A 110,893-nucleotide genomic window follows, 5' to 3' on the forward strand; every position below is an offset into this window, starting at 1 on the left:
TGGTCGGCACCCACGGTCTGCACGTGACTTCTGGCCTGATTTGGATCATCGTGCTGATGATTCAGGTGAGCAAGTTCGGCCTGACCGCGACCAACAAAACTCGCCTGATGTGCCTGAGCCTGTTCTGGCACTTCCTGGACGTGGTCTGGATCTGCGTATTTACCGTTGTCTACCTGCTGGGGGTTATGTAATGAGCCATTCATCCCATGAAACCTCTCACGGCGGCGCAAGCCACGGCAGCGTGAAGTCATACCTGATCGGCTTTATCCTGTCGATCATCCTGACGGTAATTCCATTTGCGATGGTAATGAACGGCTCCGCCTCTCATTCCACCATCCTGGCGGTTGTTGTCGGTATGGCGGTTATCCAGGTGATTGTTCACCTGGTTTACTTCCTGCACATGAACACCTCATCGGAAGAGCGCTGGAACCTGGTGGCATTGCTGTTCACCGCTATGATCATCGGTATCGTTGTTGTAGGTTCACTCTGGATTATGTACAACCTCAACATCAATATGATGGTCGATTAAGAGCTGAGCTGCACGTGATGATTAAGCAATACCTGCAAGTCACTAAACCAGGAATTATTTTCGGCAATTTAATTTCTGTCGTCGGGGGATTCCTGCTCGCTTCCAAAGGGAGCATCGACTATCCCCTGTTTCTCGCCACCCTGGTGGGTGTCTCGTTGGTGGTCGCGTCGGGCTGTGTGTTTAACAACTACATCGACCGCGACATCGACAAGAAAATGGAGAGAACGAAGAATCGGGTGCTGGTAAAAGGCCTGATCGCGCCGAGTGTCACCCTGGTTTATGCGACCGCTTTGGGTATTGTGGGCTTTGCGTTGCTGTATATCGCAGCCAACCCGCTGGCCATGTGGCTGGCGGTGATGGGCTTCGTGGTTTATGTCGGCGTTTACAGTCTGTACATGAAACGCCACTCGGTCTACGGCACGCTGATCGGCAGCCTGTCGGGCGCCGCGCCGCCGGTTATCGGCTACTGCGCGGTGACCAACGAGTTCGACGCCGGCGCGTTGATCCTGCTGGCTATCTTTAGCCTGTGGCAGATGCCGCATTCTTATGCGATCGCTATCTTCCGCTTTAAAGATTACCAGGCGGCCAACATTCCGGTCCTGCCGGTGGTAAAAGGCATTTCCGTCGCCAAGAACCACATCACGGTCTACATCCTGGCATTTATGATCGCCACGCTGATGCTGACCCTGGTAGGTTATGCCGGCTACAAGTACCTGATCGTCGCTGCGGCGGTGAGCGTATGGTGGCTGGGCATGGCGCTGCGCGGTTACAAGACCGAAAACGACAGCGTCTGGGCGCGTAAACTGTTCGTGTTCTCCATCGTCGCCATCACCTCGCTGAGCGTGATGATGTCGATCGACTTCAGCGCCACGGCGGCGCCTGAAGCGCTGGTGACCTACGTTTGGTAAGCCAAATCATCTGTGAATGGGCCGCTTTTGCGGCCCATTTTATTTGTCACGCCGAAAAGCGGCCAAACTGTAATATCTGTTAAACAACATTCGATTTACCCCCCCTGCCCTGCACACTAAAATGACGCAGCTTTACAGAAATCATGCCATCAGGCGCTGTCGCAACGTCTGATGGCATGGTTTTTACCGAGGTTTGATGTGAACGATAATTCAATGACCCCGCAGGAGCGCCGCGCCACCTGGGGATTGGGCACCGTATTCTCCCTGCGCATGCTCGGCATGTTTATGGTACTGCCGGTGCTGACCACCTACGGCATGGCGCTCAACGGCGCCAGCGAAGCGCTGATCGGCATCGCCATCGGCATTTACGGCCTGGCACAGGCGGTATTTCAGATCCCGTTCGGCCTGGTGTCCGATCGCATAGGCCGCAAGCCGCTGATCGTCGGCGGCCTACTGATCTTTGCCCTCGGCAGCGTGATCGCCGCCGTCACTGACTCTATCTGGGGCGTGATCCTCGGCCGCGCGTTGCAAGGCTCCGGCGCCATCGCCGCCGCGGTAATGGCGCTGCTCTCCGATCTGACCCGCGAGCAGAACCGCACCAAAGCGATGGCGTTCATCGGCGTCAGCTTCGGTATCACCTTCGCCATCGCCATGGTTCTGGGCCCCATCATCACCCATGCCTTGGGCCTGCATGCGTTGTTCTGGATGATCGCCGTGCTGGCGCTGGCCGGCATCGTCATCACTCTGGCAGTAGTACCTTCCGCCGATACCCATCTGCTGAACCGCGAGTCCAGCATCGTGCGCGGCAGCTTCCGCAAAGTGCTGAGCAACTCGCGCCTGCTGAAGCTCAACTTCGGCATCATGTGCCTGCATATCCTGCTGATGTCGAGCTTCGTGGCGCTGCCGCTAGCGATGGAGAAAGCCGGGCTGGCGGCCAGCGAACACTGGATCGTCTACCTGGTGACCATGCTGGTGTCGTTCGCCGCCGTGGTGCCGTTCATCATCTATGCCGAAAAATATCGCCGCATGAAGCAGGTGTTTATGGGCTGCGTGGCGGTGCTGTTTTGCGCCGAAGTGCTGCTGTGGCTCTCCGGCGCTCATCTATGGGGCATCATCGCCGGCGTGCAGCTGTTCTTCATGGCCTTCAACGTGATGGAAGCCATTCTGCCTTCACTGATCAGCAAAGAATCACCGGCCGGCTACAAGGGCACCGCGATGGGGGTCTACTCCACCAGCCAGTTTATCGGCGTGGCGATCGGCGGCAGCCTCGGAGGCTGGCTGTACGGTTTGCAGGGGGCGGGCTTGGTGTTTATCGCCGGCGCCGTGCTGGCCGCCGTCTGGTTCCTGGTCAGCAGCACCATGAAAGAGCCGCCGTATGTCAGCAGCCTGCGCATTACGCTGTCGGAACTGGCGGTGAAGGATTCGGCGCTGGAAAGCCGCCTGAAGGCGCAGCCCGGTGTGGCCGAGGCGATCGTCGTGCCGGAAGAGCGCAGCGCCTACGTCAAGGTGGATACTAAGCAGACCAATCGCGGTCAGCTGGAAGCGCTGGTCAATTCGCTGTAAAGAATCAGGGCCGGCAATGCCGGCCCCGTAGAGATTAATCGCGGAAGTTCTTGAACTGGAACGGCTGCCCCAGATCGCCGCCGCGCACCAGCGCCATCACGCTCTGCAAATCGTCGCGTGACTTGCCGGTCACCCGTACTTCTTCACCCTGGATCTGCGCCTGCACCTTCAGCTTGCTGTCTTTGATCAGCTTGACGATTTTCTTCGCCACAGAGGTTTCAATCCCCTGCTTCAGCTTGGCTTCCACGCTGTAGGTTTTGCCGCTGTGGGTAAACTCTTCCGGGATCTCCAGCGCAGCGCCGTCGATGCTGCGCTTGCTCAGCTTTTCGCGCAGAATGTCGAGCAGCTGTTGCACCTGGAAATCAGACTCGGTGGCAACCTTGATGCTTTGGTCTTTCTCGTTTAGCTCAAAGCTGGCCGGCACGTTGCGAAAATCCCAGCGGGTACCGAGATCGCGGGTAGCGTTCTCAACGGCGTTACGCACTTCCTGCATATCAATTTCGGAAACGATGTCGAAAGATGGCATACTTCTTCCTCCTGAATGAGTGCCTAATAGCTTAGGCGATTTTGATGCCGAGCATGATAACCGCTTTGCCGCCTCAGACAAAATCTGCTGAACGCACGCAGGGATAGCGCTTCGGGCTGCCATAAAGCCTATAGTTAATTCACGGTAATTGAGCGGTATTCCCGTGTTTCCAAGGAGACTGAATGAAAATAACCATTCTTGGTTGCGGCGCGCTCGGACAACTGTGGCTCTCCCGGCTGTATCAGCAGGGCCACGATGTACAGGGATGGCTAAGAGTGCCACAGCCTTTTTGCGCAGTGAACGTGATAGAGCCGGAAGGCGTCTCGTTCAATCGCAATTTGCCCACCAACGATCCGGAGCATCTTGCGCAAAGCGAGCTGCTGCTGGTGACGCTAAAAGCCTGGCAGGTGTCCAGCGCGGTCAGCACGCTGCTGCCGAAGCTGAACCCCCAGTGCGCTATTTTGCTGCTGCACAACGGCATGGGCACCCAGGAAGAGCTGCCGCCGAACGGCCAGCCCATCCTGCAGGGCACCACCACCCACGCTGCGCGCCACGAAGGCAGCACCATTATCCACGTCGCCACCGGCATCACCCACATCGGCCCAACCTCGCCGGCCGCCCAACACCTCAGCCACCTGGCGGAAGTGCTGCATCAGGCACTGCCTGACGTCGCCTGGCACAACAATATCGCCTCGGCCAACTGGCGCAAGCTGGCGGTCAACTGCGTGATCAACCCGCTGACGGCGCTGTACGGCTGCCGCAACGGCGACCTGCAGCGTTACCCGGAACAGATCGAAACGCTGTGCCGTGAAGTCGCCAGCGTGATGGCGATGGAGGGCTACCACACCTCCTGTGAAGGCCTGATGCAATACGTGATGGACGTGATCCACAGCACCGCCGACAACATTTCGTCGATGCTGCAGGACATCCGCAGCCAGCGGCACACCGAGATCGACTACATCACCGGTTACCTGCTGCGCCGCGCGCGCAGCCACGGCCTCACGCTGCCGGAGAATGCGCGGCTGTTTGAATTGATTAAACGAAAGGAAAATGAATATGAGCGTATCGGCGCTGGTCTGCCTGGCACCTGGTAGCGAAGAAACCGAAGCCGTCACCACCATCGACCTGCTGGTGCGGGCGGGCGTAAAAGTCACTACCGCCAGCGTTGCCGGCGACGGCGAGCTGACTATCGTCTGTTCGCGCGGCGTCAAGCTGCTGGCCGACGCGCCGCTGGTGGCGATCGTCGATGAGCCGTTCGACGCCATCGTGCTGCCCGGCGGCCTGAAAGGCGCGGAATGCTTCCGCGACAGCCCGCTGCTGGTGGAGAAGGTGCGGCAAATGCATCTGCAGGGCAACATCGTCGCCGCCATCTGCGCGGCGCCGGCGCTGGTGCTGCAACACCACGATCTGTTCCCGATCGGCAACATGACCGGCTTCCCGGGCCTGAAAGACCAGATACCGGCGGATAAATGGATGGAGCGCCGCGTGGTGTACGATGCCCGCGTCAACCTGCTCACCAGCCAGGGGCCGGGCACCGCGATGGAGTTCGCGCTGAAGCTGATAGACCTGCTGCTTGGTAAAGCCAAGGCGGCGGAGATCGCCGCGCAGCTGGTGCTGATCCCGGGGATGTACGACTTCCGCGACTGAGCGGCTTGCCGATAAAAAAAGGGCTGAACATCGGTTCAGCCCTTCTCGTTGATGCCGCTCCGTGCGTTACGGGCGATAAACCTTCACGTTGTTGAAGCCCTGCTCCAACAGGTACAGCGCCTGCAGGCGGCTCATCACGCCGCGCTCGCAGTACAGCAGGTAGGTTTTGCTCTGGTCCAGATTACCAAACTGGGTGCTCAGCTTGTAGAACGGCAGCGCTTTCACTTCAACCTGTTCCAGCTGCAGCGGTTTCTCTTCCTGCTCGTCGTTGGAGCGGATATCCAGGATCACCTCGTCGGCGCCAAAGGCCGCGACGGTTTCCACCTCGGTCACCTGTTCCTGCGTCTGTTCGGCGATAGAGCGGATATCAACGTTCTTCGCCTCGCTCACCACGCGGTCAAGAATGCTGAAATCGAAGTGGCTCTCTTCCTCTTCGATCTTGGCCTTGACGGCTTTTACCGTCGGGCTCTTCGAAATCACACCGCAATATTCCGGCATGGTTTTGGCGAAGTCTTCAGTGCCGATTTCGCGCGCCAGCTTGATGATGTGCTCTTTATCGTGCGAGATCAGCGGACGCAGGATCAAGGTATCGGACGCATTGTCGATCAAGCGCAGGTTGGTCAGCGTCTGGCTGGAGACCTGCCCCAGCGCCTCACCGGTCACCAGCGCCTGCACGCCGTAGCGTTCGGCCACTTGCGAAGCGGCGCGCACCATCATGCGCTTGAGCACCACGCCCATCTGGCCGTCGTCGACCTTCTCCAGGATCTCGCCCACCACCGGCTCGAAGTCGATAGCGACGAAGCGCACCTTGTGCGAACTGGCGAAGCGATTCCAGAGATAATGTGCCACCTGCTTCACGCCGATCTCGTGCGCAGCGCCGCCCAGGTTGAAGAAGCAGAAGTGCACGCGGCAACCGCGACGCATCAACATATAGCTGGAGACGCCCGAGTCGAAACCGCCGGAAATCAACGACAGTACGTCTTCCTGGGTGCCGACCGGGTAACCACCGATGCCTTCGAGGCGGCGTTTGACCAGCATCAGCTTGTCGTCTTCAATCTCCAGATTTACCGTGACCTGCGGGCGGCTAAGGTTAACGCGCGCGCTCTCGATATGCTGGTTCAGGCCGCCGCCGACGTAGCGCTCTACGTCCTGCGAATTGAACGCCTGCTTGCCGCGGCGCTTGACGCGCACGCAGAAGGTTTTGCCTTCCAACTGGGCGCGGTAGGCTTCCAGCGTCTGCTCGAAGATGTGGTGGATGTCGGTATAAGCGCGGTCTTCCACTTCCAAAATATGGTGGATGCCGGGAATGCGCGTCAGGGCGTCGGCGATGATCGGCCGCTGGTTTTCATCTTTGGCGCGAACTTCGATATGATCCCAGTGACGGACGACCGCCAGCGTTTCATCATACTGCTTCAGGACGTTGCGAATATTGGTCGAGAGAATCTTGATAAAGCGCAAGCGCACAGATTGGCTCTTGATGGTGATTTCCGGGAACAATTTAATGATAAACTTCATGGCGGTCTTTGTTGTCAGATAAGAATTACGGCGCGGAGTATATCACCATATCGCCGTGCTCTGCGCACAAAACCACACATGAGCGCCATGATTTGCTAATCAAGATCCGCTAGGATAGGCTCTGGCGCCACGGTTCACATGATGACGTAAAAAGAAAATTATGCCGAAAAAACCAGCACAATCAGCCAGTACAGAGCAAACTGCCAGCTTTGAAAGCGCCCTCGGCGAGCTGGAAAGCATCGTGACGCGTCTGGAGTCAGGCGAATTGCCGCTGGAAGACGCGCTGAACGAGTTCGAACGTGGCGTACAGCTGGCGCGTCAAGGCCAGCAGAAACTGCAACAGGCGGAACAGCGTGTGCAGATACTCCTTAACGACAGCGCCGACGATGCGGCGCTGACGCCTTTTACACCGGATACCGAGTAACCGACATGTCTGAGATCGCCCCATCGGCCGCTTTTGCCGATCAAATGCAGATTTTCCGCCAGCGTGCCGATCGCGCGCTGTTGGACTTCATCGCCCCGCTGCCGTTCAACGACGGCAACATGGTGGCGGCGATGCGTCACGGCGCCTTGCTGGGCGGCAAGCGCCTGCGGCCATTCCTGGTCTACACCACCGGCCAGATGTTCGGCGTGTCGCTGAGCAACCTGGATGCGCCGGCGGCAGCGGTAGAATGCATTCATGCCTACTCGCTGATCCACGACGATCTGCCGGCGATGGACGACGACGATCTGCGCCGCGGCCAGCCGACCTGCCACATTAAATTCGGCGAAGCCAACGCGATCCTGGCCGGCGATGCGCTGCAAACGCTGGCGTTTTCGATCCTGGCCGATGCCGAAATGCCTGACGTGGCGTTGCGCGATCGGCTGGCGATGGTCTCCGAACTGGCGACCGCCAGCGGCGTAGCCGGCATGTGCGGCGGCCAATCACTGGATCTGGAAGCCGAAGGCAAGCGCGTCGATCTGCAGGCGCTAGAGCAGATCCACCGCCACAAAACCGGCGCGCTGATCCGCGCGGCGGTGCGCTTGGGCGCGCTGAGCGCCGGCGAAGCCGGGCGAGCGGCGCTGCCGCAGCTGGATCGTTACGCCGCCGCGGTCGGCCTGGCGTTCCAGGTTCAGGATGACATTTTGGACGTTGTCGGCGAGACTGAGAAAATCGGCAAGCGCCAGGGAGCGGACCAACAACACGGAAAGAGTACCTACCCGGCGTTACTCGGGCTTGACAGCGCGAAAGCAAAAGCGTGGGATCTCTATCAGGAAGCATTAGCTGCATTGGACACTTTGGCAGCGCAATCTTATAACACAGCGCCATTGCGAGCGTTAGCCAGCTTCATTATTGAACGCGACAATTAACGTGTGACGTTAACTCCTCTGATATGAGTATCGAATGAGTCTTGATATAGCCAAATACCCAACCCTGGCGCTAGCGGAAAACCCCGAGGAACTCCGCTCGCTGCCCAAAGAGAGCTTGCCGAAGCTGTGCGATGAGCTGCGGCAATACCTGCTGAACAGCGTCAGTCGTTCCAGCGGCCACTTTGCCTCCGGGCTGGGTACCGTCGAACTGACGGTGGCGTTGCATTTCGTCTACAACACGCCGTTCGATCATCTGGTGTGGGACGTCGGCCACCAGGCCTACCCGCACAAAATTCTGACCGGCCGTCGCGACCGCATCGCCACCATTCGGCAAAAGAACGGCTTGCACCCCTTCCCGTGGCGCGCCGAAAGCGAATACGACGTGCTGTCGGTCGGCCACTCATCGACCTCGATCAGCGCCGGCCTCGGCATGGCGGTGGCGGCAGAGCGTGAAGGCAAAGGCCGCCGCACGGTGTGCGTGATCGGCGACGGCGCCATCACCGCCGGCATGGCGTTCGAAGCGATGAACCACGCCGGCGACATCAATCCGGACATGCTGGTGGTGCTGAACGACAATGAGATGTCGATCTCGGAAAACGTCGGCGCGCTGAACAATCACCTGGCGCAGCTGCTGTCCGGCAAGCTTTACTCCACCCTGCGCGAAGGCGGCAAGAAAGTGCTGGCCGGCGTGCCGCCGATCAAGGAGCTGGTGAAACGCACCGAAGAGCACCTGAAAGGCATGGTGGTGCCGGGTACGCTGTTCGAAGAGCTGGGCTTCAACTACATCGGCCCGGTAGACGGGCACGACGTACAGGGCCTGGTCGCCACGTTGAAAAACATGCGCGATCTGAAAGGCCCACAGCTGTTGCACATCATGACCAAGAAAGGCCGTGGTTACGCGCCGGCGGAGAAGGATCCGATCAGCTTCCACGCGGTGCCGAAGTTCGATCCCGCCAGCGGCACGCTGCCGAAAAGCGCCGGAGGTCTGCCGACCTATTCGAAAATCTTCGGCGACTGGCTGTGTGAAACCGCCGCCAAAGACAGCTCGCTGATGGCGATCACGCCGGCGATGCGCGAAGGCTCCGGCATGGTGCAGTTCTCTCGCGACTACCCGCAGCAATATTTCGACGTGGCGATCGCCGAGCAGCACGCGGTCACTTTCGCCGCCGGGCTGGCGATCGGCGGCTACAAGCCGGTGGTGGCGATCTATTCCACCTTCCTGCAACGCGCCTACGATCAGCTGATCCATGATGTGGCGATCCAAAACCTGCCGGTGATGTTCGCCATCGATCGCGGCGGCATCGTCGGCGCCGACGGCCAGACCCATCAGGGGGCGTTCGATCTGTCGTTCATGCGCTGCATCCCGACCATGGTGATCATGACACCAAGCGACGAGAACGAATGCCGGCAGATGCTGTATACCGGCTATCACTATAACGATGGCCCGAGCGCCGTGCGCTATCCGCGCGGCACCGGCACCGGCGCTGCGCTGGAGCCGCTCAGCCTGCTGCCGATCGGCAAAGGCGTGGTGCGCCGTCAGGGGGAAAAGATCGCCATTCTCAACTTCGGCACCCTGCTGCCGGAGGCCGCGCAAGCGGCGGAAGCGCTCAACGCCACGCTGGTCGACATGCGCTTCGTCAAACCGCTGGACGAGCAGTTGGTGCTCGAACTGGCCGCCAGCCATGAAACGCTGGTCACGCTGGAAGAGAACGCGATCATGGGCGGCGCCGGTAGCGGCGTTAACGAACTGCTGATGGCCAAACGCCGCCCGGTGCCGGTGCTGAACCTCGGCCTGCCGGACAGCTTCGTCTCGCAGGGCAGCCAGGAAGAGCTGCGCGCCGATCTGGGGCTGGACGCCGCCGGTATTCAGCGCCAAATCGAAACCTGGCTGGCGCAGTAATCACCGCCTGCACCTGACAAACGCCTCCGCCTGCGGGGGCGTTTTCGTTTCCGCCCTTCGGGATCCGCGCTACAGTTACTGTCTGAGCTGTGAATGGGAGGCAAGCATGAAGTACCTGAAACTGGGCAACACCGATCTGAACGTCTCGCGCATCTGCCTGGGTTGCATGACCTACGGCGAACCGAACCGCGGCAATCACGCCTGGACGCTGCCTGAAGAGAGTAGCCGTCCGCTGCTGAAACAGGCGCTGGAAGCCGGCATCAACTTTTTCGACACCGCCAACAGCTATTCCGACGGCAGCAGCGAGGAGATCCTCGGCCGGGCACTGCGCGACTATGCGCGCCGCGAGGAGGTGGTGATCGCCACCAAGGTGTATTTCCCGCTGAGCAACCTGGAGCGCGGTTTGTCGCGCGCCAAGATCATGCAATCCATCGACGACAGCCTGCGGCGTCTGGGCACCGACTATGTCGATTTGCTGCAAATCCATCGCTGGGATTACGAAACGCCGCTGGAAGAGACGCTGGAAGCGCTGCACGACGTGGTGAAAGCCGGTAAGGCGCGATACATCGGCGCCTCCTCGATGTACGCCTGGCAGTTCGCCAAAGCGCTGTATACCGCCGATCTGCACGGCTGGACGCGCTTCGTCAGCATGCAGGATCAATACAACCTGATCCAGCGCGAAGAAGAGCGCGAGATGCACCCGCTGTGCGCCGCCGAAGGCATCGCCGTGCTGCCGTGGAGCCCGCTGGCGCGCGGCCGCCTGACCCGCCCCTGGGGCGAAACCACCGCGCGGCTGGTTTCCGACCAGTTCGGCAAGAGCCTGTACGAGGAAACCGAAGGCATTGACGCCATTATCGCCGAGCGCGTCGCCAGCCTCGCCGACGAACGCGGCGTGTCACGCGCGCAGATCGCGCTGGCCTGGCTGCTGAACAAGCCGGCGGTCAGCGCACCGATCGTCGGCGCTTCGCGCAGCGAACAGCTGGACGACGCCATCGCCGCAGTCGATTTGAGTTTGTCGCCGCAAGAGGTGGCGGAACTGGAGACGGCTTACGTGCCGCACCGGGTGACAGGGTTTGAATAAAGAGAAGCGGGCGCGAAACAGCGCGCCCGTCTGTCAGAACAGCCCGATCGGCCAGTGGTGCCCAATCAGGTAGATGATGCCGGCGGACAGCACGCCGGCGATGATATCGTCGACCATAATACCCATGCCGCCATGCACGTTGCGGTCGAACCAGCGGATCGGCCACGGCTTCCACATATCCAGAATGCGGAAGATGACGAAACCGGCGGCGACCCAGCGCCAATCGTTGACCGGCAACGCCATCAGCGTGATCCACATGCCGACGAACTCGTCCCAGACGATGCTGCCGTGATCGTGCACCTTCATGTCTTTTGCCGTGCGATGGCAAATATAGACACCGATGCAAATGCTGAACATCACCGCCAGCGAGTAAAGCTGCCACGGCAGTTGGATCAGCAGCAGCCAGAACGGGATCGCCGCCAGCGATCCCATGGTGCCCGGCATCACCGGCGACAAACCGCTGCCAAAACCGGTGGCCAGCAGGTGCCACGGATTGCTCATCCGCAGCCGGCGCTTGGCTTCATCCATCGGTGCCCGGCTCCGCGTTGAAATGATCGAAGCCGGCCCAGTCCAGCTCTACCGCCTCATCGTCGCGATAATAGCGAATACCTTCAGACAGCGGGCCAATTTGGCCGATACAGGTGTAGTCGGCTCCGAGGTGGCTCAGCGCCACTTCCAGCGCACCGCGGTTGATCTCCGGCACGGTGAAGCACAGCTCATAATCTTCGCCGCCCGCCAGCGCCCAGCGCAGCGCCTGCTCGGCATCGGCGTGGCTGCTCAGCGCCTGCGACATCGGCAGCTCGTCCAGTACGATGCGTGCGCCACAGTCGCTGGCCTTCAGGATATGCTTCAGATCGGAAATCAGGCCATCAGAGATGTCGATCGCCGAGCTGGCCAGATCGCGCAGCGCCTGCCCCTGCAACACCCGCGGCTGCGGCCGCAGATGACGAGCGACCAGATAATCGCGCGCCGCCGCATCCGTCACCGCCAGGCGATCCTGCAGGATCGCCAGACCGGCGGCGCTGTCGCCCAGCGTGCCGGTCACATAGATCCAGTCGCCGATGCGCGCGCCGCTGCGGGTCAGTGCCCGGCCGGCCGGGATCAGCCCCTGAATGGTCAACGTCATGCTCAGCGGGCCGCGCGTGGTATCGCCGCCAATCAGCTGCATGCCGTAATAGTTGAGCTGATCGAACAGGCTGTCGCTGAAGGCCTTCAGCCACGGCTCGTTCACCTCCGGCAGGGTCAGGGCCAGCGAGAGCCACGCAGGATCGGCGCCCATCGCCGCCAGATCGCTCAGATTGACCGCCAGCGCCTTGTAACCGAGATCGGCCGGATCGATGTCCGGCAGGAAGTGAATGCCCGCCACCAGCGTATCGGTACTGACGGCCACCAGCTGTTTTTCCGGCACTGCCAGCAGTGCGCAGTCATCTCCAATGCCCAACTGTACATCCCGGCGCACGCGCTTAAACCGGTCAAAATAGCGGGCAATGAGGTCAAATTCGCCGCATGCCATATCGATATTCCACTAGAAGAAATTAAGGCCGGGAATGCCGGCCTTAATGTTTTACTTTTTCTTGCGAAGGGTTGGCGCCACTTTATCCAGCACCCCGTTCACAAACTTGTGGCTGTCTTCCGCGCCGAAGGTTTTCGCCAGCTCGATCGCTTCGTTAATCGCCACCTTATAAGGGACATCCTCGCGCATTTTCAGTTCAAACAGCGCGACGCGCAGCACCGCGCGCTCCACCTGGCCCAGCTCTTCGAGCTGACGCGACAGGTAAGGCGCCATCAGTTCGTCCAGCATACCTGCATTCACTGCCGCGCCGGACAGCAACTCGCGAAAATAGGCGACGTCAACATCTTTGACATCCTGCTCCGTCAGGAACTGGTGTTCAACATCGGCAAGGTCGTTTTTAGACAACTGCCAAGAGTAAAGCGCTTGAACAGCGCACTCACGAGCGCGGCGACGAGCAGCAGGTTTCACGGAATTCCCCTTAACTAAATTCAGGCTTTAATAGCTTTGATAACATTAATCATTTCAAGTGCGGTCAGCGCGGCTTCAGCGCCCTTGTTGCCCGCTTTGGTGCCGGCGCGTTCGATCGCCTGTTCGATGCTTTCGGTGGTCAGCACGCCAAAGGCAACCGGGATTTCGGCATTCATCGCAACGTTGCCGATGCCGGAGCTGGCTTCGCCCGCTACATATTCGAAGTGCGCGGTGCCCCCACGGATAACGGTGCCCAGCGCGATAACCGCGTCGTATTTGCCGGTTTTGGCCAATACGCTCGCCGTCAGCGGCAGCTCGTAAGCGCCCGGGACCCAGACAACGGTGATGTTGTCGTCAGCAACCTGACCAATGCGTTTCAGCGCGTCGATAGCACCTTCCAGCAGGCTGTCGTTGATGAAATTGTTAAAACGTGCAATTGCGATCGCCACACGGGCATTTGGAGTAGCAACAACACCTTCGATAACTTTCATGGGCTTTCCTTAAAAATGGGTTCAATACCCCGCAGGGGGGCGGATTCTATCATATTCTTTCACCGCCTGCGCGGCGCTTTTGTAAAACCGGCGCGCGGGCGCGAGATTCAGTGTTTCGCCCGCAGGCGCAAACGCAGATCGGGGCCAACCTGACGCACGTCGCTAAAGACGAATTCCGGCGCGTCGGCCAACCGTTCCAGGCCCGGCAGATGACACAGACCGCGGCTATTATCGCCCAACAGTTTCGGCGCGATGTACAAAATGAGCTCATCCACCAGGCCGGCCTGCAGCAACGCGCCCGCCAGCGATGCGCCCGCCTCCACCCAGATTGAATTCACCTGGCGCTTGGCCAACAGCATCATCATCACCACCAGATCGATGCCGCCGCCGTGCGCCGGGCAGATAAACTGTTCAACCTCTTGCGGCCAGGCCTGTTCATCCGCCTGCAGGCGCGCCAGCCAGGTAGCGCCCGGCTGCTGCACCACGCGGTGCTGCGGGGTAATGCGATTTTGGCTGTCGAGCAGGATGCGCAGCGGCTGGCGCAGATTTTCGCGCGGATAGAGGCGCTGCGTCTCGGCGTCCAGCTCATCCCAACGCACCGTCAGCGACGGATCGTCCGCCAGCACGGTGGCGCTGGTGCTGAGAATGGCGGCGCTCTGCGCGCGCAGGCGCTGCACGTCCTGACGCGCTTCGGGTGAGGTGATCCACTGGCTTTCGCCGGAGGCCATCGCCGTGCGGCCGTCCAGCGACGCGCCCAGCTTCAGCTGCACATAGGGGAAACCGGTGCGCATGCGTTTGAGGAAGCCCAGGTTGACCGCTTCGGCCTCGGCCAGCATCAGGCCATGACGGACTTCGACGCCGGCTTGCTGCAGCTTGTACAAGCCGCGCCCCGCCACCTGAGGATTGGGATCTTGCATCGCCGCGACCACCCGCGTCACGCCGGCGGCCACCAGCGCATCGGCGCAGGGCGGCGTGCGGCCGTGGTGACTGCACGGTTCGAGCGTGACATAGGCAGTGGCGCCGCGCGCCTTGTCGCCCGCCATGCGCAGCGCGTGCACTTCCGCATGCGGCTCGCCGGCGCGCAGATGATAGCCTTCACCGACAATTTCGCCGTCGCGCACGATAACGCAGCCGACGTTCGGATTGGGCGCGGTGGTGAAACGCCCCAGCCGCGCCAGTTCGAAGGCGCGCGCCATGTAAAATTCGTCGTGATGCATGAAAGATCCTTTAGTCTTGCAGGCGGGCAATCTCTTCACCGAACTCGCGCACGTCTTCGAAGCTGCGATACACCGACGCGAAGCGAATGTAGGCCACCTTATCCAGCTTTTTCAGCGCGTCCATCACCAGATTGCCGACTAACTTGGTCGGCACTTCGCGTTCGCCGGTGGCGCGCAGTTGGGATTTGATATGATTAAGGGCGTTTTCCACATCGTCCGAGCTGACCGGGCGCTTTTCCAGCGCTTTCAGCATGCCGCGACGCAGTTTGTCTTCGTTGAACGGCTCGCGCACCTCATCGCTTTTAATCACTCGCGGCATCACCAGCTCGGCCACCTCGAAGGTGGTGAAGCGTTCATTGCATACCAGACACTGGCGGCGGCGGCGCACTTGCGAACCGTCCCCCACCAGGCGGGAATCGATGACTTTGGTATCAACGGCGGCGCAGAAAGGGCAATGCATAACACGTCCTGATAAACGTTTTTTATAGATAAATGCAGTTTAACCCGAAGTGCAGCCACAACAAAGGGCGGCGGCCATTTGTTGCGACAGGCGGCGGGAAGGTGGCAGCGATATGACTTTCACCACTATGCGGACTAAGCTTGATAGCAGGAGACTCAGCATAGGAAATCGCCGTCATGACAACCTGTTACCCTAAAATCGCCCTGCTCGCCGCCGCCATTTTGCTGGCGGGCTGCGCGCACAACACCGCCGTGCCTCAGCTGCGCCATCAGGTCGCCGCGCTGAACCAGAAAGTGAGCGTACTGACCGACCAAACCACCGCACTGGAGCGGCAGAATTTGCTCAATCAGCACTCCGACAATGGCGTCTACCTGCTGCCGGCGGCTCGAAGCGCTGCCCGTTTGCAGAGCAGCATCGGCGAACTGAGCGTTTCGCTGAGCCACATCAAGAGCGAAGCCAACGGCACGCAGGCGCAGCTGCATGTGCGCATCCTCTCACAGGCTACGCTGCCGCCGTTCAACGCGGTGGTGGAATGGGGTCAACTGGATGAGGCCACCGGCCGGCCGCTGACCGCCGAAGCACTGTCGCAACCGATCGCCAGCGCCGACTCGCTGCTGCCGAAACCTGGTCAGGACTTCGAGCTACGCTTCAGCGGCCTGACGCCGGAACAGCTCGGCTATATCCGTCTGCACAGTCTGGTGGCCACCGCCCAACCGGCGGTGGTGCAGCAACGCTGAAACCCAAAGCAAAAAAAAGGAGCGCCATCGGCGCTCCTTCTCATTTCGCTGAATACTGCGGCGGTTAAGGCAGAATCGAAGGCTGATCCGCGCCCTCTTTTTCCACTTTTTGCTGCAGCATGTGCTCGCGTTTCATCCCCAGCTTCAACGCCAGCGCGGACGCGACGTAGATGGAGGAAACGGTACCGATCGACACGCCGATCAGCATCGCCAGCGAGAAGCCTTGCAGCATCGCGCCACCGAAGATGTACAGCATCAGCACCACCATCAGGGTAGTACCGGAAGTCATCAGCGTACGGCTCAGCGTCTGGGTCAACGACACGTTCATGATCTCGTAAGGCGTACCGCGGCGGATCTTGCGGAAGTTCTCACGAATACGGTCGGAGACCACGATGCTGTCGTTCAGCGAGTAACCGATAACCGACATCAGGGAAGCGACGATGGTCAGGTCAATCTCGATGTGGAACAGCGACAGCACGCCCAGCGTGATGATCACGTCGTGCGCCAGCGCGATAACCGCCCCCAGCGCCAGGCGCCATTCGAAGCGGAAACCGACGTAGATCAGGATACAGATCAACGCCACCAGCAGCGCCATGCCGCCGGTTTGCGCCAGCTCGCTGCCCACGCTCGGGCCGACGAACTCGATGCGCTTCACGGTGGCGTTTTTATCCACCGAGTCGTTGATCACGCCGATCACCTTGTTGCCCAGTTCCTGGCCTGCGGTGCCTGTCGCCGGTGGCATGCGCACCATCACGTCGCGGCTGCTGCCGAAGTTCTGGATGATCGGATCCTGGAACCCGGCCTTCTCCAGCGTGTCGCGCATCAGGTCAAGGTTAGCCGGCTTCTCCAGGTTGATTTCAATCACCGTACCGCCGGTGAAATCCAGACCCCAGTTAAACCCGCGCACCGACATGGTGACGATCGACGCGACCAACAGCAGCAACGAGATGCCGAAGGCCAAATAGTCCCAGCGCATAAAGTCGTAGACTTTACGGCCGTAGTTGAGTTGCTCAACAGTATAATCCTGTGCCACAACGCACTCCTCAGATAGACAGCTTGTTAATGCGTTTGCCGCCGTAAAGCAGGTTGACGATGGCACGGGTACCGACAATCGCGGTGAACATGGACGTCGCCACACCGATCGCGGTGGTGATCGCAAAGCCTTTGATCGAACCGGTGCCCACTGCGTACAGGATGACCGCGGTGATCAGCGTGGTGATGTTGGCGTCGACGATACTGGAGAACGCGCCTTTATAGCCCTCATGGATTGCCTGCTGAACGGACCGGCCATTCTTCAGCTCTTCCTTGATACGTTCGTTAATCAGTACGTTGGCGTCGACCGCCACCGCCAGCGTCAACACGATCCCGGCAATACCCGGCATGGTCAGCGTCGCCCCCGGCAACAGGGACATCACGCCGACGATCAGCACCAGGTTGGCGACCAGCGCCGTGGTGGCGATCACGCCGAACTTACGGTACCAGACCACCATGAAGACGATGGACGCCACCAGGCCCCACAGACAGGCTTCCAGACCTTGGGTAATGTTCTGCTGACCCAGGGTTGGACCGATGGTGCGCTCTTCAACGATCTGAATCGGCGCGATCAGCGCACCCGCACGCAACAGCAGCGAAAGCTGACGCGCTTCGTTCGGGTTGCCGATACCGGTGATGCGGAAGCTGTTGCCCAGACGCGACTGAATGTTCGCCACGTTGATCACTTCTTCCTGTTTCACCAGCACAGCGCGACCATTGGCGTCTTTCTTGCCGCTGTCCTTATATTCCACGAACAGGGTCGCCATCGGCTTGCCGATGTTGTCCTTGGTGAAGTTGGACATCGACGTGCCGCCGGCGCTATCCAGCGAGATGTTAACCTGCGGCTGGTTGTATTCGTCGGTGCTCGAGGTGGAGTCGGTGATGTGGTCACCGGTCAGGATCACGCGCTTGTACAGCACGATCGGCTGGCCGTCGCGGGTATATTTCACCTCGGAATCGCCCGGCACGCGGCCATTGGCCGCCGCGGTGGCGTCCGCATTGGTGTTCACCAGACGGAACTCCAGGGTCGCGGTGGCGCCCAGAATTTCTTTGGCGCGCGCGGTGTCCTGAATGCCCGGCAGCTCGACCACGATGCGGTCAGCGCCCTGGCGCTGCACCAGCGGTTCGGCGACGCCGAGCTGGTTGACGCGGTTACGCAGGATAGTGATGTTCTGCTGGACGGCGTATTCACGCGCTTCGCTCAGACGGGCGTCCGTCAGGTTGGCTTTCATGGTGTTAGCGCCGTTGGCGGACAGCACCAGATCGCGCTGACGCGGGCCGATGTAGCTGATGGCCTGGTCGCGAGCCGCATCGTCACGGAAGCGAACTTCCACGCCGTTGTTGTCCAGCTTGCGGATAGACGCGTAAGGAATGCCCTTCTCGCGCAGCTCGCTGCGCAGGGTATCCATGGTCTGTTCCTGCAGCTTGCTCAACGCGGTGTCCATGTCCACTTCCATCAGGAAGTGCACGCCGCCGCGCAGGTCCAGGCCGAGTTTCATCGGTTCTGCGCCCAGCATGGCCAGCCAGGTCGGCGTGGCCGGCGCCAGGTTCAGCGCCACGACGAATTTGTCACCCAGCTCGGTCACCAGCGCTTCGCGGGCGCGCAGCTGAACGTCAGGATCTTTAAAGCGAGCCAGGATAGCGCCATTTTCCAGCGCAATCGACTTGCTCGCGATGTTGTCTTTTTCTAATACGGTACGGACCTGGTCCAGCGTAGTTTCACTGGCGGCGACACCGCGCGCGCCAGTGATTTGTACGGCCGGATCCTCACCGTAGATGTTGGGAAGCGCATAAAGCAGACCGACGAGGATCACGACGATCAACATCAGATACTTCCACAAAGGATAACGGTTTAGCACGGCAATTCCCTTCGGGAAAAAAGATTACAGGGCCTTCATGGTACCTTTCGGCAGAACGGCCGCCACGAAGTCACGCTTGATCATCACTTCCGTGGTGTCGTTCAGCGCGATGGCGATGATGCCGGTGTCGGCCACTTTGGTCACACGACCGATCAGGCCGCCGGTGGTCAGCACTTCGTCGCCTTTACCGATGGAGTCCATCAGCTTCTTGTGATCTTTCGCGCGTTTCTGCTGTGGGCGCAGGATCATGAAGTAGAAGATCAGGCCGAACACCACCAGCATAATGATCAGAGAGTACGGGCTTCCCTGAGCCGGAGCCCCTGCGGATGCGACGGCGTCAGAAATGAAAAAGCTCATTGAAATTCCCTCATTAAGTTATCAATTATTAGATCAAGCGTTTAAAGGCGGAATCGGCTTGCCGATCCGACCATAGAAATCCGCAACAAACTGCTCTAATTTACCCTCTTCGATAGCCTGGCGTAAACCCGCCATCAGGCGCTGGTAGTGACGCAGGTTATGAATTGTGTTCAGTCGAGCACCCAATATTTCGTTGCAACGGTCGAGATGGTGCAAGTAGGCGCGGCTGTAATGGCGACACGTGTAGCAATCACAGTCCTTATCCAGCGGAGACGTATCATCCTTGTGCTTGGCATTACGGATTTTTACCACACCGTCAGTCACGAACAAATGGCCGTTGCGGGCGTTGCGGGTCGGCATGACGCAGTCGAACATGTCGATGCCGCGGCGCACGCCTTCCACCAAATCTTCCGGCTTGCCGACGCCCATCAAATAGCGTGGCTTATCTTCCGGAATTTGCGGGCAAACGTGTTCAAGAATGCGATGCATATCCTCTTTCGGCTCGCCTACAGCCAAGCCGCCCACAGCGTACCCGTCAAAGCCGATATCCACCAGCCCTTTGACGGAAACATCACGTAAATCTTCGTAAACGCCGCCCTGAATGATGCCGAACAGCGCATTTTTATTTTCCAGCTCGTCGAAACGCTGGCGGCTGCGCTGCGCCCAACGCAGCGACATTTCCATCGAACGCTTGGCGTAGTCCCAGTCGGCCGGGTACGGCGTGCATTCGTCGAAGATCATCACGATGTCGGAACCCAGGTCATACTGGATTTCCATCGATTTTTCCGGGCTCAGGAACACCTTGTCGCCGTTGATCGGGTTGCGGAAGTACACGCCTTCCTCTTTGATCTTGCGCATCGCCCCCAGGCTGAACACCTGAAAACCGCCGGAGTCGGTGAGGATCGGGCCCGGCCACTGCATGAAATCGTGCAGATCGCCGTGCAGCTTCATGATCTCCTGGCCAGGGCGCAGCCACAGGTGGAAGGTGTTGCCCAGCAGGATCTGCGCGCCGGTTTCTTTCACTTCTTCCGGCGTCATGCCCTTGACCGTGCCGTAGGTGCCGACCGGCATAAAGGCCGGGGTTTCCACCACGCCACGGTCGAAAATCAGGCGGCCGCGGCGTGCGCGGCCATCGGTAGTTTGTAGTTCGTACTTCACAAAGCCTCCAGCATCAGAGAAACAGTCTGATGTCGTTGAAACGGGGCCGCGCCGTGGGCGCAGCCCGGGAAATTAACCGCCGACGGACTCGTTTTCCGCCTGCGGATTACGGCTGATGAACATCGCATCGCCGTAGCTGAAAAAGCGGTACTGCTCGGCCACCGCCTGCTGATAGGCGTTCATGGTATTTTTGTAGCCCGCGAAGGCCGACACCAGCATGATCAGGGTGGACTCCGGCAGGTGGAAATTGGTCACCAGCGCGTCGATCACCTGGTAGTGATAGCCCGGATAGATAAAGATGCTGGTGTCGCCGAAGAACGGCGCAATCAGCGCCTCTTTGCTGGCCGCAGCGGCGCTTTCCAGCGAACGCACCGAGGTGGTGCCCACCGCCACGACGCGCTTGCCGCGCGCTTTGCAGGCCAGTACCGCATCCACCACCTCCTGCGGCACTTCGGCGTATTCGGCGTGCATCACGTGATCTTCGATGGTTTCCACGCGCACCGGCTGGAAGGTGCCGGCGCCGACGTGCAGCGTCACGAACGCCATTTCCACGCCTTTGGCGCGCAGCGCCGCCAGCAGCGGTTCGTCGAAGTGCAGGCCGGCGGTCGGCGCGGCGACCGCGCCCGGTTTCTCGCTGTAGACCGTCTGATACAGCTCACGGTCGGCGTCTTCATCCGGGCGAGCGATATAAGGCGGCAGCGGCATGTGGCCGGCCGCGTTGAGAAGGGTGAATACATCGCGTTCGTCGTTGAAGCGCAGCTCGAACAGCGTCTCGTGGCGCGCCACCATGGTAGCGGCGATGCTCTCATCATCCCCCAACAGCAGCTCGGCGCCCGGCTTGGGCGCTTTCGACGCGCGCACGTGCGCCAGCACGCGATGGTCGTCCAGCACGCGCTCCACCAGCACTTCTATCTTGCCACCGCTGACCTTGCGGCCGAACATGCGCGCCGGGATCACGCGGGTATTGTTGAACACCAGCAGGTCGCCGGCTTCCAGCTTATCCAGCAGATCGGTGAATACGCCGTGCGTCAGCGCCCCGCTCGGCCCGTCCAGCTGCAGCAGGCGGCATGCGCTGCGTTCGGCCTGGGGATAGTGGGCAATCAGGGATTCGGGAAGTTCAAACGAAAAATCAGCGACGCGCATGGGTATTCACTTCTTCAATTTATGGCTGGTTGGTAAAAAACAGGCGGCCTAGTCTAAAGCCGGGGGCGGTCAGCGGCAAGAAATAAGGAGGATTTGCCTGACTTCGGGTATAGTTGAGGGATGAATTTTCTCGCTCATCTTCACCTGGCCATGCTGGCGGACAGCTCGCTGCTGGGCAACCTGCTGGCCGATTTCGTGCGTGGCAACCCTGCCGCCGACTACCAGCCCGACGTCGTAGCCGGCATCATGATGCACCGCCGCGTCGACGTGCTGACCGACAGCCTGCCGCAGGTCAAAGCCTGCCGCGACTATTTCAGCGCCCCCTACCGCCGCGTGGCGCCGATCACCCTCGACGTGGTGTGGGACCATTTTTTGGCGCGCCACTGGCAGCAGTTGGAGCCCTCACGCGACCTGCACCAGTTTACCCAGGAAGCCCGCAGCCAGATCGAACCTTACCTGCCGCTCACGCCGCCACGCTTTCAGAACCTGAACGGCTATCTGTGGCCGGAACGCTGGCTGGAACGCTACGCCGAATTGCCGTTCATCGCCCGGGTATTGCAGGGCATGGCCAGCCGACGTCCGCGCCTCGATGCCCTGGCAGGCTCGTTCGCCGACGTCGAGCGACACTATCATCAGCTTGAAACACAATTCTGGCAGTTTTATCCGCAAATGATGCAGCAGGCGAAGGAAAAAACGCTCTGAGGTCAAGCTCAAGCGTTTGAAATTGCAGCGCCTTGCAAGAATTTACGCTTTGCCGCTTGCCCTTTTGTGGGAAAAGGTTATTTTTAAAGCCTGTCAAATTTAATTAATGAATTTAATAGGTAAAAGCTATCTCATCGATTGGTTTTTTGCCCTTTATTCGCCAAGTCGTGGCCCCTATACTGGCCCTTGTTTTTACATCCACCCTTTAACACCTATTACAGGAGTAATTATGGTCCTGGTAACTCGTCAAGCCCCTGACTTCACTGCAGCTGCCGTACTGGGTAGCGGCGAAATCGTTGAAAACTTCAACCTGAAGAAGCACCTGAACGGTAAACCAGCCGTGCTGTTCTTCTGGCCAATGGACTTCACCTTCGTATGCCCTTCCGAGCTGATCGCTTTCGATCACCGCTATGAAGAGTTCCAGAAGCGTGGCGTTGAAGTGGTTGGCGTTTCCTTCGACTCAGAATTCGTCCACAACGCATGGCGTAAAACCCCTGTCGACAAAGGCGGCATCGGTGAAGTGAAATACGCAATGGTTGCTGACGTTAAGCGTGAAATCCAGAAAGCTTACGGCATCGAACACCCGGAAGCTGGCGTTGCGCTGCGCGGCTCCTTCCTGATCGACAAAGACGGCATCGTGCGTGCTCAGGTTGTTAACGACCTGCCAATCGGCCGTAACATCGACGAAATGATCCGTACCGTTGACGCGCTGCAATTCCACGAAGAGCACGGTGAAGTGTGCCCGGCTCAGTGGGAAAAAGGCAAAGCAGGTATGGGCGCTTCCCCAGACGGCGTGGCAAAATACCTGTCTGAAAACGCTGCCAAGCTGTAATTTCAGCCTGATAGTGAATCAACCGGCCCACGCGGCCGGTTTTTTTATGCCCCTTTTTGGGGCAGACCGCCCGCCTTCAGTGCTTTATTTCCCTGTTTCCGCTCACATTTCCCGCCCAGTTCGCCGCGTGAATGCCCATCTGCGGCTACTATCAATAACGCTGGCTCGCGCTTTGCAAGCGAACAGCGGCAAGCAACACAACACAATAAAAAACTGACAGGGTAGGAATAACTATGTTTTTACAGAAATGGAGCAAACCCCTGACCATGGCGGCGCTGCTGGTCAGCGGCAGCCTGTATGCGGCATCCAACCCAGCGGTGGAAGCCAAAAACGGCATGGTGGTCACCTCGCAGCATCTGGCTTCGCAGGTCGGGGTGGATATCCTGAAGATGGGCGGCAACGCCATCGACGCCGCCGTGGCGGTCGGCTATGCGCAAGCGGTGGTGAACCCCTGCTGCGGCAACATCGGCGGCGGCGGCTTTATGACCGTCCACCTGGCGGACGGCACCGACACCTTCATCAACTTCCGCGAAACCGCGCCGGCGGCGGCCAGCGCCAACATGTATCTGGATGCCGACGGCAAGGTGAAGAAAGACGCCAGCCTGTACGGCTATTTGGCGGCGGGCGTGCCTGGCACCGTGCTGGGGATGGAAACCGCGCGTGAGAAGTACGGCAAACTGAGCCGTGAACAGGTGCTGGCGCCGGCGATCAGGCTGGCGCGCGAAGGCTTTGTGCTGACCCGCGCCGACACCGATATTCTCGACACCACCGTCGCACGCTTCAAACAGGATCCCGAGTCGGCCAAAATCTTCCTGCGCCCGGACGGCAGCCCGCTGCAGCCGGGGGACAAACTGGTGCAAACCGATCTGGCCAATACGCTGGAAGCCATCGCCAAAGGGGGAACCGACGCCTTCTACAAAGGCAAGATCCCACAGGCGGTGGAGGCGGCGGCCAAACAGGGCGGCGGCATTTTGACCGCCGCCGACTTCGCCGACTACAAGGTCACCGAAACGCCGCCGATCACCTGCAGCTATCGCGGCTACAAGTTCGTGTCGGCGCCGCCTCCCAGCTCAGGTGGCGTCACGCTGTGCGAAATCCTCAACGTGGTGGAAGGCTATGACCTGAAAAGCATGGGCTTCAACTCGGCGGCGGCCATTCACACCATGACCGAAGCGATGCGCCATGCCTACATGGATCGCAACACCTACCTCGGCGACCCGGAATTCATCAAGAACCCGATCGACCGGCTGGTGAGCAAGAGCTACGCCGAGCAGATCCGCAAGAAAATCGTCGCGGACAAGGCCACGCCGTCGGAAAACGTACAGCCCGGCATGGAACCGCATGAGAAGCCGGAAACCACCCATTATTCGATCGTCGACCACGACGGCAACGCGGTCTCCACCACCTATACCGTCAACGGCCGCTTCGGCGCCGTGGTGATCGCACCGGGCACCGGCTTCTTCCTCAACGACGAGATGGACGACTTCACGGTGAAAGTGGGCGAGAAAAACCTGTACGGGCTGGTGCAAGGCACCGCCAACAGCATTGCCCCCGGTAAGCGCCCACTATCGTCGATGAGCCCGACGCTGGTGACCAAGGACAACAAGATCTTTATGGTGCTGGGCTCGCCGGGCGGCTCACGCATCATCACCATTACCCTGCAGACCGCGTTGAACGTGATCGACCACGGTATGGCGCCGCAGGAAGCGGTGGACGCACCGCGCATCCATCACCAATGGTTGCCGGATGAGGTGTACTACGAACAGCGCGGCGTTTCCGCCGATACGCTGAAGCTGCTGAGCGGCATGGGCTATAAGATGGTCGAGCAAACGCCATGGGGCGCCGCCGAACTGATTCTGGTCGGCTTGCCGGGCGCGGCGGGCGTCAGCCCGGCCAACTCCGGCAACGATTCGGCGGTTTCCGGCAAAGTGCGCGAAGGTTACCTGTACGGCGCCAACGACGTGCGTCGCCCGGCAGGCTCCGCGGTCGGTTACTGATGTAAACGCCTACTCACCTTGATCGCGGGGGCCTTACGGCCCCCGCAGTTCCCTTAGCCTTCATACCGCCACACGGTGGCCGACTCTTCCGCCAGCTGCAGGCGCAGCCCGCCGGCCGTTTCGCTCAACTCTCCCCGCCCTTCCACACGCCGCCACGGGCCGCGCGCCAACAGCGGGTTGTGCGGCAGCTGCGCCTGGCCGCTGCCGTCGCGCTGCAGCGCCACCAACACCTGCTCCTGCTGATACAGACGCACGAACACCAGCGTTTCTCCGCTGGCGTACAGCACCTGACAGCCGCCGCGACGCAGCGCCAGGCTCTGTTTACGCAGCGCCGCCATGCGCTGGAACAGCGCCAGCAGCGGCCGATCCCAGTCACCGACGTCCCACGGGAACGGCTTGCGGCAGAACGGATCGTTGCCGCCGTCCAGGCCAATCTCATCGCCGTAATAGAGACAAGGCACGCCGATCCAGCTCAGCAACCACACCGCCGCCATCTGCATGCGCGCCGCGTTCCCCTGCAACAGCGTGAGGAAACGCGCGGTATCGTGGCTGTCCAGCTGATTGAACTGGATCAGCTGGCGGCCGTGCGGCAGCCCCGCGCGGTAGCCGTCCATCCACTGCGCGCACCCGGCGGCGTCCAGCCGCACCGGGTGATAGGCCACGTCCAGCCCCGCCAAGAACGCCCGCACTGGCAGCGCAAAGCCCATGTAGTTCATCGCCGCATCCTCCACGCCGGCGTGCAGCCAGCGGCGCGCGTCGCCGAAGTGTTCGCCCAAGACGTAGGCCTGCGGATTCTCCTGCTTCACCGCCTGATAGATGCCAGCCAGGTGGTGCAGGTTGCCGGTGGCACCGCCGTTCTCCCCCAGCATGTGCACCACGTCCAGCCGCCAACCGTCGATGCTGTACGGCGGGCGCAGCCAGTGGCGCACCACGCTGCCTTCCCCGCGATAGATCGCTTCCGCCACCTGCGGCTCGGCGAAGTTGAGCTTCGGCAGGCTGGCGTTGCCCTTCCAGTCGAGCGCGCGGCCGTCCGGGTAAAAGTTGAACCAGCCGCGATACGGTGAATCGGGGTGGTGACAGGCGCCGTTTTCGCCCTGGCGATGGCGGTCGAACCACGGATGCGAGTCACCGGTGTGGTTGAATACCCCGTCCAGCACCAGTTTCATGCCCACCTTGTGAGTGCTCACTCGCAAACGCTGCAGCGCCGCGTTGCCGCCAAAGTGCGGATCGACCTGGTAATAGTCCTCGGTATCGTACTTATGCACGCTCGGCGCGGTAAAAATCGGGTTCAGATACAGCGCCGTCACGCCCAGCTGCTGCAAATACGGCAGTTTGGCGCAGATGCCGTCCAGATCGCCGCCGTAAAAGGTCGAGGCGGCGTGACGATCCTCCAGCGGATGCTGCCAGTCGCGCCGAATCACCTCGGCACCGGCCGCGTGATGGCGGTAGCTGCCGCTTTGGATGCCGTGCTCGCCGCCGCTGCTGGCGAAGCGATCGGGGAAAATCTGGTAGAACAGCTGATCCGCCACCCACTCGGGGCCATGGTCGGGCTCGTCGACGGCGAACTGCGCCAGCTGGCCCGGCGGCGTTGGCGACCAGCCCTGCGGGCCGAACCACTGCTGGCGATCGGCCCACAGCAGCTTGAAGCAGTAACGCCGCGTCGGCTCGCCCTCATTCAGCGTAAGGCTGGCCTGGTAGCGCCGCATCCCCTCGTGGCGCTGCGCTTTCATCACCAGCAGCCACTCTTCGTTGTCCGGTTCGGCGCGCAAAAACACCCGTTCCGGCAGTTCATCCCCCTGTAACCACAGCGTGATATCCAAACGTTGCCCTTGCTTCACCACAAAAGGCGGGACCGGTTGATGCCAGGCGTTAAGCATACTGTTTCTCCTGCTGTACCAAACGAAATCGACGGCGTTCTTCAAGAAGCGAACAATGCCACGTTAAGTGCAACTCCCCCTCCTCTCTGGCCGCAAAACCCAGGGATGAGCCGGGGGGCGGAGACCGAAAAATAACGCTAACTCGATGTAAAAAAAGGTAAACAGGCACAAATCCTTCACGTTACCCCTTAGGCTAACGCGTTTTGAGCTTACAGGATATTTTTTGCGCATTTTTTAAGGAGCGGTAATGCAACAACAGATAACGCGCTGGCTGGAACAGTTTGGTTTGGAATTCGGCGGAGTGATGTCGCTGTTGATGGTATTGGGGTTGATTGTCCTGATCTCGGTGGTGATCCACCTGGTGCTGCACCGGGTGGTGTTGGCCGCCCTTCAGCGCCGCGGCCAGCAATCGCAGCGCGTCTGGCAACAGGCCATCACCCAATACAAACTGTTCCAGCGCGTGGCGCTGCTGCTGCAAGGGGTGATCATCAGCATCCAGGCGACGCTGTGGTTGCAGAGCGGCAGCCAGACCCAGGCGGTGATCGTCACCGCCGCGCAGGTGTGGATCCTCGCCTTCACCCTGCTGTCGCTGTTCTCGCTGCTGGATACGCTGCTGGCGCTGCTGCGCCAAAGTCCGATCGCCAATCAGCTGCCGCTGCGCGGCATTTTCCAGGGCCTGAAACTGGTGGCGGCGATCCTGATCGGCATCATGATCGTTTCGTTGCTGATGGGCAAATCGCCGCTGCTGCTGCTCAGCGGCCTGGGTGCCATGACCGCGGTCTTGATGTTGGTGTTCAAGGATCCGATCCTCGGGCTGGTGGCCGGCATTCAGCTCTCCGCCAACGATATGCTGAAGATCGGCGACTGGCTGGAAATGCCGAAATACGGCGCCGACGGCGCGGTCACCGACATCGGCCTGACCACGGTCAAAGTGCGTAACTGGGACAACACCGTCACCACTATTCCTACCTACGCGCTGATCTCCGACTCGTTCAAGAACTGGCGGTCGATGTCGGAATCCGGCGGGCGCCGCATCAAGCGCAGCCTGAATATCGACACCGGCAGCGTGCACTTCCTGTCGGAAGAGGAACAGCGCCGCCTGCAGCGCAACCCGCTGCTGCACAGCTACCTGAACGTCAAGACCCAGGAGCTGAGCCAGCATAACCAGGAGATCGCCGTCGATCTGGCCTCGCCGCTCAACGGCCGCCGCCTGACCAACCTCGGCACGCTGCGCGCCTATCTGGAAGCCTACCTGCGCGCTCACCCGCGCATTCACCAGAATATGACGCTGATGGTGCGCCAGCTGGCGCCGACGCCGGAAGGCCTGCCGCTGGAAATCTACGCCTTCACCAACACTACGGTCTGGGCGGAGTACGAAAGCATTCAGGCGGATATTTTCGACCATATCCTGGCGGTGATCGATGAGTTCGGCCTGCGCGTGCATCAGACACCGAGCGGCAATGACCTGCGCGGCATGTTGCGACAAAGCGCGAACGCTTCCTGACGTCGGCTGACGTAATTGTGTCTGCTGGTAATGATGTTCTTTCAATTGCCAGCAGATATCTCCACCCCCTTCTTTTCCCCGGCGAAAACGGCGTTAATGCGCCATCACCTTCACCACCGAGAGGGAAAGCCCTTGCTGAAACGGTTACGTCACCGGTTGTTTACCCTGCTGGCCACCCTGCTGTTTATCGGCTGCCTGCACAGCGCTTCGCTGGACGAAAGCCGCATGCCCCGCAATCTGCAACCTTCGCTGAGCGCGCTCAGCAGCAATATGCAGGACATTCGCGAAGTGCTGGCGCGCTGCGCCGGCGAGGAGGAGGAAGAACGCCTTAACGGCGGCGACATGCGTATCGAAGCGCGCGCCGCCGGGGAGGAGGAAGTGGAAGACCAACGCTAAAAAAACACCGGCCTTAGCCGGTGTTTTTCCATTTAGTCTTGCTGCGTCGCCAACGGCGCGCGTTTTTTCTGATGGTTGACCTTGAACCAGTATCCCGCCAGCAGCAATACCACCCAGACCAGGCCGGCGTACAGCGAGACGCGCGTGGTCGGGAAGTAGCCGATCAGGCCGATGATGAACACCAGGAACACGATCGCCACCACCGAAGTGAATACCCCGCCGCGCAGCGGGAACGCCAGCTGCTTCACCTGCTCTTTGCTCAGGCTGCGGCGGAAGGCGATTTGGGAGAACAGGATCATGATCCACACCCACACGGTGGCGAAGGTCGCCAGGGACGCAATCACCAGGAACACACTCTCCGGCATGATGTAGTTGAGGTATACCGCCAGCAGCAGCGCCAGCATCATCACCACCACCGTCACCCAGGGAATACCGCGTTTCGACACCTTGCTGAACATTTTCGGCGCGTGGCCCTGCTCAGCCATGCCGTGCAGCATGCGGCCGACGCCGAACACGTCGCTGTTGATCGCCGACAGCGACGCGGTAATCACCACGAAGTTGAGAATGCCCGCCGCCACGGTGATGCCCATATGCTGGAAGGTCAGCACGAACGGGCTGCCGTTGGTGCCCACCTGGTTCCACGGGTAGATAGACATAATGACGAACAGCGTGCCGACGTAGAACACCAGAATGCGCCACGGCACCGAGTTGATGGCTTTGGGAATCGATTTTTTCGGATCTTTGGCTTCGCCGGCGGTGATGCCGATGATTTCAATGCCGCCGTAAGCGAACATCACCAGCTGCAGCGACAGGATCATGCCGATAAAGCCGTTGCTGAAGAAGCCGCCGTTCGACCACAGGTTATGAATGCCGGTCGGTTGCCCGCCGTTGCCGATACCCCAGATGATGATGCCGATACCGGCCGCGATCATGATGATGATGGTGGCGACCTTGAAGAACGAGAACCAGAACTCCAGCTCGCCGAACACCTTGACGCTCATCAGGTTGATGGCGCCGATAATCAACACCACGCTCAGCACCCAGATCCAGTGCGGCACTTCCGGGAACCAGACCCCCATATAGATGCCGAAAGCGGTCACGTCGGCGATGGCGACGATCAGGATTTCAAAGCAGTAGGTCCAACCGGTGATGTAACCCGCCATCGGGCCGAGGTAGTCCTGCGCATAGCGGGAAAATGAGCTGGCCTGCGGGTTGTTGACCGACATCTCCCCCAGGGCGCGCATGATGATAAAGGCCACGATGCCGCCGATCAGGTAAGCCAGCAGCACGCTCGGGCCGGCCATTTTGATGGCGTCCGCCGAGCCGTAGAACAACCCGGTGCCGATGGCTGACCCCAACGCCATAAAGCGGATATGACGCGTGCTGAGGCCGCGTTTCAGCTTATTGTCGGGGGCAGAGGTGGGTGACTGTTGTTGCATGAAAATGACCCATAGTTTTAAACGAAAAAAAGCCACGGACATGTCCGTGGCCCTGGATTAAGCCGGGGGATTATCAGTGCGCGGTCACTTGGGAACGCGTGCACACCCGATCATAAATCGCGACCAGCACCAGCATCAGCAGCGAAGGCGGCAACCATGCCAACCCCTGCTCCGCCAGCGGCAGGTGAGTGGTCCAGGCCGGCAGCAGTTGCTGGAAGCTGGAGGCTTTCACCGCGTCAAGGATACCAAACAACAGGCTGACAAGCATCACCGGCGCGATGATGCGCGGCGCGCTGTGCCACCAACGCAGGGTGAAGCTCAGCACCACCAGCACGATGCACGGCGGGTAAATCGCGGTCAGCACCGGAATGGAGATCTGGATCAGGTGGCTCAGGCCGAGGTTGGACACCACCATCGAGAACAGGCCCAGGATAAACACCAGCGTCTTGTACGAGAACGGCAGATATTGCGCGAAGAACTCGGCGCAGGCGCAGGTCAGGCCTACCGCGGTCACCATGCAGGCGATGAAGATCAGCGCCGCCAGGAAGAAGCTGCCCAAACCGCCGAAGGTGTTCTGAACGTAAGCGTGCAGGATCACCGCGCCGTTGGTGGCGTCAGGCACCAGCGCGCCGCTGCCGGAGCCCAGCTTGAACAGACTCAGGTAAACCAGCGTCAGGCCCACGCCGGCGATCAAACCGGCCAGAATGGTGTAACGAGTCAACAGACCGGCGTCTTTCACGCCGCGTGAACGCGCCGCGTTGACGATAACGATGCCGAATACCAGCGCCCCCAGCGTATCCATGGTCAGATAGCCGTTAACGAAGCCGGAGGAGAAAGGCACGCTCTGGTAAGCCGCCGTCGCCGGGATCGGCGCGCCGGCAGGCCACAGCAGCGCGGCGATGCCCAGTACGGCCAGCGCCACGATCTTCAGCGGCGCCAGCACGTGGCCGACGGTATCGAGCAGACGGCCCGGATACAGGGAGATGCCGATCACTAGCGCGAAGTACACCAGGCTATAGATGAACAGCGGCATGGTGCCGTCGCCGGTCAGCGGGGCAATGCCCACTTCAAAGGATACGGTGGCGGTGCGCGGCGTGGCGAACAGCGGGCCGACGGCCAGGTAGCAGACGGTCGCCAGCAGCAGGCCGGCGCCGCGGCCGATCGGCGAACTGAGGGCGTCGATGCCGCCGCCGACGCGCGCCAACGCGATGACGGTGATGACCGGCAGACCCACGGCGGTGATCAGGAAGCCCAGCGCTGCGGTCCAGACGTGTTCACCGGACTGCAAGCCGACCATCGGCGGGAAGATGATGTTCCCGGCCCCAACGAATAAGGCAAAGGTCATGAAACCCAGTGCCAGGATATCTTTTGACGTTAAACGATGACTCATACGATGTCGTGTTGCCTGTTCAAATGAAAAAAATGGTCCGATAGCGTGGTGGCGTAACGCCCCACCCGGTTGCCGGCATGCCCTAACGTTGCAGCGCCAAATAAGCACCCTAAACGCAGTCGATCCGGCGTTTATGTCCCTATTCGAAAGTGGCCGCTCATGAAGATGGGCAAAATTTTAGGAGTTATAAAAATGGAGGTTTAATCCGACAACGAGGGCTAAGGTAAACGTTTATAGCGCTTCAAGGCAAGACGCACGGCGAAAAGCAGAGCTATCGACCATATAAACTTTAGCCACCAGTCGATCATATTGGCTATCAATAAATATACACTACATGATTTGTATCATTTTTGAACAGCAGATTCACGAAACGTGAAGCATATATCACTTTACCGCGCGAAAACGCCAATATAAGCCCGATTTTCGCGTGGCACGAGCTTCGTTTGGCCGTGAAAAAAGGCGAAAATTACGTCGCATTTTGTCGGTTATTTCATCATGGCCGGCGCGAGCGGTGGCAACCCAAGCGCCTGACGGGTCTTCTGCAGGGCGCCCGGCGGCAGCGGCAGATAGCCGTCGTGATTGACCAGGCTCTGCCCGGCAGTCGACAGCACGCGGTCGAGGAACGCGGCGGTCAGCGGCTCCAGCGGTTGATTAGGGGCTTTGTTGATGTAGATATACAGATAGCGCGACAGCGGGTAGCGATCGTTGCGCACGTTGGCGGCGGTAGGGGCAACATAGTCCTCTCCCGACTCCGCCAACGGCAGCAGCCGCACGCCGCTGGCGCGAAAACCGATGCTGGCGTAGCCGATGCCGTTGAGCGAACCGGCCACCGCCTGCACCACCGAGGCTGAACCGGGCAGCTCATTGACGCGCGGCATAAAATCGCCGCCGCACAGCGCACGCAGTTTGAAATAGCCGTAGGTGCCGGACGCCGAGTTGCGGCCGAAACGCTGCAGCGAACGCGTCGCCCAGTCACCACTCAGCCCCAGCTCGCCCCAGCGCGTCAACGGTTTGCTTTCGCCGCAGCGCCGGGTGGCGGAGAAAATGCGATCGAGCTGCTGCAGATTGAGGCCGCGCAGCGGGTTGTCCTGATGCACTAACACCACCAGCGCATCCACTGCTACCGGCACCGCCAGCGGCGCATAGCCGTAACGGTGTTCGAACGCCGAAACCTCGGCGGCCTTCATCGGCCGGCTCATCGGGCCCAGCTGCGCGGCGCCCGCCGCCAACGCGGTCGGCGCGGTCGACGATCCGGCGGCCTGGATCTGCAGGTTAACGTTGGGATAATGCTGGCTGAAATCCTGCGCCCATAGCGCCATCAGATTCGCCAGGGTGTCGGAACCGACGCTGGACAGGTTGCCCGCCAGCATGCCGTCGGGCTGCGCCAGCGCGCCGCGCCCGGCCAGCAGCGCCAGGCAAAGCAACAGCCCTCGGGTTATTCGGGTCATACCGGTGTCTCGCGTTAATTTTTCACCGCATTCTCTGATAAAGCGGCGGGAACAATCAACCTATTGGGTAAGGTAAAGATAAAGCGGGTGCCGATCCCTGGTTCGCTGAGGATCTCCAGCCGCGCATCGTGATGGCTGAGCGCGTGTTTGACAATCGCCAGCCCCAGCCCGCTGCCGCCGGTCTGGCGCGAACGGGCCTTGTCGACGCGGTAAAAACGCTCGGTCAGGCGCGGCAGGTGCTCGGCGGCGATGCCCGGCCCGTTGTCGCTGACCTGGAACTGCGCGCCGTGCGCCGTCTGCTGCCAGCTCACTTCGATGTGGGTACCCTTCGGCGTGTGGTTGACCGCGTTGTACACCAGGTTAGACACCGCGCTGCGCAACTGGTCTTCATTGCCGAACACGTTGAGCTGTTCGTTCACCCGGAAGGTGATCTCGTGATTGCCGCCGCTCAGCGACTGCGCCTCGCGCTGTAACACCCGCAGCATCAGCGGGATATCCACCCGCTCGTTCATGTCGACATTGGGCGCCGCCTCGATGCGCGACAGCGTCAGCAGTTGCTTGACCAGCCCGTCCATCCGGCGGGTCTGCTCTTGCATGGTGCCGAGCGCCTTGCTGCGCAGCGAACCGTCCTGCTCTTCGTCGCCCATCATCTCCAGGTAGCCCTGCAGCACCGTCAGCGGCGTGCGCAGCTCATGGCTGACGTTGGCGAAGAAGTTGCGCCGCGCGCCCTCCAGCTGGCGCATCTGGGTGACGTCGCGCGCCACCATCAGCAGTTGCCCTTCGGAATACGGCATCACGCGGAATTCGACGTAGTGTTCGTTGTTCAGCTGCAGCGTCAGCGGGCGTGAAAACTCCTGCTGTTGCAAGTAGTGGCTGAATTCCGGATAGCGCAGCAGGTTGAGGATGTGCTGGCCGTTGTCTTCCGGCCAGCGGAAGCCGAGCAGATGCTGCGCCAGCCCGTTGCACCAGAAGATATTGCCCTCGACGGTGGTCATCACCACCGCGTCAGGCAACGATTCGGCCCCGCTGCGAAAGCGCTTGATCAGCAGCGCCAGCTCGCGCCGGCGGCGGCGATTGCGCTGCTGCATCTGATACAGGCCATAGAACAGCGGCTCCCAGCTCCAGCGGCCGGGCGGCGGCGTCATGCTGCGGTCAATCCACAGCCAATGGGAGAGTTTGAGCTGGTTGTAGAAATTCCACACCAGCGCAGCCAGCGCGGAGGCCAGCAGAAACCAGGGCAGATAACCGAAAATCAGCCCCAGCAGTAAGGCGGGCAAACAAAAAAGAGCCAGCTCCAGAGCCAGCCTCTTCCACGACAGACGTTCTAACACGGCATATTCTCCAGCGCAGCGCGATCAGTAGCGCGTTGAGAACCGGTAGCCGGTGCCCCGAACGGTTTGAACCATTTTATCATGCCCACTGGTTTCTAACGCCTTGCGGAGCCGACGGATATGCACGTCAACGGTGCGGTCTTCCACATAAACGTTAGTGCCCCAGACGTGATTAAGCAACTGCTCACGGCTATAAACCCGCTCCGGATGGGTCATAAAGAAGTGCAGCAGCTTGAACTCGGTCGGCCCCATGTCCAACGCCTGATCGTTCGCCATCACGCGGTGGGAGGACGGGTCCAGGCTCAGGCCTTGCATTTCAATCACTTCTTCCACCGCCATCGGTGAAATGCGGCGCATGACCGCCTTGATGCGCGCCACCAGCTCCTTGGGCGAGAACGGCTTGGTAATGTAATCATCCGCCCCCACTTCCAGGCCGCGCACGCGGTCTTCCTCTTCCCCGCGCGCGGTCAGCATCATGACCGGAATATCGCGGGTCAGCGCTTCGCGCTTCATATGTTTGATAAACTGAATGCCGGAACCGCCGGGCAACATCCAGTCAAGCAACACCAAATCAGGGAACGGCTCAGACAGACGCGTCACGGCGCTGTCATAATCCTCGGCTTCCAACGGTTGGTAACCATTTTGTTCCAACACAAAGCACACCATCTCACGGATCGGCGCTTCGTCTTCCACCACCAGTATGCGTCTTGCCATCGTCAATCCTGCCAATGTGTTAGCGACTTTTCGGGCGCCATTATGCGTCAGTTTTGTGACACTTTTATGAAAAAAACCGGCTGTTATAGGCAGTAAGCATAGCGATTATTTCCCGCAGTAAAGAAAAATCATCCAGTTGTCATCATCATTGCGCCGGGACAGCCGCCGCCGCGGCCTTTATAATCATCGCCATTATCTTTGCATCCGGGAGTGTCATGCGCCTGATCCACACCTCTGACTGGCACCTTGGCCAGTACTTTTTCACCAAAAGCCGCGCCGCCGAGCACCAGGCTTTTCTGAACTGGCTGATCGAACAGATCGAACAGCAACAGGTGGATGCGCTGATCGTCGCCGGGGATCTGTTCGATACCGGCTCACCGCCCAGCTATGCCCGCGAGCTGTACAACCGCTTCGTGGTGGAACTGCAGCGCACCGGCTGCCAGTTGGTCGTGTTGGGCGGCAACCACGATTCGGTGGCGACGCTGAACGAATCGCGGGAACTGCTCTCCTGCCTGAACACCACGGTGATCGCGAGCGCGCAAGGCGCGGCCGAACAGCAGATCGTGGTGCTTAACCGGCGCGACGGCCAGCCGGGCGCGGTGCTGTGCGCCATCCCGTTCCTACGGCCGCGCGATCTGCTTACCAGCCGCGCCGGCGAATCCGGCGCGCAGAAACAGCAGGCGCTGCAGGAAGCCATCGCCGAACATTATCAGACGCTGTATCAGGCGGCCTGCGAGCGCCGCGACCAGCTGGGCTTGCCGCTGCCGATCGTCGCCACCGGCCACCTGACCACCGTCGGCGTCACCACCTCCGACTCGGTGCGCGACATCTATATCGGCACTCTGGACGCCTTCCCGGCGCAGGCCTTCCCGCCCGCCGATTACATCGCGCTCGGCCACATTCACCGCGCGCAGAACGTCGCCAAGTCGGAACATATTCGCTATAGCGGCTCGCCGATCCCGCTCAGCTTCGATGAGCTGGGCAAAGCCAAAAGCGTCTTCCTGGTCGATTTCGCCGACGGAGCCCTCCAGCAGGTAGATGCGTTAACGATCCCGCAGTTCCAGCCCATGCAGCTGATCAAAGGGGATCTGGCCGAGATCGAACGGCAACTGCAGCAATTTGCCGACTATGCCGGCGAGCTGCCGGTGTGGCTGGATATCGAAGTGGCGACGCAGGACTACCTCAGCGATATTCAGCGCCGCATCCAACTGATGGCGGATGAGCTGCCGGTGGAAGTGGTGCTGTTGCGGCGCAGCAAAGAGCAGCGCCGCCAGGCAATCGCGCAGCAGGATAAGGAAACGCTGAACGAACTGAGCGTCAACGAGGTGTTCGAACGGCGCCTGGCGCAGGAGGCCGACATGCCCGAAGCACGCCAACGGCGGATGCACCAACTGTTCCGCCAGGTGGTCGATGCGGTACAGCACAATCCTGAGGAGACCAACCCATGAAGATCCTCAGCCTGCGGTTAAAAAACCTCAACTCGCTGCAGGGCGAATGGAAAATTGACTTCACCGCCGAGCCGTTCGCCAGCAACGGCCTGTTCGCCATTACCGGCCCGACCGGCGCGGGCAAAACCACCCTGCTGGACGCCATTTGCCTGGCGCTGTACCACCAGACGCCGCGCCTCAACGTCACGCCGAGCCAGAATGAACTGATGACCCGCCACACCGCCGAATCGCTGGCGGAGGTCGAATTCGAGGTCAAGGGCGTCGGCTATCGCGCCTTCTGGAGCCAGCGCCGCGCCAAGAATGCGCCGGACGGCAATCTGCAGGCGCCGAAGGTCGAATTGGCGCGCCGCGAGGACGGCAAGATCCTGGCGGACAAGGTGCGCGACAAGCTGGAGCTTACCGCAACCATCACCGGGCTGGACTTTGGCCGCTTCACCAAATCGATGATGCTGTCTCAGGGGCAGTTCGCCGCCTTCCTCAATGCCGATGCCAACGATCGCGCCGAACTGCTGGAAGAGCTGACCGGCACCGAAATCTATGGGCGACTGTCCGAACAGGTGTTCGAGTCGCACAAGCAGGCCAAAACCGACCTGGATGGGTTGCATCAACGCGCCAGCGGCATCGAACTGCTGAACGACGAGCAGCGCCAGTCTCTGACCGAACAGCTGACGGCGCTGAGCGCGCAGGAAATCGCCCTCGGCGAGCAAACCCAGCGACAGCAACAGGCGCTGAGCTGGCTGCAGCAATGGCAACGCCTCCGGCAACAGCAAGGCGAGGGTCAACGGCGGCTGGAAACCGCCCAGCGCGAGCAGGCGGAGGCCGCCCCGCAGCTGCAGCAGCTGGCGCTCAGCGAACCGGCCGAGAAATTGCGGCCGCTGCGCGGCGAACGCGATCGCTGCCGCGCCGAACTGCAGACGATACAACAGCAGGCAGCCCAGCTGACGCAGCAACAGGAACAGCACTCGGCGCAGCTGGCGCCGCTGCAGCAGGCGGTGGAAAAAGCCCGCCTGGCACAGCAAACCCATGCCGAGTATATGCAGCAGCAGCAACAGCTGATCGATGAGCAAGTCGCTCCGCTCGACCACCAAATAGCCCAACTGCAGTCGACACAGGCCGAGCGACGACAGGCCGCCGATGCCACCACGCAGCAGTGCGCCCAGCAGCAAACTACGCTGGAGCAGCTCACCGCTCAGCGCAGCCAGCTGACGGCACAGGGCGCACTACATCAGCAGCAGTTGAACGCGCTGAACGAAGCGCTGGCCGTTCAACAACAGCAGCAACAGGCGCTGGAGGCGCAAACGCCGTTGGCCCCGCTGCGCCAGCGCCTGAGCGCCCTGGCGGATCTGCGCCCAACACGCCAGCAGCTGTTTACTCTGGCATCCCTTAACCGTCAGACCCGCGAGCGTCTGGCTAGGCAACAGGCGGAGCACGCCGAGCGGCAAACGCAGCTCGCCGGGCTGCAACAGCAGTTGGAGAGCGCGCGTCAGCAATTCAAACAGCACAAGGCGCAGCTGCAGGAAGTGGAGCAGATCCACGAACTGGAAAAACGCATCGTCAGTCTGGAAGCGGAGCGCGCCCTGCTGCAAAGCGGTGCCCCCTGCCCACTTTGCGGTTCCACCAGCCATCCAGCAGTAGAGCAGTATCAGGCTGTACAGCCTTCGGCCACGGAACAGCGTTTGGTTGAGATGCGTACTCTCGCCGAGAAACTGCAAACCCAGGGCACCGAGTTGCGTACCCGCTGCGAAGGCCTGCAGGAACAGCAACAACGCCAGCAGCAAACCATCGCGCAGGATGAACAGCAGTTGGCTGCCCAACAGCAGCAGTGGCAGCAGCTCAGCGCACCGCTGGCGTTCGACTTTACGCTGGCGGAGAGCGAGCGACTCAGCGCCTGGCTGAGCGGTTGCGACGATGAAGAGCGGCGCGGGCAGCACGCGCTGCAGCAGCATGAACAGGCGGCGCAGGCAGTACAACAGGCAAAAGACGCGCTCGCCGCTCTGCAAACGCAGCAGCAGCAGGCGCAGCAACAGCTGGCGCTGCTCGAAGAGCGCTTTACGCTGCTGCAGAAAACCTATGCCGACAGCCTGCAACAGCAGCAAGACCTGCAACAACGCTGGCAGGAAGGCGAGAAAACTCTCGCAGAGCGGCGCGCGCAGCGGCTGGCGCTGTTCGGCGAACAGCGGGTCGCCGAGGTGCGGGAACAGCTGCGCGCCAAACAAACCGCCTGTGAACAGGCCAGCTTACAGGCCGCCGAGCAGTGGCAAAAGGCGCAGGAACTGCGCGAGCGCCTGACCGGCCAGCAGGCCGGGTTACAACAACAGCACACCCAGATGCAGGAGCGGCTGCAGCAGGCGCAGCAGCAGTGGCAGCAGGCGCTGACCGACAGCGAATTCGCTGATGAAACCGCCTTCACCGCCGCGCTGCTGGACGACACACTGCGCCGCGAATTGCAGCAGCGTAGAGAGCAACTGCAACAGCGGCAGGTAGAGGCCGCGGCCCTGCTGACGCAGGCGACGCAAACGCTGGAGCAGCATCGGCTGAATCGCCCTGAGGGGGTGGATGAAGCCAACACGGATCTCGACGCGCTCACCCAATCGCTGGCCGAGTTGGCACAGCAGTTGAAAACGTTGCAGCTGCGCCAGGGTGAACTGCGCAACCAGTTGGAAAGCGACGCCGCCCGTCGCCTTAATCAGCAGGCGCTGTTCGAGCAGATCGCCCGCAGTCAGCAAGACTACGACGACTGGAGCTACCTCAACCAGCTGATCGGCTCGAAAGAAGGCGACAAGTTCCGCCGCTTCGCTCAGGGGTTAACGCTCGATCATCTGGTCTATCTGGCTAACCAGCAACTCGGCCGGCTGCATGGGCGCTACCTGCTTCAGCGCAAAACCAGCGATGCGCTGGAGCTGCAGGTGGTGGACACCTGGCAGGCGGACGCGCTGCGCGATACCCGCACCCTGTCCGGCGGTGAGAGCTTCCTGGTCAGCCTGGCGCTGGCGCTGGCGTTGTCCGATCTGGTCAGCCACAAAACCAGCATCGACTCGCTGTTCCTCGACGAAGGCTTCGGCACGCTAGACGCCGAAACCCTCGATACCGCGCTGGACGCGCTGGACAGCCTGAATGCCTCCGGCAAAACCATCGGCGTGATCAGCCACGTCGAGGCGATGAAAGAACGTATTCCGGTGCAGATCAAGGTGAAAAAGGTCAACGGGCTCGGCGTCAGCCGGCTGGAGGCGCATTTCAGGCTGGAATGATCCCGCGGCGCGCGGCGCAGAAGTGTGACCGCGGCGGCACTCCGCAGTGAAAAGCGTTGAGCCGCGGCGGGCACGGGTTATTATGCCAACATAATAGGATTGTTACTGTATCCCCTCCGCCGCTCAGGGCCGCAGGGAAGAAACATAAAATACAGGCAAAACCTGACACCCGGGATCGCTCCCGGGCGTCAGGTTTTTTCGTTTTCAGGATGCTGAAACACCGGGAAAAACCATGAAAATCGCTAAAATACTCAATAATAACGTGGTGATTACGCTGGACGACCGTCAGGAAGAGACGGTGGTGATGGGAAAAGGAATCGGCTTTAAAAAGAAGCCCGGCGATACGCTGGACGAAAGCCTGATCGAAAAGGTATTCACCCATAACGGCGGAGAAACCGCCGAGCGCTATAAAGAGCTGCTCGCCGAGATCCCATTAGCCTGCGTCACCACCGCCGACAAGATCATTACTCTCGCCCGCGAACGCCTGCCGGGCAAGTTGCATAACATCGTCTACATCACGCTGACCGATCACATCCACTTCGCCCTGCAGCGCCATGCGCAAGGGCTGGATATCAAAAATGCGTTGCTGTGGGAGATTAAAAAGCTCTATCCGGCCGAGTTCGCCGTCGGGCTGGAGGCGCTGGCCCTGATCGCCCAACGGCTGGACACCGCGTTGCCGGAGGACGAAGCCGGATTTATCGCCCTACACCTGGTCAACGCCCAGCTTAACGACGAGATGCACAACACGCTGCATATTACCCGCGTGATGCAAGAGATCCTCAACCTGGTCAAATACCATTTCCGCTTTGATTACAACGAGGAATCCCTGAGCTACCACCGTTTCGTCACCCATTTGAAATTCTTCGCCCAGCGCCTGCTGGGGAAAAACTACGTCGACAGCGACGACGACTCGCTCTATCAGGTGGTGAAAGAGAAGTACCGCGAGTCATTCGCCTGCGCCGGTAAGATCAACCGCCACATCGAAAAGCACTATCAGCATCAGCTCACCACGGAAGAGATGATGTTTCTGACCATTCATATCGAACGGGTGCGCAGCGAAAGCGAGGAAAAGCCGGCTTAACGGCGAGCGTCGGCTACCCGCACGCCGTACTGCGGAAACACCGCGTCGGCGGAGACCAGCGTCAGCCCTTCGGCCTGCGCCTGTGCGATCAGCATGCGATCGAAAGGATCCTGATGATAGGGCGGCAACTGCCCGGCCTGTTGGCAGTGAAAGGCGTCCATCGGCAGCGACAGAAAATCTTCGGCCTCGATGATCGCAAAGATATCTTCCGGCAGCGCCAGTTTGCCCAGCGCCTGCTTGATCGAGATCTCCCAAATGCTGGCCGCGCTGACGTACACCGCATTGCCCGGATCGGCGATCTGCCTTTTGGCGTTCGCGCCCAGGCAGGCGTCATCGATCAGCCACCACAGCAACGCGTGGGTATCCAGCAACAGGCGCTTCATGCATCGCCCTCAAACAACGCCGCAATGGCCGCATCCTCGGCGTTGAAATCCGCCGGCACGGTGAACTTGCCCTTGGCGGCGCCAGGGCGGCGCGCTTCCCCCTTGATGGCGACCAGCTGTACGTACGGCTTCCCTGCTTTTGCAATAATCACGGTTTCTCCCTCCGCGGCTCTGTCCGCCAACTGGCTCAGATTGGATTTGGCTTCGTGCATATTGGCCTGAATCGGCATACGCGTCCTCCTTAGCTAAGTTAGCTAAATCATAAAACGCCGTCCAGTTTTTGTACAGGGAAGGGTTTAAAGCGCGAGCAGCCTCGCGCTTTGCTGCAACGTTTAGCGCTGCTGTTGCGGCCACAGCCAGGCCGCACCGCGTACGCCGCTGGAGTCGCCGTGAACCGCCTTGCGGATCGGCGTTTCACACTCGCCGCCAAATACCCAACTTTTCACCCGCTGCGGCACCGTGCGGTACAGGCGATCCACGTTGCTCATGCCGCCGCCGAGCACCACCACGTCCGGATCCAGCATGTTGATCACGTGCGCCAGCGATTTCGCCAACCGCATTTCGTAGCGAACGATCGCCCGCTCCGCCAGCGCATCGCCCCGCTCGCTCAGCGCCATGATCTCATGCCCTTGCAGCGCGTTGCCGCTCAGGCGCGCATAGTCGGTAGCGAAACCGGTGCCGGAAATAAAGGTTTCGATGCAGCCCGGCTTGCCGCAGTAACACGGCACGTCGCGAGCGTAACGCAGCTCATCGTCATCCTGCCACGGCAGCGGGTTGTGGCCCCACTCGCCGGCGATGCCATTGCCGCCAGAATGCGCCTGGCCGCTCAGCGCCACGCCGGCGCCGCAGCCGGTGCCGATAATGACCGCGAACACCGTTTTCGCGCCAGCGCCTGCGCCGTCGGTAGCTTCCGACACCGCCAGGCAGTTGGCGTCGTTGGCGATACGCACCTCGCGCGCCAGCAGCGCCGACAGATCCTTGTCCAGCGGTTGGCCGTTGAGCCATACCGAGTTGGCGTTCTTCACCCGCCCGGTAAACGGCGACAGCGTGCCGGGAATGCCGATCCCGACCGATCCCAATTCGCCGGTATGATCTTCCGCCAGCTTCACCAGCCCGGCGATCGCCGCCAGGGTTTGCCCATAGTCATGGCGCGGCGTGGCGATGCGATGGCGAAACAGCTCCCGCCCGTCGTCCGCCAACGCAATCACTTCAATTTTCGTCCCACCCAAGTCGATGCCAATGCGCACGTATTTTTCTCCTCGATGCCACGTAGCGTTGCCACAGCCTAATGTAAGCGCGCAGATGAATCACCTGTTTCCCACCCTCCACCCCGCCCTTTCTCGGTGCGTAAAGCAACGCAATTCGGAGAGAATGGGGCGATTTTTCAGCGTCAATTCGTTATCATGCCGCCCTGCTTTTGACGAATCAGCGTGCCGAGCGCACGCCCAGCCAGGGATAACATTATGCTGTGGTTTAAGAATTTGATGGTTTACCGTTTGAGCCGCGAAGTGGCGTTAAACGCGGATGAAATGGAAAAACAACTCAGCGCGTTCGCCTTCACGCCGTGCGGCAGCCAGGACATGGCGAAGACTGGCTGGGTCTCCCCGATGGGCTCGCACAGCGATGCGCTGACGCACGCGGTCAACGGCCAGATCGTCATCTGCGCGCGCAAGGAAGAGAAAATCCTGCCGTCGCCGGTCATCAAGCAAGAGCTGCAGGCCAAGATTGAGCGCCTGGAGGCGGAACAACACCGCAAACTGAAGAAAACCGAGAAAGACGCGCTGAAGGACGAAGTGCTGCACAGCCTGCTGCCGCGCGCGTTCAGCCGCTTCAACCAGACCTTCATGTGGATCGACACCGTCAACGATCTGATCATGGTCGATGCCGCCAGTGCCAAACGCGCCGAAGATACGCTGGCGCTGCTGCGCAAGAGCCTCGGCTCGCTGCCGGTGGTGCCGCTGACGATGGAAAGCCCGATCGAACTGACGCTGACCGAATGGGTGCGTTCCGGCGAGATGCCGGCCGGCTTCGCCATTCAGGATGAAGCGGAATTGAAAGCGATTCTGGAAGAAGGCGGCGTGATCCGCTGCAAGAAACAGAATCTGATCAGTGACGAAATCGCGGTGCATATCGAAGCCGGCAAGCTGGTGACCAAGCTGGCGGTGGATTGGCAGGAGCGCATTCAGCTGATGCTGTCGGACGACGGCTCGCTCAAGCGCCTGAAGTTCGCCGACACGCTGCGCGAGCAGAACGACGACATCGATCGCGACGACTTCGCCCAGCGCTTTGACGCCGACTTTATCCTGATGACCAGCGAGCTGGCGGCGTTGATCAAAAACACCATCGAAGCGCTCGGCGGCGAAGCCCAGCGTTAATCCCGCCGCAGAAACGACCAGGGCCCAGCATCCGCTGAGCCCTGCGTTCCCCTAACGAGCAACGTTTATTTGCTCAGATAGCGGCACAGATAGGCGGTCGCGTCGGCCACCTGCAGGTTGAACTCGCTGTGCCCCGGCACGAAGAACTTCTCACCCGGCGTAAACACCTGCCAGTCCGGCGCCCCTGGCAGCAGCACTTTCAGCGCCCCGGTGATCACCGTCATTTCTTCCGGTTGCGCGGTGGAGAAGGTGTATTCGCCCTCTTCCATCACGCCCACGCTGGTAAGACCGATGCTGCTACTGTCAAAACCGATAGACTTCACTTTTCCGGCAAAATACTCATTCACTTTCAGCATAGACTGGCACCCGCGTAATCATCTTGATGGAAAATCCATATTGGGGGATTGCGGTTGATCTGTCACTGGTTTTTCGCGCGAAATGCGATCGCGGCGCAGAGTAAAACGCTGCCGGGCTTCTCACCGGCAGTCAGGGCTGCTGAACCCCGGGGAGATCCACGGGCGCAAAGCGCCTGAGAGCGCGTCGAGCGGTAACTTTTCGCTATTTGAATCAGTCGACTAACTCTGCAGCCAGCTTGGCGACCAGTACGTTCGACAACAACACTGGCACCGACAGACGCGCCTGCAAAAAGGCGCGGTGACGCTGGTGATAACCGATGCAGTCTAGCACCACCACCTCCGCCCCCTGCCGCAGCAGTGCGCAAGCCGCCTGCTCCAGCGCGGCATCATCTGCCAGATAGGGGCTGGCGACGGCATAGCTCGGCGGCGTCGCCAGCTGCCGCCATTTACGCGCCTGCTGCTCAACCTGTTCCGCCATCGGCACCACGATGCCGACGCGGTGTGCGCCGACGATCGCGGAGATCAACGGCGGAATAATGCGATCCGGCTCCAGCAACAGCGCCTGTTCCGCCTGCAATTCGCCGAATTCGCCGGTGCACAGCAGCAGGATCACCTGGCACCCCGCCGCCTCCAACTCGCGGATCTTCTGCTGCAACCCGCTTTCAACGCGAGCGGCACAGAGCGTCACCTGCGTGCCGTCCAACAGGCGCGACACCAGCAGCTTATCGCCCTGTTGCGGCGCATAACGCTCGGCGATCTGCCCGGCATCCAGGCCGTCCAGCAAACCGACGTGCCTCACCCGCTCCGCCGGCAGATAAGCAGACAGCAGCGGCATGATATCGCTGCGCGGCGCCTGACCGAGGGTCAGCGTGGCGAATGAAGCCGTCATGGGTCTATCTCCTTTTTTGCAGTTGGCTCAGACTGCCGTACAGCGCCAGCAGCTGGCCGAATTCGGCAGCATCGTAGAACCGGCAAGTGCCGCGGCCAAATTCTTTGGCGACCTCCACCGCGAATTTGACCACCAGCGCGATGTCCGTTTCGTGGCTGGCGCCGGTGCCGCAGCCCGGCACCACCGATTCGCTGCAAATCGCCACGCCGACCACCGGCGCCGCAGTAGCGGTCGAGGGCTGCAGGATGCTGTTGAGGTGATGCACGCCGTTGCCATAAGGGGTGATATCCTGCGTGGTGATCGGGAAGGTCACCGCCGGGCGGCCGCTGGTCATCTCCATGATGCGCAGCAGATCTTCCGCCACCCGCAGGATGTAGCCCTCTTTCACCGTCGGCGACAGCGCATAGCCTTTGTGGTTGATGATGCGATTGCCCTTGGTGGTATCGATCGACAGGATGGCGTCAGCCTCCGGCACCACTTCATTATCGTTCATCGTCACGTCATCGATCGGCGAATCCATAAAATCGACCGGATCGTGCGGCCGGGTCGGCGCGTTCGGGCAAATATGAGTGGTGACGATCACATCGCCCGGCAGCGTGTCGCCCTTACGCTGCATCTCTGCCAGCTTCAGCGCGGCGGCAATGGCGGCGATCGCGCCGTCGCCGTCAGACACCAGCCCGATACGCGTCGGCCGCGCGCCGATGCCGCCCAGGCGGCCGATAATGCCCAGCGTCGGCGCCGCACCGCCAGCGAATTGGCCTGCGCTACCGGGGATCTCGATGCGCACGAAATCGGTACCGCCCTTCGGCCCGTCGGCGCGCAAGGTGCTGGCCCGGATCGCCGGGTAAGGCGCAAACAGATCGACGACGTCCTGGCCGCTGACGAATGCGCTATCAATCAATTCAAAAACCTGCAGCGTTTGTTGCAAACTCATGGTCGTTTTACCTCACCAATGTCATCGGCAGGGGCTATTTGCCCTTGCTGGAAAAAATCGAGCTGAAGAAGTTGTAGAGCGCGTCGCCGGCGATAAACCCGGCCGCCATGATCTCCATCGGTGTGCGGCCACGATCGCCCCAACGGCGCAGGATCGCCACGCGCAGCGCAATACCCACCAGCACCGCCCACCCGGCCAAGGCGTTATTGATCAGCAGACCGGTTGCCAGCAACACGCCGAGCTGGCGCTTAGGGCCGCCGATCAGCTGTACCACGGCGCCGGGGATCGCCCAGATCAAAAGGCTCCAGGCGATACCCGGCTGCGCACCGGCCTCGATGGTCTTCGCGTAAACGCGCGCGACCGGCGGGATCAGGTCCTGCAGGAAATAGCTGTGATAAGAGAGGTAAACCACCGGAATGGCGATGAGGAAGGCAATCAGCGCCGCAAACAGCTGAATGCGGCGCCCCAGCAGCTCCTGCCGCAGATCCTCGCCGTAGCCACGCAGGATGAAGCCGGCTTTCAAATCAAAGCCCATGTCGGCGAAGGCCGGCCCGGTGGCGGCGGTAAAACCGGTCAGGATGCACAGCGCCAGCGGTGGGAAACCGATCAGGATACCGACGATCAGGGTGATCAACGCCACCGCGAACGCAGGAAACCAGCCGGAGTGCATGGCGGCGATACCGACGATCAGCTCATGAACGAAAGCGGCGAACGCCGCGTATATCACGAACAGCGCCAACATCGGCAGCGACATCTCGCTGAACAGCCCGCCGATCAGAGCCAAAAACGCGGCGATGGCGATGTAGCCGACCGCGCCCAGGCCGAGCGCTTTGCTTACCGCACTGTCCGGTTGGGTATAACCGGCGCTATCGGCGCGGCGGCTGCGGATCACCTGCGCAACCTGGATAAGCGCCACCAGGCCGGCGCCGACCATCACGCCGTGCGGAATAAAATGGGCATTGATATCGAAACCGGCCACCGGATCGGCGTAAGCCCGCAACAATAACCCGACGCCAAACATGCTCAGCGCCCAGATATTGCCGATAAAGGCGGTGCCGAAGGCCGCCATGGGGATCTTGAGCATTGATCCGGCGATACCTACCCCTACGCCCACCACCAAAAGCCAGGCCTGCTTGCCGCCGCGATCGCCGGCTTTAATCGCTTCCGCGGCGGCGACGCCGGGCGGCCAGGCATTGGCGGCGGGGAACACTTTGGTATCGAACAGGCGATAAAGCAGATAGGCGTCAAGCAACATCGCCGCCGCCACGCCGCAGAACATCGGTAAAATAAGCTGTGGTTGCCCCATCACGTAAGGCACCGCAATCGGCATCAGCAGACAATTGGCCGCGCCGAAGGTGGCAGAGGAGATCACCGTCTGCGCCAGGTTCTGAGTGTGCACCGAGCGGTAGAGTTGGAACATTTTCAGCGGAATGCGTGCCAACAGCATGGCAATCAGCGCACCGATGATCGAGGTGTTGGGCGTCACGCCCAGCGTGGTGATCAGCTGAACGCCGATGATCGCCCCCACCACCGAAAGTAGCGCCATGACCAACAGCGTGCCGGCCTCTTTTAGCGGATTATTTGATTTCATGCTTGGTTTCCCTGAATATTTCCTGCTGCGTGGCGGAAATAACGCCAAACGATAGCTCGCCGCGGCAGTTCCATTATTTGGAACTACCGGTGTCACAACGTGATTATTTTCTTATTCAGCCTGTCTATTTCTTACCAATAAAATACGGTGAAATATAATTAATGAGTTCCCTGGTGTCGGCGCTCGTTAATTATGATGCAACACGATAGCTCAGGCGCGTTATTTGATCTGCTGCCAATAATCATCGCCATATTTTTCCGCCAGTTGGCGGCTGACTGCGGTTAATTCGGCCAAGACTTCCGGTACAAACGGCTGCTCCTCGCCCTGCGAGGGGAAGGACAGGCACAACCCCACCGTCTCGCTGCCGTGCTTGTTCACCAGCGCGGTCGCCAGCGAACTGATGCTGTTCAAGGTTTCATTGCGCGCCAGCGACCATCCCTGACGCCTCACCTGCTGCAACGTCTGCAACAGCGCATCCAACGTTTGCGGCGCATTGGGCGAAGTCGCCCGGTAACCGCCGGCGTAACGCGCCCGAACCTGCTCGTCGCTTTCACGCGCCAGTATCGCCCGGCCGACCGAGGTTTCCGCCGCCGGCGAACGGTAACCCGCCGGGGTGACCACCTGCAAAAAGTGGCGGCCGGGGAACATCCGCATCACCATGATCTCCTGCCCTTCCAATATCGAAAGGTAGCCGGTACAGGCCGTCTGGCGGCACAGCTGCGCCATACTGGCCGCCAGGTTGTCCACCAGCGGCATCGACAGATAGTGGCTGGATGCCGCCAGCAACAGCGCGCCGATGTGATAACGCCGGCTATCGGGATCGCGCTCCAGCATGCCCTGATTTTCCATGGTCTGCAGCAGGCGCGATACCGTGCTTTTCGGCAGCGCCAATTGCTCAACCACGTCGCTGAATGCAATACCCGGTTGGCCATGCATCACACGTTGTTGAGAAAAGAGTTTTAATACCGCAGCGGCATTTTCCAGCGTTGTCATGATCCGCCTTGTTCCACTATATGGAACTCAGTTCCTGTTTTATAATTAAAAACTAAAACCCGAACTCCGCAGCGTCAAGCTGTTTATTTTTTGTCAGCCGCAAAATAAAAGGCATTCGTGCTTTTCAAATGAAAATATTGCGTAGAACGCCGACTTATCCGCGCCGAATAAAATAACGATACGCTCTGAAAATAATGAATAGCAGGACAAGCTGCTGAAAAATGATTTTCTCAGGAGGAGATATTGCCGCGGCTCAGAAACCCGCGCCGCGCAAACTGAAATCGATCGGCAACGTCAATTCCACCGTGCCGTTGACGTAGGCGTCCGCCGGCGGCGTGGGCAGCGGCGAAGCGCGTTTGACCAGCGCCTGGATTTCGCGATCCAGCGACGGCAACCCGGCGCTGCTGACCAGCGTCACCGCCAGCACATGGCCCTGCCTGTCCAACGTGAAACGCACCTGCCCGACGCTCTGGCGCTTTAGCCGCAATGCGTCTTTGGGGTAACGTTTAAAACGATTCAGGCGGCCGCTGATGCGGCTGCGCCAGTTGTCCACTCCCGCCTGAGAATAGGGCGTCAGGCGAGTTTGCGGCGCGGCCGTTTTATCCGCCCGGCCCGGCGGTGGCGCACCGACGCTTTGCTCCTGAACCTTCGGCGGCGCGATCGTTTTCTCCTGCGGCGGTGTGCGCGGCAGGGGGGGAGTCTTCACCGGCTTGGGCGGTTTTTTCTGCTTCGGCGGTACGGCGATGTTCGGCCGCACGGCTTCAGGCACCTTCACCGTCGGCAAGGGTTCCGGCGGCGACGGCGGTTCAACCTGAGGCGGCGGCGTCCTTTGCCCCGGCGGTTGTTTTACCTCGGCCGGGGCCTGCGGTGCGGCGGCCATCACCACCATAACCGCCGGCGGCGGCACCCACGCCGGCGCGGCCTGGTCCCGCCAGGGCCAGAACAGCGCCACAACCAGCAGGTGCAGTGCCAGCACCAGCACCAGGCAACGGCGCCAGGGCATGACGGCACCGGGTGCGGCGAAAGGCAGCGGCGAAACCGACATGCTCACTCTTCCGTCAGCGCCAGATGAAGGCGATCGGTCAGCGGTTTGAACAGGTAGTTCATCATCGAACGCTCGCCGGTGCGGATGAAGCCTTCGACCGGCATCCCCGGGCGGATCTCCAACCCGTTCAGGCGTTGCAGCCCCGCTTCGCTGACCTTGACGCGCACGCTGTAATAGGGCGCGCCGCTTTTCTCGTCGGTCAGGCGATCGGCCCCGACCAGCGTCACCTCGCCCTCGACGCGCGGCGTGGTGCTTTGGTTGAACGCCGAGAACAACAGTTCGACCGGCAGCCCTACCTGCACCTTGTCGATCAGTTCGACCGGGATACGCGCCTCCACCTGCAGCCCCCGATCGCTGGGCACGATCTCCATCAGTTGCTGACCGGCGCCGATCACGCCACCTTCGGTGAACACGCTCAGCCCCACCACGGTGCCCGCCACCGGCGCTTTCACCTGCGTATGACCCAGATCGGCCTCCGCCTTGGCCAGGCGGTTATCCAGTTCGTCCAGCTTCATCCGCACCTCGGCCAGCTGGCTACTGACCTCTTTCTGATACTCTTCCCGCCGCTGGATCGCCCGCAGCTTCAGCTCCAGTATTTGGCGGCCCAGGCGGCCGATATTGCCGGTGTCCTCGGACGCCTGGCCATCAATCTGCGCATACTGCCCTTCCAGATCCAGCAGCCGATTGCGCGCCACATACCCCTGCGCAGCCAGTTTGCGCATACCGCTCAGCTGCTCCTGCAACATGGCCTTTTGCCGTTGCTTGCTGGCGTAAGACTGACGGATCCCTTCCAGCATCGCCTGCGATCCGGCAATGCTCTCCGCGATCGCCGCCAGCTCACTCTGCAGCGCCGCTCGGCGGCTGGTGAACAGCTGCTGCTGCAGCAGCATCAACGACATCACCTCTGGCTCCTCCCGCCGCGCCTGCAGCAATGCCGGGAAAGCGATCGCCTGCAGGCCGTCGCGTTCGGCCTGCAGCCGCGCCCGCTGCGCGGCGTTGCTCAACTGCTGGCTGCGCAGCGCATCGCGCTGGGTGCGGCTGTCGACGGTATCCATCAGCAACAGCACCTGCCCGGCGCGAACCCGGTCGCCTTCATGCACTTGAATTTGCGACACTACGCCGCCGCTCGGGTGCTGCACCGCCTTACGGTTGCCGGCCACCACCACGCTGCCGGAAACCGGCACGCCTTTGTCCAGCGGCGCCAACAGCCCCCACAGCAGGAAGCCGCCAAACCCCAACAGCACCAGCCAGCCGCCGAGCCGCAGATGGCGCCCTTCGTCGAACTGTCGGGAAAGGGCGTCGATATCGCCGGGGATCACACTCTGATTGCTCATACTTTTCGTTCACCGCTGGCCGTTTTGGCAAAGTTGGCGTAGTTGACGTTGAAGCCGCCGCTGCTGCGGCCGACGTTGGCCGGTACGGCTGCAGGCGCAAAACCAGGCAGTTTCTTCAGGATGGCGTCGCTGGGGCCGAAGTGCTGCACCTGGCCGGCGGCCAGCACCAGCAATTTGTCGGTGGTCGCCAGGATCGCCGGTTTGTGGGTCACCAACACGATGGTGGTGCCGCGCGCCTTCAACGCTTCGATCGCCCGCTGCAGCGCCTCTTCCCCTTCACGATCGAGGTTGGCATTCGGTTCGTCCAACACCACCAACGCCGGAGAGCCATACAGCGCGCGCGCCAGCGCCACCCGCTGACGCTGGCCGCCGGACAGGCCGCTGCCGCCCTCGCCCAGCTCGGTTTCATACCCTTTGGGCAAATGCAGGATCAATTGGTGCACGCCGGCCAGCGCGGCGGCGGCCACCACCTTCTCGGCGTCAACCTGGCCAAAGCGGGCGATGTTTTCCGTCAGGGTGCCAGCGAACAGCTGGATATCCTGCGGCAAGTAGCCGATATGCGGCCCCAGCTGCTGTTTATCCCACTGCCGGATATCTGCACCGTCCAGCCGCACGTCGCCGCTGAGCGGCGTCAACGCGCCGACCAGTTGGCGCATCAGCAACGTTTTGCCGGAGCCGGATGCGCCAATGACGCCCAGCACCTCGCCGGCCTCCAGACGAAAACTGACGCCGTGCAATACCGGTGCACTCCCGCCGGGCGCGCTGGCGGCCAGCTGATTCACGGTCAATGTCCCGTTGGGCGCCGGCAGCGGCAGGCTCGCCGCCCGCGGCGGATTAGCGGCCAACATCACCTCCAGCCGCTGCAGGGACTGGCGCGCCGACGACCACTGCTTCCAGGCGCCGATCAGCTGATCGATCGGCCCCAGCACCCTGCCGATCAGGATCGATCCGGCGATCATCATGCCCGGCGTAATATCGCCGTTCACCGCCAGCAGCGCGCCGCAGCCCAACATCAGCGACTGCAATGCCAGCCGCACGGTTTTCGACCAGGCGGTGACGGCGGCGATTTTCTCGCTGGCGCGGTTCTGCAACAGCAGGAACTGCTGATGCTGCCGCAGCCAGCGCAGGCGCAAGTCGGTCAGCATCCCCATGGCGGCGATAGCTTCGGCATTACGCAGGTTGCCGTTGGCCTGCTGCGTGGCGCTCAGCGCGACCCGGCCGGCCTCCGCGAGCGGCGCCTGCGACACCCGCTGGTTGAGCCAGGCCAGCAGCACCAGCACGATCACCCCGGCGCTGGCCAACGCGCCAAGCCAGGGGTGGAGCAGAAACACCACCAGCAGATAAACCGGGAACCAGGGGGCATCGAAAAAGGCGAACAGCGCATTGCCGGTGGCAAATTGGCGCAGGTTGGTCAGATCGTTCAGCGCCTGCCCCGCCAGCGGGTTGCCGGTTTTCAGATTGGTTTCGAAGGCGGCGTCGTAGACCCGCTGATTCAGGCGCATATCCATCTGGGCGCCGAGGCGGATCACCACCTGGCTGCGCACCCACTCCAGCAGCCCCATAAACAGGTAAAGGCCGACCACCATCAGGGTCAGCATCGCCAGCGTCATGCGGTTGCCCGACGGCAACACGCGATCGTAGACCTGCAGCATGTACAGCGCCGGTGCCAGCATCAACAGGTTGATCACCGCGGTAAACAGCGCGATGCCCCAAAATCCGCGCCGGTATGCGGCCAGCACGCTCATCACTTCTCCGCGCCTGACGGCGTTTTTCATGGCGTTTTCCATCGGCTAAAAACGAGAAAATGCCCGCCGGGGCGCACGGCGCCGGCGGGCAAACAGCCGCAATCAGGCCGCCAGCAGTTCCGGGCTGTCGGCGTGCTGCACGCCCACCGCCGTCGCCGCCGCCACCTGATCGAAGGTGGAATTGACGCTCAGGCCGTAGTCGTCGAGGATGCCGTTCAGCGCGGTTTCCAGCGCGCCGGTATCGCCGGACATCAGACCGTACACCACCTGGTGCACCACGCCATCGTGGCCCTGCGCCTGCAGGCTGCTGAGGTTCAGGCCGCCGAAGCTGACGTCAGGCACCTGAATGCTGTACGGCGATGTATCGCCACCGCTCAAACCGTCGCCGAACGACAGGGAATCCAGCTGGCCGTACAGGGTATGCGCCGGTTCATTGAACAGCGTGTAGGTCAGGTTGCCACCCGCCACGACCGACGTGACATGGTTGTCCGTACTGGTCACGGCATATTGGCTACCAGACAACCGGCCGCCGTAGAAGCCACCGCTGTTGGAGTCGGTGACGTTACCGTTGGTATGGTTGATATCACCAAATGTCGAAGCCCATTGGCCCAGATAGTCATGAATGCTGTAACCGCCAAAGCTGCTGTCATAGTTAACTGAAAATGCCATTTCTCTATCTCCATTGATGAACGGCGCCCCTTGCGAGGCTGCCCTTGTGCTCAAGGATGAGCAACGCCCTTTTACTGCTTAAAAACGGTATTCCACCCCGCCCTGCACGGTGCGGCCGCGCCCGAGGGTATTGGCCAGCGTCTCGCCGTAGCTAACGACATAGGCGCGGTTAGTCAGGTTCTCCACCGAGCCGCGCAGCGTCAGGCTGTCGGTCAGCTTGTAGCTGGCGTACAGATCGAACAGGGTGTACTTCGGCCAGTCGGCCAGGTACGGGTAATTGGACGGCACCGAACTGTCCTGATAGCCCGGCGCAAAGCGCACGGTCACCCCGGCGTCCAGCTTGCGATCGAAGGCGCGGCCGCCCAGCGTCACCGAACCGCGATCGCCTGGCAGGTAGGCGGCGGAGCCGAACTGCGTCCCCCCGTCACACGTGACGAAGTCATTGGAAGCGGCATCCGGCTCAACATAGAAGTTGCCGCGGCGCGATCCGTCGCCGTAGCGCAGACGCCCTCCCAACCAGGCCTTGTTCGAGCAGAACTCGTTTTTGCCGATCATGTGGGTATAGGTCAGGTCGGCGTAGAACACCCCGGCGTCATAGTTGAGCTGGTACTCCAGCCCGCGGAAGCGGGTTTTCGACAGGTTGTTGACGTAAGCAGCATTGCCGATGCTCGGCTGCACCAGCCCCGGTTTATTGCGGTCTATCGCCAGGTTGATGTAGTTATCCACTTTGGTATCGAAGTAGGCCACCTTCGCCACCAACCGATCGCCCTCAAACCACAGATCCGGCTGCTGCACGTTGAACCCGACTTCCCAGGCGCGCGAGCGCTCGGGCTGCAGGAACGGGTTGGGGTATTGCGTGGATGAACTGTGCGCGCTGCCGTTGGTCAGCGTTTCGGTGATCGCCGGCGGCCGCCAGGATTTGCCGTAGGTGGTATACAGCTCAAGCCACTCCACGCCGGGGCGTACCGCCACCGCCAGCGTTGGCGACAGCTTGCCCTGATCGCGATCCACGTCCCAATCTTCGCGGGTGGTGGTTGAACAGCCGGTCAGACGCAACGCTTTGCAAGGATTGTCAATCGTGTAGCGTTGCCCATCCTTGGCCAAATCCGGATAGCTCAGGCCGGTCTGGCCGCGCAGGCGATAGCGGTCGTAACGCAGCCCGCCCTCCAACGTCAGCCAGCCGTCGTAGTCGTAGGTCAGGTTGGCGAACAGGCTGGCGACCGAACGGTTGCCGGCCGGCGTCACCCCTTCCATGCCTTGGCGGGAAGAGTCGCTGGTTGCCTTGTCGTAATAAAACTCCAGCCCGTAGTTGGCGCGGAAGTCATGCCCCGGCGCCAGGCTGAAGCGCGAGGTATTTTGCGCCTGCGCGCCGTAGGTACGCAGGCGGGTACGCGTCGCGTAGCCGTTGTCCAGCAGCGAGCTGGTGCTGTAGGTGTCGCTGTCATCCTGAGTATCGACGTAATACAGCTTGGCCTGAAAATCGAGCCAGTCGACGTCTTCCGGCGCCAGGCTGTAATCAAACGCCGCGTTGCGCGCCATCACGTCGCTGTAACCGGTGCGCTTCCAGCCCAGTTCATAGGGCGGGCGGGTGCCCAGGTTGGTCAACGTGCCGGCGATCGGCGACGCGGTCTGGGTCTGCAAATAGCTCAGCTGCAGGCGTTGGTTGGCGGGCAGATTCCAGCCCACCTTGGCCAGCCGCGAGTGCATACGGTAATTTGTGTCGGGGATTTTGTTGTTCTTGATGCTCTCGGCGTAGCGATCGTAATTGCCGGTGTCGTTATTGATGCGAATGTTACCGATATCGCCCTTGTTGCCGGGCCAATAATCGCCGAGGTGGCGTTCGCTGGCAGCCAGCAGGATATCGCCGGTTTCGTTGCCCAATGCCAGTACGCCGCTGCCGATGAAGTGGGTGCCGTTATCGCCGGTGCTGGCGTGCAGCTTGCCGCCCAGCTCTTTGCCCGGCGCCAGGAAATCGCTCGCGCTGACGGTATTGAAGGTGGCAATGCCGCCGAGCGTGCCGGCGCTGCCCATGCCGCCGGTGGTGCCCTTGTCGATAGTCACGCCGGACAGCAGTTCGGAATCGATGTACATGGTGCCATTACGCTGACCATGGCCGCTCTTTTGAAAATTCTGCCGCATGCCGTCGATATTCATGTTCACCCGGCCATAGTCTTGTATGCCGCGGATGTTGACCGACAGCGCAGGATCTTGCTGGCTGACGCTGGAATAGGCTCCCGTAGTCTGCTCCAGAATATCGGCCGCGTGTCGCGCCGGGCGGTTGTCCATCTGTTCGCGGCTGATGACGCTGACCGAGCGCGGTTCGTCGTAAACCCAATCGTTGGCGTTGATGCCGCTGGCACCCAGCACCGTCAGGCTGTCCAACGCCAGCGCGCCACCGTCGCCGTTCGCCGTCGGCAGCCGACTCAATACGATTTGCCCCTGCGGCTGCAGGCGGAAAGCCACCGGATTGCCGCCGATCAAGCGCCGCAGGCCCTGTTCAACGCTCATGCTGCCGTTCAGCGCCGCCGCCTGCATGCCGTCGAGTTTCACCTCGTCAAAAAACACCTGCATGCCGGCCTGCTCGGCGAAGCGCAACATGGCACTCTGCAGCGGCTGCGCCGCAATGTTGAAATTCTTTTGCTGTGCGGCCTGCGCGCCGTTCGCCTCAGCCTGGACGGCAAGCGCCACCGCCGGCTGAGTCAACATCATCGCCGCCAGCGCGGCGCGTACCGCCGTGGCCAATCGGCCGGCCGGCGTGGTTCCCTTGTGAATAAGCATGCGTGTGTGTTCCACCCGAAAGAATGCCAAACTAAGTGATAATGGAAATCAATCTCGTTTAAACATAAGGACGTTCCGGGAGGCAAAAACCCGTAAAGATTTTTTACAGAAAGTGAAAATAACGGCGAAGCGGGCATCCCGGCCCGCCTTGGCCGCTCAGTAAAGCAGCGTGATGCCGGGGAGATTCAGCTGGCGGGCGGAGAGTTCCTGACGAATGGCACCGACGCCGTCGTCGAGTTTATTGAGCGCGAACACACCGCTCACGGTGCGCGTTCTTAGCGCGGGATTGACCGCCACGATGCGGGTCCCGCGATAGCGGTTGAGCTGCGCGAGCGCCTGCGTCAGCGGTTGGCGGTCGATCACCAGCCAGCCGCGTCGCCAAGCGTCATCACCGGCCGTTTGCCGCGTCAGCTGCAGCTGCCCGTTGCGGTAATGCGCCGCCTGGCGTTGCGCGACCACCAGCGAGCGCTCGCCGCGCTCAAGCGTCACCCGCACGCTGTGCTGATGCACGCTGACGTCGACGCCCTGTTCAGTGCGCGCCACGCTGAACTCGGTGCCCAGCGCCTGGGTGACGCCGTTTTTCGCCTCCACCCTGAACGGACGGCTTTCCGCCCCGCCCAACGGCGCGACGATAAAATAGGCGGCGCCGCTCAGCAGCCGCACCTTGCGCTCATCTGCGGAATACGCCAGCGCGATCGCGCTGCCGCTGTCCAGCGACACCCGGCTGCCGTCCGGCAAAGCAACTTCGCGCACCTCACCGCGAACGGTTTGATAATCGGCCTGCAGGCCGATCCACAGATCCGGCCCGCGATAAACGCCGAATGAAACGGCGAGCGCCACCGCCGCTGCCACCGCCCAGCGGGGCCATCGATAGCGAGAGGGCGTTTTCAGCGCCGCCACCTGCGGTTGTAACGCCTGCCGCTGCTCAGGCGGCAGTTGCCCAAGCGTCGTCCACAGCAGGCGAGCCTGACGCAGCGCCGCCGGATGCTGCGGATCGGCGGCCAGCCAGGCGTCCAACGCTCGCCGCCGATCGGCCGGCAGCGCCCCTTCGGCCAGACTCACGGCCCAGGCGGCCGCCTGCTGTCGCGCCTGTGCGGTTAGCGGTTTCATAATGGCATAGACCTCTGTTTTTTCTGGTTATAGGTTAAGACGTCTGAGCGCGGATAAACCCGTAAAAAAATTGCCATTATTGTTCTTCCATCCGCGCCATCAGCCGCTCGAGGGCGCTGGCCAGGTGTTTTTCCACCGTGCTGAGCGACACGCCCAGCTGCGCCGCCACCTGCGCCTGGGTCAGGCCATCGAGCCGGTTAAGGCGGAAAATTTGCTGCGTGCGCGGCGGCATGTCCGCTAGCGCCTGCTGCAACAGCTGCAGCAATTGGCTATCGATCGCCCGTTGTTCAAGCGCCGGTTCACCGGAGGGATACTGCGCCAGAATGTCGTCTTCGACCGCTTCGGTCTGCCGCCGCTGCTGCTGGCGCACATGGTCGAGCATCAGGTTTTTGGCGGTTTTGTACAGGTAGGCTTCGATATCGAGAATGTTACCCTGCGGATATTGCTCGGTAAGGCGGGTAAAACTTTCCTGCGCCAAATCCGCGGCCAGCTGAGGGTCGCGCAGTTTGGCATTCAAATAGGCTTGCAGCGGCCGCATATGGCGCAGAAACAGCGCCTGCAACTCGGAATTGGACATCTCTTTTCCCAGAAGTGAAACACCCAATAGGGGCGATAAAAATCACATAAATGATTATCATTATCAATATTGTTCTGGGAAATATATGCTAACGCGGGGGGATAAACAGGAAACCGGCCTGGCGCCGGTTTCCGCTGTGCAGCAGGTCAGAGCTCTAGCGCCTCGTCTTCATAGCGGTGCTTGGCGTCGAGCGCTTCCTGCTCGGTTTCATGTTCACTGAGCAGCGTATTCGGCTCAATGTCGTCGGTGCGCACTTCAAAACGGCGCAGATGCAGGTTCGGGTCGCCCCGAAACACCTCAACGACGCGGGCGCTCCGTGGATAAGCAGGTTGATCATTTTCGCGCATGCCGTTCTCCCGTGTGTTTCACACAGTAGCAAGTATAGCAGCCGCCCTCATTCCGGCACGCGCGAGCCAAGATCGCGATCGCCGGGGGCGCCCGCCAACAGCTCGGTCAGTTCGTCGCAGGCGCAAATGCGACCTTCACGCACGGTGAAGTGCGCCAGCACCCGCACGCGGCTGCGGGTACCGTCGCGCTTTTCCACCTCGACCAGATGGTGGGTCAGCACTGCCTCGCCCTGCTCCGCCGCCGCGATCACGCTCAGCGTCATGCGGCGGGTTTGCCGTTTCAGCAGCGCCATATGTTGCTCAAACTGCGCGAAGTTCAGCACCTTGCCATCCACCTGCTGGCGGTAGTCTGCGCTGAAACGGGCAGCGAGCTGCGTCGGCCGATGCTCCGGGCTGGCGACGACCTGCTGCAGCGTATCGAGCACCAGGTTCAGTGGGGTAACTTGAGTCATCACGTTTCTCCGAAATAGGGTGAACGGCGATCCTATCCCGGCCAGGCGATGGCATAATAACCACATCAAGACTTTCAATAACGTTAAACGGCCAACATGACGCAGATCCGCAGCCAACGCCTTCAGCATGAAAAAAAGCACCTGACGCCCTGGCACCGGCACGAAGGCGGCCAGATCTATCTCTTGACGCGTGGCATGCTGGCAATGGAACTCCCGGGCCGGCAATGGGCGATCACCGGCGGTACGCTGGGCTGGCTGCCGCCGGGATGCGCCCATCAGGCGCTGGCCTGCGGCGACGTAGCGGGCTGGAGTCTGTATCTACCGGGGGAAAGCGTGCCGGAGATGCCGCCGCAGCCGCAGCTGTTCACGGCCTCTGCGCTGTTGCAGGCCCTGGTGGAGCGTATCGCGCAGTTCCCCGCCGGCCCACTGAGTGCGCCGCAACGGCGGCTGCTGCAGGTGCTGCTGGATGAAATGCACGCGGCAAGCCGCGCGCCGTTGCAATTGCCGCTGCCGCAGGACGCCCGGTTGCTGAACATCGCCCGGGCGCTGCTGAACGATCCCGCCAGCCTGCGCAGCCAGCGCGACTGGGCCGACTGGGCCGGGCTCAGCCCGCGCACCCTGAGCCGCCGCTTTGTGCAGGAAACCGGCATCAGCTTCGCGCTGTGGCGCCAGCAGGCGCGGGTATTGCGTTCACTGGAGGGATTATCACGCGGCGCAGCGGTCGCCGAAGTGGCCGACACCTGTGGTTACGACAACGTCAGCGCCTACATCGCCGCCTTTCGCCGCCGCTTCGGCGTCACGCCCGGGGCGTACTTTGCGGCCGCTCGGCAAACGGAATAGGAAAACGGGCGCCCAGCGCCCGAAGAGAAGAAAGGGTTATTTCACCGTCTCACGCGGCAGCACCGCGAGGATTTGCTCCACCACCCGCTGCGGATCGGCGGCGCCGTCCATCACGTAATGCGCGGCATCCTGATACAGCGCTTCACGCGCGGCCAGCACCTCGAGCATCTCTTCGGCGATCGGCCTGCCGGTGAGCGTCGGGCGCTGCGCATCTTCCGGGTACTCTTCCAACCGCTGCGCCAGCACGCTGGCCGGCGCGCGCAGGTAGATAACGGTGCCATGCTGGCGCATAAACTGACGGTTCTCCTCCGCCAGGATCGCCCCGCCGCCGGTGGCAACTACAGTTGACGGCTTGGTCACAGCTTGCAACGCGATGGTCTCTCGGCGACGAAACCCCAGCCAGCCCTCGCGCTCGACCATTTCCGCCACGCTCATCTGCGCCGCTTGCTGCATAAACAGATCGGTATCGACAAACTGATAGCCCAACGCCAGCGCCAATGCGCTGCCTACCGTGGTCTTGCCGGCTCCGCGAGCGCCTATCATGAACAGGGTTTGTGTCATTACGGGTTGTCCCTTATGCGGTGACTTGAGTGCATTGCATACCAAAATACCGAGCGGGTGCGATGGCGTGGTGGCTGCATCATACCCTGCCCGCTCTGTATTTCAATATTTACGATAGTGTAAATTCCATGGCACAGCGACTGCCGACGGCAAAGCCGTGCGCCAGATCCTCATCCAGGTGCCGCCGCAGGGCGACCGTGAGCCGCGCGTCGTCGAGCGGCCGGAATCCCAGCCGCCGGTAGTAGGGCGCATTCCACGGCACATCAATGAAGGTGGTGAGCGTCAGGCGAGTGGCGCCCTGCCGTTTGGCTTCTTCCACCACCGCGCCGATCAGGCGGCGGCCGACGCCCTGCCGTTGCCAGGCAGCGGCGACCGATAATTCGGCGACATGCCAGTCTTCCCCCTGAGCCAACACGGCGATAAAACCGGCGCACTCACCGTTGTCGCTTTCCGCCAGCCATTCACGGCGCTCGGCGATAAACGCGGCGTGCTGTTTCGGGGCCATCACCTCGCCTTCGGCGATAAAGCGCCATTCCGGCTGCTGGCGAAACAGCTGCGCCGCCGAACGTTCAACCGTCATCAGATGCGCGATATCTCGCTGCTGCGCCAAACGGATCTGCAGGCTCATGAGTTCTCCTTAACGTTGGGGCGGTTATTTAAACAAATTCCACCGCCCGTGGCTCAGAAATCGATACTGCCGCGCAGCACCACCTCACGCGGCTCTCCCACCGCCACGCGCAGATTGCCACCGCTGGACGGATAGTAGGTTTTATCGAACAGGTTCTTCACGTTCAGCTGCCATTTCACCCGATAGCCGTTGATCGGCATGGTGTAAGCGGCGAACGCATCGGCAACGGTGTAGTTATCCAGGTAGAAGCTGTTGGCGGCGTCGCCCGGGCGCCGGCCCACGTAGCGCGCGCCGGCGCCGATACGCACCTCATCTCCGCTGTACAGGCCCAGGCTGCCGAGGTTCTGGGTCAGGAACAGCGAGGCGGTATGGCGCGCCACGTTGGTCATCTCTTTCCCCTTGTTGTCCGGATCGTCCACCACGCGGGCGTCGGTATACGCATAGGAACCGATCAGGCTCAGCGAGTCGGTGAGATTGCCGGCCACGTCCAGCTCCACGCCCTGCGAACGCACGCGCCCGGCGGTGCGCGTCACGGTTTCGCCCTCCACCAGCTCATTGACCATGACGTTACGCTTGGTGATGTCGAACAGCGCCAGCGTGCCGGTAACGCCGTTCGGCAACGCCAGCTTGCCGCCGACTTCCCACGACTTGCCCTGCTCCGGCGGCAGCGAATCAATTTGGGTGGCGATGGAAGAGTTCGGCTTGAACGACTCGGTATAGCTGCTGTACAGCGACACGTAAGGCGTCAGCTTGTAGACCACACCGGCGCGCGGCACCATCTTGCCGTCCGAGCTGTCGGTGTTGGTCTGGAACGGCCGCCCCTTGCCGGCATAGACGTCGAAAGCGTCGTAACGCAGCCCGCCCATCACCAGCCATTTATCAGTCAATTGGATAGAATCCTGCATAAACCAACCGTAGCTGGTGAGGTTTTCCCGCTGGTCGCTGTCTTTGGCGCTGACCGCGGTCGACGGCGGCATCAGGCCGTATACCGGATGATAGATATTGAAATCGCTGTTCTTTTTACCGCGGATCATGTCGCCGCGGTAGGTACGGTTATCTTCAAAATCGAAGCCGAACAGCATCTGGTGGTTGATGCTGCCCCAGTCCACGTCGCCATTGAGCGTCAGCTGCACCGCGTTGGCGTGGCTGACGGCGTTGGCGGTCGAGTCGGCCTGGCGGCTCAACACGCCGGTCACCGGGTTCAGCGCCGTGGCGCGCGCCTGGTTGTCACTGTAGCTGTTGCGGCTGTAGGCGTAGGTCAGCGAGCTTTTCCAGCGCTCGTTGAGCGTTTGATCGATCTGCAGGGTAATGCTGTCCTGATCGCCGCGGGTAGCATTATAGGCTTCGTCGAAACGGCGATCGCGCGGCGTATTCACCGGTTTGCCGGTGCGCGAATCGATAATGGTGCCGCGATCGAACGGCACCAGATATTCCATATGCTCGTAGGCCAAGCGCACGGTGGTGTTCTCGCCGTACCACATCAGCGAGGGCGCGATCACCGTCTGGCGGTTGCGGCCAAAGTTGCGCCAGTAGTCGGTTTCATCGTGATCGACGATCATGCGATAGGCGAATCCCGACGTGCCGAGCGGCCCGGTAACGTCGAGCTGGCCGCCGCCGCCGTTGAAGCTGCTGCCCCAGCCTTCCACGTGGGTATGTTGCTGCAGCTGGGGCTTTTTGGTGATCATATTGATCATCCCGCCCGGCTCGCCCATGCCATACAGCATCGAGGCCGGCCCCTTGAGCACCTCCACCCGCTCGGTGGTCGGCGTAAAGTTGCGCGCCTGCACCGAGCGCACGCCATCGCGCAGAATAGAGCCGTCGCGGTTATCGCCAAAGCCGCGTTTCATGACCGCGTCCTGAGTGCCGCCCAGCGTGTTGGCCTGGGTAATGCCACTGACGTTGTACAGCGCTTCGTCCAGGCTGCTGACCGCCTGATCGGTAATCACCTGCTGCGGCACCACGTCGATCGCCTGCGGCACATTCAGCAGGTTGGCTTCGCTGCGGGTGCCGGTGACGCTCGTCAACGGCTGATAGCTCTGCACACCGTCGGCGTCTTTGCGGCCAATCACCGTCAGGCTTTCTTCTTTCGACGCGACTTTTTCCGCCGCCCACGTCGGCAATGTTGCGCAGGCCGCCAAAGGCAATGCGCACCACCAGCCGCGCTTGTTGTTATTCATTATCTAACTGACTCCAATAGGTCCCTGAAAAAGGTAACGGCAAAAACTGCTGATACAGCTGTTGGAAGGTCTGCTGCGGATTGATGTCGGCGAACAGATCCGGGTAAAACGCTTTGGCGAATACCTCGACCAGCACCACGTGGTACGGGCTGAGGTAAAAGTTGTGCCAGACGCTCCAGGCGCGGTGGTTTTTCACCGCCTGCAAGCTGGCCAGCATCGGCTGTTTGGCGATCAGCCGGCGGAAGCTGTCGGCGGCCTCCTGTGGGCTGACCTGCGGCCCGAGGCTCAGATCGGACAGCCGTTTGCCTTGCGGGCCGGCCATGCCGGTGGCGAGGTATACGTCGGGATTGGCGCTCAGAATGGTTTCCGGGTTCAGTTCGCCATACACCCCTTTGACGCTGGCGTTGGCGATGTTGTCGCCGCCGGCGAAGGTCAGCAGATCGCCAAGGTTGCCGTGTGCGGCGGTGGTGCAACAGGTATCGCGCCGCCCCAGATGCAGGTGCAGCATCACTTTGGGCTTCGCCCCCTGATAGCCCGCCAGGCGTTGCTGAATCACCGCCATATGCTGCTGATAAAACGCGATGAACTGCTCGGCGCGCTGCTGGCGATTGAGCACTTCGCCCAGCAGCCGCACACTCGGCACGGTGTTGTTCAGCAGATCGATACGCAGATCGACGTAGATCACCGCCACACCGGCCTTGTTCAGCGCGGAAACCAGCAGATCGTTGTCACCGTCTTCACGCGCGTAGCGCGCCAGGATCACCAGATCCGGCTTCAGCTGCAGCAGGCTTTCGATGTTGACCTGGCGGAAATTATTGCCGCTGATAATGGGGATCGCGGCGATCTGCGGGAACTTCTGCGTATAGCGTTGCCAGCTTTGCGCATCGAAACGCGCCAGATCCGCCGGCCAGCCGACGATGCGCTGCGCCGGGTTGCCCGGCTCCAGCAGCGCCAGCGTATACAGCATGCGGCTCTCCCCCACCACGATGCGCTGCGGATTGTCCGGCACCACAACCTGACGGCCGGTGATATCGGTCACCGTCTTCGCCTGGGCGGAGAACAGGCCGAACCACAGGGAAAGCAGCAGTAAAATGAGGGAATTGCGCATGATTGAGCCGAAACGGGGGAAATAGTGTGCGCATGATAATCACTCTCATTAACACTTGCAATCCCACGCCGCGATTGCCAAAAGAAATCCGGGAAACGGCGCCGGGCGCGCGGCAAACATGGCGAAACCGCTAAAATAACGGCTTTAAAAAGTTAAAAAAATGGCGGGGAAATCGGTTATATAGAACGGGGAAACAGCTAAAAACCGGGAGACCTCCATGACTCAACGCATCATTCCGCTGTCGGATTGCCCGCAGTTTGCCGATGTGTGCGCCGCCTGGGCCTTCGGCCAATGGGGCTCACAGCGTGGCGGTTCGCTGAAGCGCACCCAGTTGCGCTTCGCCCACTGCAGCCGGCCAAGCGACGATCACCTGACGCTGATGATGATCGACGGCGATCGTCCGGTGGGCATGGCCAGCCTGTGGCCCAGCGACGATCATCAGCGCCAGGATCTCACCCCATGGCTGGCCGGCGTCTTCGTGCATCCCGATCACCGCCGCAAGGGCATCGCCCACCGTCTTGAGATGGCCATCGTCGAGGCGGCGCGGCAACGCCATCACTCGGTTTTGCATCTCATCACCGACAAATCGGAAGCGCTGTACGCCGGCTGGGGTTGGCATCCCGTGGAACGCCGGCGGCAGCATGACGAAGAAGTGGTAGTAATGGCGAAAACGCTGTAGCTAACGCGGCGTACAAACATACACCAGCGCCGGCGGGAAGTTGCGCACCACCCGCAGGCGCTTCCAGTGAAAATAGCGGGACAGCAATTTTTCCGACAGGTGGCTGTATTGAAACAACACCAGCGTGCCGTTGCGCGTCAGCAGCCGCTGCCGGGCCTGCTGAAGAATGCGCACGCTGATCCTGACCGGGATCGACAGCAGCGGCAGGCAAGAAAACACCACGTCGTAATCCGTGGCCATTTGGGTCGCCGAATGGGGCATCACCTGCAGCCGCCGATCGTCTATCCCCCGCAGCCGATGCACGAAATGCGGTTGAATTTCGAAAGCCTCCAGCGCCGCATCGGCGCGCATCCGCCCCAGGATGCGTTTGGTCAGTACGCCGTCCGCCGCGCCCAGCTCCGCGATCGACAGCGCACGGGTCCATTCAATCTGGTTCAGCATCGCCTGGCACAGCCACGGGGAAGAAGGCGCCAGCGTACCGACGGTGCGCGGTGAAGCCATAAATTGCTGCAGGTAAGCGAAGTGATTCATCAGTTGCAGCCGGGTCGCATTTAACATTGAGGCCTCCTTGGGTTAAGCCCCCAATGTGAGCCGAATTTCTTAAGTAATCATTAACATGATTCCGAAAGCGGCAGACACAGTTGTAATAAAATGCGACCTCAGCCACGACGGCACAAAGAAAAACGGTCGTAATAATGACCTGAAAATAAGCCGTTTATGCGCCGACTGTTCAGATAATTATTACGACCGTTTATTTTATTGGCCACGTTGCCGTGGCCAGAGAGTAACAATCAACGCTTAGCGATAAATTTCCGCATTGCCGCGCCAGTTACTGGAGTCCCCGGGGGTGTCCAGGCCGATAATGCGGTAATGGCTGGCGCCGTCCGCCGCGGCTTTTTCTTTCAGGGCGGTGATGGCGTCATGCGGTGAGCCGCTAATGCCGGAAACCGACACGACGCCGATGCTTTGCAGATTGGCGGCCTGCTCGCTGTTGACCTGTTTCACCGACGACAGCGGCGCGGCAAAAGTGGAGAAGGAAGCGGCGGCGATCAATACGGCTGCGATGCTTGGGATAAGTTTCATGATTGACTCCAGGTGTTCTTGTTTATTAGCTCGTTGTCAGTGATGTTAATTATCCGCTAGCCAATGAAAACGGACGTCATGCAACGTAAAGAACATCAATCATTGTGAGGAGAATAAGGAGGATATGAGTGCGAGTGTGTATTTTCAGGCAGGAATGACTTTATTGAGTTCACCTTACCCCTATTTGATGAACAATTAAAGACAGGGCGAAAGAAAGAACGCACGCCGCCGCTATTTAAGATTTTTTACCCGCCGAGGCGCGCTGAGCTACGCTGATTTTGTGGCTTACCCTTTTAAGGAAGAACGCTTATGTCGCAAAACCTGCTGCGCGTGCGTGACGGTCAGGGCGCTTCGGTCTCATTCTCCGAACTGCTGTTCGATCTGATCTACGTTTTCGCCGTGACCCAACTTTCCCACTATCTGTTGCATCACCTGACGCTGACCGGCGCACTGGAAACCCTGCTGCTGTGGTTCGCCGTCTGGCTGGCCTGGCAATACACCGCCTGGGTCACCAACTGGTTCAATCCCGATACCCGTCAGATCCGCCTGCTGCTGTTCGCGATCATGCTGCTAGGGCTGTTCGCCGCCGCCGCGCTGCCACAGGCGTTTGGCGAACGCGGTCTGATCTTCGCGCTGTTCTACGTCGCCATTCAGGTTGGCCGCTCCGTCACGGTGCTACGCCTGCTGGCGCCCGATCATCCGTTAAAACAAAACTTTCGCCGCATTCTCGGTTGGCTGTGCATCTCCGCCGTCTTCTGGATCGTCGGTGGGCTGGCAGAAGGCAATGCCCGCCTGGCGCTGTGGGCGATCGCCGTCTTGTGCGAATACGTCTCGCCGATGTTCGGCTTCCGTTTACCGGTCCTGGGGCGCTCGGACAGCAGCAGCGAATGGACCATCGAAGGCCACCATCTGGCAGAACGTTGCCAGCTGTTCGTGATCGTAGCGCTGGGAGAAACCATTCTGATCACCGGCGCCACCCTGAGCGAGATGGAAAGCTGGAGTCTGCCGGTGCTCATCGCCTCGCTGGTGGCCTTTCTCGGCAGCCTGGCGATGTGGTGGGTTTACTTCGACACCAGCAGCAAAGCCGGCAGCCACGCCATCAGCCAGGCGGAAAACCCCGGCCAACTGGGCGCTTATTTCCATTATGTGCACGTCGCGCTGGTGGGGGCGATCATCGTCTGCGCCGTGGCCAACGAGCTGGTGATCGCCCATCCCGACGGCCGTATCCAACACGCCACGGCGGCGGTGCTGCTGCTCGGCCCGGCGATTTACCTGTTCGCCAACGCGCTGTACAAACGGCTGGTGTATCACCGTTTTCCGCTGTCGCACCTGGTTGGGCTGCTGGCGCTGGCGGTATTGGCCCCTATCGCCTATTTAACCGATCTGCTGATGGTCAATGGCCTGACGACGCTGATCATGGTGATGGTGGCGGTGTGGGAGAGCATCTCGCGCGGCAGAGCGCCGCAGCAGCATGCGGAAGCCTGACACAAACGGGGGCGCTATCGCCCCCGCTGTGAGATTGATGACAAACCTCATGCCATTGCCGGGTTTGCAAAGAGCAGCGGATAAAAAACAAGGAAAATCAATTTATTGATTTTCGGCTGATGGCCACAAAGGAGGAAAAACCACGTTTTTTCCTCCTTTGTCAACGGTCTGAAGGGGGCGCTATCGCCCCCCTATCTCGGTCACTTCAAGGGTTGCGGCAAGGTGAGCACCCAAAGCTCACTCAGCGATTCCGGCTGCTCCAGAGGGCGCAATTCGATGCGGGCGTCGGTTTTGTCGCCGTCGAGGCTCAACCGCCCTCCTTTCTCCAGCTGATAGTCACCGATTTTCTTGCTCTTTGGCGACGCATCCACCAGCTTGGCCTGCAAGCCGAAATCGTTGTCATTGATCACCGCCAGCGTGCGATCGTCGATCAGCGCCAACCCTTCCGCTTTCTCCTGGCGCCAACCCAACTGACGCAGATCCGCCACTTCCCGTTTCTGCGCCAGCTTCACGCCGCGTTTAGCCAGATCTTTCGCATCATCGAACTCCAGCGCTTTACCCTGGCCGTCAAACGCGATCAGATCGCTGGCCTGCGCGAGATCCACCAGATAGATCTTGTTGATCATCGTCTTTTCTTTACCGGTTCCCTGTTCAATCAACAGGATGCGCTGGTTGTCCAACGCCACGACATCGCCAATTTTGGCGTCTTTGGCTTTTTTATAGCTGTCGATATCGATGGGATAGCCGTACATCGCGGTTTTGCCACTGCGCGGATCGAAGCTCACCAGCCGGGTAAACTGCGCCTTGTTTTTGCTTTTGCCGTCGACATCCAGCGTGCTCTGCACCGCCGCCAGAATGCGCCCATCCGGCATCCGGGTCAGCCCCTCAAAACCGCGGTTAGGCTGGCGCCACTTCAGGATGTTCGGTAACCCGCTCGCCACCGCCTGCTCGCCGGCCTGCGGCGTTGGGCCATATTTGGCGAGGATTTTACCTTTGCCGTCGACATGGATCAGAAACGGGCCGTACTCATCGCACAGCCAATAACCGCCGTTACCGTCACCGATGATGCCTTCGGTATCCAACCCGCGGCGATCGCCGGACAGCGGTTGCAGCGCGTCGTTCAACGCCACTTCGTTCGTGGAACCAATCAGCTCACTCGGCAGCGGCAGCCCGCTAATCGGCCCTTTTTCGTCATGCAAGGGCCGCGCATTCTCGGCCACGGCCTTGCCGCCGCCGATACGAATGTCCATCAACAGAGGCGTGAATTGCGGATTGGCGAAAATCTTGGCCTCTTGCTTGCCTACCGCCGGGGCATCGGCATTCGGGCCGCGATCGGTCAGCGTCGTCAGCACCAAATCGTCGCCCTGCTTCTTGTTGAACATCAACCCGGAGCCGATCCCCACCGGCAACCCCTGCGGGAAATGCTTGGCGAACGCCCCCTGATAGGCGACGCGTTCCCCACCGGGGAAGCCGACCACATAACGCGCCACCTCAATGTCGGCAGCGTGGGCCAATACAGGAAACAGTGAAGCCAACAGCAGGGAGAGCGATTTTATTTTCATATTTGTTACCCGAGGTTAAATGAAGCGTTGTCAGGCAGAAGACGATATTAATTTAGCATGACACTTAGATGACAATAGGCAATTCGTCAAATGCACATCAGGCAATAAGGTTGGCTGGCAAATAGAAATTAGCAATTAACCTGAGCGTATTGAATGGAGAAAACCGCTGGAAAAAACCGCCCGGAAATAACCCGTCATTTTGCTTAGGGTAAATTCTGATAACAAAGATAAAAAAATCGGCAAACGCGCGTCAACACGGCGAAAAACGGTGTTTTTCTCATAGACAAAATAAAATACCAGGGATTTAATACCGCCGTTATTCAAGGTGCATTAAGAAAATTCTATAGAATATCTGCATGAACTGAAAAAGCTGTTCTATAGTTTTTAGTGCTAACGCCCGTTAGTCAATTCCGCAGGATGGAATCTATGTCAAAGCGACTTTTTGCTGAATTTTTTGGCACATTTTGGTTGGTGTTTGGTGGTTGTGGTAGCGCAGTATTAGCAGCGGCATTCCCACAACTGGGTATTGGTTTCCTCGGCGTCGCGCTCGCTTTCGGTCTGACCGTGGTGACGATGGCCTATGCCGTCGGCCATATTTCCGGCGGGCACTTTAACCCGGCGATCACCGTCGGCTTATTCGCCGGCGGCCGTTTCGCGGCGAAAGACGTGATCCCTTACGTGATCGCACAGGTGATCGGCGGTATCGCCGCAGCGGCGGTGCTGTATCTGATCGCCAGCGGCAAAGCCGGTTTCGACGCCACCGCGGGCGGTTTCGCCTCCAACGGTTACGGCGAACACTCACCGGGCGGTTATTCTCTGCAATCAGCCATCGTGATTGAGCTGGTGCTGACGGCCTTCTTCCTGATCGTTATTCATGGCGTAACCGACAAGCGCGCGCCGGCAGGCTTTGCCCCGCTGGCGATCGGCCTGACGCTGACGCTGATCCACCTGATCAGCATCCCGGTGACCAACACCTCCGTCAACCCGGCGCGCAGCACCGGCGTAGCGATCTTCCAGGGCACCTGGGCGCTGCAGCAGCTGTGGGTGTTCTGGCTGGTGCCGCTGGTCGGCGGCATTATCGGCGGCCTGATCTACCGCTGCCTGCTGGAAGACAAAAAATAAGCGTATCGCAGTCGATCGCGTTTCACGGGGCAGCCTTCATCGGCTGCCCCGTTGCTTTCAGCCCTTCGTCACTTCAAACATCATGATATCGCTGGTAAAAGAGCCATCCAGCTGAATCGCGAAATGCTCCGCCACCTCTTGCGACACGCTTTGCTGCAGCGCGCGGATCGCGGTGACGAAATGCGCCGGGGTGCGCATGCGCGCCACCCAGCTGTCGAACTCCAGCATCAACCGATCCGACGTCACCTCACGCACCACCAGCCCGGCTTCGGTCAATAACGCCAGCCACTCGCCTGGCGCATAGTTGCGCACATGCGAGGTATCACGCAGCACTTCCACGGTTTGCAGGTAGATATCCAGCAGCGGATGCCCCGGCGAGACCACGTCCATAAAGATCGCGCTGCCGCCCGGTTTGAGCACCCGCCTGACCTCACGCAGCGCCTGGCCGACATCGTGCCAGTGGTGCGCCGAATAGCGGCTGATGACCAGATCGAAGCTGGCGTCCTCAAACGGCAAAGACTCCGCCACGCCTTGCTGCAGCTGAATGTTACCCAGGCCTTTTTCCGCCGCCGCCTGCTTCACCACCGCCAGCATTTGCGCCGACAGATCGTAGGCCACCACCTGCGCCACCCTGGCCGCCGCGGTGAAGCTGGCATGCCCGGCGCCGCAGCCCAAATCGAGCAGACGCGCGTCGGCATGCGGCGCCAGTAACTGCGCGAGGCGTTGCAAATCCTTGCCCTGCGCATGTACCGCGCTGGTTAAGTAGGCGTTGGCCTGCTCGCCGAACTGCCGGTCTACCGCGTTTTTATGGCTGTTGCTGTTGCTCATGTTTGCTCCTGTTATTATCCGGCTTGCGCCTGTGCCTGAAGGCTTTTCGGCTACTATAATCAGGCTACTATACGGGTACAATATGAGCAGTTATCCTGGTATAAATAGGTACCACGCTATGTCATCAGAAGCCTTATCCGGGCCAAAAGCCCTCGGCGCATTTCTGCGCGCGCACCGCGAACGCATCACGCCGGAAATGATCGGCCTGCCTAGCTCTTCGCGCCGCCGCACCAGCGGCCTGCGCCGCGAAGAACTGGCGCAAATCAGCGGCATCAGCGCCACCTGGTATACCTGGATCGAACAGGGCCGCGAGGTGTCTATTTCCCCCTATACGCTGGCACGCATCGCCAAAGCGCTGCGGCTCGGCCCGGCCGAACGCCACTACCTGTTTACCCTGGCGCGCATCGCCGATCCCGAGCAGGAAGCGCACCGCGAAACCGCCAACGACGCGGTGCTGCAAAGCGTGCATCAGATGACGGTGCCCTGCTATCTGCTGGACGTGACCTGGAACGTCGTCGCCTGGAACCCGCAGGCGGCGGCGCTGTTCCGCGGCTGGCTGGATGTGGCCAACAGCCCCAACCTGCTGCACTTCATGTTCTTCCACCCGTTGGCGAAAACGCTGGTCAGCGATTGGGAGGAACGCGCTCGCCGCGTGGTGGCCGAGTTTCGCGCCGAGACCAGCCATCATCAAAATACCGAAGAGATGCGCGCCTTCGTGCGCAACATGACGCACAACAGCGCGGACTTTAATCACTGGTGGAAGCAACATGACGTGATGGCGCGCGAAGGCGGCGAAAGAGCGTTCGAACATCCTCAGCAAGGCGCACTGCGCTATCGCCAACTCACCTTCCATCCGGCGGAGCACGCCGGTCTGAAGCTGGTGATGCTGATCCCGCTGCCGCAATTGGTAACAAATTCATAGGCAGGTTTACCCGCCATTTATTTATTGGTTCATGTAAACGCGCTAGGGTGATTGTTACCGATGATAGTCATCATCCAGCAACGTTATTTATCTCCCGAGGTACGCCTATGCAATCCGAAGAACAACGCCTTATCGATGGTCTGTTTGGCCGCCTGAAAGAAGCCGAGACCAAGACGGGCCCACGGGATCTCCAGGCAGAGCAGCAAATCAACCAGCATATTCGCGAGCAGCCTTCCGCCCCTTATTACATGGCGCAGGCGATGATCATTCAGGAAGCAGCGCTCAAGCAGATGGACCAGCGGGTCAAAGATCTGGAAGCCCAGGTCGCGCAGCTGCAGCAAACTGCCCACGGCCAGCAAAGCAGCGGCGGTTTCCTGGCCGGTCTGTTTGGCGGCGGCAGCCGCACGCCAAGCCCGCGCGAACAGTATCAGGCGCAGCAGCAAAATACGGCGGCCTGGAACAACGCGCAGCAACAGCCTCAGCAACCGGCCTATGCCCAACCGCAACAGGCGGCGCCTTCACGTGCCGGCGGCTTCCTGGGCGGCGCCTTGCAAACGGCGGCGGGCGTCGCCGGCGGCGTGGTATTGGCCGACATGCTGACCGGCATGTTCCGCCATTCGCAGCCGCAGGAAATCGTGAATATTATCGAAGAAACCCCGGCGCCGCTGGACGACAGCGCGATGCGCAATTTCGACGCCTCCAACAACCTTGATACCTTCAACAACGGCGACGGTGGCAGCTTCCTGAACCAGGACAACGGCTTCCAGAACGCCAACTATCAGGACGACACGGACTACGCCGACGACGATTACAGCGACGACGACGACTCCTTCCTGTAATGCCCTCTCCCCCTCTCACCCGCAGAGGGGGATTTCCCGTTTCGCCAATCTGGTCTACAGTGAACACTGTTCATTTATCCAGCGGAGAGAAACGATGACAAGCTTTAATCCTTCCACCCCTTTCTTCAGCGAACGCCTGCAGATGCGCCCACCGGTAATGGCGGACCTCGCACGTTTCTACGCCATCTTTGGCGATCCGCAAACGCAGCGTTTCAATCCCGCCGGCCCACTCACCAGCGAAGCGCAGGCCGCATCGGCGCTGCACGAGAGGATTGCCGGGTGGCAACAACACGGTTACGGTTCCTGGGCGATCGCTCTGCGCGAACGGCCGGATTGGATTATCGGCTTTGGCGGATTGTCCCGGAAACCGCTCGGGGCGCAGCGCACCGTGAACCTCGGCTATCGCTTCGATACTCGCGTCTGGGGCATGGGATTGGCCACCGAGATGGCGCGGGCTTCGCTGCAATACGGTTTTGTCGGATTGGCGCTGGAGGAGATTTCCGCCATTGTACGTGCGGAGAATCAGGCCTCGTGGCGAGTATTGGAAAAGGTCGGTTTACGGCGGGTGGATACGCTGGATGACGTGCCCGGCGCAGCGCCGAGCCTGGTGTATACGCTAAAGCGCGGCGACTATCAGGGTTGATCGTCGCTGATTTTGGCCAACGCCATGCGATAAGATTTGACCTTCTGACGCTTTTTCAACCAGGTGGTGGTAGACACGATAAACACCGCGCCCGACATCGCCAACACGCCGGTCGGGTGGCCGTAAAACACCATCAAGGCAAAGTACACGGCGGAAACGATCGCCACCCATTTCGCCGTATTGCCCATGTCGTTCTTCTCCTGGGTCAAACGGCGGATGTGCTCTTCTTCACTGATTCCCATACGCGCTCCTTGTTGGCTGAACGTTCCATTATATGGAGCTGGAGTGTTGATATTTCAAGCGGTTGGATGGTAAAGAAGCGTAAAGCTCAGGCCGGCGGTTCCTGCCGCCGGGGCAGATAACGCCCGGGCTGATCGGTGCCCGGCAGGCCGGTGCCGTCGTTGCGGCCAAACAGCCGGTAGCGATTGCCGGCGACCGCATCATAGACCTTGTCCGCCAGTCGCGGCGGCAGGTAACGCGCCAGCGCCAGTACGCGGTACGGCCACCCCACTTGACGCAGCGCCTGAAACAACGCCGCCGAACGTAGCCAACAGCGCCCCTGCTCAACATAGACCACGGAATCGAAACGATCGGTAGGCAATCCCAGCGCCTGCAGGATCGCCTGCCCTTCGGCGGATTGCACCGTCGCCAACAGAATGCGCCGCTGCCGATCGGCGCGAATAAGATACCTCACCAGCCCGTGACACAGATTACATTCGCCGTCGAACAACAGCGCGCGATCGCCGGGCTGGAGATAAGGCAGATGTGATAAAGGGGTCATCCCGCCTCCCGAAAAACGCTCGCCTTAGCCTAACGCGCCTAGCGCGCCCAGGCCAGAGCGGGATGACAGGGCGTGTTAAGGCGCGGGCGGTGCGTCAGGCACCGCCACCACCGCGACGCGAACTTCGTAATGTTTGGCGCTGCCCGCCGGGATCACCGCCGTCAGTTTGTTGATGGTTTCCACCGGATTGTCGCTGGCCGAGGTGGCGCAGAACAGCTCGCCGCCGTGGCAGAACCCCGGCTTGGGCGGGTGCCCGCCCGGGAAAGGCGGCATGCGCATCGGTTCACCCGCCACAGGCGGCAACGCTTTGGCCGCAGGCGCCTCGGGGGCCGACATCGCGCTCGCGCTGAATAACAGCGCCATGCCCATGCAGGGCAGCGCCAGGATCTTGATTGCTTGTTTCATTGAATTAGCCTCATTTGCCGGGTTCGGGATTACGCTACCCCGCCCCCGGCCCATGAGAAAGCCGCTTTTCGCTACCTTTTCGCCCCGCTACGTTTTGCTTACATCCCGCGTCTAACGTGATGAAAGGCGAAAGGTTGGGTAAAGGGCCGTCGCGTTACTTGCCGTTCGTCAGCGTGTTGTAGCTGGTCATCAGATTGCGGTAGTCCGGGATATGGTTGGAGAACAGCGCGCCCAGCCCTTCGATGTCATTGCGCCAGTCGCGGTGCAGCTCGCAGGCGACGCCGAACCAGGTCATCAGCTGCGCGCCGGCGGCCTCCATGCGGCTCCAGGCCGACTGACGCGTCAACTCATTGAAGGTGCCGGAGGCGTCAGTCACCACAAAGACCTCGAAACCTTCATTGAGCGCCGACAGCGCCGGGAATGCCACGCACACTTCGGTTACTACGCCGGCGATGATCAGTTGCTTGCGGCCGGTGGCTTTTACCGCCTTGACGAAGTCGTCGTTGTCCCAGGCGTTGATCTGGCCAGGGCGAGGAATGAAGGGAGCATCGGGGAATTGGGCTTTCAGTTCCGGCACCAGCGGGCCGTTGGGGCCGTTTTCGAAACTGGTGGTAAGAATGGTCGGCAGGTTGAAGTATTTCGCTAAATCACCCAGCGCCAGCACGTTGTTTTTAAACCGATCGGGATCGATATCACGCACCAGCGAAAGCAGCCCTGCCTGATGATCCACCAGCAATACGGCGGCCTGGTCTTTGTCGAGGCGCTTGTAGTTTGCAGTCATGGTTTTACTCCTGTGGGGTTGATGTTGCGGATGAAACGCCCCGCCTGGCGGCGGGGCGTTGAGGTTTAAGTGTAGCGCCTGAGCCGGGGAACACGGCCCGCCCCAGGCGCCAAAGTTCAACCGGCGCTCGCTTCGGCGTTCATGCTGCCGAACTTACCGCTGTTGAAATCGCGGAACGCCTGCTGGATTTCCGCGTCGCTGTTCATGACGAACGGGCCGTAGCCGACGATAGGCTCATCGATCGGTTCGCCGCTCAGCACCAGCAGTGCGACGTCGTTGTTGGCTTCGATGGTGATCGAATCCCCCGCCCGGTCGAAACGCACCATTTGGGTTTCGCGCACCACGTCTTCGCCGTTGACCAGGATCGCACCGTGCAACATCACCAGCGCCAGCGTATGGCCTTCTTTCACCGTCAGCGTGGTGGTATGGCCGGCATTCAGCTTCATGTCCCACACGTTGAGCGGGCTGAAAGTGCGTGCCGGGCCGGCGTGGCCGCCAAAGTCACCGGCAATCACCCGCACCTGCCCGGCGCCGTCCGCCAGCGGAACCACCGGAATATCGGCGTTCAGCAGCGTCTGGTAACCCGGCTCGGCCATTTTGTCCTTGGCCGGCAGGTTAACCCACAGCTGCACCATTTCCATGGTGCCGCCCTTGCGCGAGAAGTCCCGAGAATGGAACTCTTCGTGCAGAATGCCGGAGGCGGCGGTCATCCACTGGACGTCGCCGGGGCCAATCACCCCACCGCTGCCGGTCGAGTCGCGGTGTTCCACTTCGCCCTGATAGACGATGGTCACCGTTTCAAACCCGCGATGCGGGTGCTGACCCACGCCACGAGTGCCGGAGGCGGAGCGGAATTTGGTTGGCGCTGCGTGATCCAGCAGCAGGAACGGGCTCATTTCCGCCCCCAAATCGTTATAAGAGAACAGCGAATTCACCAGGAAACCGTTACCGACCCAATGTGCTTCCGGGCTGTTGTGAATACCGAGGATTTTTTTCATCTTGAACTCCCGTTTCAGACCTCACGGCCTTAAGTTGATGTCAGAAGTTTAATCCGCCGGGGTTTGCTGCAGTAGTAGGCAAGATGTACACTCAGCGTTCTACTGATAGAACGATAAGGGATGCGATGCTGACCGATCTGAACGACCTGTTTTTCTTCGCCAGCGTGGTCGATCACCAGGGATTCGCCCCCGCCGGCCGGGCACTGGGCATTCCCAAATCCAAGCTCAGCCGCCGCGTGGCGCTGCTGGAAGAGCGGTTGGGCGTGCGCCTGATCCAGCGCTCGACGCGGCGCTTCTCGGTGACCGAGCTCGGCCAAACCTATTACGCGCACTGCAAGGCGATGCTGGTGGAAGCGGAAGCGGCGCAGCAAGCGATCGAGCAGACCCGCGCCGAGCCCTGCGGCACGGTGCGCATGTCCTGCCCGGTGGCGATCTTGCACACCCGCGTCGGCAGCATGGTGGCAGCTTTTATGGCCGATTACCCCAAGGTGACGGTGCATCTGGAAGCCACCAACCGCCGGGTGGACGTGGTGGGGGAAGGGTTGGATCTGGCGATCCGCGTACGGCCGCCGCCGCTGGAGGACAGCGATCTGGTGCTGAAGATCCTCGCGCAGCGCACCTGGTGCGTCGCCGCCAGCCCGGCGCTGGTGCGCACCCTCGGGCCGGCGCAAACGCCGGAAGACCTGCGTAAATACCCGACGCTCGATCTCGGCCCGGCGCGCGCTCAGCACCAATGGCGGCTGACCGGCCCGCAGGGTGAACGGGTGGAGTGGGAACACACGCCGCGGCTGGTCACCGACGACATGCTGATGCTGCGTACCGCCGCCATCGCCGGCGCCGGCATCGTTCAGCTACCGGCGATGATGATGCGCGACGACATGCTGCGCGGCGAGCTGGTGCAACTGTTGCCGGGCTGGCAGCCACAGGGCGGCGTGGTGCACGCAGTCTACCCGTCGCGCCGCGGCCTGCTGCCGGCAGTGCGGCTGCTGCTCGACTATCTGGGGGAGCAGTTCGCCAGCATTGAAGAAGAGTGATCAGGCGGTGATTTCGATCGCGTTGCCATCCGGATCGCGAATGACGGCCTCGTAGAAGCCGTCGCCGGTCCAGCGCGGCGCAGACAGCAAAATGCCCTCCTGCTGTGCGCGCTGCGCCAACCGATCGACCTGCCGCTCATCCCCCAGCGACAGCGCGATGTGCGCCCAACCGACCCGCTCCTCCTGCGCCTGCGCCGGCAGCAACGTCGGCACGCACATGATCTCCAGCGACGGCCCGGCCGCCAGGCTGACGAAGCGGGAAACGAACCCCGGCCGGTTGCGGCTGACATATTCCTCCCCCGCTTCACCGTTGAAATAACGCTGCCAGAACGCCAGCTGCGCGTCGATGTTATGGGTCCACAGGGCAACATGGGCTATTTTCATCATCATTCTCCGATCGATAAATCGCTGTGCCAGATCTGGCCGCCGCCTTGCGCCACCTGCAACTCAAGCTGCGGGTGCGCGCCGCGCGCCGTCACCAGATGATCTACCCGCCCGGCGGGCAGGAAGGGGTAAGGGGCATAGGTATTGAGTTTGTCGCGGGTGCACAGCACCGCCACGCTGCCGGCGCGCGTCAGCAAGCGCTTTTTGAACGTGGCGTCCTGATAGCTCAATGCGGAAAAGCCACCGGCCGGGTCGTAAGCGCAGATGCCGGTGAACACCAGATCGAAATGAAACCCGTCTATCTCTTCCGCCGCCTTGGCGTCCACGCAGCCGCCGACCTGCGCATCCAGTTCGCCGCCGATCAGGATGGTACGGATCCCCGGCCGTTCCAGCATTTTACCGGCGATGCTCAACGCATTAGTTACCACCGTCAAACGCCGATCGCGTGGCAACAGCTCTGCCAGATACAGGTGGGTGCTGCCGGCATCGAGGAAGATCAGCTGTTCTTCGCCGATCACCCCCAGCGCGGTCTGCGCCAACGCCAGCTTCTCATCGCCGCTGAGGGCAATGCGCGCCGTCATGGGGCCTTCGGCCGGGGTCGGCGCCAGCGCACCGCCATAGATGCGTTTGCACAGGTTCTGCGCCGCCAACTGGCGCAGATCGCGGCGGATGGTCGCTTCGGTGGTATTCAAACGCTGCGCCATCTCCATGGCCAGCACCCGCCCCTGTTGGCGAAGCGTGTCGAGAATGGCCTGATGGCGCTCATTGGGTAACAGTTTGGACATCGCGGGGATCCGGTGGCGCTAAAGTGATCATAAATGTACACAAACGCACACAATCGAACAATCACTTTTTTGGCAACACTCGAGCGGCAGTGCTCATCTAGACTGAAAGTGACATCACCATTAAGGGATTATGACGCGATGACCTCCGCCGTGCTTTATACGCTGTTTCCCGCCGCAGCCACCGTCGTCGGCGCAGCGGTGGCGCTCTATCGCCGCCCCGGTGACGCCGCAATGCGCGTCATCCATCACTTTACCGCCGGCATCGTTTTCGCCGCCGCCGCCACCGAAATCCTGCCCGATCTCAAGCAGCAGTCGCCTGTGGCGGTGTTGCTGGGCGGCGTTGCGGGGGTGCTGTTAATGCTGCTGGTTCGGCGGCTGGGTGAAAAAGCGCAGGGGCCGGTCGGTTTTATCGCCGCGGTCGGCGTCGATATCTTTATCGATGGGCTGGTGCTGGGCATTGCCTTCGCGGCCGGCGCCAAAGCCGGCCTGCTGTTGACGCTGGCGTTAACGCTGGAAGTGCTGTTCCTCGGATTATCGATCGTCGGCGATTTGAAAGACTTTCTCGGCAGGCGGCTGCGTGCCATGGCGGCGATAGTCGGCCTGGCGCTGCTGCTGCCCATCGGTGGCCTGCTGGGGGCGCCGGTGGCCATGCTGGGCACATTTTGGCTGACCGCCTTTTTGGCCTTTGGCCTGATCGCCCTGCTCTACCTGGTGACCGAGGAGTTGCTGGTCGAAGCGCATGAGGGCGGGAAAGAGACACCGTTCGCCACCGCGATGTTCTTTGCCGGCTTCCTGCTGCTGTTGTTGCTAGAGGAAGGTTTGGGGTAAAAAAACGGGAATTTCATGGCGTATGCCGCCCGATGGCAACGCTTTGGCTATACTGTGGCAAGCGAAGTTACCGCAGACGTAACGGCTTGGGCGTAAAGGGAAAACGATGTTATTGACGATCGCAAGGTGGCTGTTTCAACTCCCCGGGAAGCTGTTCGGGCTGATTTTTAAAAATCGCCTGAGGATATTTTTGTTCTTCATGCTGGTCGCCATCGCGGTGCTCGGCGCCAAGCGCTATCTGCGCGCCCACCAGTATGACGATGAATTCAGCCTCGCCGCCCCCGCCGATTACAACCGCGCAATAAAGCGCGAAATGCCGCTGCGCGAAGCGCGTGAACAGTGCGGTGGGCCGTTGCACGACAATGCCGGCCAGCCGTGGCCCGCCTCAGCCGGTTATCTGCATCAGCCGACCAGGCTGCCCGCGACCGGTCTGCATCGGCTGACGCTGGATAATCAGGACAACGATTTCGCGGTGCTGGTCAAGCTGGAAACGCCGGCGGCGCCGCAGCAGCTGGCGGAAGTCTTTATTCCGCCCGCTGGCAGCTTCGAGGTAAAAATCAATGCGGACGCGGAACACGTGATGAAAATCAAGAACATCAAGACCGGCTGCATGTTCCGCTCCCGGCCGTTTAACCTGGATAAACAGCGCGATTGGCGCATGCCGCTGACGCTACAGAAGGACGGCAGCCTGCAGCTGCAATCTATAGGCGATCGCCAATTCTGATCGGGCGCCGGGCAGAAAGAGCCGGCGCCGCATAGGGTTACTTTTTCACCGGATGATCGCGGCGGAACAGTTCCCAGCTTTCAATTTCCTGCCCACTCGGCAAGGTACAGGTGGAATACTGGCCTGCCGCATTCTCTTTGGCGTTCAGCTTGCCGCCGATTTTGGTGCAATACACGTCGGCCGGGTTCGCCATGCCGATCGGTTTCACCTGCGGCGGTGGTGGCGCCTCGTTGGATTTCACGGAACACCCCTGCAACATCGTCATCCCTGCCAGCAGGGAAAGCATCAACGTTTTTTTCATTTTTTCAGCTTATGCAAAAACGAACGGCGGAGCGCTCCGCCGTTCGCTCATCATGAAATAAAGGATTTGCCCTGCTTCAGCACCAGATCGCAGGCTTTTTGCTTCACCTTCTCGGTGATCTGCGAGGTGCCCAGGCTGTTCAGATCCAGGCTCTTGCCTTCGCCAGTCTGCAGCAAGCCGCCCAGGCCCTGCTGATAATCCTGGCTCTTGGCGTTTTCGGTGCTGGTGATGCCCAGCTTGCTGAGCAGCTGATCTTTCACCCCTTCGGCGCCGTTAGCCGACAGCACGTTGTTTTTCACGCAGTACTGCAGGATACCGGCGGCATTGGTCATGCTGCTGGAGCTCAGCGCCTTGTCGCCGCCGTTCAGCAGACCGGTCAACGAGGAGAGTGACATGCCGCTGCTGCTATCGCCGCCCGACTTGCTCAGTTCACCCGCCGCGCTGCTGAGGGAATCCATCAGCCCGGCGGCCTGGGAGGCACCGCTGGCCAGGGTAGCGGACAGCGCCAAGGCCAGCAGTAAACGATGTTTGGTGATCATAGTGGTGAAACTCCTGTAATAACGGCATGCGATCGGCGCAGCGCGCCGGGATACCCTTCCGACGCCGCCGACGGCGACAAGTTCCTTTTATCTCGCCACCGCGCCGTTTTTCGGAATTCAGGAAGTTTAGAACTGCCAGCGCAGCCAGGCGAAGAACACGTTGCCGTTGTTATAGGTACCGGGAATGTAGGTCGCCTGGAACGTCAGCCGCTGATAGCCGATAGAGGCCAGCGGCAGCGGCGCCGGAATAGGGATGTATTTCCAGTTGTCGCGCGCGGTGACGCTGGCGGTGAAGCCCAGCCCCAGGCGGAAATCCTTGTCATCCAGCGGGCGCCAGATCTTCTCGTAGGCGTAACCACCGATCGGCTCCCATTTGTTGAAGGAGTCCTTGAACGCCATGATGTAGATGCCGTGCCAGTCACCGTCGCTGTCGTAGCGGGAGATGCCGTAACCGGCGCCCCACGGGCGCTCGTTGTACTTATCGATATGTTCATCATCGTAAGTCCAACGGTTGTGCCAGGTGATGGCCGGGATATAGAGATCGTGGTTAGGCGAGTTGTTCCAGGTCTCCGCCACGTTATCGGTAAAACGCTGCCATAGACCCGGTTTTTCAGCCTGTGCGGTATTGCCACTTTCTGTACCAACCTCAGCGTAAGAAGGCAGTGCAGGAAATATCAACGCCAGAGAACATGCCAAAAGAGTCCGTTTGAGAAACATCGTAAAGCTCCTGTAAAAATACGGCCGCAGATTCTTACCGATAGCCCAGGCAAGATCAAGCTGTATCTAATTTATCCAACGCCCGTTGTGCTTTGGTTAAGTTTAGCACCGGAATATTCCCAATAATTTTTAACAGGTTGCACCGGTTTCCCCTATGCTATCGCCTTTAGGAGGGCAAAACCGTGGGAAAAGTCCGCTTTGTCGTTCGCTACTCGCGGGCCAGGTGCTTGACCAATACATCGACATCGAGGCGGTTCACAAATTCCAGAGAATATGAGGAATAGAGGCCGAACAGGCGGTTTTGGTGCCCGACCACCACCAGATCGATGCCAGCCTGATGAATGAAATCGCTCACGTCCTTAAAGCGCCGGATGGTGACGATTTCCTTGACCGCAACCGGCGCCTCGACGGCGCTCACCAGCCGGCTCAGCATCGCCTTGGCGGCGATCACCTCCTGCGCCTGGCGATCTTTGACCAGCGCATCGCTGCCGTACTCCAGCTCGGCGTAGTCGGCGTTAAGGTGGCCGACGGTGAGGGCAATCGGCAGCCCGCGCACCATCGCCACCGTTTGACGCAGCAACGGCAGCCCGTCACGCTCATCATGAATCAGTACCAGAATATGTCGATAGCTTTTCATCGCAGTTCCCCCCACAGGCCAGTACCGCTGGGACATCATCCCCTCTGGTAGGTATACGCCATCTGCGCGCACGTAGAGAAAAGTTTACGTATCACTTCCTACGGAATGTGATGGCCACCACGTTATATTAATGCCCGTGACGGCACATTTTAGCGCCGGCCCGACGTGGCGCGCACTGCAGGCCCGTAAAGCAAAGCTGACGAAAAAAGGCGGACAAAAAACGATCGTTGTTAATTTTTTGTTTTTGATTGGTTACAAGGTGGTTTCATGAAATAAGCGTGCGGCGGATCACCAAAATCCCCCTTTACGCCAGGTTCTGCTTTTCTTTCCCAGGCAAAAAGCGTTACGCCACCCGATGGGATTTAACGCGGCGTCAAAAGTACCGGATGACTCACCCTGCATCACGATAAATGCCAATGCGCCGCCGCTTCTCTAGCGATATACCGACAATGAAAAATACCGTCTCTTTCCAATATCCAATACCCCTACTTTTTATGCATTACTCAATCGCGTAAAGCGCCGAATACAAACCGCCTATTCACCGGCCGCCCCCCTTATCTTGAACAAGCTGAGACTTTAAATAACTGTTAATGCTAACGACACAACATCGCCAGCAATTTATTTTTGCTGATTTTCGCCTGACAAAATAAAGATAAATAATCCGGAGCAATCAATGAAAATAACTATCGGGTCATTCATTCTGCAACAGCTTCACGCCCTGAACGTCGATCGTATTTATGGCGTGCCCGGCGACTATAACCTCAGCCTGCTGGAGCTGCTGGAAAACGACGAGCGGCTGGCGTTTGTCGGCAACTGCAATGAATTGAACGCCTCCTACGCCGCCGACGGTTACGCCCGCATGAAAGGCGCCGGCGCGCTGATCGTCACCTACGGCGTCGGCGATCTGGCCGCGCTGTCCGGCATCGCCGGGGCCTATGCCGAATCTTCGCCGGTTATCTGCATCGCCGGCACGCCGCCGCTGCATGCGATGAAGAATCATCAGCTCTTGCACCATACCCTGGGCGATGGGAATTTCGACAACGTCATGAACTGCTTTAAACAATTCACCGTCGCTCAGGCTCTGATCACGCCGGAAAATGCCGCACAAGAAATACCACGCGTTATTTCCCGCGCCTGGATAGAGAAGAAACCGGTGTATTTACAGCTGCCGTCGGATATTTGCGATGTGGAAATTGAAATCGCCGCGGCGGCGACGGCACCGCAATTACCGGCCAGCGATAAATACAATGTGCACTTAGCGGCGATGGCGCTGTTAACCAAAATCAAACGCGCACAGCGCCCAATCATGTTGGTCGATCAAATGGTGGATCGCTACCAGTTGCAGCAGTTGGTCATCGCGGTCGCTCACCGCTTCGCCATTCCGCTGACCAATATGCCCACCGCCAAATGCATTATCCCGGAAAACACCGCCGGTTGGATGGGCGGCTACAGCGGCAATCTGTCGCGCCCCGAACTGTATGAACACATGGCCCACTCGGACTGCGTGCTGAGCTTCGGCGTACGTCTGGTAGACTCCACCACCGGCTATTTCTCGCAGCAAATTCCCGCCGCCGCTCAGGTGGATATTCAGCCGTTTTCGATGAAACTGGACAACACCTCCTACCCAGCGGTAGCGACGGCGGATCTGCTGCAGGCACTGCTGGATCTGAGCGAAGACGCGCCGGCGCAGCGTTTATCACCGCTGGCCGATCCCCGTGAGAAGCTGGCGACGCCGAGCGACGCGCCTATCGACCAGGCCTATCTGTGGCGACGCATCCAACGCTTCATCCAGGCGGATGACGTGGTAGTGGTGGAAAACGGCACCTCAGGCGCGGCCATCGGCGGCATGCGCATGCCAGGGGGCGTCAAGGTGGTCAACCAACCGATTTGGGGCTCGATCGGTTATACCCTGCCGGCGCTGCTCGGCACCCTGATGGCGGCGCCGGAGCGCCGCCACCTGCTGTTCATCGGCGACGGCTCCTTCCAGCTCACCGCGCAGGAAGTGTCTACCCTGCTGCGCTGCGAGCAAAAGCCGATCATCTTCCTGATCAACAACGACGGCTACACCATTGAACGCTATATCCTCGGCGAAAACTCGTCTTACAACGACATCAGCCCGTGGGACTACGCCAAACTGCCGGCGGTATTGAATACCCAGGCGCAGCCGTTCAGCGTGGCGGTGGAAACCACGCAACAGCTGGAAATGGCCCTGGAACACGCCTCGCGGCAGGATCGGCTGGCGTTTATCGAGGTGAAAGTGCCGATGATGGACACGCCGCCGGTGATGAAAGAGTTCTGTAACCGCTGCAACAGCTTTAACTTTGGCCTGACCAACCCGCGTCGCAGCGCCTGATGCGCGATCGCGCCGCCGGTGGTTCAGGAAACCGGCGGCGTTTTTTTATGCCGTTACCCGCCGGCGCGCGCCATGCAGCGCTGGCGGCGTTCGTCCACCCGCTTGGCGAACCAGGCGGTGGTCAGCTTGCGGGTGATTTTCGGGCTCTCCAACTGGATACCCGGCAGCATCTCACGCGGCAGCTTGCCGCCCGCCAGCGCATAGACCTTCTTATACAGCTCGGTGTCGGCAAAGCCGGCCGTGTCGCCTTTCTCCAGCGCCCGGCGAATGGCGCTGTCGCTCATGTTCAGGCGCTTGCCGAGCGTGCGCACCGCCAGCTCGGTCGAACCGGGCTTGTCGCTGCCGAAATCGATAAGATCGCCGTCCAGCGCCAGCGGAATGGCGCTCGCCCGGCTGACCGCGTTTTGGAACGCCGCGTTGCGGCTGGCGTACCAGCCGGCGTTGAAGTCGGCGAAGCGGTAAATCGGCCGGCTGTAATCGGCCGGGTACCCCAGCAAATGCATAATGCCGAAGTACATACCGCCGCGCCGGCTGAAAACTTCGCGGCGAATCGAGCCGTCGACCGGATAAGGGTACCCTTTGGCGTGCGCCTCGGCGAAGGCGATGCTCACCTGCATCGGGCCGCCGGTATGTACCGGATTTAAATGGCCGAACAGCTTCTGCCCCATCGGCACGCGGTCGATCATGTCATCGAAGATATCGCTCAGATCCTTCTCGGTGCGCACCTTATCCAGCCGCTCGCTGTAGCTCTGGCCGTTCGACGACGAAATCTTCAATGCGGTGTGCACCAAAAAGTTCGGGATGTGCATCTGATCGGCGCGGCGGTCGATCTCCTTCCAAGCGATCTTCGGCAGCCCCGGCACCTGCGGGTTAGCCTGGAACGTCGACTCCTGTTCGGTCACCGCCAGCACCGAACACAGGTTCTCATCGCTCGGCTCGATGCCCTGCGCGGCGAAGGCGGCGGTAATATCGGTAGCCCAGCCCTGCCGATCGCCGGCGTTAGCCGGGATCAGCGTCATCAGCCGGGCTTTGACGTCGGCGGGGCGCGCCGCCGGTGCCGTGGTGGTGGTTTTGCTGGTACAGCCCGCCAGCGCCAGCAGCGCGGCCAGGCTTAGCAAACGGAAGGGCATCGGGTGGAATAAACGAAGTATCGGCATCTTTTCCCTGAACGTGATGACATGAACAGCACTGAAATTAGCCCAGCCGCCGCGCACAATCCAGTATAAATATACCCGTTCCGCCGCACAGGTGGGCCGGGAAATACCCAACAACGCAGGGAGAACAAAATGATCGAACTCAAAGAAATGACGGCGCAGGAACTGGATCACTACCGTAAATACGGGGTAAAGGCTTACGCAGACGATTTGGCGCGTTCGTTTCAGCTCAGCCAGGAACACGCGTTGATCGAGGCCGAAGCCAATTTCAAACGAGGGCTGGCGATGCCCGGCCAACGGTTGGTATGCGCGAGGCTGCCGAATGTCGAGGACAGCATCGCCACCGTCTGGTACGCCATTGAGCAACGAACCTTCGGTAAGCAGCTGTTTATCTATGATTTTGAAGTGACGCACGCCTGGCGTGGCAAAGGCTATGGCGAGCGGGTACTAAATGCGGTGCTGGACGCGGCGAGAGCACAGGGGGCGGAATATGCCGAACTGACGGTGTTCAACGATAATCCGACGGCCGCGCGCCTGTATTCCAAGTTAGGTTTCGATGCGGTCACCACCCGTATGCGCCGCCGTTTGTAGCAATAGGTTTGCGAAGCTCGGGATTTTCAAATGACGAATAAAGATGTATTTTATATGCATCATATAAATCACTTTGCTTGCCCAGCCAGAGGAGCCCCCTATGGAGCAGCAGCTGCTTTGCTATAAAACCCTGCCAGAATGGAACAGCGACACGCTGCCGGCGGCCTTCCGCCAGCGCCACAACACCCAGAGCGGCACCTGGGCGAAGCTCACCGTACTGAGCGGGAACCTGACGTTCGCCATGATGACCGAAGACGGCGCCACCACCGAGACCTGGCAGTTCAGCCCCGAAAGCCAGCCGCCGTTTATCGCACCGCAGCAGTGGCATCGCATCGTTTCCTTTTCGGACGACATGACCTGCCGGCTGGCGTTTTACTGCACGCCGGAAGATTACTACCACAAGAAATACGAACTGACGCGCACCCACTCCGAAGTGATCGAAGCGGCGGCGCGCATCGCGCCGGGCAAGGCGCTGGATCTGGGCTGCGGCGGCGGGCGCAATTCGCTCTATCTCAATCTGAAAGGTTTCGACGTCACCGCCTGGGACAAGCACGCGCCGTCGATAGCCCGCCTCAATCAGATCGTCGACGCCGAGCAGCTGACCCGCCTGAGTGCCGGGGTGCAGGATCTCAATACCCATCGCTTCAGCGGCGACTACGACTTCATCCTGTCCACCGTGGTAATGATGTTCCTCGAGCGGCAGCAGATCCCGCCTATCGTGCAAAACATGCAGGACAGCACCGTGCGCGGCGGCCATAACCTGATCGTGGCGGCGATGGATACCGAGGATTATCCCTGCCCGCTGCCGTTCCCGTTCACCTTCAGCCCGGGTGAGCTGAAGCATTATTATCGCGACTGGGAGATCCTCAAATACAACGAGGACGTCGGCCAACTGCACAAGACCGACGCCAACGGCAACCGCATCTCGCTGCGCTTCGCCACCCTGCTAGCGCGCAAGCTATAGCGCGTCGTGAAAGATCACCCCCAGCGTGTGGCGTTGGCCGGCGCGTATCCGGCTGACGCCGTGGCGCAGATTGACCCGATAGTAGCCTTTCACTCCCGCCACCGGCCGATGATGCACGGCGAACACCACGGCGTCGCCCTGCTGCAGCGGCACCACCTCCGGCCGGCTCTGCATCCGCGGCCGCTGTTCGGTCAGCACGAATTCGCCGCCGGTGAAATCCCGCTCGGGGACGGAGAGCAAAAATGCCACCTGCAGCGGAAACACCCGCTCGCCGTACAGATCCTGATGCAGGCAGTTGTAATCTCCCGCTTCGTAACGCAACAGCAGCGGCGTCGGCCGCCGTTGGCCGGCCCGGTGGCATTCGGCCAGGTAAACCTCATGGTCGGCGGGATAACGCACCGCCAGGCCCAATAAGGCGTTCCAACGGTTGGCCACCGGCGCCAGCCGCGCATACATCAGGCTGCGCGCTTCGGCCACCGGCGACGGCAGCGGATAGGTGAAATAGCGGTACTCGCCGCGGCCAAAACCGTGCTTCTCCATCACGACGCGGCTGCGGAAGTGCGCATCCTGCGGGTAGAGCGCCGCCAGCTCGCGGCACAGCTCTTGGCTGAGCACGCTGGGCAACCGCGCGCAACCTTGCGTATCGAGTTCGCACTCGATGGCCGCCCAGTCCAATTCGGCCAGCCGCGCCGCCAGCGCGCCGCTCATCGCTGCGCCTCTTTTTCCAGCAAGGCTTTCTTGCGCTCGACGCCCCAGCGATAGCCGGACAAGGCGCCGTCGTTGCGCACCACCCGGTGACAGGGGATCGCCACCGCCAGCACGTTGGCGGCGCAGGCGCCGGCCACCGCGCGCACCGCTTTGGGCGCCCCGATGCGCCGAGCGATATCGGCATAGCTGACGGTTTCGCCGACCGGTATCGCCTGCAGCGCCCGCCAGACCCGCTGTTGAAACGCGGTGCCGCGAATATCCAGCGGCAGCGCCAACCCGTTCTCCGGCGCTTCAATCAGGCCCACCACCTGCGCCATCAGCGCTTCATACTGCGCGTCGCCGCCGATCAGCTCGGCGTTGGGGAATTTGTCCTGCAGATCCTGCACCAGCTGCTGCGCATCGTCCCCCAGCAGAATGGCGCAGATGCCCACCTCGCTCTGCGCCGCCAGGATCTCGCCCAGCGAACAGCGCCCGACGGCGAAATGAATGCGCATGCCTTTGCCGCCGGCTCGGTAGGCCTTCGGCGTCATGCCCAGCGCGGCGTTGGCTTGTTGGTAGAAGCGGCCGTTGGCGCCATAGCCGGCGTCGAAGATCGCGTCGGTCACCGTTTCCTGCTGCGTAAGGCCGGTGCGCAAGCGTTGGCTGCGCTGCGCGTCGGCGTAGCCTTTCGGCGTCAGGCCGGTGATCGCTTTGAACAGCCGGTGGAAATGGTATTGGCTCAACCCGACGTGGCGCGCCAGCGTCTGCAGCGACGGCGCTTTCTCCGCCCGTTCGATATAGCGGCAGGCCTCGGCTATCTGCCGCGCATGCTGTTCCGTCAACGGCGTCAGCCCCTGCCGGCAGCGTTTGCAGGGCCGATAGCCCGCCGCTTCCGCCTGTTCGGCATCGTCGAACAGCTCCACGTTTTGCCGATTCGGCTGACGTGACGGGCAAGAAGGCGAGCAATACACGCCGGTGGTTTTCACCGCGTAGATAAAGCGGCCGTCGGCGTGCTTGTCGCGGCTGACGATCGCCAGCCAGCGCGGATCGGCGCTGTCGATTACGTTTTTCATCATCCGTTCCTCACTGCGGTTTCGATGTTAACCAGCATAGTGACGGGCCGTTGGCGAAACACGCCGACTCTTGCTTTTTAATTCGGCGCCGACGTTTTCAACAATGTTTCGACAATTTTTAACCAACAACATGAAGTTTATTACGTTGCCAACCCGGTTGCACAGCGTTAGGATCGCGGCCGGCCACGGGCGTGGCCAGTGTTTTTGCCTGTTAGTTGCGCGCATGGAGAGGTTATTGTGTTAGAGAGTTTTGGCGTCCTGAATTTATGGACCTATTTGGCCGGGGTGGTCTTCATCATCATTCTGCCGGGGCCGAATACGCTGTACGTGCTGAAAACCGGCATATCGCGCGGCGTGCGCGCCGGCTATACCGCCGCGCTGGGCGTGTTTATCGGCGATGCGATCCTGATCTTCTGCGCCTATATCGGCGTGGCGTCGCTGATCCGCACCACGCCGTTCCTGTTTACCCTGGTGCGTTTTCTCGGCGCAATTTACCTGCTGTTCCTCGGCGCAAAAATCCTCTACGCCACCTTCGTGCAGAAGGCGCAGGCGCAACAGCAGCAGATTGAGGGCGGCCACAGCATTCTGCGAAAATCGCTGACGCTGAGCCTGACCAACCCGAAGGCGATCCTGTTTTACGTGTCGTTCTTCGTGCAGTTCATCGATTTCAACTATGCGCACACCGGGCTGTCGTTCACCATTTTGGCGCTGATCCTCGAAGCCGTCAGCTTTATCTACATGAGCACGCTGATCTTCTCCGGCGCGATGCTGGCGCATTTCTTCAATCACAAGAAAGGCCTGGCGAAGCTCGGCAACGGCCTGATCGGCCTGCTGTTCCTTGGTTTCGCCACCCGTCTGGCGACCCTGAGCTCGTGATCCCTCCCGGCCGGCGCCCGCCGGCCTCGGTTTACCCTTCCGTCACGGCAAAATGACACGCAGGACAAACCGAATGTCAGGCAGACCAAAGCCGCCGCTTTCCCGCTGATCTAGACTTGCAGGGTTAACGATAACCTGATGAGCCTGATCGGAGGATGTATGTCTGACAATACCGTAGCCGTGCTGGATAGCGTATCGCGTTTTCTCGATCGTCAGCATGGGCTGTATATCGACGGCCAGTGGCGCGCGTCCGCCGCGGAAGGCCGCCTGGCGGTGTATAACCCCGCCAATGGGCAGCAGATCGCCACCACCGCCGACGCCAATGAACACGACGTCGCACTGGCGGTGCAGTCCGCCCACAAAGCCTTCAGCGAAGGCGTCTGGGCGCAGCGTCTGCCGGTCGAGCGCGAGCGTATCCTGCTGCGCTTCGCCGATCTGGTGGAGCAGCACGCCGAGGAGCTGGCGCAGCTCGAAACCCTGGAGCAGGGCAAATCCATCAACATCGCCCGCGCTTTCGAAGTCGGCAGCACCCTGAACTGGATGCGTTACACCGCCGGGCTGGCGACAAAAATCACCGGTCAAACGCTGGACGTCTCTATTCCGATGCCGCCGGGCGCCAAATATCAGGTTTATACCCGTAAAGAGCCGATCGGCGTGGTCGCCGGCATCGTGCCCTGGAACTTCCCGCTGATGATCGGCATGTGGAAAGTGATGCCGGCGCTGGCCGCGGGCTGCTCCATCGTCATCAAGCCGTCGGAAACCACCCCGCTCACCCTGCTGCGCATCGCCGAGCTGGCGAGCGAAGCCGGCGTGCCGCCGGGCGTGTTCAACGTGGTCACCGGCTGCGGCACCGTGTGCGGCAAAGCGCTGACCGAACATCCACTGATCGCCAAAGTCAGCTTTACCGGCTCCACCCCGGTGGGCAAAAGCATCGCGCGCTCGGCGGCGGATCGCCTGACCCGCGTAACGCTGGAGCTGGGCGGCAAAAACCCGGCCATCGTGCTGAAAGATGCCGATCCGCAGCAGGTGATCGAAGGCCTGATGCTTGGCAGCTTCCTCAATCAGGGGCAGGTGTGCGCCGCCAGCTCGCGAATTTATATTGAAGCGCCGATTTATGATCGGTTGGTGGCCGGATTCGAACAGGCGGTGAAATCGCTGTCGGTCGGGCCGGGGATGGATACCGGCGCGCAAATCAACCCGCTGGTGTCGCTCGCGCACCGCAACAAGGTGGCGGCCTACCTGGACGACGCCCGGGCGAAAAACGCTGAGCTTATCGGCGGCGCGGCCGGGCCGGACGCCAACGGCTTCTACATTCCGCCGACCCTGGTGATCAACCCGGACGATCGGCTGAACCTGACGCGCGAGGAAGTGTTCGGCCCGGTGGTCAACCTGATTCGGGTGGCGAGCGCCGAAGAGGCCTTGAGCAAGGCCAACGACACCGACTTCGGGCTGACCGCCAGCCTGTGGACCACCAGCCTGCAGCAGGCGATGGCGCTGACGCCGCGCATTCAGGCCGGCACCGTGTGGGTCAACACCCATACGCTGATCGACCCGAACATGCCGTTCGGCGGGTTCAAACAGTCGGGTAGCGGCCGTGATTTCGGCCCGGATTGGCTGGATGCCTACACCGAATCGAAATCGGTCTGCATCCGCTATTGAGTGAAGCGGCGCGGGCCTGGCCCGCGCCCTGATTTACTGATACTGCCGACGGTATTCGCTCGGCGACATGCCGAAACGCTGCTTGAAAGCGGTCGAGAAATGGCTGTGATCGGTGAAGCCCCAGTCGAGGCCGACGCCGGCCAGTTTTTCCTGCCCGGCGGCGCTGCGCAGCGCCTGCGCGCACAGATCCAGCCTGCGGTTCCTGATGTACTGCGCCACCACCAGCCCCTGACGGGCGAACAGCCGATACAGGCTGCGTAACGACACCCCCAACTCGGCCGCCACCCACTCAGGGCGCAGCTGCGCCGACTGAATATGCCTGTCGATCAATGCCAGCGCCTTGTCAAAGACCGGTTGCTGCCCCTCCGGCCGCGCCTGCTCGAGCGCCAGAGCCGGGCGCAGCAGCGCCGCCAGCGCATTCAGCACCGCCTCGCTTTCCGCCGCGGCAAGCTGAGGATCCTGCATGCTGCTCAGCACCAGCTGGCGGCTGAGGCGCACCGCGCTGAGCTCGGCCCCCAGACGCTGGGCGCAAGGCGGCGGCACCGGCAGGCAGCCGCGCGGCATCAGCAGAGAGATTTGGCGCGAATCGCGCTGGAAGGTGAAGCTACTGGGCCGTGAGGCGTCGATCAGCGTCATGTCGCCGGGAGAGAGCACCGTTTGGCGATCGCCCTGCTCCATCAACGCGCTGCCGCGCAGCTGGAAAACGGTGAAAAAGTGCGCACCATCGCTGCGGGCGATCTCGCTCGGCGTGCGGTACAGCCGGGCCTGAGACACGTCGACCACGCTCAGGCGCAGGACATGGGCGCGAAACTCCTGCATCGCCCCGCTGAAGCCGGGCCCCAACGTTTTCGCGCAGAAACGGCCGCAGGCGGTGTTGATTTTCCCCAGCCACTCTTCGAAGCCGACGTCCCGGAGCGTTGCCAATGCCGTCATGATCTCTCCCTTCAAACAGCAGCGGTGCTGCGCCGTTGAACAGAAAAACACCATAACAATCCGTTAACACACAATCAATGGCGAGCGGGGGATTTGGCGCCGCGATCACAGATCATCGGGCGCCCGTCATCAATCCGCCACGAAACCGTCATCTCATCGTCACAGGCCTCGCCAAAAATACAGGCTGTTCCCCCTTCACGTTGACTCCCTGGACATGACCCGATGAAATCGTTGCAGAAATCCATTTTAGCGCTGTGTTTGTTTACCACCAGCGCCCTGGCCGCGTTCCATGCGCAGGCGGCAGAGGAAGCCCAACCGTTCACCACCGCGCAGCAGGTGGATCTGACCCACATCCTGCCGCCGCCGCCGGCCAACGACTCGGCGCAGACCCAGCGCGAACTGCGGGAAGTGCTCGACATGCAGCAGAAACGCACGCCGGAAATGGCCAGCCAGGCTAAGGCGGATGCGGAAGAGAACGTCTGGGTATACAGCAACGTGATGGGGCCGAAGTTCAACGCCGAAGCGTTGCCGGCCGTGAGCGCCTTCTTCGATCGCATCGTCGCAACCGAAGCGGCGGTGGTCGATCCGGCGAAAGATTTCTGGAAGCGCCCGCGCCCGCATATGCTGGACAGCCGCATCGAGCCGATCGTCAAGCGCTCCAGCTCCGGCTCCTGGCCTTCCGGCCACACCACGCTGGGCACGCTGATGGGCATCACCCTGGCCAATATGGTGCCGGAGAAGCGTGCCGCCATCATGACGCGCGCCTGGCAATACGGCGACAACCGGGTGGTGGCGGGGATCCACTACCCTTCCGATATCGAGATGGGCCGCATCGCCGGCAGTGTGATCAGCCAGCAGCTTTCACAGCAGCAGGATTTCCAGCAGCAGTACCGGCAAGCACGCGACGAGCTGCGCCAGGCGCTGGATTTACCCGCGGCGAAATAGACCCGGCGGCTAGCACCGGGCCCTGACGGCCCGGTTTACGGCTGTTTGTCCAACAGGTAACGCACCACCGCCGCGTACTCTTTGGCGTAGCCTTCAACGCTGGTGCTGGCCATGCCGGCATTGTCTATCTTGTATTTGCCGGCCACGTAGAACGACGGGGTGCCGCGCACCTCGAATGCTTTCACCGCTTCGTTCTGCTTGGCGATCAATCCTTTGACCAGCAGGCTGTGGCGCGCGTTTTCATAGGTAGCGGCATCGATGCCGGCCGCCGTAAACACCCGCTGAATATCGTCGGCGCCGTTGACGGCGCGCTGTTTCTGCACCGCGTCGAACATCGCCCCTTCAATCTTGTCTTCCACGCCCAGCACCGTCGCCACCGCCCAGGCTTCGGTCAGCTCATTGCCCAGTTTGCCCATCAGGCTGACGTGATATTTGGTGACTTTCTCACCGGCGGGCAGCGCCTGCGCCACGGTGCTGCCTACGCGATAGGTATCGGCGAACTGATAGCAAGGGCCGCAGTAGAAGGAGAAGAACTCCACCACCGCCGGCGCGGCGGCCACCGGCTTATCCAGCCGGGTGTATTGCTCGCCCGCACGGTAATCCGCGGCCTGAACCGCAGGCAGCGCCAACATCAATACGACGGCGGCGGCGAACGAACGCTTAACTTTTGCCAACATAAACACTCCTGGTTTCATCTATGAACATCGTCCTTAGCGGCGGTTTTTATAATCAAATAACCGCCAGAAGACCAGTTTTTATTACCTTCTATTTGTGAGGGATTATGTTCAGCGACCTTCGTAACCGTCCCAGTACGCACCTACCGCTTCCTGTGAGAGCACCTGGCGGCGCTTAGGATTGTCGGCGCTGCTGTAGGCGCGATTAATGAAAATGGTTTTGTGTTCCATGTTCTGCTGGAACTCCGTGCTGGCCAGGTAATCGGCCTTTTTCTGCGCCTCGCTGCGCGCCACGCCTGCCGCGCGATCCTTTTTCCCCAGCTGGTAGAACTGTTCGAACATCGGCACGGCGTTCTTAATACTGCCGTTCACATCGGTGCGGAATTGCGGATCAAAATCGTCGCGAGTTTGATAAACGTAGTGTTTGGCATGCTGCTCGGCACTGCTGAGGTGATGGGTGCAGGCGCTGAGCGCCACCAGCGGCAACAACAGCGCCGCGCTTTTCAGTCTTTTCATGTCGTCTGTCCCTGTCAGTGAGGAAGGTTCCTTTAGCGCCACGAGCATAGCGCCGCCACCCGGCAAACGTCAAACGACAAAAAACGCATCACATTGTTTTATATTAATATTATATACACTGATTGGTATTCATTGCCTGAAACACTATGCTTTAACAGAACAGGGTAAACACTCACCGACAGCGAGGCGGCCAATGAAACCGATCGACAAAAACGTGGGGGAGTACGACCTCACGGCGGAAAAAAAAGCGGGCATGATCACCGGCACCATCCGCGGCGAACTGCCGGACAGCGACGCCAATCTGCCGCTGCTGCCCTTCTCCGGCACTTTCGCCGGCCCCAGCGTGGCCGAAGCCATCGCCGATATTCAGCAACAGTTCCCCGACATCGAACCGGCGATTATCGACGATTTGCGCGAGGAACTGCTGAAGGCCGGGTTCTAATCCGGATCGCGGTGCCGCACGAACGGACTGTAGACCGGCGCGCCGGGCTTCAACGCCAGATCGGCGTCAAAATCTTCATTGCGATTGAACGGCACCGCCGGCCAGGTGGAAAACGCGTTCAAACCGTCCCGGTACGTCTGTGTCACCTGTGCCAAAGCGGCATTTTGCGCCTGCAGAGCTTCGCCCGCCAACCCGCCGCGCACGCCATAGACCAGGAACGGCTCCAGCACGCTAAAGCCGATATAGTGCAGCGCATGCATGATTGGCCACAGCATCAGCCGCATATCGCCGTCGCGCCCGTTCGGCGCGCAGGCCTGTGCGGAAGCGCCGGCGGTCACGGTCAGCAGCGCCCGCTTACCGCGCATCACGCCGTTCTCATGGCGGTGGCGGCTGTCGTAGATCCCGCCGTAAACGAACACCCGATCCATCCAGCCCTTGATGATGGCCGGCGCGCCGAACCACCAGAAAGGGAACTGCAGCACCAGCGTATCCGCCCAGCACAACAGCTCGATATGCCGCCGGATCTCCGCCGGCAGCGCCTGGATCGTCCAGTGATGGCGCTGCTCCTGCATCGCATCGAACCGGTCCACCTGCTTTCTGCTGGGGTAATGGCCGGCGCCCTCGCGCGGATCAAACCCCTCCTGATACAGATCGACCGTTTTCACCTGATGCCCCTGCGCCAGCCAGGCCTGCCGCGCCTGTTCGGCCAAATGGGCATTGAAAGAATGCGGCTCGGGGTGAGCCAGCACAATCAGCACGTTCATCCTGTGTCTCCCGTTGTAAGGTGGTGCTGTTATGCTGTGGCTTTATCGTCCCCTTGGCAATTACGCACCTGAAGGTAACCCCCAATGGCTTATCCCGGCGACGTCTATTCGAGCAAGTGTTCCGCACGCGATGCGCTGGCGCTGATTTCCGGCAAGTGGGTGATGCTGATCCTGCCTGCGCTGGCGCAGCGCCCGATGCGCAACGGCGAGCTGCTGCGCCGCATCGACGGCATTTCGCAGAAGGTGCTGACGCAAACGCTGCGCCAGCTGGAACGCAACGGGCTGCTCGAACGGCTAGATTTAAGTGAAAAGAATCAGGCGCATGTTGAATACCGGCTCAGCGCCGTCGCCTGCTCGCTGGTCGAGACGCTGGCGGCGCTGGACCGATGGGCGGAATACCATTTCCCCGAGCTGGACGCCGCCCGCGAGCGCTATGATGCCGACCGCGGGCGCGAGGCCGATTAAAGCGGTTTGGCCCGCAGCGTCTCGCCGCTGCGCACGAAGTTGCCGGCCCCCAGATGATGAATGGTGTGCAGATCCGCATTGGCGGCGGTGAAGTTCCAGCGCCCTTGCTGGAACACCCGCTCGTCCGCTGCCGCGCTCAACACCTCACCGAAGCAGGTGTCGTATTTTTCCTGTGCGCCACTTTCCGGCAATAAGCGGCACTCCAGCCACGCCACGCAACCCTGTTCGATCAGCGGCACCTGCAGCGTGGCGCTCGGCGCTGCGGCGATGTGAAAGCGGGCAAACTTGTCTTCATCCAGCCCGGACACGCTGCCAACCGCGTAGGTGGCGTCGATGAACATGGCCGCCGGCACGCAAATGCCGAATGCGCCGCTCTCCTCGATCATTTGCCGGCTGTGCGCCCCTTTGTCCACCACAATGGCGATGCGCGGCGGGCTGAACTCCACCGGCATCGACCAGGCGGCGGCCATCACGTTGCGTTTGGCGCCGTCGTGGCTGCGGCTGGTGATCAATACCGTCGGGCCGTGGTTCAGCAGGCGGCTGGCGTGTTCGAGGGCGACAGGACGAAAGTGGCTCATCGGGAAATCCTTGCGAGTGACTGATTGTCCCGCAGTGTAGATCTGCGCTGCGGCGGCAGGCAACGCGGGGCGCACAGAATGCGCAGGTGAGACGCTTGTTCCCCGTCTCGCCATCCGTTATCTATAGTTAGATCAATTCGCCGGTAACGGCCCACTCCACCTGAGGATCTTGCCTTGACGTTTTTAAAACACCCTATCGCCGGATTGGTGCTGGCCGGCTGCGGCCTGCTGTCGGCGGGCGGCGCGCTGGCCGCTTCCGATGCGCTGGTGTACTGCACCGTCGCCTCGCCGGAATCGTTCAACCCGCAGCTCTCCAGCTCCGGGCCGACCTTTATCGCCACCTCGCAGGTGCTGTACAACCGCTTGGTGACGCTGCGTGAAAGCGATAAAACCCCGGCCCCGTCGCTGGCCACCGAGTGGAGCGTCAGCCCGGACGGCAAGACCTATACCTTTACCCTGCGCCAGGGCGTGAAATTCAACAGCAACAAATACTTCACCCCGACACGCGACTTCAACGCCGAAGACGTGGTGTTCACCGTGATGCGGCAGAAGGATCCCGCTAACCCTTATCACAAGGTCTCCGGCGGCAACTATGAATACTTCACCGACATGGGCCTGGATAAGCTGATCACCAAGGTGGAAGCGGTGGACGAGCATCACGTGCGCTTCACGCTGAGCCAGCCCAACGCCGCCTTCGTCGCTGACTGGGCGATGGATTTCGCCTCGATCCTGTCCGCCGAATACGCCGACGCCATGCTGAAAAAGGGCACGCCGGAATACGTCGACAACTGGCCGATCGGCACCGGGCCGTTTGCGCTGCAGCAGTACAAGCAGGATTCGCTGATCCGCTACATCGCCAACCCGCACTACTGGCAGGGCGAAGTGGCCAGCAAGCACCTCATCTTCTCCATCACGCCGGATCCGCAAACCCGGCTGGCCAAGCTGAAAACCAACGAATGCCAGATCATCCCCGCGCCGCTGCCGGAACAGTTCGCCGCCATCAAGGCCGACGGCAACCTGCAGCTGCACGACATTACCGGGCTGAACGTCGGCTATCTGGCGTTCAACACCCAGAAAAAACCGTTCGACAACCTGCTGGTGCGTCAGGCGTTGAGCTACGCGGTGGACAAGAAAGCGATCGTCGCCGCGGTGTTCAAAGACAGCGGCACGCCGGCCAATTCACTGCTGCCGCCGGGCATGCTGGGCTACAACGACAAACTGCCGGAGTACGCCTACGATCCGCAGAAGGCGCGCGAGCTGCTGAAGCAGGCCGGGCTGGAACAGGGCTTTGAAACCGACATCTGGTCGATGCCGGTACAGCGCCCTTACAACCCGAACTCGAAGCGCATCGCCGAGATGATCCAAAGCGACTGGGCGAAGGTGGGCGTGAAGGCCAAGATTGTCACTTGGGAGTGGGGTCAGTACCTGGCCGGGCTGCGCAAAGGCGAGCAGCAGAGCGCGCTGTACGGCTGGGTGTCGGACAACGGCGATCCGGACAACTTCGCCACCCTGCTCGGCTGCGCCGGCGTGCAGAGCGGCGCCAACGTGGCACGCTGGTGCGATAAGGATTATGACCGGCTGATCCAGCAGGCGATCCAGGAGAACCAGCCGCAGGCGCGCGCCAAGCTGTATCAACAGGCGCAGGTGATCTTCGCCAAACAGGCGCCGTGGCTGCCGCTGGCCACCGGCAAAGTGTTCTACGCCACCCGCAGCAACCTGAGCGGCTATGTGGTGGACGTGAACGGCAGCGATTTCGCCAAGGCCAAATTGAACTGATCTTAGGCGCCGCAGCGCGGACTGCGGCGCAACCCGCTTCATCGCTTAATAAGCTGCCAGCCTCTGAACCTATCATTATTAGCTTCATAACTTACGGCGCCCACCTATCACCAGACGCATATCCCACTAAACCAATAGCTTAATAAGCAAGCTGAACCTGGCGTTTTGCCTAAATTGCGCGCACGCGCTTTCCTCTGATGTAACATTTCGTTACCATCGACGCACAGACCCTTTAACATCAAAAGGTAACCCGGTGCAGAACACCTACATGCCGTGGCAAATTCGCCTGCACTGGCTGGTGGCGATCCTGCTGGTCATCACCTGTGTCACCATCGAGCTGCGCGGCTTGGCCGAACCGGGCAGCGCCCCTTGGTACGTGCTGGTTGTCACCCACTTCAGCTGCGGCGTAACGGTATTTGCGCTGATGATCGCCCGCCTGTTCCTGCGCTGGCGCCACCCCTCGCCCGCCATCGCGCCCAAACCGCCGAAGTGGCAAACCGGCCTGGCGCACCTGACGCACACCCTGATCTACCTGCTGCTGCTGACGCTGCCGGTGCTGGGGGTCTATTCGCGCTATCTGGGGGGCAAAGAGTGGTATCTATTCGGCCTGCCGATGCCGTTCGCCGACGTGGCCGATCGGCCGCAGGCGCGGGCGATTATCGGCTGGCACAAAACGCTGGCGTCATTCGGCTACTGGCTGATCGGCCTGCATACCGCCGCCGCACTATTCCACCACTATATCGTCAAGGACAATGCGCTGGTGCGCATGCTGCCACTGATGAAAAAGCGCTGACCATCCGGCGCCAGGGATGAATTTTCGGACCACGCCTGCTGACAGGGAATGATATGCAAACCCAATTTTTTCATGTGACCGTCGAGCAATGCGCTTGCCAACAGACGGCGCCCGACAATCTGGTGAGGATCATCGCCTCCGGCCAGACGTTCTTTTTTTATCGCGATGACTTCAGCGACAGCGAAAATCTGCTGGCCAGGCTCGCCGCCGGCGATCGGGTGAAGATCGGCGCCCACCGCCTGCGGGACGGCAGCTACTGGCTGCACTGGCTGCTGCACGGCACGAAAGGCCTGCTGGAGCCTGACAGAACGCTGAAATATAAGCTGAAATACTTCGCCCTGCTGCTGCTGGGCGCGGCGCTGGCCGGCGGTTTCCCAGCGGCCTTTTTCATCATGGACCGGGAAGATTCCTGGCTGACCATCGTCCTGTTCTTTATCGCCATCATCGCCGGCCTTATCGGCATCGGCATGGTGCTGTTCGTCGGTTCGGAGCTCCTGTTGATTGCGCACCGCGGCCGCAGGCGCCTGCTCAGAGCGCTGGATCGCGTGCTGCAGGGGCAAGACGTCACGCCGCCCGGCTCGCTCAGCCTGAAAATCCCCGGCATCAGATACCGGGCCGTCCGCGCAGACGCCGCGCCAGTGCCCGCAACGCCACAAACCGAGTTCCCCCTCCCCGAGGGCGTCGAGGCCTCCGGCATAGAGACGGTCAACGCCCTGAGCTACGAACTCTGCCACTATGAGATCCCGCGGCAGGTGCAGTATTTGGACACTTATGCGTGGCGTCAGAAGGAGACGCACTTCGCGTTGACGACCCGCGCGCTCAACGTCCCCAATACCAAACTGCACCCAGTATTTCGTCGGCAACATCCGCTTTTCATCGCCAAAGGCGATCCGCTGCAGGTGCTGTATTGCGAAAACGACACCGTCCCCGAGTTGCCGACGGTGCGTGGGATCATCAATCATCGCGATCGCCAAACCTATCTCATCGGCGGCAGCCGCTACTTCACCGAAGCCGGCCTTAACCTGTGCGCGCGCGTTGTCTTCATTTTTGGGGCAATCGTGGCGTGTTTTGTGCTCGGCATGACGGTGGTGGATAACGCCGATACCCCGGCGGGCTTTTACCTGGATGCCTGGACCCTGAAGCGCCTCGGCAGTGAATTGCCGCCGATTATTCTGCTGCTGATGCTGATGGTCAGCGGCCTGGCGCTGCTGATCGAGGGTTTCGCCCAGATCTGTCGCCTGTACTCTTTTGACCAGCACCGCACGTTTAAAACGTTTAAATACCTGCGAAATCTGCGCCGCAGGTTGTGGCGGCAGGCTCAGGTGACGGAGCTGAAATGATGACGTTAGCGCTTTATAAAAGACCCCTTATTATCCTGACGCTGTTTTTAGCCAGCGCGCTGGGCGTCTATTTGCTCGCCCCTGAGCAACGCTATGCGCAGTGGCAATGGACTCGGGGCGACCAGGCGTTGCCGACGATAGCCCGTTACGATCTCATCCACAGCTACCCGGCGCCGGACGGCGCCCTGCTGCTCACCAGCAAAAGAAGTGAAGACCGCGCGTACAATAGCTTTTACGGTTGGGCGGCCAACTACCTCAGCCAGGTGCTGTTTGCCGGCCCAAAAGGGTTACAAATGCTGGGGGAACTCGACGACTTGATCCACGATGCGGTTTGCGGCGAGCAGGAGTGCGTGCTTTTTCTCTCTGAGGGCCGCAGGCTGGTTGATGTGCAACGGGGTACCATCGGGGCGCTGATCCCCTGGCCGGAGGGCGACGACAACCGGCCTTCCTTTGTCGGCGGCAAACTGGTGGCGCAACCGGGAAAACGCGCGCTGTATCTCATCAGCACCGAAGGCGTATTCTACAGCCCGGACTTCGGCGCCCATTGGCGGCAGACGCTGGATCTGCCGGCGCTGCTGGACGCGCGGCAGCTGCTGGGCTTTGAGCGCGGCGAGGAGGAGTCACCGACGGCTTACGCCTCCGGTAAGCGCAAATCCGTACCCGAGATATTCACCGCCATTGATGGCGACCGCGTGCATTTCTGGATGAACCCGGTGCTCGGATCTGGCGCGTTACACATCGCCGTTAACGGTAAAACCGGCGAGGTGATTGAAATGCATTGGCTGCTGGTGCGCGTGGAGGAAAGCGCGCAAGCCCCGGACGGCGGCATCTACCTGATCGCACAAACGCTGGACAGAGGGCTGTATCAGCTTCTGCGTTATCAATCCGACGGGCAGTTGAAGGTGCTGCTGGAGACCGGCGATAAATCGCTGTATCAGCTCTGGGCGGGCAACGATAAGCTGGTCGCCCAAACGGATAACGGCGATGCGCGTCTTTCGCTGATTTTCGATCTGCGCTCATCCGACGTGCACTACCGACAGCCGTTGGAGTACCGGTACAACGGGCGCGACGACGCGCGCCAAACCGTGATCGAACCAGAAAGCCACTATGACGATGACGGGGAGATCCCGGCGCTGCCCTACTTCGTTCGCTATCGCTCCACCACGCCGTGAACATAAGGAACTTGCCATGCTGTTAGGTTATGGCGCCGGCGCCGCCGGCCTGCTGGCGCTGTTATTGGCCCTGCTGCTCGCCGGCATCCTGCTCGCCTGGTGGGGCTGGCGATACGCCGCCGCCCGCTGCGGCCGCCCGCGCCCGCCGCTTTCCTGGGGCGGCTATCTGTTGGCCTCGGCGCTGGCGATCTACCCGGTGGCGTTCGCGCTGATGCTGATCGGCATGGCCATCCAGGACATCAAGAGCCAGCGGGCGGAAGATCGTTGGAATCAACGCAGCTACTTGACGCTCGACGAGGCAAAGCCGTTCGGTGAAACGACGCTGCCGAAAGGCAGTTGGGTAAACCGCCAGGAGCCACGCCTGCCCGGCACCGAAGACAGCCCTATCACGATGAACGGCGTGACCGCCGTGCGTTTTCCTCAGGCGCAGAGCGTGGCCGGCGTGCCGATCATCGCCTTCGAGGTTTTACCGCCGGTGATGGAGCTGGCAGGTGCGCATACCTTCACCCGTCCAAGCGGCCAAAGGGTGCACTGCGAAGCGGGTTGGCTGGTCACCTTCTTGTTGCCGCCGGATCGGCCGGCCCCGCAGTGGGAGGAGTGGCAGGCCGGGCTGCCTGCGGCGGCGTTTCGGCCCAGCGACTGGATCTTTAGGGAGTGCTTCTCCGGCAGCCCGATCGCGGTGCTGACCTTGCACGACGGCGAAGTCAGGGTGCTGCCTTAAGCCTTACGCCGCGGCGTTGGGCAAGCGCACGGTCACGCGGTTGTTGGCCGTTGGCAACTGCAGCGGCGTTTCCTGCCAACTCACCGCGATAACCAATACCGGCGGGGCCGGCACGCGCGGCTCACGCCCGCCTGGCCCCACGCTGTAGGCATCCCACTCAATCACAAACACCCCGCCGTCTTGCGGCTCGACCCGCTCGACGAAAAAGGTGGTGTCCGAACCGCGCCCGCCCGCCGGTTTATGCGCATACGAGAGCAGGCTGAACCACTCGCCGGCGAAGTAGAGATGGTATAGGCCATCGACGATATGCTCGCCGCGGAACTGGCAGCCGCCGACGCTCAAACCGTCACCCGCCGGGGATTCCGCCACGCGTTCGAGATCGCGCACGAAGCGATCGGTCGGCCGGTTATCCAGCAACAGTTCATAAGGCGGCGTGTGCAGCAGCGCGGCAGGATCGTCCGCCAGGCGCAGATTCGCCGGCAACATCAAGCGCGCCGCCAGCACCCGGCCGTTGGGCAAGGCGATCTCCAGACGATCGGCCGGATCCGCTACCCACTGCGGCACCCACAGACCGCGCACAAGGTGCAACGGCGTAGCCTCCGCCTGCCGGCATTCCTCCCGCAGCCGCGCCAGCGCCTCGGCGGAGCCGGCGGCCAGCGCGTCCTGCTCGCGATCGGTCAATGCCGGCAGCGCATACATCGCCCGGGCAGCAGGCTCGTACACCGTCAGCCCCTCACCCTCGCGGCCGCGGGTCGGGATCAGGCGCAGCTTGCCACCCTCCACGTCCTGCGGCGCCGCACAGGCGCCATGCACAATCGCCCCGTCACGCAGCAGCAGCGTCCAAAAACTGGGGCCGCCCATGCCCAGCTCCCCCACGCCGCCAATCTGCCGATCGCTGTCGCCGGCGTGCGCCATTTCAATCGGCTGCGAATGCCAGTCGGTTTTGCGCCACTCTGCGGCCTCTTCGGGGTCTTGCGCGCCTTTAGCGGCGTACTTCACCCATTGCAGCACGGCAAACAGCGCGATGCACAACACGCCGAAAATCGGGTGATCCTGCCAAATCAACCCCCAACCGACGATCAAAAAGGCCCAGGCGGCCATGGCGATATCCTTTTCCACGAGAAAACCGCCTGATTCTAGCGCAGGAAACGCAAAGGGTTGAAGCCTATGCCATGAATAATTAGCCGTTAAATAGAAAGATAATAATTTCAGCGTTATTTCTGTGACTACAAAGATCACATAAATAACGCTTCAAAGAGTGATTTGAACGTAGAAAAGACAACTCCCTGTATCTCAATGCAATATTCGCAACCCTATTAAAAAACAAAAGATAAAAGGGAAAAAAAACTGCAGTAATTTGTGCATATTCTAAACATTGACTATGTTTATACATACTCTTTATATGCAGGTAAACAGACTGAAAAACAAAAGAGAAAGGCTCCCAATATAATTAAACAAACCTCGCATACCGCGTGGGTGAAACGCTATTAATTATAAAAATTCCGAGGGTATTTTATCTCCGCGGAACGGGTCACTTTGCATTTTATCGGGCCAATAGGCTACACACCGCAATTAATACCATTATTAGCATTCCGGAGACCGACAATGAAAATCGTTACGGGCATTATCCTTACCTCTGTGGCCGCCTTCAGCGGCGCGGCTTACGCGGCCGATGCGCAGCCTACCACAGGCAGCGCGGAAGTGACGCTGGAACACGTGCACGCCGTGATGGAAAACGGCAGCCCGGCGCCACAGCACGACGCCGCCTGCCAAAAAGAACTTTCCATGCCGGAATCGAAATATATCGGCATGAAGGTTAAAACCGATTACAGCATCAACAGCAGCACCATGATGATGTCGGCCAAATCGATGTTCCCATCGCCAAATGACAAACAGCCGATGGAACTGACGGTCGATCTCTCCGCGCTGGGCCTGGCGGATGTGTATGCCTTCGGCGCCTTTAAACCGGCCGCGTTGCCGCAGGCCTATATTTATTTCACCATCGACAAAGATTTTAAAAATCCGGTCAGCACCTTTATGATCATCAACCAAGGCAAGCAATATAACTGCGTGATCTCCAGCTCGAATAAAATGATGAGTAAAGAGATGCGCGGCAAGATGATGATGAAGAAACAGTAACGGAATGAAAAACGGCGCTTCCCTTAACAGGAGGCGCCGCCAGAAAACGCGTTAAATCAGACCCGGATTGTATTTCTGGTTGAACTTCTCTTCCGATTGGAACAGATAAATAATGCCTTCGATAAAGCCGACAATTGCCGGGATCCCCGTCCAGCAGAACAGCAGGTAGAACAGCCCCCACCATTTCATCCCTAAGTAAAACTTGTGAATGCCCAGCCCACCCAGGAAGATGGCCAGCAGGGCCGCCGCGAGCTTGTCTTTTCTGCTCATAGTGCACTTCTCCTTACTTCTCACCGAACCACCGGCATGTCCAAAAACGGATGCCGCTCCACAGAGCGCCGCATCGCAATGCTTGAGGAGAAAACATTCACCCATCAAGACTCAACAGGGGTAATTATAACAGTGATTAATTAAACGGTTGTTTAACCGGCAAAAAGGTAAGCAAAGGGAATCTGAAGGAGAGATGGTGCCGATAATAGGAGTCGAACCTACGACCTTCGCATTACGAATGCGCTGCTCTACCAACTGAGCTATATCGGCATCGAGCCGGGCCTGCGGGGCAAGCCGGAAGTGCGTTGAACAAGGTAGACCTGCGCGCGAAATGAGTCAATAGCCGCCGGGGCGTTTGGTTGTTTTGCAAGCAACCAGACTGTCGTGCAGACCCTCTTTTCCAAAAACAATCAGGGCGCAGCATGCTGCACCCCGACCTCTTTATGACCGCAATGCGGCCTTAGCTGCGCACCAGATCGTCGCCGTAGCCGATCCACTTGTAGGTGGTCAGCGCATCCAGGCCCATCGGGCCGCGGGCGTGCAGTTTCTGGGTGCTTACCGCCACTTCCGCGCCCAGGCCGAACTGGCCGCCGTCGGTGAAGCGGGTGCTGGCGTTGACGTACACCGCCGAGGAGTCCACCGCGCGCACGAAATGCTCGGCGCTGCTCAGCGAACGGGTGAGGATCGCGTCGGAGTGGTTGGTGCCGTGAGTGCGGATGTGGTCGATGGCCTGATCGATATCGTCCACCAGCAGCACGTTCAGATCCAGCGACAGCCATTCGTCGTCGTAATCCTCCGCATTCACCGGCACCACCGTCGCCGGGCCGCCCTGCAGCAGCGGCAGCGCGTTTTCCGCCGCGTGCAGCGTCACGCCCGCCGCCGCCATTTTGGCGCTCAGCGCCGGCAGGAACTCGGCGGCGATACTGCGGTTCACCAGCAGCGTCTCCAGCGAGTTACAGGCGCTCGGGCGCTGGATCTTGGCGTTTTCAATCACCGTCAGCGCCTTGTCGAAATCGACGTCGGCGTCCACGTAGGTGTGGCACACGCCGATGCCGCCGGTGATCACCGGGATGGTCGATTGCTCGCGGCACAGCTTGTGCAGGCCGGCGCCGCCGCGCGGGATCAGCATGTCGACATAGCGATCCAGGCGCAGCAGTTCGTTCACCAGCGCGCGATCCGGGCTGTCGATCGCCTGCACCGCCGCCGCCGGCAGGCCGCACTGTTCTAGCGCCTGCTGGATCACTTTCACCGTCGCCTGGTTGGTGTTGTGCGTCTCTTTCCCGCCGCGCAGGATCACCGCGTTGCCGGTTTTCAGGCACAGGCTGGCGACGTCGATGGTGACGTTCGGCCGCGCCTCGTAAATCACGCCGATCACGCCGAGCGGCACCCGGCGGCGCTCCAGCTTCAGCCCGCTGTCCAGCAGGTTGCCGTCCAGCACATGGCCGACCGGATCGTTCAGGCGGCATACCTGGCGCACGTCGTTGGCGATCGCCGCCAGCCGCGCCGGGGTCAACAGCAGGCGGTCGAGCAGCGCTTCGCTCATGCCGGTGGCGCGCGCCTGCGCCATGTCTTGTTCATTCGCCAGCAGGATCGCTTCACTGTTGGCTTCCAGCCTGTCGGCCATCACCGACAGCACCTGATTTTTCTTCGCCGTGCTCAGCACCGCCAGCTGCCAGGAGGCCTGCTTGGCGGCCTTCCCCATCTGCTCCAGCATGCTCACTCCTTAACTGACAATCATATCGTCGCGGTGCACTGCCACCGGACCGTATTCATAACCGAGGATCTCGCTGATTTCCTGCGAGTGGTGCCCGGCGATCATGCGCATCGCGTCGCTGTTGTAGCGGCTGACGCCGTGCGCCAGATCGCGCCCCGCCAGGTTGCGGATGCGGATCACTTCGCCGCGCGAGAAGTCGCCCTTCACTTCGCGGATGCCCTTCGGCAACAGCGAGCTGCCGCGCGCCATCATCGCTTCCACCGCGCCATCGTCGACGGTGATCTCACCGGCCGGTGGCGCGCCGAAGATCCAGCGCTTGCGGTTTTCCAGCGGGGTTTCCAACGCGTGGAAACGGGTGCCCACCGGTTTGCCTTCGATCACGTCCGCCACCACGCCCGGCTTGCTGCCGGCGGCGATCACCACGTCGATGCCGGCGCGGCAGGCCACGTCGGCCGCCTGCAGCTTGGTGCCCATGCCGCCGGTGCCCAGACCGGAGACGCTGTCGCCGGCGATGGCGCGCAGCGCGTCGTCGATGCCGTGCACTTCACGGATCAGTTCGGCCTGTGGGTTGTTGCGCGGATCGGCGGTGTAGAGGCCCTGCTGATCGGTAAGCAGCAGCAGTTTGTCAGCCCCGGCCAGAATGGCCGCCAGCGCCGACAGGTTATCGTTGTCGCCCACCTTGATTTCGGCGGTGGCGACGGCGTCGTTCTCATTGATTACCGGCACGATGCGGTTATCCAGCAGCGCCGTCATGGTGTCGCGTGCGTTGAGGAAGCGCTCGCGGTCCTCCAGATCGGCGCGCGTCAGCAGCATCTGCCCGACGTGAATGCCGTAAATGGAGAACAGCTGTTCCCACAGCTGGATCAGCCGGCTCTGCCCTACCGCTGCCAGCAGCTGCTTGGAGGCGATGGTGGCGGGCAGCTCGGGGTAGCCCAGGTGTTCGCGCCCGGCGGCGATGGCGCCGGAAGTGACGATGACAATGCGGTGGCCCGCGGCGTGTTGCTGCGCACATTGGCGCACCAATTCGACAATGTGGGCGCGGTTCAGACGCAGCGATCCGCCGGTCAACACGCTGGTGCCCAATTTCACAACCAATGTCTGGCTGCCGTTCATAGTATTTCTGCCGTGTGTAATGATGAGAAGAAGAGTGCAAAGGTCTTTGTAACAGGAGAGACGCGTTATGCCAACAGGCACAACGCGAAATCAGCACAATACGTGGTCAAACGGGGTCAGGCGGAGAGTTTGATCAGTTTTTCTTTGAAATCGTCGGCGGGTTCCAGCCCCAGTTCCATGGTCGCCAGCAGCTCGCCCAGGCGGCGATGGAAGTCGCGCAGGGTGTCTTCCAGCTTGGCGTTTACTTCATCATCCTTAATGTTTTGCGCCGTCCAGTCGCCTTCCTTGTCGAACAGGCCGAATTGGTACGAATAGGTGAAGCGCGCCTCTTCCGCCTGAAGCTCCATCCACCAGCCCCAGAACTCACGCTTCTCCGGAGCGGGCTTTACATTGACGCAGACGGCCAAACAATCAAAGAAAAAACGGTCGTTTTCACATTGCCCTTCACGCAGGTACGGCCCCAAGCTGGCAAAACGTTTCATTAGTCGGCTTTTAGGGTGACCACTCGGTAACGTCATTCTCTAACCTCCTCAATGTAGACCACTCTTTTTAACAAACTGTTAAAATTTAGCAACTAATTAACGCATTTTGTCCCTCAGCCAACCGGACATCTGCAGCAACGCCCGGTGGAAGCTGTCGTACACCGGGGTGCGCGGGATGGCGACCAGCTTGCCGCTCACCGAAGAGGTGACGATCAGCTGCGACTCCTCTTTCGGACTGAGCGTATCGCGCTCCCAGTAGCCGGAGATCATCGGCGTCGGGCAACGGCGCCCCAGCAGCCCCTGCATTTTCAGCGAGTAGCTGTTCAGCTCCACCTTCAGCACGTTGTCCGAGGCGTTAGCCATGCCCATGCGGCTGGCCAGCACGTCCATATACATGTCCGGCACGTTCAACTGGGTGCTGCTGTCGCACAGCAGGCGATGCACCACCGGCCCCAGGCAGGCTACGCCGCGCAGCCGCTGAGGCTCCAGATAGGCCAGCCGCACCGCCACGTTGGCGCCGAAGCGGAAGCCGAAGGCGCTCACCCGCTGATGATCCACCCACGGCACCGAGGCCAGCTGGATCAGCACCTGTTGATGCAGGTAGCTGGAGTCCTGCGTCAGCTTCCATTTGCACGAAGAACCGATCGACGGCATATCGAGCGTCAGCATGGCGATGCCGTGCGGTGCCAGGTAGTCGCGGAACAGGCGATGATAGTCGGTCTGCAGCGTATCGAGGCTGCCGCACATCAGCACCGTCGGGAACGGCGCCTCGCCCTTCTCCGGCATGTGCAGGAAACCGGTGACGCTGCCGCCGCCTTCGATGCGGAACTCCAGCTCTTTCAGCTGATACGGCAGCAACAGCGCCGCCTCTTCGTAAGCGCGGTTGGCGAGCATCTCGGCCTGTTCGGCCAGCTCGTCGCCCTTCAGGTGCGGGTAACCGGCGATGCTGTACAGGCTCGCGGCCTTCAGCCAGTACTCGCCGCCGAGCAGCGGATCCTGCTGTTCCGTCGCCCGCTGCTGCCACTGCATGCCCTGATGGATCCACTCGTAGATCCAGTTGCCGTTGCGGTAGCCCACCACGGTATCCAGCCGCTGCGGATTGCTGCGCTCGGCGTCCGAGGCGGCGATGCGCGCCAGCACTTCGTGAATTTCGATCGGGCTGACGCCGCGCCAGGCCCACAGCAGCGGGTTCAGCATGCGGTACCAGCTACCGGTGGTGTCGCCCTCCAATGCGGAATGCATGGCGGCGCTCACTTTGTTGCGCGCGCGCAGCACCAGCGTCGAGGTTTCAGGGTGTTTGAATTTGGGCTTGAAAAGAATTTCAGAAAGGTTGGCCTGTGCCATGGTAACAACAGCCTCCGTAAATCTGGCGATAGGCCGCAAAAGGCCTACTTAACTGGAGGTAGTGTACCTAACTCTGGCGGGATAAACCAAGATAACGCAAACGCCCGGCATAACCGGGCGTTGGGCTGGAACTGGCTGGACTTAGCGACCGCCGATCGGGGGAACGAAGCTGACGCCCATGTCCCACGGCTGTTCGATCCAGGTATCCTGCGGGATGTCGACTTCGTAGTCGTCCACCAGCGGACGGCCCGCCGGCTTGGCGAAGATGGTGACGAAATGCGCTTTCGGGTACATGTCGCGGATCGCTTTCGCGGTGCCGCCGGTATCCACCAGATCGTCCACCACGATGAAGCCTTCACCGTCGCCTTCGGCGCGCTTGAGCACTTTCATTTCGCGTTGGTTGTCATGGTCATAGCTGGAAATGCAGACGGTATCCACATAGCGGATGCCCAGTTCGCGCGCCAGCAGGCCCGCCGGTACCAGACCGCCGCGGCTTACGGCAATGATGCCTGTCCATTTGTCGGCAGGCAGCAGGCGGTGCGCCAGCTTGCGTGCGTGCATTTGCAGCATATCCCAGGTAACAACGTATTTTTCGCTCATAGAATCGTGTCCCAGCCGGCGGTGAAGCGGCTTATTTGTAGTTCAGGGGAAAAAAGGTTGCGCGAGATTATAGAGACTGGCCGCGTTGAATTCCAGCTGTACCGAGGAAAACCTCGCGATTTCCGCCGGGCGGCTTTTCGGTGATTGATGCTGAAAAAGCGAGCGTTCCCGCAGCGAAGCCATGTGATCAAGCGCTTAAACCGCACAATACGGGGGGCGCACCGCCGGAAATAAAGTGATATTCTCTGACGATCGTGCCACGACGCACAGATACCCGCTCACCTTAACCGCGCGGCATGCCCGTCCTGTCGGAGCCTGCCGTCACAGGAGACTTATAGTGTCTGAATTGTCTCAGCTTTCGCCACAGCCGCTGTGGGATATTTTCGCCAAGATCTGTTCTATCCCGCACCCTTCTTATCATGAAGAAGCGCTGGCGCAGCACATCCTCACCTGGGCCAAAGAAAAGAACCTGCACGCCGAGCGCGATCAGGTCGGCAATATCCTGCTGCGCAAGCCGGCCACCAAAGGCATGGAAAACCGCAAGCCGGTCGCGCTGCAGGCGCACCTGGACATGGTGCCGCAAAAGAATAACGACACCGTACACGACTTCGCCAAGGATCCGATCCAACCTTATATCGCCGGCGAGTGGGTGAAAGCGCGCGGCACCACGCTGGGCGCCGACAACGGCATCGGCATGGCCTCCGCCCTGGCGGTGCTGGCCGACGACAGCGTTGAGCACGGCCCGCTGGAAGTGCTGCTGACCATGACCGAAGAAGCGGGTATGGACGGCGCCTTCGGGCTGCAGCCGAACTGGCTGCAGGCGGATATCCTGATCAATACCGATTCCGAAGAAGAAGGCGAAATCTACATGGGTTGCGCCGGCGGTATCGACTTCATCACCACCCTGCCGCTGCAGCGCGAAGCG

Annotated in this window: 115 protein-coding genes and 1 tRNA gene (2 of these 116 only partly in view); 45 read left to right on the top strand and 71 right to left on the bottom strand. The window is 60.8% G+C overall.

The window, feature by feature from the left end; all coding sequences use genetic code 11:
- From BVU99_RS12715 to BVU99_RS12730, 4 genes are all read left to right on the top strand, one after another.
- On the top strand, positions 1-191 hold the end of the coding sequence (locus BVU99_RS12715; RefSeq protein WP_004940367.1) for a cytochrome o ubiquinol oxidase subunit III. It extends 424 nt beyond the left edge of the window; only the last 191 of its 615 coding nucleotides appear in the window; its start codon lies off the left edge, out of view; it ends in the stop codon at positions 189-191.
- Positions 191-529, top strand: a complete 339-nt coding sequence (locus BVU99_RS12720) for a cytochrome o ubiquinol oxidase subunit IV (protein ID WP_016928864.1) — start codon at positions 191-193, stop codon at positions 527-529. The genes BVU99_RS12715 and BVU99_RS12720 overlap by 1 nt, the downstream gene beginning before the upstream one ends.
- 17 nt (positions 530-546) lie before the next feature.
- Positions 547-1,437, top strand: a complete 891-nt coding sequence (cyoE, locus tag BVU99_RS12725; protein WP_025301761.1) for a heme o synthase — start codon at positions 547-549, stop codon at positions 1,435-1,437.
- 198 nt (positions 1,438-1,635) lie between these two features.
- Positions 1,636-3,000, top strand: coding sequence for an MFS transporter (locus tag BVU99_RS12730; RefSeq protein WP_025301760.1), 1,365 nt, complete (start codon positions 1,636-1,638; stop codon positions 2,998-3,000).
- Positions 3,001-3,034: 34 nt separating this feature from the next.
- Here BVU99_RS12730 and BVU99_RS12735 read toward each other — a convergent pair whose 3' ends face one another.
- The gene (locus tag BVU99_RS12735; RefSeq protein WP_025301759.1) at positions 3,035-3,526 is read right to left on the bottom strand and encodes a YajQ family cyclic di-GMP-binding protein; all 492 of its coding nucleotides are present in this window, start codon (positions 3,524-3,526) and stop codon (positions 3,035-3,037) included.
- A gap of 182 nt (positions 3,527-3,708) precedes the next feature.
- On the opposite strand from BVU99_RS12735, the gene panE reads away from it, so the two are divergent.
- On the top strand, positions 3,709-4,620 hold the full coding sequence (gene panE, locus BVU99_RS12740; protein WP_025301758.1) for a 2-dehydropantoate 2-reductase: 912 nt from the start codon (positions 3,709-3,711) through the stop codon (positions 4,618-4,620).
- Positions 4,583-5,173, top strand: a complete 591-nt coding sequence (gene yajL, locus BVU99_RS12745) for a protein deglycase YajL (protein WP_043135643.1) — start codon at positions 4,583-4,585, stop codon at positions 5,171-5,173. The genes panE and yajL overlap by 38 nt, the downstream gene beginning before the upstream one ends.
- A gap of 66 nt (positions 5,174-5,239) precedes the next feature.
- Here yajL and thiI read toward each other — a convergent pair whose 3' ends face one another.
- Positions 5,240-6,688, bottom strand: a complete 1,449-nt coding sequence (gene thiI, locus BVU99_RS12750; protein WP_043135640.1) for a tRNA uracil 4-sulfurtransferase ThiI — start codon at positions 6,686-6,688, stop codon at positions 5,240-5,242.
- A 160-nt stretch (positions 6,689-6,848) separates the two neighbouring features.
- Between thiI and xseB the strand changes: the two genes are divergently transcribed.
- The 4 genes from xseB to BVU99_RS12770 all read left to right on the top strand — a co-directional run bounded on the left by xseB (position 6,849) and on the right by BVU99_RS12770 (position 11,019).
- On the top strand, positions 6,849-7,112 hold the full coding sequence (gene xseB / locus BVU99_RS12755; protein ID WP_025301755.1) for an exodeoxyribonuclease VII small subunit: 264 nt from the start codon (positions 6,849-6,851) through the stop codon (positions 7,110-7,112).
- 5 nt (positions 7,113-7,117) lie between these two features.
- Positions 7,118-8,038 carry a (2E,6E)-farnesyl diphosphate synthase gene (ispA, locus tag BVU99_RS12760; RefSeq protein ID WP_043135638.1) on the top strand — a complete coding sequence of 307 codons (921 nt, stop codon included), beginning with the start codon at positions 7,118-7,120 and terminating at the stop codon, positions 8,036-8,038.
- Positions 8,039-8,072: 34 nt separating this feature from the next.
- Positions 8,073-9,938: a 1-deoxy-D-xylulose-5-phosphate synthase gene (dxs, locus tag BVU99_RS12765; protein WP_025301753.1), complete on the top strand. Its 1,866-nt coding sequence runs from the start codon at positions 8,073-8,075 to the stop codon at positions 9,936-9,938.
- A 106-nt stretch (positions 9,939-10,044) separates the two neighbouring features.
- Positions 10,045-11,019: an aldo/keto reductase gene (locus BVU99_RS12770; protein WP_049206201.1), complete on the top strand. Its 975-nt coding sequence runs from the start codon at positions 10,045-10,047 to the stop codon at positions 11,017-11,019.
- Between the two features lie 33 nt (positions 11,020-11,052).
- Here BVU99_RS12770 and pgpA read toward each other — a convergent pair whose 3' ends face one another.
- From pgpA to nrdR, 6 genes are all read right to left on the bottom strand, one after another.
- The gene (gene pgpA, locus BVU99_RS12775; RefSeq protein WP_004940382.1) at positions 11,053-11,547 is read right to left on the bottom strand and encodes a phosphatidylglycerophosphatase A; all 495 of its coding nucleotides are present in this window, start codon (positions 11,545-11,547) and stop codon (positions 11,053-11,055) included.
- The gene (thiL, locus tag BVU99_RS12780; protein WP_043135634.1) at positions 11,540-12,532 is read right to left on the bottom strand and encodes a thiamine-phosphate kinase; all 993 of its coding nucleotides are present in this window, start codon (positions 12,530-12,532) and stop codon (positions 11,540-11,542) included. Before thiL ends, pgpA begins: the two co-directional genes overlap by 8 nt.
- Before the next feature lie 51 nt (positions 12,533-12,583).
- Positions 12,584-13,000, bottom strand: coding sequence for a transcription antitermination factor NusB (nusB, locus tag BVU99_RS12785; protein ID WP_004940384.1), 417 nt, complete (start codon positions 12,998-13,000; stop codon positions 12,584-12,586).
- A gap of 20 nt (positions 13,001-13,020) precedes the next feature.
- Complete coding sequence (gene ribE, locus BVU99_RS12790) at positions 13,021-13,491, bottom strand: 6,7-dimethyl-8-ribityllumazine synthase (RefSeq protein ID WP_004940385.1); 471 nt, start codon at positions 13,489-13,491, stop codon at positions 13,021-13,023.
- Between the two features lie 107 nt (positions 13,492-13,598).
- Positions 13,599-14,708, bottom strand: a complete 1,110-nt coding sequence (gene ribD, locus BVU99_RS12795) for a bifunctional diaminohydroxyphosphoribosylaminopyrimidine deaminase/5-amino-6-(5-phosphoribosylamino)uracil reductase RibD (RefSeq protein WP_049206202.1) — start codon at positions 14,706-14,708, stop codon at positions 13,599-13,601.
- Positions 14,709-14,718: 10 nt separating this feature from the next.
- A complete protein-coding gene (nrdR, locus tag BVU99_RS12800; protein WP_004940387.1) occupies positions 14,719-15,168 on the bottom strand; it encodes a transcriptional regulator NrdR in 450 nt (149 codons plus the stop codon).
- A 176-nt stretch (positions 15,169-15,344) separates the two neighbouring features.
- Here nrdR and BVU99_RS12805 point away from each other — a divergent pair, with 176 nt between their 5' ends.
- The gene (locus BVU99_RS12805) at positions 15,345-15,905 is read left to right on the top strand and encodes a DUF3251 domain-containing protein (protein WP_025301749.1); all 561 of its coding nucleotides are present in this window, start codon (positions 15,345-15,347) and stop codon (positions 15,903-15,905) included.
- 64 nt (positions 15,906-15,969) lie between these two features.
- On the opposite strand, the gene secF is transcribed toward BVU99_RS12805, so the two are convergent.
- From secF to queA, 5 genes are all read right to left on the bottom strand, one after another.
- Positions 15,970-16,938, bottom strand: a complete 969-nt coding sequence (gene secF, locus BVU99_RS12810) for a protein translocase subunit SecF (RefSeq protein ID WP_004940389.1) — start codon at positions 16,936-16,938, stop codon at positions 15,970-15,972.
- Positions 16,939-16,948: 10 nt separating this feature from the next.
- A complete protein-coding gene (gene secD, locus BVU99_RS12815) occupies positions 16,949-18,796 on the bottom strand; it encodes a protein translocase subunit SecD (protein WP_004940390.1) in 1,848 nt (615 codons plus the stop codon).
- Positions 18,797-18,820: 24 nt separating this feature from the next.
- The gene (yajC, locus tag BVU99_RS12820; RefSeq protein ID WP_004940391.1) at positions 18,821-19,153 is read right to left on the bottom strand and encodes a preprotein translocase subunit YajC; all 333 of its coding nucleotides are present in this window, start codon (positions 19,151-19,153) and stop codon (positions 18,821-18,823) included.
- Between the two features lie 33 nt (positions 19,154-19,186).
- Positions 19,187-20,311 carry a tRNA guanosine(34) transglycosylase Tgt gene (gene tgt / locus BVU99_RS12825; RefSeq protein ID WP_016928877.1) on the bottom strand — a complete coding sequence of 375 codons (1,125 nt, stop codon included), beginning with the start codon at positions 20,309-20,311 and terminating at the stop codon, positions 19,187-19,189.
- 72 nt (positions 20,312-20,383) lie between these two features.
- Positions 20,384-21,454 carry a tRNA preQ1(34) S-adenosylmethionine ribosyltransferase-isomerase QueA gene (gene queA, locus BVU99_RS12830; RefSeq protein ID WP_033651079.1) on the bottom strand — a complete coding sequence of 357 codons (1,071 nt, stop codon included), beginning with the start codon at positions 21,452-21,454 and terminating at the stop codon, positions 20,384-20,386.
- A gap of 120 nt (positions 21,455-21,574) precedes the next feature.
- On the opposite strand from queA, the gene BVU99_RS12835 reads away from it, so the two are divergent.
- From BVU99_RS12835 to ggt, 3 genes are all read left to right on the top strand, one after another.
- Positions 21,575-22,156: an ACP phosphodiesterase gene (locus tag BVU99_RS12835; RefSeq protein WP_025301748.1), complete on the top strand. Its 582-nt coding sequence runs from the start codon at positions 21,575-21,577 to the stop codon at positions 22,154-22,156.
- A 229-nt stretch (positions 22,157-22,385) separates the two neighbouring features.
- Positions 22,386-22,988, top strand: a complete 603-nt coding sequence (locus BVU99_RS12840; protein ID WP_004940403.1) for a peroxiredoxin C — start codon at positions 22,386-22,388, stop codon at positions 22,986-22,988.
- 233 nt (positions 22,989-23,221) lie between these two features.
- Positions 23,222-24,985, top strand: a complete 1,764-nt coding sequence (gene ggt, locus BVU99_RS12845) for a gamma-glutamyltransferase (protein ID WP_049206203.1) — start codon at positions 23,222-23,224, stop codon at positions 24,983-24,985.
- 53 nt (positions 24,986-25,038) lie between these two features.
- Here ggt and malZ read toward each other — a convergent pair whose 3' ends face one another.
- Positions 25,039-26,862, bottom strand: a complete 1,824-nt coding sequence (malZ, locus tag BVU99_RS12850) for a maltodextrin glucosidase (protein ID WP_025301746.1) — start codon at positions 26,860-26,862, stop codon at positions 25,039-25,041.
- A gap of 247 nt (positions 26,863-27,109) precedes the next feature.
- On the opposite strand from malZ, the gene BVU99_RS12855 reads away from it, so the two are divergent.
- Positions 27,110-28,366, top strand: coding sequence for a mechanosensitive ion channel domain-containing protein (locus BVU99_RS12855; RefSeq protein ID WP_099817490.1), 1,257 nt, complete (start codon positions 27,110-27,112; stop codon positions 28,364-28,366).
- 132 nt (positions 28,367-28,498) lie between these two features.
- Positions 28,499-28,762 (top strand): hypothetical protein, encoded by a 264-nt coding sequence (locus BVU99_RS12860; protein ID WP_099817489.1) that lies wholly within the window; start codon positions 28,499-28,501, stop codon positions 28,760-28,762.
- 32 nt (positions 28,763-28,794) lie between these two features.
- On the opposite strand, the gene proY is transcribed toward BVU99_RS12860, so the two are convergent.
- The 5 genes from proY to phoB form a co-directional block, all read right to left on the bottom strand.
- A complete protein-coding gene (gene proY / locus BVU99_RS12865; protein ID WP_099817509.1) occupies positions 28,795-30,201 on the bottom strand; it encodes a proline-specific permease ProY in 1,407 nt (468 codons plus the stop codon).
- Positions 30,202-30,274: 73 nt separating this feature from the next.
- The gene (gene brnQ, locus BVU99_RS12870; protein ID WP_099817488.1) at positions 30,275-31,591 is read right to left on the bottom strand and encodes a branched-chain amino acid transport system II carrier protein; all 1,317 of its coding nucleotides are present in this window, start codon (positions 31,589-31,591) and stop codon (positions 30,275-30,277) included.
- A 485-nt stretch (positions 31,592-32,076) separates the two neighbouring features.
- Complete coding sequence (locus BVU99_RS12875; protein WP_025301741.1) at positions 32,077-33,039, bottom strand: phosphate ABC transporter substrate-binding protein PstS family protein; 963 nt, start codon at positions 33,037-33,039, stop codon at positions 32,077-32,079.
- A 14-nt stretch (positions 33,040-33,053) separates the two neighbouring features.
- Positions 33,054-34,370, bottom strand: coding sequence for a phosphate regulon sensor histidine kinase PhoR (phoR, locus tag BVU99_RS12880; RefSeq protein ID WP_025301740.1), 1,317 nt, complete (start codon positions 34,368-34,370; stop codon positions 33,054-33,056).
- A gap of 24 nt (positions 34,371-34,394) precedes the next feature.
- A complete protein-coding gene (gene phoB / locus BVU99_RS12885; protein WP_004940438.1) occupies positions 34,395-35,084 on the bottom strand; it encodes a phosphate response regulator transcription factor PhoB in 690 nt (229 codons plus the stop codon).
- Positions 35,085-35,299: 215 nt separating this feature from the next.
- On the opposite strand from phoB, the gene sbcD reads away from it, so the two are divergent.
- The 3 genes from sbcD to BVU99_RS12900 all read left to right on the top strand — a co-directional run bounded on the left by sbcD (position 35,300) and on the right by BVU99_RS12900 (position 40,861).
- The gene (sbcD, locus tag BVU99_RS12890; protein WP_099817487.1) at positions 35,300-36,532 is read left to right on the top strand and encodes an exonuclease subunit SbcD; all 1,233 of its coding nucleotides are present in this window, start codon (positions 35,300-35,302) and stop codon (positions 36,530-36,532) included.
- The gene (sbcC, locus tag BVU99_RS12895; protein WP_099817486.1) at positions 36,529-39,780 is read left to right on the top strand and encodes an exonuclease subunit SbcC; all 3,252 of its coding nucleotides are present in this window, start codon (positions 36,529-36,531) and stop codon (positions 39,778-39,780) included. Before sbcD ends, sbcC begins: the two co-directional genes overlap by 4 nt.
- A 232-nt stretch (positions 39,781-40,012) precedes the next feature.
- Positions 40,013-40,861 carry a PRD domain-containing protein gene (locus tag BVU99_RS12900; protein WP_043135622.1) on the top strand — a complete coding sequence of 283 codons (849 nt, stop codon included), beginning with the start codon at positions 40,013-40,015 and terminating at the stop codon, positions 40,859-40,861.
- Here BVU99_RS12900 and BVU99_RS12905 read toward each other — a convergent pair.
- The 3 genes from BVU99_RS12905 to mak all read right to left on the bottom strand — a co-directional run bounded on the left by BVU99_RS12905 (position 40,858) and on the right by mak (position 42,491).
- Positions 40,858-41,244 (bottom strand): type II toxin-antitoxin system VapC family toxin, encoded by a 387-nt coding sequence (locus BVU99_RS12905; protein WP_049206211.1) that lies wholly within the window; start codon positions 41,242-41,244, stop codon positions 40,858-40,860. The two genes, BVU99_RS12900 and BVU99_RS12905, sit on opposite strands and share 4 nt — an antisense overlap.
- Positions 41,241-41,474, bottom strand: a complete 234-nt coding sequence (locus BVU99_RS12910; RefSeq protein WP_025301735.1) for a type II toxin-antitoxin system prevent-host-death family antitoxin — start codon at positions 41,472-41,474, stop codon at positions 41,241-41,243. Before BVU99_RS12910 ends, BVU99_RS12905 begins: the two co-directional genes overlap by 4 nt.
- A 102-nt stretch (positions 41,475-41,576) precedes the next feature.
- Positions 41,577-42,491, bottom strand: coding sequence for a fructokinase (mak, locus tag BVU99_RS12915; RefSeq protein ID WP_099817485.1), 915 nt, complete (start codon positions 42,489-42,491; stop codon positions 41,577-41,579).
- A gap of 216 nt (positions 42,492-42,707) precedes the next feature.
- On the opposite strand from mak, the gene rdgC reads away from it, so the two are divergent.
- Entirely contained in the window at positions 42,708-43,619 is a 912-nt protein-coding gene (gene rdgC, locus BVU99_RS12920) for a recombination-associated protein RdgC (RefSeq protein WP_004940461.1), read from the top strand.
- Positions 43,620-43,684: 65 nt separating this feature from the next.
- Here the strand turns inward: rdgC and ppnP are convergent, their stop codons facing one another.
- The 14 genes from ppnP to BVU99_RS12990 all read right to left on the bottom strand — a co-directional run bounded on the left by ppnP (position 43,685) and on the right by BVU99_RS12990 (position 58,439).
- The gene (gene ppnP, locus BVU99_RS12925; RefSeq protein ID WP_004940463.1) at positions 43,685-43,975 is read right to left on the bottom strand and encodes a pyrimidine/purine nucleoside phosphorylase; all 291 of its coding nucleotides are present in this window, start codon (positions 43,973-43,975) and stop codon (positions 43,685-43,687) included.
- Positions 43,976-44,186: 211 nt separating this feature from the next.
- Positions 44,187-44,864, bottom strand: coding sequence for an AroM family protein (locus BVU99_RS12930; RefSeq protein ID WP_049206213.1), 678 nt, complete (start codon positions 44,862-44,864; stop codon positions 44,187-44,189).
- A 4-nt stretch (positions 44,865-44,868) separates the two neighbouring features.
- The gene (locus BVU99_RS12935; protein ID WP_099817521.1) at positions 44,869-45,798 is read right to left on the bottom strand and encodes a DUF1177 domain-containing protein; all 930 of its coding nucleotides are present in this window, start codon (positions 45,796-45,798) and stop codon (positions 44,869-44,871) included.
- A 34-nt stretch (positions 45,799-45,832) separates the two neighbouring features.
- A complete protein-coding gene (locus tag BVU99_RS12940) occupies positions 45,833-47,389 on the bottom strand; it encodes an OPT/YSL family transporter (protein WP_043135614.1) in 1,557 nt (518 codons plus the stop codon).
- 219 nt (positions 47,390-47,608) lie between these two features.
- Positions 47,609-48,382 carry an IclR family transcriptional regulator gene (locus BVU99_RS12945; protein WP_025301730.1) on the bottom strand — a complete coding sequence of 258 codons (774 nt, stop codon included), beginning with the start codon at positions 48,380-48,382 and terminating at the stop codon, positions 47,609-47,611.
- A 253-nt stretch (positions 48,383-48,635) separates the two neighbouring features.
- Positions 48,636-49,427, bottom strand: a complete 792-nt coding sequence (locus tag BVU99_RS12950; protein WP_099817522.1) for an energy transducer TonB — start codon at positions 49,425-49,427, stop codon at positions 48,636-48,638.
- Between the two features lie 2 nt (positions 49,428-49,429).
- Positions 49,430-50,761, bottom strand: coding sequence for an HlyD family type I secretion periplasmic adaptor subunit (locus tag BVU99_RS12955; RefSeq protein ID WP_025301728.1), 1,332 nt, complete (start codon positions 50,759-50,761; stop codon positions 49,430-49,432).
- Entirely contained in the window at positions 50,758-52,536 is a 1,779-nt protein-coding gene (locus tag BVU99_RS12960; protein WP_049206216.1) for a type I secretion system permease/ATPase, read from the bottom strand. Before BVU99_RS12960 ends, BVU99_RS12955 begins: the two co-directional genes overlap by 4 nt.
- 72 nt (positions 52,537-52,608) lie before the next feature.
- Positions 52,609-53,175 (bottom strand): heme acquisition protein HasA, encoded by a 567-nt coding sequence (locus BVU99_RS12965; protein ID WP_025301726.1) that lies wholly within the window; start codon positions 53,173-53,175, stop codon positions 52,609-52,611.
- A 78-nt stretch (positions 53,176-53,253) separates the two neighbouring features.
- The gene (locus BVU99_RS12970) at positions 53,254-55,953 is read right to left on the bottom strand and encodes a TonB-dependent receptor (RefSeq protein WP_025301725.1); all 2,700 of its coding nucleotides are present in this window, start codon (positions 55,951-55,953) and stop codon (positions 53,254-53,256) included.
- A 156-nt stretch (positions 55,954-56,109) separates the two neighbouring features.
- A complete protein-coding gene (locus BVU99_RS12975; protein WP_049295127.1) occupies positions 56,110-57,063 on the bottom strand; it encodes a FecR domain-containing protein in 954 nt (317 codons plus the stop codon).
- Positions 57,064-57,139: 76 nt separating this feature from the next.
- Positions 57,140-57,640, bottom strand: a complete 501-nt coding sequence (locus tag BVU99_RS12980) for an RNA polymerase sigma factor (RefSeq protein ID WP_049206220.1) — start codon at positions 57,638-57,640, stop codon at positions 57,140-57,142.
- 146 nt (positions 57,641-57,786) lie between these two features.
- Positions 57,787-57,987, bottom strand: a complete 201-nt coding sequence (locus BVU99_RS12985) for a YaiA family protein (protein WP_004940491.1) — start codon at positions 57,985-57,987, stop codon at positions 57,787-57,789.
- A 47-nt stretch (positions 57,988-58,034) separates the two neighbouring features.
- A complete protein-coding gene (locus BVU99_RS12990; protein WP_060432538.1) occupies positions 58,035-58,439 on the bottom strand; it encodes a nuclear transport factor 2 family protein in 405 nt (134 codons plus the stop codon).
- A gap of 96 nt (positions 58,440-58,535) precedes the next feature.
- On the opposite strand from BVU99_RS12990, the gene BVU99_RS12995 reads away from it, so the two are divergent.
- Positions 58,536-59,279: a helix-turn-helix transcriptional regulator gene (locus tag BVU99_RS12995; RefSeq protein WP_049295126.1), complete on the top strand. Its 744-nt coding sequence runs from the start codon at positions 58,536-58,538 to the stop codon at positions 59,277-59,279.
- 36 nt (positions 59,280-59,315) lie between these two features.
- Here BVU99_RS12995 and aroL read toward each other — a convergent pair whose 3' ends face one another.
- From aroL to BVU99_RS13015, 4 genes are all read right to left on the bottom strand, one after another.
- Positions 59,316-59,840 carry a shikimate kinase AroL gene (gene aroL / locus BVU99_RS13000; RefSeq protein WP_089195578.1) on the bottom strand — a complete coding sequence of 175 codons (525 nt, stop codon included), beginning with the start codon at positions 59,838-59,840 and terminating at the stop codon, positions 59,316-59,318.
- 109 nt (positions 59,841-59,949) lie between these two features.
- Positions 59,950-60,468 (bottom strand): GNAT family N-acetyltransferase, encoded by a 519-nt coding sequence (locus BVU99_RS13005; RefSeq protein ID WP_089195577.1) that lies wholly within the window; start codon positions 60,466-60,468, stop codon positions 59,950-59,952.
- Between the two features lie 53 nt (positions 60,469-60,521).
- A complete protein-coding gene (locus BVU99_RS13010; RefSeq protein ID WP_099817523.1) occupies positions 60,522-62,645 on the bottom strand; it encodes a TonB-dependent siderophore receptor in 2,124 nt (707 codons plus the stop codon).
- Positions 62,638-63,753 (bottom strand): ABC transporter substrate-binding protein, encoded by a 1,116-nt coding sequence (locus BVU99_RS13015; protein ID WP_099817524.1) that lies wholly within the window; start codon positions 63,751-63,753, stop codon positions 62,638-62,640. The genes BVU99_RS13010 and BVU99_RS13015 overlap by 8 nt, the downstream gene beginning before the upstream one ends.
- Positions 63,754-63,970: 217 nt before the next feature.
- On the opposite strand from BVU99_RS13015, the gene BVU99_RS13020 reads away from it, so the two are divergent.
- On the top strand, positions 63,971-64,432 hold the full coding sequence (locus BVU99_RS13020) for a GNAT family N-acetyltransferase (protein ID WP_099817525.1): 462 nt from the start codon (positions 63,971-63,973) through the stop codon (positions 64,430-64,432).
- Here the strand turns inward: BVU99_RS13020 and BVU99_RS13025 are convergent, their stop codons facing one another.
- Together BVU99_RS13025 and BVU99_RS13030 are read right to left on the bottom strand one after the other, a co-directional pair.
- Positions 64,433-64,990, bottom strand: a complete 558-nt coding sequence (locus BVU99_RS13025; protein ID WP_099817526.1) for an rRNA adenine N-6-methyltransferase family protein — start codon at positions 64,988-64,990, stop codon at positions 64,433-64,435.
- 240 nt (positions 64,991-65,230) lie between these two features.
- Complete coding sequence (locus tag BVU99_RS13030) at positions 65,231-65,515, bottom strand: YdgH/BhsA/McbA-like domain containing protein (protein ID WP_004940519.1); 285 nt, start codon at positions 65,513-65,515, stop codon at positions 65,231-65,233.
- Positions 65,516-65,824: 309 nt separating this feature from the next.
- On the opposite strand from BVU99_RS13030, the gene BVU99_RS13035 reads away from it, so the two are divergent.
- Positions 65,825-67,000, top strand: a complete 1,176-nt coding sequence (locus BVU99_RS13035; protein ID WP_043135588.1) for a low temperature requirement protein A — start codon at positions 65,825-65,827, stop codon at positions 66,998-67,000.
- Positions 67,001-67,200: 200 nt separating this feature from the next.
- Here the strand turns inward: BVU99_RS13035 and BVU99_RS13040 are convergent, their stop codons facing one another.
- Positions 67,201-68,562, bottom strand: a complete 1,362-nt coding sequence (locus tag BVU99_RS13040) for an esterase-like activity of phytase family protein (protein ID WP_099817527.1) — start codon at positions 68,560-68,562, stop codon at positions 67,201-67,203.
- A 426-nt stretch (positions 68,563-68,988) separates the two neighbouring features.
- On the opposite strand from BVU99_RS13040, the gene aqpZ reads away from it, so the two are divergent.
- Positions 68,989-69,684 carry an aquaporin Z gene (gene aqpZ / locus BVU99_RS13045; RefSeq protein ID WP_025301712.1) on the top strand — a complete coding sequence of 232 codons (696 nt, stop codon included), beginning with the start codon at positions 68,989-68,991 and terminating at the stop codon, positions 69,682-69,684.
- A gap of 57 nt (positions 69,685-69,741) precedes the next feature.
- Here the strand turns inward: aqpZ and BVU99_RS13050 are convergent, their stop codons facing one another.
- Complete coding sequence (locus BVU99_RS13050) at positions 69,742-70,512, bottom strand: class I SAM-dependent methyltransferase (RefSeq protein ID WP_025301711.1); 771 nt, start codon at positions 70,510-70,512, stop codon at positions 69,742-69,744.
- Positions 70,513-70,630: 118 nt separating this feature from the next.
- Here BVU99_RS13050 and BVU99_RS13055 point away from each other — a divergent pair, with 118 nt between their 5' ends.
- The 3 genes from BVU99_RS13055 (at position 70,631) to BVU99_RS13065 (ending at position 72,916) form a co-directional block, all read left to right on the top strand.
- Positions 70,631-71,434, top strand: coding sequence for a helix-turn-helix transcriptional regulator (locus tag BVU99_RS13055; protein ID WP_025301710.1), 804 nt, complete (start codon positions 70,631-70,633; stop codon positions 71,432-71,434).
- 107 nt (positions 71,435-71,541) lie between these two features.
- Positions 71,542-72,273 carry a DUF2076 domain-containing protein gene (locus BVU99_RS13060; protein ID WP_025301709.1) on the top strand — a complete coding sequence of 244 codons (732 nt, stop codon included), beginning with the start codon at positions 71,542-71,544 and terminating at the stop codon, positions 72,271-72,273.
- Between the two features lie 94 nt (positions 72,274-72,367).
- Positions 72,368-72,916, top strand: coding sequence for a GNAT family N-acetyltransferase (locus BVU99_RS13065; protein WP_043135584.1), 549 nt, complete (start codon positions 72,368-72,370; stop codon positions 72,914-72,916).
- On the opposite strand, the gene BVU99_RS13070 is transcribed toward BVU99_RS13065, so the two are convergent.
- From BVU99_RS13070 to BVU99_RS13090, 5 genes are all read right to left on the bottom strand, one after another.
- Positions 72,907-73,158 (bottom strand): hypothetical protein, encoded by a 252-nt coding sequence (locus BVU99_RS13070; protein WP_025301707.1) that lies wholly within the window; start codon positions 73,156-73,158, stop codon positions 72,907-72,909. The two genes, BVU99_RS13065 and BVU99_RS13070, sit on opposite strands and share 10 nt — an antisense overlap.
- A gap of 86 nt (positions 73,159-73,244) precedes the next feature.
- The gene (locus BVU99_RS13075) at positions 73,245-73,697 is read right to left on the bottom strand and encodes a thiol-disulfide oxidoreductase DCC family protein (protein ID WP_025301706.1); all 453 of its coding nucleotides are present in this window, start codon (positions 73,695-73,697) and stop codon (positions 73,245-73,247) included.
- A 75-nt stretch (positions 73,698-73,772) separates the two neighbouring features.
- Entirely contained in the window at positions 73,773-74,102 is a 330-nt protein-coding gene (locus BVU99_RS13080) for a hypothetical protein (protein WP_043135582.1), read from the bottom strand.
- 154 nt (positions 74,103-74,256) lie between these two features.
- Positions 74,257-74,883 carry an isochorismate family cysteine hydrolase YcaC gene (gene ycaC / locus BVU99_RS13085; RefSeq protein WP_025301704.1) on the bottom strand — a complete coding sequence of 209 codons (627 nt, stop codon included), beginning with the start codon at positions 74,881-74,883 and terminating at the stop codon, positions 74,257-74,259.
- Positions 74,884-74,999: 116 nt separating this feature from the next.
- Positions 75,000-75,881: a pirin family protein gene (locus tag BVU99_RS13090; protein WP_016928920.1), complete on the bottom strand. Its 882-nt coding sequence runs from the start codon at positions 75,879-75,881 to the stop codon at positions 75,000-75,002.
- A gap of 125 nt (positions 75,882-76,006) precedes the next feature.
- On the opposite strand from BVU99_RS13090, the gene BVU99_RS13095 reads away from it, so the two are divergent.
- Positions 76,007-76,915, top strand: a complete 909-nt coding sequence (locus BVU99_RS13095; protein ID WP_043135578.1) for a LysR family transcriptional regulator — start codon at positions 76,007-76,009, stop codon at positions 76,913-76,915.
- Here BVU99_RS13095 and BVU99_RS13100 read toward each other — a convergent pair whose 3' ends face one another.
- Together BVU99_RS13100 and BVU99_RS13105 are read right to left on the bottom strand one after the other, a co-directional pair.
- A complete protein-coding gene (locus tag BVU99_RS13100; protein ID WP_099817528.1) occupies positions 76,916-77,299 on the bottom strand; it encodes a VOC family protein in 384 nt (127 codons plus the stop codon).
- 2 nt (positions 77,300-77,301) lie between these two features.
- On the bottom strand, positions 77,302-78,084 hold the full coding sequence (locus tag BVU99_RS13105; protein ID WP_049208663.1) for a DeoR/GlpR family DNA-binding transcription regulator: 783 nt from the start codon (positions 78,082-78,084) through the stop codon (positions 77,302-77,304).
- Between the two features lie 138 nt (positions 78,085-78,222).
- Here BVU99_RS13105 and BVU99_RS13110 point away from each other — a divergent pair, with 138 nt between their 5' ends.
- Together BVU99_RS13110 and BVU99_RS13115 are read left to right on the top strand one after the other, a co-directional pair.
- Positions 78,223-78,912, top strand: coding sequence for a transporter (locus BVU99_RS13110; RefSeq protein ID WP_099817529.1), 690 nt, complete (start codon positions 78,223-78,225; stop codon positions 78,910-78,912).
- 106 nt (positions 78,913-79,018) lie between these two features.
- Complete coding sequence (locus BVU99_RS13115; RefSeq protein WP_099817530.1) at positions 79,019-79,636, top strand: hypothetical protein; 618 nt, start codon at positions 79,019-79,021, stop codon at positions 79,634-79,636.
- A 37-nt stretch (positions 79,637-79,673) separates the two neighbouring features.
- Here BVU99_RS13115 and BVU99_RS13120 read toward each other — a convergent pair whose 3' ends face one another.
- From BVU99_RS13120 to BVU99_RS13135, 4 genes are all read right to left on the bottom strand, one after another.
- A complete protein-coding gene (locus BVU99_RS13120) occupies positions 79,674-79,937 on the bottom strand; it encodes a DUF333 domain-containing protein (protein ID WP_043135572.1) in 264 nt (87 codons plus the stop codon).
- 50 nt (positions 79,938-79,987) lie between these two features.
- Positions 79,988-80,476 (bottom strand): DUF2501 domain-containing protein, encoded by a 489-nt coding sequence (locus BVU99_RS13125; RefSeq protein ID WP_043135570.1) that lies wholly within the window; start codon positions 80,474-80,476, stop codon positions 79,988-79,990.
- Positions 80,477-80,602: 126 nt separating this feature from the next.
- Positions 80,603-81,193 carry a lipid IV(A) palmitoyltransferase PagP gene (pagP, locus tag BVU99_RS13130; RefSeq protein WP_025301698.1) on the bottom strand — a complete coding sequence of 197 codons (591 nt, stop codon included), beginning with the start codon at positions 81,191-81,193 and terminating at the stop codon, positions 80,603-80,605.
- Positions 81,194-81,401: 208 nt separating this feature from the next.
- Positions 81,402-81,830, bottom strand: coding sequence for a universal stress protein (locus BVU99_RS13135; protein ID WP_025301697.1), 429 nt, complete (start codon positions 81,828-81,830; stop codon positions 81,402-81,404).
- 673 nt (positions 81,831-82,503) lie between these two features.
- Here BVU99_RS13135 and BVU99_RS13140 point away from each other — a divergent pair.
- The gene (locus BVU99_RS13140) at positions 82,504-84,183 is read left to right on the top strand and encodes a thiamine pyrophosphate-binding protein (RefSeq protein ID WP_099817531.1); all 1,680 of its coding nucleotides are present in this window, start codon (positions 82,504-82,506) and stop codon (positions 84,181-84,183) included.
- Positions 84,184-84,236: 53 nt separating this feature from the next.
- On the opposite strand, the gene BVU99_RS13145 is transcribed toward BVU99_RS13140, so the two are convergent.
- Positions 84,237-85,340: a DUF1615 domain-containing protein gene (locus BVU99_RS13145; RefSeq protein ID WP_099817532.1), complete on the bottom strand. Its 1,104-nt coding sequence runs from the start codon at positions 85,338-85,340 to the stop codon at positions 84,237-84,239.
- Positions 85,341-85,469: 129 nt separating this feature from the next.
- Here BVU99_RS13145 and BVU99_RS13150 point away from each other — a divergent pair, with 129 nt between their 5' ends.
- Together BVU99_RS13150 and tehB are read left to right on the top strand one after the other, a co-directional pair.
- Positions 85,470-85,928: a GNAT family N-acetyltransferase gene (locus BVU99_RS13150; RefSeq protein WP_025301694.1), complete on the top strand. Its 459-nt coding sequence runs from the start codon at positions 85,470-85,472 to the stop codon at positions 85,926-85,928.
- 100 nt (positions 85,929-86,028) lie between these two features.
- Positions 86,029-86,892 (top strand): SAM-dependent methyltransferase TehB, encoded by an 864-nt coding sequence (gene tehB, locus BVU99_RS13155; RefSeq protein ID WP_060432526.1) that lies wholly within the window; start codon positions 86,029-86,031, stop codon positions 86,890-86,892.
- Here tehB and BVU99_RS13160 read toward each other — a convergent pair.
- A complete protein-coding gene (locus tag BVU99_RS13160; protein ID WP_060447663.1) occupies positions 86,887-87,600 on the bottom strand; it encodes a 2OG-Fe(II) oxygenase in 714 nt (237 codons plus the stop codon). The genes tehB and BVU99_RS13160 overlap by 6 nt on opposite strands.
- Positions 87,597-88,652 (bottom strand): bifunctional DNA-binding transcriptional regulator/O6-methylguanine-DNA methyltransferase Ada, encoded by a 1,056-nt coding sequence (gene ada, locus BVU99_RS13165; protein WP_099817533.1) that lies wholly within the window; start codon positions 88,650-88,652, stop codon positions 87,597-87,599. Before ada ends, BVU99_RS13160 begins: the two co-directional genes overlap by 4 nt.
- Positions 88,653-88,889: 237 nt before the next feature.
- Between ada and leuE the strand changes: the two genes are divergently transcribed.
- Positions 88,890-89,528 (top strand): leucine efflux protein LeuE, encoded by a 639-nt coding sequence (gene leuE / locus BVU99_RS13170; RefSeq protein WP_004940625.1) that lies wholly within the window; start codon positions 88,890-88,892, stop codon positions 89,526-89,528.
- Positions 89,529-89,687: 159 nt separating this feature from the next.
- On the top strand, positions 89,688-91,187 hold the full coding sequence (locus BVU99_RS13175; RefSeq protein ID WP_099817534.1) for an aldehyde dehydrogenase family protein: 1,500 nt from the start codon (positions 89,688-89,690) through the stop codon (positions 91,185-91,187).
- 33 nt (positions 91,188-91,220) lie between these two features.
- On the opposite strand, the gene feaR is transcribed toward BVU99_RS13175, so the two are convergent.
- A complete protein-coding gene (gene feaR, locus BVU99_RS13180; protein ID WP_099817535.1) occupies positions 91,221-92,120 on the bottom strand; it encodes a transcriptional regulator FeaR in 900 nt (299 codons plus the stop codon).
- 222 nt (positions 92,121-92,342) lie between these two features.
- Here feaR and BVU99_RS13185 point away from each other — a divergent pair, with 222 nt between their 5' ends.
- Positions 92,343-93,065, top strand: coding sequence for a phosphatase PAP2 family protein (locus BVU99_RS13185; RefSeq protein WP_060447665.1), 723 nt, complete (start codon positions 92,343-92,345; stop codon positions 93,063-93,065).
- 35 nt (positions 93,066-93,100) lie between these two features.
- Here the strand turns inward: BVU99_RS13185 and BVU99_RS13190 are convergent, their stop codons facing one another.
- Positions 93,101-93,742: a DsbA family protein gene (locus tag BVU99_RS13190; RefSeq protein WP_043135553.1), complete on the bottom strand. Its 642-nt coding sequence runs from the start codon at positions 93,740-93,742 to the stop codon at positions 93,101-93,103.
- A gap of 108 nt (positions 93,743-93,850) precedes the next feature.
- On the bottom strand, positions 93,851-94,255 hold the full coding sequence (locus tag BVU99_RS13195; protein ID WP_099817754.1) for an Exc2 family lipoprotein: 405 nt from the start codon (positions 94,253-94,255) through the stop codon (positions 93,851-93,853).
- A gap of 193 nt (positions 94,256-94,448) precedes the next feature.
- On the opposite strand from BVU99_RS13195, the gene BVU99_RS13200 reads away from it, so the two are divergent.
- Entirely contained in the window at positions 94,449-94,697 is a 249-nt protein-coding gene (locus tag BVU99_RS13200) for a hypothetical protein (RefSeq protein WP_019454278.1), read from the top strand.
- On the opposite strand, the gene BVU99_RS13205 is transcribed toward BVU99_RS13200, so the two are convergent.
- A complete protein-coding gene (locus BVU99_RS13205) occupies positions 94,694-95,461 on the bottom strand; it encodes an NAD(P)H-dependent oxidoreductase (RefSeq protein WP_043135549.1) in 768 nt (255 codons plus the stop codon). The two genes, BVU99_RS13200 and BVU99_RS13205, sit on opposite strands and share 4 nt — an antisense overlap.
- 84 nt (positions 95,462-95,545) lie before the next feature.
- Between BVU99_RS13205 and BVU99_RS13210 the strand changes: the two genes are divergently transcribed.
- Entirely contained in the window at positions 95,546-95,926 is a 381-nt protein-coding gene (locus tag BVU99_RS13210) for a helix-turn-helix domain-containing protein (protein ID WP_025301684.1), read from the top strand.
- On the opposite strand, the gene BVU99_RS13215 is transcribed toward BVU99_RS13210, so the two are convergent.
- Positions 95,923-96,504, bottom strand: a complete 582-nt coding sequence (locus tag BVU99_RS13215; protein ID WP_043135548.1) for a flavin reductase family protein — start codon at positions 96,502-96,504, stop codon at positions 95,923-95,925. The genes BVU99_RS13210 and BVU99_RS13215 overlap by 4 nt on opposite strands.
- Before the next feature lie 174 nt (positions 96,505-96,678).
- Between BVU99_RS13215 and BVU99_RS13220 the strand changes: the two genes are divergently transcribed.
- From BVU99_RS13220 to BVU99_RS13240, 5 genes are all read left to right on the top strand, one after another.
- Positions 96,679-98,280, top strand: coding sequence for an ABC transporter substrate-binding protein (locus BVU99_RS13220; RefSeq protein ID WP_025301682.1), 1,602 nt, complete (start codon positions 96,679-96,681; stop codon positions 98,278-98,280).
- A 268-nt stretch (positions 98,281-98,548) separates the two neighbouring features.
- The gene (cybB, locus tag BVU99_RS13225) at positions 98,549-99,073 is read left to right on the top strand and encodes a cytochrome b561 (RefSeq protein WP_089181662.1); all 525 of its coding nucleotides are present in this window, start codon (positions 98,549-98,551) and stop codon (positions 99,071-99,073) included.
- Positions 99,074-99,126: 53 nt separating this feature from the next.
- Entirely contained in the window at positions 99,127-100,413 is a 1,287-nt protein-coding gene (locus BVU99_RS13230) for a hypothetical protein (RefSeq protein ID WP_099817536.1), read from the top strand.
- Positions 100,410-101,585, top strand: coding sequence for a hypothetical protein (locus BVU99_RS13235; RefSeq protein WP_043135547.1), 1,176 nt, complete (start codon positions 100,410-100,412; stop codon positions 101,583-101,585). The genes BVU99_RS13230 and BVU99_RS13235 overlap by 4 nt, the downstream gene beginning before the upstream one ends.
- Before the next feature lie 16 nt (positions 101,586-101,601).
- Positions 101,602-102,306: a hypothetical protein gene (locus tag BVU99_RS13240; RefSeq protein WP_043135546.1), complete on the top strand. Its 705-nt coding sequence runs from the start codon at positions 101,602-101,604 to the stop codon at positions 102,304-102,306.
- A gap of 3 nt (positions 102,307-102,309) precedes the next feature.
- On the opposite strand, the gene BVU99_RS13245 is transcribed toward BVU99_RS13240, so the two are convergent.
- Complete coding sequence (locus BVU99_RS13245; protein WP_235211355.1) at positions 102,310-103,425, bottom strand: hypothetical protein; 1,116 nt, start codon at positions 103,423-103,425, stop codon at positions 102,310-102,312.
- A gap of 486 nt (positions 103,426-103,911) precedes the next feature.
- Between BVU99_RS13245 and BVU99_RS13250 the strand changes: the two genes are divergently transcribed.
- Complete coding sequence (locus BVU99_RS13250; RefSeq protein WP_043135545.1) at positions 103,912-104,445, top strand: hypothetical protein; 534 nt, start codon at positions 103,912-103,914, stop codon at positions 104,443-104,445.
- Between the two features lie 51 nt (positions 104,446-104,496).
- Here BVU99_RS13250 and BVU99_RS13255 read toward each other — a convergent pair whose 3' ends face one another.
- The 7 genes from BVU99_RS13255 to gpt form a co-directional block, all read right to left on the bottom strand.
- Positions 104,497-104,715: a TM2 domain-containing protein gene (locus BVU99_RS13255; RefSeq protein ID WP_015376761.1), complete on the bottom strand. Its 219-nt coding sequence runs from the start codon at positions 104,713-104,715 to the stop codon at positions 104,497-104,499.
- A gap of 194 nt (positions 104,716-104,909) precedes the next feature.
- Positions 104,910-104,985, bottom strand: a tRNA-Thr gene (locus BVU99_RS13260).
- Positions 104,986-105,175: 190 nt separating this feature from the next.
- A complete protein-coding gene (gene proA / locus BVU99_RS13265) occupies positions 105,176-106,429 on the bottom strand; it encodes a glutamate-5-semialdehyde dehydrogenase (protein WP_015376739.1) in 1,254 nt (417 codons plus the stop codon).
- A gap of 9 nt (positions 106,430-106,438) precedes the next feature.
- A complete protein-coding gene (proB, locus tag BVU99_RS13270; RefSeq protein WP_015376738.1) occupies positions 106,439-107,542 on the bottom strand; it encodes a glutamate 5-kinase in 1,104 nt (367 codons plus the stop codon).
- Positions 107,543-107,658: 116 nt separating this feature from the next.
- On the bottom strand, positions 107,659-108,060 hold the full coding sequence (gene crl / locus BVU99_RS13275) for a sigma factor-binding protein Crl (RefSeq protein WP_004930258.1): 402 nt from the start codon (positions 108,058-108,060) through the stop codon (positions 107,659-107,661).
- 60 nt (positions 108,061-108,120) lie between these two features.
- Positions 108,121-109,368: an esterase FrsA gene (gene frsA, locus BVU99_RS13280; RefSeq protein WP_021504999.1), complete on the bottom strand. Its 1,248-nt coding sequence runs from the start codon at positions 109,366-109,368 to the stop codon at positions 108,121-108,123.
- Between the two features lie 141 nt (positions 109,369-109,509).
- The gene (gene gpt, locus BVU99_RS13285; protein WP_025301674.1) at positions 109,510-109,968 is read right to left on the bottom strand and encodes a xanthine phosphoribosyltransferase; all 459 of its coding nucleotides are present in this window, start codon (positions 109,966-109,968) and stop codon (positions 109,510-109,512) included.
- A 337-nt stretch (positions 109,969-110,305) separates the two neighbouring features.
- Here gpt and pepD point away from each other — a divergent pair, with 337 nt between their 5' ends.
- On the top strand, positions 110,306-110,893 hold the start of the coding sequence (gene pepD / locus BVU99_RS13290) for a beta-Ala-His dipeptidase (protein ID WP_025301673.1). 873 nt of this gene lie beyond the right edge of the window; the window shows 588 of its 1,461 coding nt (coding positions 1-588); the start codon lies at positions 110,306-110,308; its stop codon lies off the right edge, out of view.

Source organism: Serratia sp. OLAL2, assembly GCF_002752475.1.
Lineage (GTDB): Bacteria > Pseudomonadota > Gammaproteobacteria > Enterobacterales > Enterobacteriaceae > Serratia > Serratia bockelmannii.

Bases quoted from the DNA above. Each gene is read 5' to 3' on its own strand.
- BVU99_RS12720 (WP_016928864.1), top strand. From the start codon at position 191: ATGAGCCATTCATCCCATGAAACCTCTCACGGCGGCGCAAGCCACGGC.
- cyoE (WP_025301761.1), top strand. From the start codon at position 547: ATGATTAAGCAATACCTGCAAGTCACTAAACCAGGAATTATTTTCGGC.
- BVU99_RS12735 (WP_025301759.1), bottom strand. From the start codon at position 3,526: ATGCCATCTTTCGACATCGTTTCCGAAATTGATATGCAGGAAGTGCGT.
- panE (WP_025301758.1), top strand. From the start codon at position 3,709: ATGAAAATAACCATTCTTGGTTGCGGCGCGCTCGGACAACTGTGGCTC.
- yajL (WP_043135643.1), top strand. From the start codon at position 4,583: ATGAGCGTATCGGCGCTGGTCTGCCTGGCACCTGGTAGCGAAGAAACC.
- thiI (WP_043135640.1), bottom strand. From the start codon at position 6,688: ATGAAGTTTATCATTAAATTGTTCCCGGAAATCACCATCAAGAGCCAA.
- xseB (WP_025301755.1), top strand. From the start codon at position 6,849: ATGCCGAAAAAACCAGCACAATCAGCCAGTACAGAGCAAACTGCCAGC.
- ispA (WP_043135638.1), top strand. From the start codon at position 7,118: ATGTCTGAGATCGCCCCATCGGCCGCTTTTGCCGATCAAATGCAGATT.
- dxs (WP_025301753.1), top strand. From the start codon at position 8,073: ATGAGTCTTGATATAGCCAAATACCCAACCCTGGCGCTAGCGGAAAAC.
- BVU99_RS12770 (WP_049206201.1), top strand. From the start codon at position 10,045: ATGAAGTACCTGAAACTGGGCAACACCGATCTGAACGTCTCGCGCATC.
- pgpA (WP_004940382.1), bottom strand. From the start codon at position 11,547: ATGGATGAAGCCAAGCGCCGGCTGCGGATGAGCAATCCGTGGCACCTG.
- thiL (WP_043135634.1), bottom strand. From the start codon at position 12,532: ATGGCATGCGGCGAATTTGACCTCATTGCCCGCTATTTTGACCGGTTT.
- ribE (WP_004940385.1), bottom strand. From the start codon at position 13,491: ATGAAAGTTATCGAAGGTGTTGTTGCTACTCCAAATGCCCGTGTGGCG.
- ribD (WP_049206202.1), bottom strand. From the start codon at position 14,708: ATGCATCACGACGAATTTTACATGGCGCGCGCCTTCGAACTGGCGCGG.
- nrdR (WP_004940387.1), bottom strand. From the start codon at position 15,168: ATGCATTGCCCTTTCTGCGCCGCCGTTGATACCAAAGTCATCGATTCC.
- BVU99_RS12805 (WP_025301749.1), top strand. From the start codon at position 15,345: ATGACAACCTGTTACCCTAAAATCGCCCTGCTCGCCGCCGCCATTTTG.
- yajC (WP_004940391.1), bottom strand. From the start codon at position 19,153: ATGAGCTTTTTCATTTCTGACGCCGTCGCATCCGCAGGGGCTCCGGCT.
- queA (WP_033651079.1), bottom strand. From the start codon at position 21,454: ATGCGCGTCGCTGATTTTTCGTTTGAACTTCCCGAATCCCTGATTGCC.
- BVU99_RS12835 (WP_025301748.1), top strand. From the start codon at position 21,575: ATGAATTTTCTCGCTCATCTTCACCTGGCCATGCTGGCGGACAGCTCG.
- BVU99_RS12840 (WP_004940403.1), top strand. From the start codon at position 22,386: ATGGTCCTGGTAACTCGTCAAGCCCCTGACTTCACTGCAGCTGCCGTA.
- ggt (WP_049206203.1), top strand. From the start codon at position 23,222: ATGTTTTTACAGAAATGGAGCAAACCCCTGACCATGGCGGCGCTGCTG.
- malZ (WP_025301746.1), bottom strand. From the start codon at position 26,862: ATGCTTAACGCCTGGCATCAACCGGTCCCGCCTTTTGTGGTGAAGCAA.
- BVU99_RS12855 (WP_099817490.1), top strand. From the start codon at position 27,110: ATGCAACAACAGATAACGCGCTGGCTGGAACAGTTTGGTTTGGAATTC.
- proY (WP_099817509.1), bottom strand. From the start codon at position 30,201: ATGCAACAACAGTCACCCACCTCTGCCCCCGACAATAAGCTGAAACGC.
- brnQ (WP_099817488.1), bottom strand. From the start codon at position 31,591: ATGAGTCATCGTTTAACGTCAAAAGATATCCTGGCACTGGGTTTCATG.
- BVU99_RS12875 (WP_025301741.1), bottom strand. From the start codon at position 33,039: ATGACCCGAATAACCCGAGGGCTGTTGCTTTGCCTGGCGCTGCTGGCC.
- phoB (WP_004940438.1), bottom strand. From the start codon at position 35,084: ATGGCAAGACGCATACTGGTGGTGGAAGACGAAGCGCCGATCCGTGAG.
- sbcD (WP_099817487.1), top strand. From the start codon at position 35,300: ATGCGCCTGATCCACACCTCTGACTGGCACCTTGGCCAGTACTTTTTC.
- sbcC (WP_099817486.1), top strand. From the start codon at position 36,529: ATGAAGATCCTCAGCCTGCGGTTAAAAAACCTCAACTCGCTGCAGGGC.
- BVU99_RS12900 (WP_043135622.1), top strand. From the start codon at position 40,013: ATGAAAATCGCTAAAATACTCAATAATAACGTGGTGATTACGCTGGAC.
- BVU99_RS12905 (WP_049206211.1), bottom strand. From the start codon at position 41,244: ATGAAGCGCCTGTTGCTGGATACCCACGCGTTGCTGTGGTGGCTGATC.
- BVU99_RS12910 (WP_025301735.1), bottom strand. From the start codon at position 41,474: ATGCCGATTCAGGCCAATATGCACGAAGCCAAATCCAATCTGAGCCAG.
- rdgC (WP_004940461.1), top strand. From the start codon at position 42,708: ATGCTGTGGTTTAAGAATTTGATGGTTTACCGTTTGAGCCGCGAAGTG.
- ppnP (WP_004940463.1), bottom strand. From the start codon at position 43,975: ATGCTGAAAGTGAATGAGTATTTTGCCGGAAAAGTGAAGTCTATCGGT.
- BVU99_RS12930 (WP_049206213.1), bottom strand. From the start codon at position 44,864: ATGACGGCTTCATTCGCCACGCTGACCCTCGGTCAGGCGCCGCGCAGC.
- BVU99_RS12935 (WP_099817521.1), bottom strand. From the start codon at position 45,798: ATGAGTTTGCAACAAACGCTGCAGGTTTTTGAATTGATTGATAGCGCA.
- BVU99_RS12940 (WP_043135614.1), bottom strand. From the start codon at position 47,389: ATGAAATCAAATAATCCGCTAAAAGAGGCCGGCACGCTGTTGGTCATG.
- BVU99_RS12945 (WP_025301730.1), bottom strand. From the start codon at position 48,382: ATGACAACGCTGGAAAATGCCGCTGCGGTATTAAAACTCTTTTCTCAA.
- BVU99_RS12950 (WP_099817522.1), bottom strand. From the start codon at position 49,427: ATGTCGGTTTCGCCGCTGCCTTTCGCCGCACCCGGTGCCGTCATGCCC.
- BVU99_RS12955 (WP_025301728.1), bottom strand. From the start codon at position 50,761: ATGAGCAATCAGAGTGTGATCCCCGGCGATATCGACGCCCTTTCCCGA.
- BVU99_RS12960 (WP_049206216.1), bottom strand. From the start codon at position 52,536: ATGAAAAACGCCGTCAGGCGCGGAGAAGTGATGAGCGTGCTGGCCGCA.
- BVU99_RS12965 (WP_025301726.1), bottom strand. From the start codon at position 53,175: ATGGCATTTTCAGTTAACTATGACAGCAGCTTTGGCGGTTACAGCATT.
- BVU99_RS12970 (WP_025301725.1), bottom strand. From the start codon at position 55,953: ATGCTTATTCACAAGGGAACCACGCCGGCCGGCCGATTGGCCACGGCG.
- BVU99_RS12975 (WP_049295127.1), bottom strand. From the start codon at position 57,063: ATGAAACCGCTAACCGCACAGGCGCGACAGCAGGCGGCCGCCTGGGCC.
- BVU99_RS12980 (WP_049206220.1), bottom strand. From the start codon at position 57,640: ATGTCCAATTCCGAGTTGCAGGCGCTGTTTCTGCGCCATATGCGGCCG.
- BVU99_RS12985 (WP_004940491.1), bottom strand. From the start codon at position 57,987: ATGCGCGAAAATGATCAACCTGCTTATCCACGGAGCGCCCGCGTCGTT.
- BVU99_RS12990 (WP_060432538.1), bottom strand. From the start codon at position 58,439: ATGACTCAAGTTACCCCACTGAACCTGGTGCTCGATACGCTGCAGCAG.
- BVU99_RS12995 (WP_049295126.1), top strand. From the start codon at position 58,536: ATGACGCAGATCCGCAGCCAACGCCTTCAGCATGAAAAAAAGCACCTG.
- aroL (WP_089195578.1), bottom strand. From the start codon at position 59,840: ATGACACAAACCCTGTTCATGATAGGCGCTCGCGGAGCCGGCAAGACC.
- BVU99_RS13005 (WP_089195577.1), bottom strand. From the start codon at position 60,468: ATGAGCCTGCAGATCCGTTTGGCGCAGCAGCGAGATATCGCGCATCTG.
- BVU99_RS13010 (WP_099817523.1), bottom strand. From the start codon at position 62,645: ATGAATAACAACAAGCGCGGCTGGTGGTGCGCATTGCCTTTGGCGGCC.
- BVU99_RS13015 (WP_099817524.1), bottom strand. From the start codon at position 63,753: ATGCGCAATTCCCTCATTTTACTGCTGCTTTCCCTGTGGTTCGGCCTG.
- BVU99_RS13020 (WP_099817525.1), top strand. From the start codon at position 63,971: ATGACTCAACGCATCATTCCGCTGTCGGATTGCCCGCAGTTTGCCGAT.
- BVU99_RS13025 (WP_099817526.1), bottom strand. From the start codon at position 64,990: ATGTTAAATGCGACCCGGCTGCAACTGATGAATCACTTCGCTTACCTG.
- BVU99_RS13030 (WP_004940519.1), bottom strand. From the start codon at position 65,515: ATGAAACTTATCCCAAGCATCGCAGCCGTATTGATCGCCGCCGCTTCC.
- BVU99_RS13035 (WP_043135588.1), top strand. From the start codon at position 65,825: ATGTCGCAAAACCTGCTGCGCGTGCGTGACGGTCAGGGCGCTTCGGTC.
- BVU99_RS13040 (WP_099817527.1), bottom strand. From the start codon at position 68,562: ATGAAAATAAAATCGCTCTCCCTGCTGTTGGCTTCACTGTTTCCTGTA.
- aqpZ (WP_025301712.1), top strand. From the start codon at position 68,989: ATGTCAAAGCGACTTTTTGCTGAATTTTTTGGCACATTTTGGTTGGTG.
- BVU99_RS13050 (WP_025301711.1), bottom strand. From the start codon at position 70,512: ATGAGCAACAGCAACAGCCATAAAAACGCGGTAGACCGGCAGTTCGGC.
- BVU99_RS13055 (WP_025301710.1), top strand. From the start codon at position 70,631: ATGTCATCAGAAGCCTTATCCGGGCCAAAAGCCCTCGGCGCATTTCTG.
- BVU99_RS13060 (WP_025301709.1), top strand. From the start codon at position 71,542: ATGCAATCCGAAGAACAACGCCTTATCGATGGTCTGTTTGGCCGCCTG.
- BVU99_RS13065 (WP_043135584.1), top strand. From the start codon at position 72,368: ATGACAAGCTTTAATCCTTCCACCCCTTTCTTCAGCGAACGCCTGCAG.
- BVU99_RS13070 (WP_025301707.1), bottom strand. From the start codon at position 73,158: ATGGGAATCAGTGAAGAAGAGCACATCCGCCGTTTGACCCAGGAGAAG.
- BVU99_RS13075 (WP_025301706.1), bottom strand. From the start codon at position 73,697: ATGACCCCTTTATCACATCTGCCTTATCTCCAGCCCGGCGATCGCGCG.
- BVU99_RS13080 (WP_043135582.1), bottom strand. From the start codon at position 74,102: ATGAAACAAGCAATCAAGATCCTGGCGCTGCCCTGCATGGGCATGGCG.
- ycaC (WP_025301704.1), bottom strand. From the start codon at position 74,883: ATGACTGCAAACTACAAGCGCCTCGACAAAGACCAGGCCGCCGTATTG.
- BVU99_RS13090 (WP_016928920.1), bottom strand. From the start codon at position 75,881: ATGAAAAAAATCCTCGGTATTCACAACAGCCCGGAAGCACATTGGGTC.
- BVU99_RS13095 (WP_043135578.1), top strand. From the start codon at position 76,007: ATGCTGACCGATCTGAACGACCTGTTTTTCTTCGCCAGCGTGGTCGAT.
- BVU99_RS13100 (WP_099817528.1), bottom strand. From the start codon at position 77,299: ATGAAAATAGCCCATGTTGCCCTGTGGACCCATAACATCGACGCGCAG.
- BVU99_RS13105 (WP_049208663.1), bottom strand. From the start codon at position 78,084: ATGTCCAAACTGTTACCCAATGAGCGCCATCAGGCCATTCTCGACACG.
- BVU99_RS13110 (WP_099817529.1), top strand. From the start codon at position 78,223: ATGACCTCCGCCGTGCTTTATACGCTGTTTCCCGCCGCAGCCACCGTC.
- BVU99_RS13115 (WP_099817530.1), top strand. From the start codon at position 79,019: ATGTTATTGACGATCGCAAGGTGGCTGTTTCAACTCCCCGGGAAGCTG.
- BVU99_RS13120 (WP_043135572.1), bottom strand. From the start codon at position 79,937: ATGAAAAAAACGTTGATGCTTTCCCTGCTGGCAGGGATGACGATGTTG.
- BVU99_RS13125 (WP_043135570.1), bottom strand. From the start codon at position 80,476: ATGATCACCAAACATCGTTTACTGCTGGCCTTGGCGCTGTCCGCTACC.
- pagP (WP_025301698.1), bottom strand. From the start codon at position 81,193: ATGTTTCTCAAACGGACTCTTTTGGCATGTTCTCTGGCGTTGATATTT.
- BVU99_RS13135 (WP_025301697.1), bottom strand. From the start codon at position 81,830: ATGAAAAGCTATCGACATATTCTGGTACTGATTCATGATGAGCGTGAC.
- BVU99_RS13140 (WP_099817531.1), top strand. From the start codon at position 82,504: ATGAAAATAACTATCGGGTCATTCATTCTGCAACAGCTTCACGCCCTG.
- BVU99_RS13145 (WP_099817532.1), bottom strand. From the start codon at position 85,340: ATGCCGATACTTCGTTTATTCCACCCGATGCCCTTCCGTTTGCTAAGC.
- BVU99_RS13150 (WP_025301694.1), top strand. From the start codon at position 85,470: ATGATCGAACTCAAAGAAATGACGGCGCAGGAACTGGATCACTACCGT.
- tehB (WP_060432526.1), top strand. From the start codon at position 86,029: ATGGAGCAGCAGCTGCTTTGCTATAAAACCCTGCCAGAATGGAACAGC.
- BVU99_RS13160 (WP_060447663.1), bottom strand. From the start codon at position 87,600: ATGAGCGGCGCGCTGGCGGCGCGGCTGGCCGAATTGGACTGGGCGGCC.
- ada (WP_099817533.1), bottom strand. From the start codon at position 88,652: ATGAAAAACGTAATCGACAGCGCCGATCCGCGCTGGCTGGCGATCGTC.
- BVU99_RS13175 (WP_099817534.1), top strand. From the start codon at position 89,688: ATGTCTGACAATACCGTAGCCGTGCTGGATAGCGTATCGCGTTTTCTC.
- feaR (WP_099817535.1), bottom strand. From the start codon at position 92,120: ATGACGGCATTGGCAACGCTCCGGGACGTCGGCTTCGAAGAGTGGCTG.
- BVU99_RS13185 (WP_060447665.1), top strand. From the start codon at position 92,343: ATGAAATCGTTGCAGAAATCCATTTTAGCGCTGTGTTTGTTTACCACC.
- BVU99_RS13190 (WP_043135553.1), bottom strand. From the start codon at position 93,742: ATGTTGGCAAAAGTTAAGCGTTCGTTCGCCGCCGCCGTCGTATTGATG.
- BVU99_RS13195 (WP_099817754.1), bottom strand. From the start codon at position 94,255: ATGAAAAGACTGAAAAGCGCGGCGCTGTTGTTGCCGCTGGTGGCGCTC.
- BVU99_RS13200 (WP_019454278.1), top strand. From the start codon at position 94,449: ATGAAACCGATCGACAAAAACGTGGGGGAGTACGACCTCACGGCGGAA.
- BVU99_RS13205 (WP_043135549.1), bottom strand. From the start codon at position 95,461: ATGAACGTGCTGATTGTGCTGGCTCACCCCGAGCCGCATTCTTTCAAT.
- BVU99_RS13210 (WP_025301684.1), top strand. From the start codon at position 95,546: ATGGCTTATCCCGGCGACGTCTATTCGAGCAAGTGTTCCGCACGCGAT.
- BVU99_RS13215 (WP_043135548.1), bottom strand. From the start codon at position 96,504: ATGAGCCACTTTCGTCCTGTCGCCCTCGAACACGCCAGCCGCCTGCTG.
- cybB (WP_089181662.1), top strand. From the start codon at position 98,549: ATGCCGTGGCAAATTCGCCTGCACTGGCTGGTGGCGATCCTGCTGGTC.
- BVU99_RS13230 (WP_099817536.1), top strand. From the start codon at position 99,127: ATGCAAACCCAATTTTTTCATGTGACCGTCGAGCAATGCGCTTGCCAA.
- BVU99_RS13235 (WP_043135547.1), top strand. From the start codon at position 100,410: ATGATGACGTTAGCGCTTTATAAAAGACCCCTTATTATCCTGACGCTG.
- BVU99_RS13240 (WP_043135546.1), top strand. From the start codon at position 101,602: ATGCTGTTAGGTTATGGCGCCGGCGCCGCCGGCCTGCTGGCGCTGTTA.
- BVU99_RS13250 (WP_043135545.1), top strand. From the start codon at position 103,912: ATGAAAATCGTTACGGGCATTATCCTTACCTCTGTGGCCGCCTTCAGC.
- BVU99_RS13255 (WP_015376761.1), bottom strand. From the start codon at position 104,715: ATGAGCAGAAAAGACAAGCTCGCGGCGGCCCTGCTGGCCATCTTCCTG.
- proA (WP_015376739.1), bottom strand. From the start codon at position 106,429: ATGCTGGAGCAGATGGGGAAGGCCGCCAAGCAGGCCTCCTGGCAGCTG.
- proB (WP_015376738.1), bottom strand. From the start codon at position 107,542: ATGAACGGCAGCCAGACATTGGTTGTGAAATTGGGCACCAGCGTGTTG.
- crl (WP_004930258.1), bottom strand. From the start codon at position 108,060: ATGACGTTACCGAGTGGTCACCCTAAAAGCCGACTAATGAAACGTTTT.
- frsA (WP_021504999.1), bottom strand. From the start codon at position 109,368: ATGGCACAGGCCAACCTTTCTGAAATTCTTTTCAAGCCCAAATTCAAA.
- gpt (WP_025301674.1), bottom strand. From the start codon at position 109,968: ATGAGCGAAAAATACGTTGTTACCTGGGATATGCTGCAAATGCACGCA.